This window comes from Streptomyces sp. P6-2-1, assembly GCF_050613165.1.
Lineage (GTDB): Bacteria > Actinomycetota > Actinomycetes > Streptomycetales > Streptomycetaceae > Streptomyces.
The window spans coordinates 2,370,684-2,486,026 of record NZ_CP192513.1 but is presented as its reverse complement, the minus strand read 5'-3'; the positions used below and the strand labels follow the sequence as shown (position 1 = coordinate 2,486,026).

At 73.5% G+C, this 115,343-nt stretch carries 89 protein-coding genes and 6 pseudogenes (2 of these 95 cut by a window edge); 48 read left to right on the top strand and 47 right to left on the bottom strand.

Annotated elements, in window-relative coordinates:
• On the top strand, window positions 1-968 hold the 3' end of the coding sequence (locus tag ACQYWQ_RS10695; protein WP_431034064.1) for a glycosyltransferase. 1,408 nt of this gene lie to the left of the window's left edge; only the last 968 of its 2,376 coding nucleotides appear in the window; the start codon falls outside the window, past its left edge; the stop codon is at window positions 966-968.
• A 150-nt stretch (window positions 969-1,118) separates the two neighbouring features.
• Here the strand turns inward: ACQYWQ_RS10695 and ACQYWQ_RS10690 are convergent, their stop codons facing one another.
• From ACQYWQ_RS10690 to ACQYWQ_RS10680, 3 genes are all read right to left on the bottom strand, one after another.
• Window positions 1,119-2,465 carry a polysialyltransferase family glycosyltransferase gene (locus ACQYWQ_RS10690; RefSeq protein WP_431034062.1) on the bottom strand — a complete coding sequence of 449 codons (1,347 nt, stop codon included), beginning with the start codon at window positions 2,463-2,465 and terminating at the stop codon, window positions 1,119-1,121.
• Window positions 2,462-3,439, bottom strand: a complete 978-nt coding sequence (locus ACQYWQ_RS10685) for a glycosyltransferase family 2 protein (protein WP_431034060.1) — start codon at window positions 3,437-3,439, stop codon at window positions 2,462-2,464. The genes ACQYWQ_RS10690 and ACQYWQ_RS10685 overlap by 4 nt, the downstream gene beginning before the upstream one ends.
• 132 nt (window positions 3,440-3,571) lie before the next feature.
• Entirely contained in the window at window positions 3,572-3,913 is a 342-nt protein-coding gene (locus ACQYWQ_RS10680; protein WP_431034059.1) for a hypothetical protein, read from the bottom strand.
• Window positions 3,914-4,263: 350 nt separating this feature from the next.
• Between ACQYWQ_RS10680 and ACQYWQ_RS10675 the strand changes: the two genes are divergently transcribed.
• The 13 genes from ACQYWQ_RS10675 (at window position 4,264) to ACQYWQ_RS10615 (ending at window position 21,332) form a co-directional block, all read left to right on the top strand.
• Window positions 4,264-5,562 carry a DUF6716 putative glycosyltransferase gene (locus ACQYWQ_RS10675; protein WP_431034057.1) on the top strand — a complete coding sequence of 433 codons (1,299 nt, stop codon included), beginning with the start codon at window positions 4,264-4,266 and terminating at the stop codon, window positions 5,560-5,562.
• Between the two features lie 62 nt (window positions 5,563-5,624).
• Window positions 5,625-6,833: a cytidylyltransferase domain-containing protein gene (locus ACQYWQ_RS10670; RefSeq protein ID WP_431034056.1), complete on the top strand. Its 1,209-nt coding sequence runs from the start codon at window positions 5,625-5,627 to the stop codon at window positions 6,831-6,833.
• A 41-nt stretch (window positions 6,834-6,874) separates the two neighbouring features.
• Window positions 6,875-7,864 carry an N-acetylneuraminate synthase family protein gene (locus ACQYWQ_RS10665; protein WP_431034055.1) on the top strand — a complete coding sequence of 330 codons (990 nt, stop codon included), beginning with the start codon at window positions 6,875-6,877 and terminating at the stop codon, window positions 7,862-7,864.
• Between the two features lie 13 nt (window positions 7,865-7,877).
• Window positions 7,878-8,993 (top strand): hypothetical protein, encoded by a 1,116-nt coding sequence (locus ACQYWQ_RS10660; protein WP_431034054.1) that lies wholly within the window; start codon window positions 7,878-7,880, stop codon window positions 8,991-8,993.
• Window positions 8,994-9,042: 49 nt separating this feature from the next.
• Window positions 9,043-9,960 carry an aminoglycoside phosphotransferase family protein gene (locus ACQYWQ_RS10655; protein WP_431034052.1) on the top strand — a complete coding sequence of 306 codons (918 nt, stop codon included), beginning with the start codon at window positions 9,043-9,045 and terminating at the stop codon, window positions 9,958-9,960.
• A gap of 1,143 nt (window positions 9,961-11,103) precedes the next feature.
• Window positions 11,104-12,423, top strand: a complete 1,320-nt coding sequence (locus ACQYWQ_RS10650) for an amidohydrolase (RefSeq protein WP_431034051.1) — start codon at window positions 11,104-11,106, stop codon at window positions 12,421-12,423.
• Window positions 12,424-12,721: 298 nt separating this feature from the next.
• Window positions 12,722-13,801 carry a BMP family lipoprotein gene (locus ACQYWQ_RS10645; RefSeq protein ID WP_431034050.1) on the top strand — a complete coding sequence of 360 codons (1,080 nt, stop codon included), beginning with the start codon at window positions 12,722-12,724 and terminating at the stop codon, window positions 13,799-13,801.
• 223 nt (window positions 13,802-14,024) lie between these two features.
• Complete coding sequence (locus ACQYWQ_RS10640; protein ID WP_431034048.1) at window positions 14,025-15,089, top strand: BMP family lipoprotein; 1,065 nt, start codon at window positions 14,025-14,027, stop codon at window positions 15,087-15,089.
• Between the two features lie 376 nt (window positions 15,090-15,465).
• Window positions 15,466-17,067, top strand: a complete 1,602-nt coding sequence (locus ACQYWQ_RS10635; protein ID WP_431034046.1) for an ABC transporter ATP-binding protein — start codon at window positions 15,466-15,468, stop codon at window positions 17,065-17,067.
• A complete protein-coding gene (locus ACQYWQ_RS10630; RefSeq protein WP_431034044.1) occupies window positions 17,064-18,260 on the top strand; it encodes an ABC transporter permease in 1,197 nt (398 codons plus the stop codon). Before ACQYWQ_RS10635 ends, ACQYWQ_RS10630 begins: the two co-directional genes overlap by 4 nt.
• A complete protein-coding gene (locus tag ACQYWQ_RS10625) occupies window positions 18,257-19,525 on the top strand; it encodes an ABC transporter permease (RefSeq protein WP_431034043.1) in 1,269 nt (422 codons plus the stop codon). Before ACQYWQ_RS10630 ends, ACQYWQ_RS10625 begins: the two co-directional genes overlap by 4 nt.
• Entirely contained in the window at window positions 19,522-19,926 is a 405-nt protein-coding gene (locus ACQYWQ_RS10620; RefSeq protein WP_431034042.1) for a cytidine deaminase, read from the top strand. The genes ACQYWQ_RS10625 and ACQYWQ_RS10620 overlap by 4 nt, the downstream gene beginning before the upstream one ends.
• 125 nt (window positions 19,927-20,051) lie before the next feature.
• Complete coding sequence (locus ACQYWQ_RS10615) at window positions 20,052-21,332, top strand: thymidine phosphorylase (RefSeq protein WP_431034040.1); 1,281 nt, start codon at window positions 20,052-20,054, stop codon at window positions 21,330-21,332.
• A gap of 171 nt (window positions 21,333-21,503) precedes the next feature.
• Here the strand turns inward: ACQYWQ_RS10615 and ACQYWQ_RS10610 are convergent.
• Window positions 21,504-21,803, bottom strand: a pseudogene (locus ACQYWQ_RS10610) (TetR/AcrR family transcriptional regulator); the annotation flags it as partial.
• Between ACQYWQ_RS10610 and ACQYWQ_RS10605 the strand changes: the two are divergent.
• Window positions 21,687-22,688: pseudogene (locus tag ACQYWQ_RS10605) on the top strand (oxidoreductase); the annotation flags it as partial. The pseudogenes ACQYWQ_RS10610 and ACQYWQ_RS10605 sit on opposite strands and share 117 nt — an antisense overlap.
• Before the next feature lie 25 nt (window positions 22,689-22,713).
• On the opposite strand, the gene ACQYWQ_RS10600 reads toward ACQYWQ_RS10605, so the two are convergent.
• The 8 genes from ACQYWQ_RS10600 to ACQYWQ_RS10565 all read right to left on the bottom strand — a co-directional run bounded on the left by ACQYWQ_RS10600 (window position 22,714) and on the right by ACQYWQ_RS10565 (window position 30,361).
• The gene (locus ACQYWQ_RS10600; protein WP_431034038.1) at window positions 22,714-23,403 is read right to left on the bottom strand and encodes a PIG-L deacetylase family protein; all 690 of its coding nucleotides are present in this window, start codon (window positions 23,401-23,403) and stop codon (window positions 22,714-22,716) included.
• Between the two features lie 96 nt (window positions 23,404-23,499).
• Window positions 23,500-24,774, bottom strand: coding sequence for an MFS transporter (locus tag ACQYWQ_RS10595; RefSeq protein ID WP_431034036.1), 1,275 nt, complete (start codon window positions 24,772-24,774; stop codon window positions 23,500-23,502).
• Between the two features lie 6 nt (window positions 24,775-24,780).
• Window positions 24,781-25,398 carry an ArsR/SmtB family transcription factor gene (locus ACQYWQ_RS10590; RefSeq protein WP_431034035.1) on the bottom strand — a complete coding sequence of 206 codons (618 nt, stop codon included), beginning with the start codon at window positions 25,396-25,398 and terminating at the stop codon, window positions 24,781-24,783.
• A gap of 148 nt (window positions 25,399-25,546) precedes the next feature.
• Window positions 25,547-25,984, bottom strand: a complete 438-nt coding sequence (locus ACQYWQ_RS10585; protein WP_431034033.1) for an SRPBCC family protein — start codon at window positions 25,982-25,984, stop codon at window positions 25,547-25,549.
• Between the two features lie 102 nt (window positions 25,985-26,086).
• Window positions 26,087-27,010 carry an AEC family transporter gene (locus ACQYWQ_RS10580; protein WP_431034031.1) on the bottom strand — a complete coding sequence of 308 codons (924 nt, stop codon included), beginning with the start codon at window positions 27,008-27,010 and terminating at the stop codon, window positions 26,087-26,089.
• A 252-nt stretch (window positions 27,011-27,262) separates the two neighbouring features.
• The gene (locus ACQYWQ_RS10575) at window positions 27,263-27,859 is read right to left on the bottom strand and encodes a GerMN domain-containing protein (protein ID WP_431034029.1); all 597 of its coding nucleotides are present in this window, start codon (window positions 27,857-27,859) and stop codon (window positions 27,263-27,265) included.
• Window positions 27,856-29,298: a sensor histidine kinase gene (locus tag ACQYWQ_RS10570; RefSeq protein ID WP_431039141.1), complete on the bottom strand. Its 1,443-nt coding sequence runs from the start codon at window positions 29,296-29,298 to the stop codon at window positions 27,856-27,858. The genes ACQYWQ_RS10575 and ACQYWQ_RS10570 overlap by 4 nt, the downstream gene beginning before the upstream one ends.
• 379 nt (window positions 29,299-29,677) lie before the next feature.
• The gene (locus tag ACQYWQ_RS10565) at window positions 29,678-30,361 is read right to left on the bottom strand and encodes a response regulator transcription factor (RefSeq protein WP_431034028.1); all 684 of its coding nucleotides are present in this window, start codon (window positions 30,359-30,361) and stop codon (window positions 29,678-29,680) included.
• Between the two features lie 159 nt (window positions 30,362-30,520).
• On the opposite strand from ACQYWQ_RS10565, the gene ACQYWQ_RS10560 reads away from it, so the two are divergent.
• Window positions 30,521-31,414 (top strand): DUF3152 domain-containing protein, encoded by an 894-nt coding sequence (locus ACQYWQ_RS10560; RefSeq protein WP_431034027.1) that lies wholly within the window; start codon window positions 30,521-30,523, stop codon window positions 31,412-31,414.
• 55 nt (window positions 31,415-31,469) lie between these two features.
• Here ACQYWQ_RS10560 and ACQYWQ_RS10555 read toward each other — a convergent pair whose 3' ends face one another.
• Window positions 31,470-32,471: a sigma-70 family RNA polymerase sigma factor gene (locus ACQYWQ_RS10555; RefSeq protein WP_431034026.1), complete on the bottom strand. Its 1,002-nt coding sequence runs from the start codon at window positions 32,469-32,471 to the stop codon at window positions 31,470-31,472.
• Window positions 32,472-32,572: 101 nt separating this feature from the next.
• A complete protein-coding gene (locus tag ACQYWQ_RS10550) occupies window positions 32,573-34,015 on the bottom strand; it encodes an MFS transporter (protein WP_431034024.1) in 1,443 nt (480 codons plus the stop codon).
• Between the two features lie 799 nt (window positions 34,016-34,814).
• On the opposite strand from ACQYWQ_RS10550, the gene ACQYWQ_RS10545 reads away from it, so the two are divergent.
• Window positions 34,815-35,711, top strand: coding sequence for a LysR family transcriptional regulator (locus ACQYWQ_RS10545; RefSeq protein ID WP_431039140.1), 897 nt, complete (start codon window positions 34,815-34,817; stop codon window positions 35,709-35,711).
• A gap of 156 nt (window positions 35,712-35,867) precedes the next feature.
• Window positions 35,868-37,199 (top strand): NADP-specific glutamate dehydrogenase, encoded by a 1,332-nt coding sequence (gdhA, locus tag ACQYWQ_RS10540; protein WP_431034023.1) that lies wholly within the window; start codon window positions 35,868-35,870, stop codon window positions 37,197-37,199.
• Window positions 37,200-37,486: 287 nt separating this feature from the next.
• Here the strand turns inward: gdhA and ACQYWQ_RS10535 are convergent, their stop codons facing one another.
• Window positions 37,487-37,918: an ATP-binding protein gene (locus ACQYWQ_RS10535; protein ID WP_431034021.1), complete on the bottom strand. Its 432-nt coding sequence runs from the start codon at window positions 37,916-37,918 to the stop codon at window positions 37,487-37,489.
• A gap of 139 nt (window positions 37,919-38,057) precedes the next feature.
• On the opposite strand from ACQYWQ_RS10535, the gene ACQYWQ_RS10530 reads away from it, so the two are divergent.
• Window positions 38,058-39,398 (top strand): hypothetical protein, encoded by a 1,341-nt coding sequence (locus ACQYWQ_RS10530; RefSeq protein ID WP_431034019.1) that lies wholly within the window; start codon window positions 38,058-38,060, stop codon window positions 39,396-39,398.
• 41 nt (window positions 39,399-39,439) lie between these two features.
• Here ACQYWQ_RS10530 and ACQYWQ_RS10525 read toward each other — a convergent pair.
• From ACQYWQ_RS10525 to ACQYWQ_RS10515, 3 genes and pseudogenes are all read right to left on the bottom strand, one after another.
• Window positions 39,440-40,657: pseudogene (locus tag ACQYWQ_RS10525) on the bottom strand (helix-turn-helix domain-containing protein); the annotation flags it as partial.
• A gap of 186 nt (window positions 40,658-40,843) precedes the next feature.
• Complete coding sequence (locus tag ACQYWQ_RS10520; protein ID WP_431034017.1) at window positions 40,844-41,326, bottom strand: hypothetical protein; 483 nt, start codon at window positions 41,324-41,326, stop codon at window positions 40,844-40,846.
• A gap of 4 nt (window positions 41,327-41,330) precedes the next feature.
• Window positions 41,331-42,077: an alpha/beta hydrolase gene (locus ACQYWQ_RS10515; RefSeq protein WP_431034016.1), complete on the bottom strand. Its 747-nt coding sequence runs from the start codon at window positions 42,075-42,077 to the stop codon at window positions 41,331-41,333.
• 121 nt (window positions 42,078-42,198) lie between these two features.
• Between ACQYWQ_RS10515 and ACQYWQ_RS10510 the strand changes: the two genes are divergently transcribed.
• Window positions 42,199-43,368 (top strand): adenosine deaminase, encoded by a 1,170-nt coding sequence (locus ACQYWQ_RS10510; protein ID WP_431034014.1) that lies wholly within the window; start codon window positions 42,199-42,201, stop codon window positions 43,366-43,368.
• Between the two features lie 1,670 nt (window positions 43,369-45,038).
• On the opposite strand, the gene ACQYWQ_RS10505 is transcribed toward ACQYWQ_RS10510, so the two are convergent.
• The 5 genes from ACQYWQ_RS10505 to ACQYWQ_RS10485 form a co-directional block, all read right to left on the bottom strand.
• Window positions 45,039-45,254, bottom strand: a complete 216-nt coding sequence (locus ACQYWQ_RS10505; protein WP_431034013.1) for a PspC domain-containing protein — start codon at window positions 45,252-45,254, stop codon at window positions 45,039-45,041.
• Window positions 45,255-45,366: 112 nt separating this feature from the next.
• Complete coding sequence (locus ACQYWQ_RS10500; protein WP_431034011.1) at window positions 45,367-45,960, bottom strand: VanZ family protein; 594 nt, start codon at window positions 45,958-45,960, stop codon at window positions 45,367-45,369.
• Window positions 45,961-47,128: 1,168 nt separating this feature from the next.
• Complete coding sequence (locus ACQYWQ_RS10495; protein ID WP_431039139.1) at window positions 47,129-47,788, bottom strand: hypothetical protein; 660 nt, start codon at window positions 47,786-47,788, stop codon at window positions 47,129-47,131.
• The gene (locus tag ACQYWQ_RS10490) at window positions 47,766-49,580 is read right to left on the bottom strand and encodes a sensor histidine kinase (RefSeq protein ID WP_431034009.1); all 1,815 of its coding nucleotides are present in this window, start codon (window positions 49,578-49,580) and stop codon (window positions 47,766-47,768) included. Before ACQYWQ_RS10490 ends, ACQYWQ_RS10495 begins: the two co-directional genes overlap by 23 nt.
• Window positions 49,577-50,254, bottom strand: coding sequence for a response regulator transcription factor (locus ACQYWQ_RS10485; RefSeq protein WP_030998865.1), 678 nt, complete (start codon window positions 50,252-50,254; stop codon window positions 49,577-49,579). Before ACQYWQ_RS10485 ends, ACQYWQ_RS10490 begins: the two co-directional genes overlap by 4 nt.
• 343 nt (window positions 50,255-50,597) lie before the next feature.
• On the opposite strand from ACQYWQ_RS10485, the gene ACQYWQ_RS10480 reads away from it, so the two are divergent.
• Window positions 50,598-51,398, top strand: coding sequence for a SigE family RNA polymerase sigma factor (locus tag ACQYWQ_RS10480; RefSeq protein ID WP_431034007.1), 801 nt, complete (start codon window positions 50,598-50,600; stop codon window positions 51,396-51,398).
• Window positions 51,399-51,715: 317 nt separating this feature from the next.
• Here the strand turns inward: ACQYWQ_RS10480 and ACQYWQ_RS10475 are convergent, their stop codons facing one another.
• On the bottom strand, window positions 51,716-52,414 hold the full coding sequence (locus tag ACQYWQ_RS10475) for a uridine kinase (protein WP_431034005.1): 699 nt from the start codon (window positions 52,412-52,414) through the stop codon (window positions 51,716-51,718).
• Between the two features lie 100 nt (window positions 52,415-52,514).
• Between ACQYWQ_RS10475 and ACQYWQ_RS10470 the strand changes: the two genes are divergently transcribed.
• Window positions 52,515-52,940 carry a hypothetical protein gene (locus tag ACQYWQ_RS10470; protein WP_431034004.1) on the top strand — a complete coding sequence of 142 codons (426 nt, stop codon included), beginning with the start codon at window positions 52,515-52,517 and terminating at the stop codon, window positions 52,938-52,940.
• Window positions 52,941-54,000: 1,060 nt separating this feature from the next.
• Here the strand turns inward: ACQYWQ_RS10470 and ACQYWQ_RS10465 are convergent.
• Genes ACQYWQ_RS10465 through deoC form a run of 3 tightly spaced genes read right to left on the bottom strand, consistent with a single transcriptional unit; the run spans window position 54,001 to window position 57,416 of the window.
• Entirely contained in the window at window positions 54,001-54,966 is a 966-nt protein-coding gene (locus ACQYWQ_RS10465) for an aldehyde dehydrogenase family protein (protein WP_431034003.1), read from the bottom strand.
• Window positions 54,959-56,425 carry an aldehyde dehydrogenase family protein gene (locus ACQYWQ_RS10460; protein ID WP_431034001.1) on the bottom strand — a complete coding sequence of 489 codons (1,467 nt, stop codon included), beginning with the start codon at window positions 56,423-56,425 and terminating at the stop codon, window positions 54,959-54,961. Before ACQYWQ_RS10460 ends, ACQYWQ_RS10465 begins: the two co-directional genes overlap by 8 nt.
• 4 nt (window positions 56,426-56,429) lie before the next feature.
• On the bottom strand, window positions 56,430-57,416 hold the full coding sequence (deoC, locus tag ACQYWQ_RS10455) for a deoxyribose-phosphate aldolase (RefSeq protein ID WP_431034000.1): 987 nt from the start codon (window positions 57,414-57,416) through the stop codon (window positions 56,430-56,432).
• 458 nt (window positions 57,417-57,874) lie between these two features.
• Between deoC and ACQYWQ_RS10450 the strand changes: the two genes are divergently transcribed.
• The gene (locus ACQYWQ_RS10450) at window positions 57,875-58,501 is read left to right on the top strand and encodes a PH domain-containing protein (protein ID WP_431033998.1); all 627 of its coding nucleotides are present in this window, start codon (window positions 57,875-57,877) and stop codon (window positions 58,499-58,501) included.
• 979 nt (window positions 58,502-59,480) lie between these two features.
• On the opposite strand, the gene ACQYWQ_RS10445 is transcribed toward ACQYWQ_RS10450, so the two are convergent.
• Window positions 59,481-60,233: an SDR family oxidoreductase gene (locus tag ACQYWQ_RS10445; protein ID WP_431033997.1), complete on the bottom strand. Its 753-nt coding sequence runs from the start codon at window positions 60,231-60,233 to the stop codon at window positions 59,481-59,483.
• Between the two features lie 102 nt (window positions 60,234-60,335).
• Here ACQYWQ_RS10445 and ACQYWQ_RS10440 point away from each other — a divergent pair.
• Window positions 60,336-61,281: pseudogene (locus ACQYWQ_RS10440) on the top strand (helix-turn-helix transcriptional regulator).
• A gap of 515 nt (window positions 61,282-61,796) precedes the next feature.
• Here the strand turns inward: ACQYWQ_RS10440 and ACQYWQ_RS10435 are convergent.
• The 3 genes from ACQYWQ_RS10435 to ACQYWQ_RS10425 form a co-directional block, all read right to left on the bottom strand.
• Entirely contained in the window at window positions 61,797-63,497 is a 1,701-nt protein-coding gene (locus tag ACQYWQ_RS10435; protein WP_431033996.1) for a phospho-sugar mutase, read from the bottom strand.
• A gap of 203 nt (window positions 63,498-63,700) precedes the next feature.
• Window positions 63,701-64,528: a purine-nucleoside phosphorylase gene (locus ACQYWQ_RS10430; protein ID WP_431033995.1), complete on the bottom strand. Its 828-nt coding sequence runs from the start codon at window positions 64,526-64,528 to the stop codon at window positions 63,701-63,703.
• A 231-nt stretch (window positions 64,529-64,759) separates the two neighbouring features.
• Window positions 64,760-65,197: a gamma-glutamylcyclotransferase gene (locus ACQYWQ_RS10425; protein ID WP_009065914.1), complete on the bottom strand. Its 438-nt coding sequence runs from the start codon at window positions 65,195-65,197 to the stop codon at window positions 64,760-64,762.
• 145 nt (window positions 65,198-65,342) lie between these two features.
• Here ACQYWQ_RS10425 and ACQYWQ_RS10420 point away from each other — a divergent pair, with 145 nt between their 5' ends.
• The 3 genes from ACQYWQ_RS10420 (at window position 65,343) to ACQYWQ_RS10410 (ending at window position 68,996) form a co-directional block, all read left to right on the top strand.
• Window positions 65,343-66,794, top strand: a complete 1,452-nt coding sequence (locus tag ACQYWQ_RS10420) for an NAD(P)H-quinone dehydrogenase (protein WP_431033993.1) — start codon at window positions 65,343-65,345, stop codon at window positions 66,792-66,794.
• Between the two features lie 233 nt (window positions 66,795-67,027).
• Window positions 67,028-67,951, top strand: a complete 924-nt coding sequence (locus tag ACQYWQ_RS10415) for a DeoR/GlpR family DNA-binding transcription regulator (protein WP_431039138.1) — start codon at window positions 67,028-67,030, stop codon at window positions 67,949-67,951.
• 361 nt (window positions 67,952-68,312) lie between these two features.
• Window positions 68,313-68,996, top strand: a complete 684-nt coding sequence (locus tag ACQYWQ_RS10410) for a DUF4328 domain-containing protein (protein ID WP_431033991.1) — start codon at window positions 68,313-68,315, stop codon at window positions 68,994-68,996.
• Here the strand turns inward: ACQYWQ_RS10410 and ACQYWQ_RS10405 are convergent.
• Window positions 68,972-69,724, bottom strand: a complete 753-nt coding sequence (locus tag ACQYWQ_RS10405; RefSeq protein ID WP_431033990.1) for an alpha/beta hydrolase — start codon at window positions 69,722-69,724, stop codon at window positions 68,972-68,974. The genes ACQYWQ_RS10410 and ACQYWQ_RS10405 overlap by 25 nt on opposite strands.
• 97 nt (window positions 69,725-69,821) lie before the next feature.
• Window positions 69,822-71,591, bottom strand: a complete 1,770-nt coding sequence (locus ACQYWQ_RS10400; RefSeq protein ID WP_431033989.1) for an acetyl/propionyl/methylcrotonyl-CoA carboxylase subunit alpha — start codon at window positions 71,589-71,591, stop codon at window positions 69,822-69,824.
• A gap of 417 nt (window positions 71,592-72,008) precedes the next feature.
• Here ACQYWQ_RS10400 and ACQYWQ_RS10395 point away from each other — a divergent pair, with 417 nt between their 5' ends.
• Window positions 72,009-72,443: a hypothetical protein gene (locus ACQYWQ_RS10395; RefSeq protein ID WP_431033988.1), complete on the top strand. Its 435-nt coding sequence runs from the start codon at window positions 72,009-72,011 to the stop codon at window positions 72,441-72,443.
• On the opposite strand, the gene ACQYWQ_RS10390 is transcribed toward ACQYWQ_RS10395, so the two are convergent.
• Window positions 72,421-73,032: a Maf family protein gene (locus tag ACQYWQ_RS10390; protein WP_431039137.1), complete on the bottom strand. Its 612-nt coding sequence runs from the start codon at window positions 73,030-73,032 to the stop codon at window positions 72,421-72,423. The two genes, ACQYWQ_RS10395 and ACQYWQ_RS10390, sit on opposite strands and share 23 nt — an antisense overlap.
• A 274-nt stretch (window positions 73,033-73,306) precedes the next feature.
• Window positions 73,307-73,447, bottom strand: coding sequence for a morphogenic membrane protein MmpB (gene mmpB / locus ACQYWQ_RS10385; protein WP_431033987.1), 141 nt, complete (start codon window positions 73,445-73,447; stop codon window positions 73,307-73,309).
• Window positions 73,448-73,728: 281 nt separating this feature from the next.
• On the opposite strand from mmpB, the gene ACQYWQ_RS10380 reads away from it, so the two are divergent.
• From ACQYWQ_RS10380 to hutH, 5 genes are all read left to right on the top strand, one after another.
• Window positions 73,729-74,598 carry a biotin--[acetyl-CoA-carboxylase] ligase gene (locus tag ACQYWQ_RS10380; RefSeq protein ID WP_431033985.1) on the top strand — a complete coding sequence of 290 codons (870 nt, stop codon included), beginning with the start codon at window positions 73,729-73,731 and terminating at the stop codon, window positions 74,596-74,598.
• Window positions 74,599-75,001: 403 nt separating this feature from the next.
• Window positions 75,002-76,168: an adenylate/guanylate cyclase domain-containing protein gene (locus ACQYWQ_RS10375; protein WP_431039136.1), complete on the top strand. Its 1,167-nt coding sequence runs from the start codon at window positions 75,002-75,004 to the stop codon at window positions 76,166-76,168.
• Between the two features lie 358 nt (window positions 76,169-76,526).
• The gene (locus ACQYWQ_RS10370) at window positions 76,527-77,354 is read left to right on the top strand and encodes an enoyl-CoA hydratase/isomerase family protein (RefSeq protein ID WP_431033983.1); all 828 of its coding nucleotides are present in this window, start codon (window positions 76,527-76,529) and stop codon (window positions 77,352-77,354) included.
• Between the two features lie 654 nt (window positions 77,355-78,008).
• Entirely contained in the window at window positions 78,009-79,265 is a 1,257-nt protein-coding gene (locus ACQYWQ_RS10365) for a GGDEF domain-containing protein (RefSeq protein WP_431033981.1), read from the top strand.
• 1,724 nt (window positions 79,266-80,989) lie between these two features.
• Window positions 80,990-82,543, top strand: a complete 1,554-nt coding sequence (hutH, locus tag ACQYWQ_RS10360; protein ID WP_431033980.1) for a histidine ammonia-lyase — start codon at window positions 80,990-80,992, stop codon at window positions 82,541-82,543.
• 224 nt (window positions 82,544-82,767) lie between these two features.
• Here the strand turns inward: hutH and ACQYWQ_RS10355 are convergent, their stop codons facing one another.
• Window positions 82,768-83,058 carry a tat (twin-arginine translocation) pathway signal sequence gene (locus ACQYWQ_RS10355; RefSeq protein ID WP_431033979.1) on the bottom strand — a complete coding sequence of 97 codons (291 nt, stop codon included), beginning with the start codon at window positions 83,056-83,058 and terminating at the stop codon, window positions 82,768-82,770.
• 420 nt (window positions 83,059-83,478) lie between these two features.
• Between ACQYWQ_RS10355 and ACQYWQ_RS10350 the strand changes: the two genes are divergently transcribed.
• From ACQYWQ_RS10350 to ACQYWQ_RS10340, 3 genes are all read left to right on the top strand, one after another.
• Window positions 83,479-84,738, top strand: coding sequence for a L,D-transpeptidase (locus tag ACQYWQ_RS10350; RefSeq protein WP_431033978.1), 1,260 nt, complete (start codon window positions 83,479-83,481; stop codon window positions 84,736-84,738).
• A gap of 429 nt (window positions 84,739-85,167) precedes the next feature.
• Window positions 85,168-86,661: an ABC transporter permease gene (locus tag ACQYWQ_RS10345; protein ID WP_431033976.1), complete on the top strand. Its 1,494-nt coding sequence runs from the start codon at window positions 85,168-85,170 to the stop codon at window positions 86,659-86,661.
• A 131-nt stretch (window positions 86,662-86,792) separates the two neighbouring features.
• Window positions 86,793-87,479: an ABC transporter ATP-binding protein gene (locus ACQYWQ_RS10340; RefSeq protein ID WP_431033975.1), complete on the top strand. Its 687-nt coding sequence runs from the start codon at window positions 86,793-86,795 to the stop codon at window positions 87,477-87,479.
• Window positions 87,480-87,700: 221 nt separating this feature from the next.
• Here the strand turns inward: ACQYWQ_RS10340 and ACQYWQ_RS10335 are convergent, their stop codons facing one another.
• Window positions 87,701-88,564: a helix-turn-helix domain-containing protein gene (locus ACQYWQ_RS10335; protein WP_431039135.1), complete on the bottom strand. Its 864-nt coding sequence runs from the start codon at window positions 88,562-88,564 to the stop codon at window positions 87,701-87,703.
• Window positions 88,565-88,892: 328 nt separating this feature from the next.
• Between ACQYWQ_RS10335 and ACQYWQ_RS10330 the strand changes: the two genes are divergently transcribed.
• Window positions 88,893-89,951: an NAD(P)-dependent alcohol dehydrogenase gene (locus tag ACQYWQ_RS10330; protein WP_431033973.1), complete on the top strand. Its 1,059-nt coding sequence runs from the start codon at window positions 88,893-88,895 to the stop codon at window positions 89,949-89,951.
• 221 nt (window positions 89,952-90,172) lie between these two features.
• Here ACQYWQ_RS10330 and ACQYWQ_RS10325 read toward each other — a convergent pair whose 3' ends face one another.
• The gene (locus ACQYWQ_RS10325) at window positions 90,173-91,279 is read right to left on the bottom strand and encodes a hypothetical protein (protein WP_431033972.1); all 1,107 of its coding nucleotides are present in this window, start codon (window positions 91,277-91,279) and stop codon (window positions 90,173-90,175) included.
• Between the two features lie 158 nt (window positions 91,280-91,437).
• Between ACQYWQ_RS10325 and ACQYWQ_RS10320 the strand changes: the two genes are divergently transcribed.
• Window positions 91,438-92,586, top strand: a complete 1,149-nt coding sequence (locus ACQYWQ_RS10320; RefSeq protein ID WP_431033969.1) for a cystathionine gamma-synthase — start codon at window positions 91,438-91,440, stop codon at window positions 92,584-92,586.
• 33 nt (window positions 92,587-92,619) lie between these two features.
• Here the strand turns inward: ACQYWQ_RS10320 and ACQYWQ_RS10315 are convergent, their stop codons facing one another.
• The 3 genes from ACQYWQ_RS10315 to ACQYWQ_RS10305 all read right to left on the bottom strand — a co-directional run bounded on the left by ACQYWQ_RS10315 (window position 92,620) and on the right by ACQYWQ_RS10305 (window position 94,102).
• Entirely contained in the window at window positions 92,620-92,874 is a 255-nt protein-coding gene (locus tag ACQYWQ_RS10315; RefSeq protein ID WP_431033967.1) for a hypothetical protein, read from the bottom strand.
• On the bottom strand, window positions 92,871-93,476 hold the full coding sequence (locus ACQYWQ_RS10310; protein ID WP_431033965.1) for a sigma factor-like helix-turn-helix DNA-binding protein: 606 nt from the start codon (window positions 93,474-93,476) through the stop codon (window positions 92,871-92,873). Before ACQYWQ_RS10310 ends, ACQYWQ_RS10315 begins: the two co-directional genes overlap by 4 nt.
• Before the next feature lie 86 nt (window positions 93,477-93,562).
• Entirely contained in the window at window positions 93,563-94,102 is a 540-nt protein-coding gene (locus ACQYWQ_RS10305) for a MarR family winged helix-turn-helix transcriptional regulator (RefSeq protein WP_431033964.1), read from the bottom strand.
• Window positions 94,103-94,499: 397 nt separating this feature from the next.
• On the opposite strand from ACQYWQ_RS10305, the gene ACQYWQ_RS10300 reads away from it, so the two are divergent.
• Both ACQYWQ_RS10300 and ACQYWQ_RS10295 read left to right on the top strand, forming a co-directional pair.
• Entirely contained in the window at window positions 94,500-95,531 is a 1,032-nt protein-coding gene (locus ACQYWQ_RS10300; protein ID WP_431033963.1) for an ATP-binding cassette domain-containing protein, read from the top strand.
• On the top strand, window positions 95,528-96,373 hold the full coding sequence (locus ACQYWQ_RS10295; RefSeq protein WP_431033962.1) for an ABC transporter permease: 846 nt from the start codon (window positions 95,528-95,530) through the stop codon (window positions 96,371-96,373). The genes ACQYWQ_RS10300 and ACQYWQ_RS10295 overlap by 4 nt, the downstream gene beginning before the upstream one ends.
• 74 nt (window positions 96,374-96,447) lie before the next feature.
• Here ACQYWQ_RS10295 and greA read toward each other — a convergent pair whose 3' ends face one another.
• Together greA and ACQYWQ_RS10285 are read right to left on the bottom strand one after the other, a co-directional pair.
• The gene (greA, locus tag ACQYWQ_RS10290) at window positions 96,448-96,945 is read right to left on the bottom strand and encodes a transcription elongation factor GreA (RefSeq protein WP_431033961.1); all 498 of its coding nucleotides are present in this window, start codon (window positions 96,943-96,945) and stop codon (window positions 96,448-96,450) included.
• Between the two features lie 244 nt (window positions 96,946-97,189).
• A complete protein-coding gene (locus ACQYWQ_RS10285; protein WP_431033959.1) occupies window positions 97,190-97,615 on the bottom strand; it encodes a DUF4307 domain-containing protein in 426 nt (141 codons plus the stop codon).
• A gap of 227 nt (window positions 97,616-97,842) precedes the next feature.
• Here ACQYWQ_RS10285 and mca point away from each other — a divergent pair, with 227 nt between their 5' ends.
• The gene (gene mca / locus ACQYWQ_RS10280; RefSeq protein ID WP_431033958.1) at window positions 97,843-98,724 is read left to right on the top strand and encodes a mycothiol conjugate amidase Mca; all 882 of its coding nucleotides are present in this window, start codon (window positions 97,843-97,845) and stop codon (window positions 98,722-98,724) included.
• Window positions 98,725-98,985: a hypothetical protein gene (locus tag ACQYWQ_RS10275; RefSeq protein ID WP_431033956.1), complete on the top strand. Its 261-nt coding sequence runs from the start codon at window positions 98,725-98,727 to the stop codon at window positions 98,983-98,985.
• A gap of 916 nt (window positions 98,986-99,901) precedes the next feature.
• Here the strand turns inward: ACQYWQ_RS10275 and ACQYWQ_RS10270 are convergent.
• Window positions 99,902-103,177, bottom strand: a complete 3,276-nt coding sequence (locus ACQYWQ_RS10270) for a tetratricopeptide repeat protein (RefSeq protein ID WP_431033955.1) — start codon at window positions 103,175-103,177, stop codon at window positions 99,902-99,904.
• Window positions 103,178-103,439: 262 nt separating this feature from the next.
• A complete protein-coding gene (locus ACQYWQ_RS10265) occupies window positions 103,440-104,081 on the bottom strand; it encodes an RraA family protein (RefSeq protein ID WP_431033953.1) in 642 nt (213 codons plus the stop codon).
• A gap of 216 nt (window positions 104,082-104,297) precedes the next feature.
• Between ACQYWQ_RS10265 and ACQYWQ_RS10260 the strand changes: the two genes are divergently transcribed.
• Window positions 104,298-107,756 (top strand): AAA domain-containing protein, encoded by a 3,459-nt coding sequence (locus ACQYWQ_RS10260; protein ID WP_431033951.1) that lies wholly within the window; start codon window positions 104,298-104,300, stop codon window positions 107,754-107,756.
• 385 nt (window positions 107,757-108,141) lie between these two features.
• Window positions 108,142-108,297 (top strand): annotated as a pseudogene (locus tag ACQYWQ_RS10255) (DUF255 domain-containing protein); the annotation flags it as partial.
• Between the two features lie 34 nt (window positions 108,298-108,331).
• Here the strand turns inward: ACQYWQ_RS10255 and ACQYWQ_RS10250 are convergent.
• Together ACQYWQ_RS10250 and ACQYWQ_RS10245 are read right to left on the bottom strand one after the other, a co-directional pair.
• Window positions 108,332-108,739: a PIN domain-containing protein gene (locus tag ACQYWQ_RS10250; RefSeq protein ID WP_431039134.1), complete on the bottom strand. Its 408-nt coding sequence runs from the start codon at window positions 108,737-108,739 to the stop codon at window positions 108,332-108,334.
• A pseudogene (locus tag ACQYWQ_RS10245) lies at window positions 108,738-109,008 on the bottom strand (hypothetical protein); the annotation flags it as partial. The pseudogene ACQYWQ_RS10245 and the gene ACQYWQ_RS10250, both read right to left, overlap by 2 nt.
• A gap of 100 nt (window positions 109,009-109,108) precedes the next feature.
• Here ACQYWQ_RS10245 and cas3 point away from each other — a divergent pair.
• The 4 genes from cas3 to cas7e all read left to right on the top strand — a co-directional run.
• Window positions 109,109-111,625 (top strand): CRISPR-associated helicase Cas3', encoded by a 2,517-nt coding sequence (cas3, locus tag ACQYWQ_RS10240; protein ID WP_431033949.1) that lies wholly within the window; start codon window positions 109,109-109,111, stop codon window positions 111,623-111,625.
• A 166-nt stretch (window positions 111,626-111,791) separates the two neighbouring features.
• A complete protein-coding gene (gene casA, locus ACQYWQ_RS10235; RefSeq protein ID WP_431033947.1) occupies window positions 111,792-113,540 on the top strand; it encodes a type I-E CRISPR-associated protein Cse1/CasA in 1,749 nt (582 codons plus the stop codon).
• 46 nt (window positions 113,541-113,586) lie between these two features.
• Window positions 113,587-114,249, top strand: coding sequence for a type I-E CRISPR-associated protein Cse2/CasB (gene casB, locus ACQYWQ_RS10230; protein WP_431033946.1), 663 nt, complete (start codon window positions 113,587-113,589; stop codon window positions 114,247-114,249).
• Window positions 114,246-115,343, top strand: the 5' portion of a protein-coding gene (gene cas7e, locus ACQYWQ_RS10225; protein ID WP_431033945.1) for a type I-E CRISPR-associated protein Cas7/Cse4/CasC. It continues 99 nt past the right edge of the window; only the first 1,098 of its 1,197 coding nucleotides appear in the window; it begins with the start codon at window positions 114,246-114,248; the stop codon falls past the right edge of the window. The genes casB and cas7e overlap by 4 nt, the downstream gene beginning before the upstream one ends.

Sequence of the window (115,343 nt, the reverse complement as noted above, 5' to 3'; positions counted from 1 at the left end):
GCTGGCACTCCCTGCACGCGCACCGCCTCTTCGACCGCGCCGCGCTCGCCGAGGTCAACAAGCGGCGCGGGCTCGTCATCGGCGGCGGCGGCCTCTTCATCCCCGACACCGCGCCGAACGGCAACAGCGGCTGGCAGTGGAACGTACCGCCCGAGCACCTGCGCGCGATCGACGTGCCCGTCATCGTGCACGCGGTCGGCTTCAACGCCTTCGACGGCCAGTCCTACCGCCACCGCCGCTTCCACGAGAGCCTGCGGCTCCTCGCCGAGCAGGCCTCCTTCTTCGGCCTGCGCAACCACGGTTCGGTCGAGAAGGTACGGGCGCTGCTGCCCGCGCACCTGCGCGAGCGCGTGCGCTGGCAGCCCTGCCCGACGACAGTCACGCGCCACCTCGTCCCCGGCTGGACCGACCCGGTCGCGCGCGAGGACACGATCCTCCTCAACGCCGCGTACGACCGCGCGGGCCTGCGCTTCGGCCACGACTACCCGTACTTCCTCGACCAGATGGCCCGCGCGGTCCGGGGGCTCGGGGCCCTCGCCCAGGTGAAGATCGCCGCGCACGCGCTCGACGACGAACGCCTTGCCCACGACCTGCGCCGCACGCACGGCATATCCCTGCCCGTGCTGCCGATGTACGACTGGGACAACGACGAGATCCGCGCGGCGTACGCGAAGACGCGCCTGGTCATCGGGATGCGCGGCCACGCGGGCATGGTCCCCTTCGGCTGCGGCACCCCGATCCTGAGCCTCGTCTCGCACCCGAAGATGGCGTACTTCCTCGCCGACATCGACCGCCCCGAGTGGGGCATCAGCGTCCACGACCGCCACTTGGCCGACCACCTCACCGAGGCGGCCCGCGGCCTCCTCGCCGACCACGCGGCGAGCGTCGCGGACGTGCACGAGCGGCAGCGGATGCTGTGGGAGGTGACGCGCGCGAACGGCGCGGACATCAGGGCGGTGCTGGCCTAGAGCGGTGCGGGAAGAGGACGGCGGCGGGCGGCGGGACCGGGCTGCGGTACGGGGACGCGGCCGCGGTACGGGGACGGGCCGCAGTACGGGGACGGGGCCGCGGGAGGAGGCGCCCCTCCGTGGCCCCGTCCCCCCGCCGCCCCTACCGCCTCACTTCTTCCGTCCCACCCGCGACCGCAGCGCCCGCGTCCTGCGCGCGACCTTCCGCACGGTCGCGTTGCGCGGCAGGAAGCCCAGCTGTTGCGGCACCCCGCCGGGCAGGCCCAGCGTCGTGAGGCGCTTGCGCTTGACGTAGCGCCGGGCCGTCTCCTCGCCGCACGCGGCGAGGTGGGCCTCGGCGCGGGCGCGGAGCCCGGGGTGGATCTTCGGCTGCATCGCGAAGCCCACGGCGACGAGGAGTTCCTGCGTGGCGGGACCGGCCGCGAGGTCCTGGGCCGCGACCGCTTCGGGGTCCGACAGGTCCGGGAGGAGGGCGTCCACGAGCGTGACGGGGACGCGGTTGCTGTTCTCGAACGGTGTGAGGCGGTCCAGGAGCCTGCCCGTCCCCGTCCTGGCCACCGGCAGCCCGTAGAGCTTCGCCGCCGTGAGCAGCGCCGTCGAGAAACAGCCCACGACGAGTGCGGGACGGAGAGCCGGGTACAGCGTCTCGGCGAGCAACGGCACGTCGATGACGTGGAGTTCGGCTCCCAGGCGTTCCGCCTCCGTCTCCATCAGGCGGGCCCAGCGCGCCGGGGCCGTGGGGTGCGGCTTGAAGACGAGGTGCCGGTGACCGAGCGCCACGGCTCCGCGCACCATGTCGGCGTGGAGCGTCTCCTCCTCCTCGGCGGTGAGGATGCCGAGCGCGGAAAGGTACTGCCCGAGGAGCAGCGCCGGACGCTGTCCGGGGAGCCCCGGCAGCTCGGGAGTCTCCTCCGCCACCTCGGCGAGCACCCGTACGAAGGCCGCCGCGTCCACGACCTCCCTGCGCACCCCGAACTCGCTGAGCAGCAGCGGCTCCAGGCCGGGTACGAGGTCGAGGTGGAGGAGCCGTTCGATGCGGGTGCCGAGGAGCGGGTCGAGCTTGTTCCGGGTCGGCCCGTAGCTCATGAGCCCGTCCGCGTAGACGTCCACGCGCGCGCCCGTGAAGATCGTCGTCACGGCGAGCGCGGGCACCACCTGGATCGACTCGACGGCGAACTCGACCTCCTCGTCCGGCCCGAGGCCCCACAGCAGGCGCAAGTACCTTTCCCACAGGGGCACGTCGTCGGGTGCCGGGTCCCATGCGCCGGGGTGGAAGGGCGCGATGGCCTCGTTCCAGTGCCGCACCTCGTCGAAGCGCGTGCGCAGGCGTCCGAAGCCGGCGAGCGCCTCGGGGCCCGGGGTCGTCTCGGGGTTCGCCGCGTTGTTGCTGAGCAGCAGGATCGTGCGGTCGACGGGCGTGAACTGCCCGGCGTCCAGGGCGGCGGCGAGCGTCGCCGTGCCGTACAGCGTCGACGCGAGGAAGATACGGGCGCTCACGCGGCCACCCCCACGGCGGGACGGCGCCGCAGCCGGCGGAGAAGCCCCGCCCGCTCGACGTCCATCGAGGCGAGCGCCGCGGCGAGCACGTCCTGCGGCAGGCGCCGCAGCGCGGCAGCGCTCCGCGACCTCAACTCCCGTGCCACGGAGGGCTGGAAGTGCTCGGTGCGTCCGAGATGGTGGGCGATGATCGCGCAGTACGTGCGCACGGCCTTCGGGAGCAGCAGGGCGGCGTCGGGATCGGTGGCGGTCTCCCGTACGACCTGGTCGAAGGCGGGCAGGAAGTCGAGCTGGCGCATGTCGCCGATCTGTGTGAGCGAACTGCCCACGCCCCGCCGGTAGAAGTACCCGAGCGTGTTCACGGCCGCGCAGCTCTTCGCCTCCCTGTGCAGCCGCCAGATCCACGGCCGGTCCTCGGCGGTGCGCAGCCCCTCGGGGAAGTCGAGCAGGCCCTGCTCCAGCAGGCGCCGGTGGTACAACCCGGCCCAGGAGTACGGGTAGTCGACGGAGGTGGAGCGCTCGGCGGGGAGGATGAGCGCCCGCGGGTCGAGCACGACCCCGCGCCGCCCGATGGGCGCCCGGTACACGGTGCGCGCCCGCGCGGTGCAGCGCACGTGGTCGACGCGCAGGAAGTCGACACCGAGCCGCTCGGCGTCGTCGAGGAGCCGCGCGAGATACCCGGGCGCGAGCCAGTCGTCCCCGTCGAGGAACGTCAGCCACTGCCCGCGCGAGGCGGCGAGCCCGCTGTTCCGCGCCGTCCCGATACTGCTGTTCTTCTCGTGCCGCACGACTCTCGCCGCGGCCCCGAGCCCCCCGAGCGCGTCCGCCACCACCTCCCCGCTCCCGTCGTCGGAACAGTCGTCCACGAAGACGAATTCGAAGTCCGCACGGGCATTGGCACGCAGGGAACGCAGCGCGTCGGACACATAGGGCCGCACATTGTGGAACGGCACGATGACGGAGAGCTTGAGCACGAGCGCGACGGTAGGCCCTGTCCCGCCCCCGCGGCTGACCGCCAGGCGTCCGGGGGGTGAACGAGGCGAGGCGAATGGGCCAAGTCCCGCCCGGCCGGGGGTGCGGCCCCGGCCGGGCGGCCCGGGGCGACCTCAGATCTTCAGGCTCGCGCCGTACACGTCCTTGATGGCGCCCCGGTCGACGAGGTCCACGACGTTGCCCGTGCAGTGGGGGCCCGCGTAGATGACGGCGTTCTTGTTGGTGGAGTTCGCGACCCGGAAGACGACCGGCTCGGCGCCGAGCGTGACGCACCCGGACGGGTTCTCGAAGGCGGTTCCGTTGATGGTCAGGGTCCCCTCCGCCGCGTGCGCGAGGGGCGCGGCGAGCAGCGCGGCCCCCGCGGCGAGCGGGGCGAGCAGCGCGAGGCGGAGCCGGGCGGTACGGCGGGGGACGGCGGGCTGGGCGGTGGTGTCGGGGGTCCGGTGCGTACGCATGGGTGACCGTCCTTTCGGCGCGGAGCCGTATGCCCCGCTCACCCACACCAACGACGGCTCCCCCGCCGCGCCGCGGGGCGCCCGAGTGCGTGCCGGGGGCGCGTGGGGCGCGGGGCGCTCGGCAGTGGCGTACGGGGCGCTCCGCCGCGGCGTACGGGGCGCTCGGCAGCGGCGTACCGGGCGCTCGGCAGCGGCGTACGGGCACGCCCTTTTCGCTGGGCCGTTCGGGCGGCCCGGACCTGCGGCTTCCCCCGTAAGGCGCACCACTTCCCCCACTCGCGGTGCGCTGTTCACCCGCCGTTGCTGTCGTGTTGGGTGTCCCATCGGAAACGGTTCCTAGCGTCCGGGGTGTGTCAGAAAGCAAGCCGAAGTCCCTGCGTGTGGCGGTCCTCGCCGACTCGGACACGCGGTGGAAGTGGGGGGCCCTCACCGCCGCCCGCGTCACCGGGTGCGAGGAGCCGGACGGGTTCCTGCTGCGCGGGCGTGCCACGCCCACCGCGCGGCAGCTCCGCGAGGTCGGCGTGCGGGCGGCGTCGCTGCGCGAAGTGACCGCGAACGGGTTCGTACGGGCCGTGGGCGAGACGCGGTACGACGTCGTCGTGCTCGCGCTCGTCGGGGGCGGCGTGCAGGCCCTCGTGCACGGGCTGAGGTACGCCTGGCAGGGCGCCGCCAAGCGGCCCGTGCTCGTCACCGGCTACGTCGGGGTCGTCTACGAGAAGCTCGCCGACGGGCTCCTGCTGCGGCACGGCGCCGACGTCGTGCTCGCCAACTCGCGCGACGACGCCGAACGCTTCCGCGCCGTGTACGAAGGCGTCGGCGCGGACAGCGCGAGCGTCGTCGAGTGCGCGCTGCCCTTCCTCCGGGGCGAGCCCGCCACCGGGAACACCGACGGCCCCGTCGTCTTCGCCGTGCAGCCCTCCGTGCCCGAGCGCCGAGCCGACCGGCTCTACCTCCTGCGCCGCGCCGCCCAGCACGCCAGGCTCCACCCCGAGCGCGAGGTACTCGTCAAGCTCCGCTCCCGGCCGGGCGAGCACACGACACACATCGAGGAGCAGCCGTACCAGAAGCTCGCCCGCGCGATCGAGCTGCCGCCCAACTGCCGCCTCGAATACGGGCACATGGGCACCATCCTGGACACCGCGAGCCTCCTCGTCACGGTCAGCTCCACGGCCGCGCTCGAAGCGCTCCACCGCGGGGTGCCCACCGCCGTCCTCACCGACCTCGGCATCCGTGAGGCACTCGGCAACCACGCCTTCCTCGGTTCCGGCTGCCTCACCTCCTGGGACGCGCTCGACGCGGGGCACCTCCCGAAGGCCGACCCCGCCTGGGCGGCGCGCCAGGGCGTCGCGAGCGACCGCCCGTACGAGAGCGCCTTCGACGCCGCGCGCGCCCGTATCACCGCACTGCTCGCCAGGCCCCAACTGCCGCCGCTCTCCCCGTACTACACGCTCGCGACCGCCCCCGGATACCTGCCAGGCATCCTCGCCCGCCACCACCTCGCCCCCGACGGCTCGCCGCTGCCGGGCGCGCCGAGCGACGCGCGCCCGCCCGGGCCGCTCAAGCAGGTCGTGCGGCAGGCCGCGCGCGGCGCCTACCGGCACGGCGTCCAGCGCGTCGCGCCCGTCATCCGCCGCATGGGGGAGCTGTGACCACGCACGCGGGCACGGCAGGCACCCACGAAGCCACCGCAACCACCCACGAAGGCACCGCCATGACTCCTCGTGTCCTCGCCGTCATCCCCGCCCGGGGTGGCTCCAAGGGCGTCCCCGCGAAGAACCTCGCGCCCGTCGGCGGCGTCCCGCTCGTCGTCCGCGCCGTGCGCGAGTGCCTCGCCGCGCGGTACGTGACCGACGTCCACGTCTCGACCGACGACGCGGCGATCAGCCGCGCCGCCCGCGAAGCCGGGGCCGAAGTCGTGCGCAGGCCCGCCGCCCTGTCGGGCGACCTCGCGAGCAGCGAGGCCGCCGTCCTGCACGCGCTCGACACGTACGAGGAGCGGCACGGCGCCGCGCCCGACGTCGTCCTCCTGGTCCAGTGCACGAGCCCCTTCCTCCTCGCCTCCGACGTCGACGGGGTCGCGCGGGCCGTCGTGACGGGGGCCGCGGACTCCGCGCTCACCGCGGCGCCCTTCCACGGCTTCGTGTGGCGCGAGGACGACGCGGAAGGGGCGCGCGGCGTCAACCACGACCGCCGTACCCGCCCGCGCCGCCAGGACAGGCCCGAGGACCTCGTCGAGACCGGCGCGGCCTACGCGATGGACGTCGCCGGGTTCCGTACGCACAAGCACCGCTTCTTCGGCCGTACGGAACTCGTACGGACCGACCCGGCCCGGGTGCTGGAGATCGACGACCCGCACGAGCTGGAGCGCGCGCGCCTCCTCGCGCCGCACTTCGACGCGCACCGGCCGGGCGCCCTGCCCACCCGCGCGGACGTCGACGCCGTCGTGCTCGACTTCGACGGCACGCAGACCGACGACCGCGTGCACATCGACGCCGAGGGCCGCGAACTCGTCTCCGTGCACCGCGGCGACGGCCTCGGCATCGCCGCTTTGCGCCGTTCGGGGCTCGCCCTGCTCATCCTCTCGACCGAGCAGAACCCCGTCGTCGCCGCCCGCGCCCGCAAACTCCGCGTCCCCGTCCTGCACGGCATCGACCGCAAGGACCTCGCGCTCAAGCAGTGGTGCGAGGAGCAGGGCATCGCGCCCGAACGCGTCCTCTACGCGGGCAACGACGCCAACGACCTCGCCTGCTTCGGCCTCGTCGGCTGGCCCGTCGCCGTCGCGAACGCGCACGACGCCGTGAAGGGCGCCGCGCGCGCCGTCACGACAGTGCCCGGCGGCTCGGGCGCGATCCGCGAGGTGGCCGGCTGGCTGCTCGGCGGCGACCTCGGCACCCCACGAACTGGTCGAACCGACCAGTGACCACGCCAGTTCACCCGTATCCCCCAGTACAAGGACCCGCAATGAGCAACCTCACCACCCCCCGCCTCCGTTCCTTCGGCTCCCGCGAGGTCGGCCCCGGGCGGCCCGTCTACGTCACCGGCGAGATCGGGATCAACCACAACGGCGAGCTGGACAACGCCCTCGCGCTCATCGACATCGCCGCCGACGCCGGCTGCGACGCCGTGAAGTTCCAGAAGCGCACGCCCGAGATCTGCACCCCGCGCGACCAGTGGGACATCGAGCGCGACACGCCCTGGGGCCGCATGACGTACATCGACTACCGGCACCGCGTCGAGTTCGGCGAGGACGAGTACCGCGCGATCGACGCGCACTGCCGCGAGCGCGGCATCGACTGGTTCGCCTCGCCGTGGGACACCGAGGCCGTCGCCTTCCTGGAGAAGTTCGACGTGCCCGCGCACAAGGTGGCTTCGGCCTCGCTCACGGACGACGAGCTCCTGCGCGCGCTGCGCGCAACGGGCCGCTCCGTCATCCTCTCGACCGGCATGTCCACGCCGCGCCAGATCCGGCACGCGGTCGAGGTGCTCGGCAGCGACAACATCGTGCTGTGCCACGCCACGTCGACGTACCCGGCGAAGGCCGAGGAGCTGAACCTGCGGGTCATCCACACCCTTCAGGCCGAGTTCCCGAACGTCCCGATCGGCTACTCGGGCCACGAGACCGGGCTTCAGACGACCCTCGCCGCCGTCGCGCTCGGCGCGACCTTCGTCGAGCGGCACATCACCCTCGACCGCGCCATGTGGGGTTCCGACCAGGCCGCGTCCGTCGAGCCGCAGGGCCTCGCGCGCCTCGTCCGCGACATCCGCACGATCGAGCACTCGCTCGGCGACGGGGTCAAGAAGGTGTACGAGTCCGAGCTGGGCCCGATGAAGAAGCTGCGCCGGGTCCCCGGTGTCGTCGCCGAGGCGGAGGCGGCGGTGCAGGCGGCCGACGAGGCCGCGGGCGAGGCGGCGGAGGCAGCGGACGGGGCCGTGGCCTCGGCCCGCGTCTGAGCGCGGCCGGCGCATGACGATCCCGGGGGCGGCGGGCCCGGAGGGCGGGCCCGCCCCCGCCACCTCGGCGGGCAGCCCACCCCCCGCTCCCGCGACCCTCGCCTTCGTCGAGAGCCCCGTCCAGCTCCTCAACGTCCTCGAATGGGCCCACGCCACCCCGGCCGTCGACCCCACCGACGTGCTGCTCGTCGTGCTCTCGCCCACCGACCCCATGTCACGGGGCCAGTTGCGGCGCATGGCCGAGTTCGCGCGCGCGGCGGGGATGCGCCTGCGGTGGGAGGAGGCGCGGGGCGGGAGCGCGGCGCCCGTGCACACGGTGCGGGGGCTGGCGCCGCTGCTGCGCGGGGCGCGGCGGATCGTCATAGGCGACCCGTTCTCGCGGTACGTGCAGCTGCTGCTCACGCTCGCGCGGGCACGGGACCTCGTCGTGGTCGACGACGGCACCGCGACGATGGAGTTCATCGCGCTGCTCGCGCGCGGCGAACCCCTCGTACGCTGGCACAGGGGCGGGCGCGGCGGCCCCCGCGACCTCGCCTTCGCGCCCTTCGCGCGCACGGCCCGGCGCAAGCTCACGCCGGGCCCCGGGCGCGAGGTCGGCCTCTTCACGTGCATGCCCGTCGAAGGGGTCCCCGAGGGCGTCACCGTCACGACGCACGACTTCGCCTGGACCCGTACCGCCTTCGGGCCGCCCGCGGTGCGCACCGGCGCCGACCTCGTGGGCACCTCGCTCGTCGAGACGGGCGTGGTCGCCGAGGACCACTACGTGGCGGCGGTCGACGCGCTCGTGCGCCACCACGGCGCGGTCCGCTACTTCGCCCACCGCAGGGAGAACACGACCAAGCTCCACCGCCTCGCCGTCGAGACCGGGCTCCAGATCGTCCGCCCCGACCTCCCCCTCGAACTCATCGCCCGCCGGGGCCCGATCGGCGCCACCATCCTCAGCTTCCCCTCGACGGTCGTGCACACACTGCCGCTCGCGCTGACGGGCACGGGGGTACGGGTCGCGGTGTGCGACATCGATCCCGCCTGGCTCACACCGCACGCCTCGCCCCGCGCCTCCGGCTTCCTGGCCGGGGTGACGGGAACGGCGCGCGGGGTGCGACGGATAGGGGTGGGCGGCGGGGCCTGAGCGGGAAATGCCGTTGCGGCGGTACGGGGACGGGGCCGACGATCGCCGTATGGTCCCCGCCCCAGCTCCCACGCCCCCCGACGGCCGCGCCGGTATCGACGCCGCGCTCGTACGGCGGCTGCTCGCCGCGCAGTTCCCGCAGTGGGCGGACCTGCCGCTCGCGCCCGTCCCCGTCGACGGCTGGGACAACCGCACGTACCGCCTCGGCGAAGCGCTCACCGTCCGGCTCCCGACCGGCCCCGGCTACGTACCGGCCGTCGCCAAGGAGCACACCTGGCTGCCCCGTCTCGCCCCGCACCTGCCGCTGCCCGTGCCGCAAGTGCTCGGGGAGGGGCGGCCTGGCGAGGGCTACCCGCACCCGTGGTCGGTGCGGCGCTGGATCGAGGGGGAGACCGTGCTGAGCGCCGAGCCCCGCTCCCGTACCGCCCTGGCCCGCGAACTCGCGGCCTTCGCGCGCGTGTTGTGGGCCGCTCCCGTCGACGGCCCGGCGGCGGGGGAGCACAGCTGGTACCGGGGCGGGCCGCCCGCGCACTACGACGCGGCGACCCGCGCGTACCTCGCGGAGCTCGGCGGCGTGGTGGACACCCGCGCCGCCGCCGAGGTCTGGGAGGCCGCGCTCGCGGCGCCCTTCACGGGCCGCCCCGGCTGGTTCCACGGCGACCTGGCCCCCGGCAACCTCCTGCTGCGCGAGGGCGAACTCGCCGCCGTCATCGACTTCGGCACCTCGGGCGTCGGCGACCCGGCCTGCGACCTCGTCCCCGCGTGGGGCATGTTCGAGGGCGAGGCGCGCGAAGCCTTCCGCGCGGCGGTCGCCCAGGACGGGGGCACGTGGGCCAGGGCGCGCGGCTGGGCGCTGTGGAAGGCGCTGCTGGTCCTGACGGAGAAGCCGCAGGACGGCGACCCCGTGCGCGAGGAGAACCTGCGGATCGTCCGGGCGGTGCTCGACGACCACGCGGCGCACGGCTGACCGGCGGGACGCCCGCCGGTCACCCGGCGTGGGGCCGAGGGGGGGATGGCCCGCCGGTCACCCGGCGCCCGGCCGCCCGCGGAACCGCCTGCCGGTCCCCCCGCGTCCGGCGCCCCGCCCCGCGCGCCCGGCAGGTCGGGCGCCCGCGCGGCCACGAGCCGCAGGTCCTCGGCGAGCGCCGTGACCGTGAAGTCGGCGTGCCCGTAGTCCTCCCGCGCCAGACGCTCGCCCCTGGCCGCGAGGAAGGGGGCGAGGTGCCCGGCGGCCAGGGTGGCGAGGACTTCCGTACGGGGCACGCCCCGCGCGGCACCGTACGCGAGCGCCTCGCGCAGCCCGGCGGCGGCCGGGCCGAGGCCGAGGCCGGCGACGAGCTTCAGGGCCGCCGCGCTGCCGACGGGCCCCGTACGGCGCGGCTCGCCCGTACGCGACCACACCCGCAGGACCCGCTCCGCCTCCGCCACGTCCCCGGGCGCACCGCCCGCCGGAATCCGCGGCCCGCCCGCCCCTGCCTTCGGCACCGAGCCGATCAAGGGGGCCTCCACGTACCGCGGTCCGCCCGCCCCCGCCTCGGCCGCGAGGGCGGCGCTTTCCTCGCGGGCGCGACGGGGACGGCGCGGGGGCGCGGCGGACAGGGGTGGGGGAGGGCGGGGCGTGCGGGCCTGGGCTCGGTGGCGCCGGGTCCGTGCGGCGGGCTGAGGGTCCCGTCAGTCAGCGGGCCGGTCCGCGGACGGCGTCAGCCGGTACCTCGTGCGGCAGGCGGGGCACGCGGTGAGGGCCCAGCCCGGGGTCGCTGCCTGCTCCACGACCTCGATGACCACGACGTCGTCCGCGAGGTGCCGGTGCCGGTGTCGGTGGCAGTAGCCGTGAGGGCGGGGCGTTTCGGGTGGGGTGGAGAAACGGGCACGGGACCCCTGGGGGCAGCCTTAAGGCAAGCGTCCTTCCGGGCACTCTCCGCTGGAACGGTCCAGCAGTCGACCAGTCCCGTCAGGCGGCCCTGCGGCTCGAACGCGCGAGCGTAAAAAAGCGGCATACCCATGTCCGGCGTCCATCATGCGGAATCGGGCAGGCTTTCTTACGTCTTTCCCGGTGAACTTTCGCGTTTGACTGGATAGTTGCCCCCGGCATCGCCTTACCCTTCGAAGGGTGAGCCACCTCGAAGCGCCCGAGACCGAAGCCCCCGCCCCCACTCCCGCCCCCGCGCCCCTCGCGACGCCTGCCGCCGTCCCCGTGGCCCCCGCCGGGGTCGGCGGTGCCGGGGCCGCCCTGCCCGGCGCCGCCGCCGATTTCCCGGCCGGGCTGCGCGAGGAGCTGATCGCCTTCCGGCGCGATCTGCACGCGCACCCCGAGCTGGGGAACCAGGAGTTCCGCACGACCGGGGCGATCAAGGCCAGACTGGAGGAGGCGGGGCTCCACCCCCGCGTCCTCAAGGGCGGTACGGGCCTCGTCTGCGACATCGGCGAGTGGGACGGGGGGCGCCCGATGCTCGCGCTGCGCGCCGACATCGACGCGCTCCCGATCCCGGACACCAAGGTCACGGCGGCCTACCGCTCCACCGTCCCGGGCCGCGCGCACGCCTGCGGCCACGACGTGCACACGACCGTCGTGCTCGGTACCGGTCTCGTCCTCGCCGACCTCGCCGCGCGCGGGCTGCTGCCGCGCCCCGTCCGGCTCGTCTTCCAGCCCGCCGAGGAGGTCCTGCCGGGCGGCGCCGCCGACGCCGTACGGGAAGGGGTCCTGGAGCACGTCGGCCGCATCCTCGCCGTGCACTGCGACCCGAAGGTCGACGCGGGCCGCATCGGGCTGCGGCACGGCCCGATCACCTCGGCGTGCGACAGCCTGAAGGTCTCCCTGGACGGCCCCGGCGGGCACACCGCCCGCCCCCACCTGACGACCGACCTCGTCACGGCCGTCGCCAAGGTGGCCACCGAGGTCCCCGCGCTCGTCGGGCGCCGCGTCGACACGCGCGCCGGGCTCGCGATCACGTGGGGCCGCATCGAGTCGGGGCACGCCACGAACGTCATCCCCCAGCACGCCGAACTGGCCGGAACCGTACGGTGCCTGGACCAGCGCACATGGGAGACGGCGCCCGACGCGGTGTACGCGGCGATCGACGAGGTCGCCGCGCTCTACGGCGCGAAGACGCAGATCACGTACGTGCGCGGGGTGCCCCCCGTCGTCAACGAGGCGTCCGCGGCCGACCTGCTGCGCGACGCGATGACCGCGCGGCACGGCGCGGAATCCGTCGAGAGCACCGAACAGAGCCTCGGTGGCGAGGATTTCTCCTGGTACCTCCAGCACGTGCCGGGCGCGATGGCCCGCCTCGGCGTCCGTACCCCGGGCGACCGGCTCGCGCGCGACCTGCACCAGGGCGATTTCGACGTGGACGAGTCCGCGATCACGGTGGGCGTGGAGCTGTTCACCGCGGCGGCCCTGCTCGACGCGGCGGGGGACCGGGCGAGCTGATCCCCCGGGGTGTGGGGCGGGCCGTTGTGAGGCTCCGCCCCACACCCCGCCCCTCAACCTCCCCCAGTCCCCGGGGACCCCCTCAGGGGCTGGGACCGGCTGGCCGGGGATGCCGGGCCCGCGCCCCCAAATCCCCCCTTCGTCACGCTCGTTCACCGTGCCGTAACGGCCTGTTGGCACGAATAGGTAACGCCTCGCGGAACCCCTTCAGCCCCCGCTTCTACGCGCGTTACTGTGCGGCGCGTTGGAGAGCGCCGACGAACGCGTCGAACAAGCGCCTGGAGAAGGGGAGTTCCCCGTGGGTCACAAGTCGAGGTTCACCCGGGTCGCCGTGGGAGTCGCCGCGCTGGCGCTCGCCGCCACCGCCTGCGGGAAGACGAGCGGCGAGGCCGAGAAGGACGACGCCAAGAAGGGCGGCGACTCCTCCGCTTCCGCCGCGGCGTCGAAGGGCATCGGTCTCGCGTACGACGTCGGCGGGCGCGGCGACCAGTCGTTCAACGACGCCGCGTACTCCGGCTTCGAGAAGGCCCGCGGCGAGTTCCGGCTCGGCGGCCAGGACGTGGAGCCGCAGGACGGCGAGTCGGACGCGGACAAGGTCGCGCGCCTGACGCAGCTCGCCAAGAACGGCTACAACCCGATCATCGGCGTCGGTTTCGCGTACGCGCCCGCCCTCAAGGAGGTCGCGCCGAAGTACCCGAAGACCACCTTCGGCATCATCGACGACGACACCGTCAAGGGCGACAACGTCGCCGACCTCGTCTTCCACGAGGAGCAGGGCTCCTACCTCGCGGGCGTCGTGGCGGCGAAGGCGACGAAGAAGAAGCACGTGGGCTTCATCGGCGGCGTCGACGTACCGCTCATCCACAAGTTCGGCGCGGGCTTCAAGGCGGGCGTCGCCTCCGTGGACCCGAAGATCAAGGTCGAGGAGCAGTACCTCACCGAGAAGGCCGAGGACGGCGGCTTCTCCAGCCCGAACCTGGGCAAGGAGGCCGCGAAGGGCCAGCTCGACAAGGGTGCCGACGTCCTCTACGCGGCGGCCGGTCTCTCGGGCCAGGGTGTCATCGAGGAGGCGGCGGCCGCGAAGAAATGGGTCATCGGCGTCGACTCGGACCAGTACAACCAGAAGCCGCTCGCGAAGTACAAGCAGTACATCCTGACGTCGGTCCTGAAGGATGTGGGCGGCGCGGTCTACGACCTGACCAAGTCCGTCGTCGACGGCTCCCCGAAGACGGGCGAGACCCGCTTCGACCTGGCCTCGGGCCGCGTAGGACTCTCCGAGTCCAACCCGGCGTACGGGAAGATGACGGACGTCGTGGCGGCAGTGAAGAAGGCGGAAGAGGACATCAAGGCGGGCAGGATCGACGTCCCGACGTCCTGACGTGATCGTTTCCGGAAGGGCTGGACTTTCGCCATCACGCGAGAATCCAGCCCCTCCGGCGTGTGAGGAGCGGGGTCCGGGGCGGAGCCCCGGAAACGGCCCGCCCCGGCGGGGCACAGGTGGATAACGGGTGACCTGCGGGGGTTTTCCGCGCGTTCTACGCGCGTTACGCTGCGGCGGAACCAGCGCCCATCGGGGCGCCGCCATACAAGGAGTCCCGCTCATGCGCCGCCTGTCCCGAATCGCTGCCGCAGGCATTGCGACCGCCGCTCTCGCCGTCTCCGTCACCGCTTGTGGCGGTACCTCCAGCGACGCCGCCGCCGACAAGGACAAGGGCGGCGACTCCCAGGCCAAGGGCCTCGCCCTCGCCTACGACGTCGGCGGCCGCGGCGACCAGTCCTTCAATGATGCCGCGCACGCGGGCATGGTGAAGGCCGAGCAGGACTTCAAGCTCACCGGCAAGGACGTCGAGCCCACCGACGGCGAGTCCGACGCCGACAAGGTCGCGCGCCTCGACCAGCTCGCCAAGCAGGGCTACAACCCGGTCATCGGCGTCGGCTTCGCGTACGCGCCCGCCATCAAGGAGGTCGCGGCCAAGCACCCGAAGACGACCTTCGGCATCGTCGACGACGAGACCGTCCAGGAGAAGAACGTCGCCGACCTCGTCTTCCACGAGGAGCAGGCGAGCTACCTCGCCGGCATCGCCGCGGCGATGACGACCAAGAGCGACCACATCGGCTTCGTCGGCGGCGTGGACGTGCCCCTCATCCACAAGTTCGAGGCCGGTTACGTCCAGGGCGCCCGGTCGGTCGACCCGAAGATCAAGATCGAGAAGCAGTACCTCACCGAGAAGGCCGAGGACGGCGGCTTCTCCAGCCCGAACCTGGGCAAGGAGGCCGCGAAGGGCCAGATCGACAAGGGCGCCGACGTCGTCTACGCCGCCGCCGGTCTCTCGGGCCAGGGTGTCATCGAGGCCGCTGCCGCCGCCGACAAGTGGGCGATCGGCGTCGACTCGGACCAGTACAACCAGAAGCCGCTCGCGAAGTACAAGGACCACATCCTCACCTCCGCCACGAAGGACGTCGCCGGCGCGGTCTACAACCTCGTGAAGTCGGTCCAGGACGGCAAGCCCGCCACCGGCGTCGTCCGCGCCGACCTCGGCTCCGACGGTGTCGGCCTCGCCGACTCGAACCCGGAGTTCAAGGGCAACGACAAGGTCCAGAAGGCGATCGAGAAGGCCAAGGCCGACATCGCCGCGGGCAAGATCAAGGTCAAGACCACCAGCTGACCCGGCTGTTCGGCCCGGAGGACGCGTATCGTCCGGGCCACGTGAACCGCACAGGCCGTTCCGGCTACGTACTGGTGTGCGAGCGTCGGGCGGGGGGCACTCGCCCCGCCCGCCACGACCGTCCCGCCCGCCCGCCACGACCGAACGAGTGGATACCGCCACGAAACGGTGCCGTCACCGGCCCCGGGGAGGCTGAACCCGCCCCGGGGCCGCCCGGCACCCGCACCCGCACCCGTACTACCCCCGACACGTCCCGGGCCGCCGCACGCGGGCCCCCTTCCGAGGAGAATGCGCCATCAACGCGTCTCAAAGCCCCCCGGCCGGCGGCCAGGCGCCCGCGGTCGAGCTCCAGGGCATCACCAAGCGCTTCCCGGGCGTGGTCGCCAACCACGACATCCACCTCAGCGTCCGCAAGGGCACCGTGCACGCGCTCGTCGGCGAGAACGGCGCGGGCAAGTCGACGCTCATGAAGATCCTCTACGGGATGCAGAAGCCCGACGAGGGCACGATCCGCGTCGACGGCCGGGACGCCGCCTTCGGCTCCCCCGCCGACGCCATCGCGCGCGGCATCGGCATGGTCCACCAGCACTTCATGCTCGCCGACTACCTCACGGTCCTGGAGAACGTCGTGCTCGGCAGCGAGAAGCTGCACGGCATCGGCGGGGCCGCGCGCCGCAGGATCGTCGAGCTGTCCGAGCGGTACGGGCTCGGGGTGCGCCCCGACGCGCGCGTCGAGGACCTCGGGGTCGCCGAGCGCCAGCGCGTCGAGATCCTCAAGGTGCTCTACCGGGGCGCGACGACGCTCATCCTCGACGAGCCGACCGCCGTGCTCGTCCCGCAGGAGGTCGACGCGCTCTTCGGGAACCTGCGGGAGCTGAAGGCCGAGGGCCTCAGCGTCATCTTCATCTCGCACAAGCTGGGCGAGGTCCTCTCCGTCGCCGACGACATCACCGTCATCAGGCGCGGAACGACGGTGGGCACCGCGGTCCCCGCCGAGACGACGCCCAAGCAGCTCGCCGAGCTGATGGTCGGCAGCGAACTGCCCACGCCGGAGACCGCCGAGTCGACGGTCACGGACCGCGCGCTGCTCACGGTGGAGAACCTGCGGCTGCGCGCCGACGGCGGCCGCCCCGTGCTCGACGACATCTCCTTCACGATCCACGAGGGCGAAGTCCTCGGCATCGCGGGCGTCGAGGGCAACGGGCAGACCGAGCTGATCGACGCGCTCATCGGTCTCAAGGGCGCCGACTCGGGCCGCATCCTCCTCGCGGGCGAGGAGATCACGCCGTGGCCGACGCGCAAACGCCGCGAGCACGGCGTCGGGTACATCCCCGAGGACCGCCACCGCCACGGCCTCCTCCTCGACGCGCCGCTGTGGGAGAACCGCATGCTCGGGCACATCACCGAGGAGCCCGCGGCGAAGGGCTTCTGGCTCACGCCGAAGGCCGCGCAGGAGGACACGCGCCGCATCGTCGAGGAGTACGACGTCCGTACGCCCGGCATCGACGTGACCGCCGGGTCCCTGTCCGGCGGCAACCAGCAGAAGCTCATCGTCGGCCGCGAGATGAGCCACAAGCCGCGCTTCCTCATCGCCGCGCACCCCACCAGGGGCGTGGACGTCGGCGCGCAGGCGCAGATCTGGGACCAGATCCGCGAGGCGCGCCGCGAAGGGCTCGCCGTCCTCCTCATCTCCGCCGACCTCGACGAACTCATCGGCCTCTCGGACACCCTGCGGGTCATCTACCGCGGCCGCCTCGTCGCCGACGCCGACCCCGCGCACATCACCCCCGAGGAGCTGGGCTCCGCGATGACGGGCGCGAGCAGCGGCCACCTGGAGGAGACGGCACCCGCGACGGACGCCGCGAAGAAGCGCGTACCGCCGCAGAAGTCCCCGAAGGACACCCCGGAACCCGAGGACACCCCGGAACCCGGGGACCCCGTCAAGGACGCCCCGCAGGAGAAGGACACCCCCCGATGAGCAACCTCTCCGCGCAGCAGACGGACGAGTCGCCGAAGGCGGCCGACGCGCCGCACGGCCCCGGCGGCAAGAAGTGGGACTCCGAGCGCGTGATCCTGGCGGCCGCAGGGCCCGTCATCGCCCTCGTCCTGTCCCTCGTCGTGACCGGCGTCGTGCTCCTCGCCTCGGGCAAGAACCCGGTCGAGCCGTTTCAGCTCATGTTCGAGCAGATCGGTTACTCCGACCAGCAGGTCCTGATCATCAACCAGGCGGGCGTGTACTACCTCGCCGCTCTCGCGGTCGCCGTCGGCTTCCGCATGAACCTCTTCAACATCGGCGTCGACGGCCAGTACCGCCTCGCGGCCTGCGTCACCGCGATCGCCGGTTTCCACCTCGCGCTCCCGCAGGTGCTCCAGATCCCCGTGCTGCTGATCATCGCGATGCTCACCGGGGCCCTGTGGGCCGGGGTCGCCGGCGTACTCAAGGTCACGCGCGGCGTGAGCGAGGTCGTCGCGACGATCATGCTCAACTCGATCGCGACCGCGCTCATCGTGTGGTTGTGCCTCACCGACAACTTCGGTGTCCCCGTCGGCAACAACCAGACGACGGGCGTCATGGACAAGGCCGGCTGGTTCCCCGGGATCGGCATGGGCGACGCGGGCGAGATCTACGGCTTCGTCTTCGTCGCGATCCTCGCGGGCGTCGTCTACTGGCTCGTCCTCAACCGCACCCGCTTCGGCTTCGACCTGCGCGCCTCGGGCGCCTCCGAGGAGGCGGCGGCCGCGAGCGGCGTCAGCGCCAAGCGCATGACGCTCACCGCGATGCTCCTGTCCGGCGCGGTCGCCGGACTCGCGGGCCTGCCGATCCTGCTCGGCGACACGCACACGTACAGCCAGAGCTTCCCCAGCGGCCTCGGCTTCACGGGCATCACGATCGCCCTGCTCGGCCGCAACAACCCGCTCGGCATCGCCGCCGCCTCGCTCCTGATCGCCTTCCTCGACAAGGCCTCGTCCGTCCTGGACTACAACGGCTACGAGAAGGAGATCGCGACGATCATGCAGGGGATCATCGTGATCGCCGTCGTCGTCTCCTACGAGCAGGTGCGTCTGTGGGGCCTGCGCCGCCAGCAGCGCCGCGTCGGTCTCGAACTCGCGGCAGCGGCTGCCGCCGCCACTCCGTCCACCGAGGTCAAGAAGGAGGCGGCGGCCCGATGAGTACGCCCACCACCACCGCACCGGAGAAGGCGCAGGCCGCGCCCCGCCCCCGTAGTACGAAACTCACCTGGCCCGTCGCGCTGCTCCTCGTCGCCGGGCTCCTGATCATCGTCTCCGTCGTACGCCTCGTGACGGACGCCGACGGCATCACGTCGACCGGGCAGATGTCCGCGGCGCTGCGTCTCGCCGTGCCGATCGGCCTCGCCGGGCTCGGCGGCCTGTGGGCCGAACGCGCGGGCGTCGTCAACATCGGTCTCGAAGGCATGATGATCCTCGGCACCTGGTTCGGCGCCTGGGCCGGTTACCAGTGGGGCCCGTGGACCGGCATCCTGCTCGGGATCGTCGGCGGCGCGATCGGCGGCCTGCTGCACGCGATCATCACGGTGACCTACCAGGTCAACCACATCGTCTCCGGTGTCGCGATCAACATCCTCGCGCTCGGCGTCACGCGCTACCTGTCGATCTTCACCTTCGCCGAGGCCGACGGCGGTACGTCGAAGCAGTCCCCGCCGATCGACTCGCTCGGCACCTGGACCGTGCCGGGCGTCGCCGACGGGCTCGGTGACCTCGCGGACAAGCACTGGTTCCTGGTCTCGGACCTCGCCGGGCTCATCGGCGGGGTCCTCACCGACCTCTCGCCGCTGACCCTGATCGCCCTGCTCCTCGTGCCGTTCACGTGGTGGGTGCTGTGGCGCACGAGCTTCGGCCTGCGGCTGCGCTCCTGCGGCGAGAACCCGGTCGCGGCCGAGTCCCTCGGCGTGGACGTCTACCGCTACAAGTACCTCGCGGTCATCATCTCCGGCGGTTTCGCGGGCCTCGGCGGCGCCTTCCTCGCGCTCGTCTCCTCGAACATCTACCTGGAGGGCCAGACCGGCGGGCGCGGCTACATCGGTCTCGCCGCGATGATCTTCGGCAACTGGATGCCGGGCGGACTCGCCCTCGGCGCGGGCCTCTTCGGCTACACCGACTCGCTGCGCCTGCGCGGCGGCGGCGAGAACGTGCACGCGGTGCTCCTGCTCCTCGTGATCCTCCTCGCCTTCGCCGTCGCGTGGCTCCTGTGGCGCAAGAAGTGGCTCGCCGCGGGCATCACGACGGTCGTCGGGGCGCTCCTGCTCGTGTGGTACCTGTTGAGCGACGAGGTCCCCTCGCAGTTCGTCTCCATGACGCCGTACGTCGTGACGCTCCTCGTGCTCGCGCTCTCGGCGCAGCGGCTGCGGATGCCGAAGGCGGACGGAATGCCGTACCGGAAGGGCCAGGGCGGATGACGAGCACGGACGCGGGCGCGGACTTCGACTGGGACGGGCTGCGCGCGACCGCCCGTACCGCGATGCTCGCCGCGTACGCGCCGTACTCCGGCTACCGGGTCGGAGCCGCCGCGCGCGTCGCCGACGGCCGCACCGTGAGCGGCTGCAACGTCGAGAACGCGAGCTACGGGCTGAGCCTGTGTGCCGAGTGCGGACTCGTCTCGCAGCTCCTGCTCACGGGCGGCGGCCGCCTCACCCACTTCACGTGCGTGGACGGCGAGGGCCAGGTGCTCATGCCGTGCGGGCGCTGCCGCCAGCTCCTGTACGAGCACGGGGGCGCCGACATGCTCCTGGAGACGGCGGCGGGCGTCCGCACCCTGGCGCAGCAACTGCCGGACGCCTTCGGGCCGCACAAACTCTGACCCCTCGGGGGTGTCCCGCCGGGATCGACCGGACACCCCCGGGCGGGTAGCAGTCAGCACGGGCCCGGCGCACGCCTCGAAGGATGCGCCGGGCCCGTACCGTTTTCCTTTCTTGGGAGCCGTAAGTGGACGTCATCTCCGTCATCCGTACGAAGCGTGACCGGGGGGAGCTGAGCGAGGCGCAGATCGACTGGGTCGTCGACGCGTACACGCGGGGCGTCGTCGCCGACGAGCAGATGTCCGCGCTCGCGATGGCGATCCTCCTCAACGGCATGACGCGCCGCGAGATCGCGCGCTGGACCGCCGCGATGATCGCCTCGGGCGAGCGCATGGACTTCTCCGCGCTCAGCCGCCCGACCGCCGACAAGCACTCGACGGGCGGCGTGGGCGACAAGATCACGCTGCCGCTCGCGCCGCTCGTCGCCGCGTGCGGCGCGGCGGTGCCGCAGCTCAGCGGCCGCGGCCTCGGGCACACGGGCGGCACGCTCGACAAGCTGGAGGCCATCCCCGGCTGGCGCGCGAACCTCTCGAACGCCGAGCTGATGGACGTACTCGACTCGACGGGCGCGGTGATCTGCGCGGCGGGCGACGGCCTCGCCCCCGCCGACAAGAAGCTGTACGCGCTGCGGGATGTGACGGGGACGGTCGAGGCGATCCCGCTCATCGCCTCGTCGATCATGTCGAAGAAGATCGCGGAGGGGACGGGTTCGCTCGTCCTGGACGTGAAGTGCGGCTCCGGGGCGTTCATGAAGAACCAGGCGGACGCGCGCGAACTCGCCGAGACGATGGTGGGCCTGGGCACGGACCACGGGGTGCGGACCGTGGCGCTGCTCACCGACATGTCCACGCCGCTCGGCCTGACGGCGGGCAACGCCCTTGAGGTGCGCGAGTCGGTGGAGGTCCTGGCGGGCGGGGGCCCCGCCGACGTCGTGGAGCTGACCCTCGCGCTCGCCAGGGAGATGCTGGACGGGGCGGGCCTGAAGGACGCGGACCCGGCGAAGGCGCTCGCCGACGGCTCGGCGATGGACGTGTGGCGGCGGATGATCGCCGCGCAGGGCGGCGACCCCGACGCCGCCCTGCCCGTGGCGCGCGAGCAGCACGTCGTCACGGCCCCGCGCGACGGCGTCCTGACCCGCCTCGACGCGTACGACATCGGCGTGGCGGCCTGGCGCCTGGGCGCGGGCCGCGCTCGCAAGGAGGACCCGGTGCAGGCCGGAGCGGGCGTCGAACTCCACGCGAAGCCGGGCGACTCCGTCCGCGCGGGCCAGCCGTTGCTGACGCTGCACACGGACACCCCTGACCGCTTCGCGTACGCACTGGAGTCGGTGGAGGGCGCGTACGAGATCGCGGAGTCGGCGGGCCTCGCGACGCGCCCGATCGTCCTGGACCGCGTGGCGGCGGGCTGACCCGGCGGCGGGACGGTCGCGGGGGCGCCGACCGGAGCGGCGGGACGGGCGCAAGCGCACTGTTCCCGGGCCCCGCGCGCCGTCCCGGCCCCGTCCCGCGTCCCAGCCCCGTCCCGTCCCTCGCCCCAGCCCAGCCCCGCCGCGTCCCTTCCCGTCCGGCTGGAGCCACGTGTTGGCCACGGTCGGTACCAGGGCGAGGATCTGTTCGGCGGGGCGGTCGGCGGTCACCGTGCCGCGCCGCTGCGCCGCCGCTATCGCCTCGGCCTTCGCGCTCATGGCCGCGCCGGTGGCCGCGCGCTGGGCGAACTCGCCCCGTTCGAGGTGGTACCACATGAGGAAGCGCACCACCTCGGGGTGCCGCGTCCCCGCGTCGTGCAGCATGCCCGCGTACTCGGGGAGCCGGTCGGCGTCGATCGGGACGGCCGAGACGGTGAGTCGCGTGATGTGGTCGAAGACCGCGTCGAACGTCACTGGACGCCTGCGGACACCCCCGACCTGACCGGGCGCACCGCGCTGGTCACCGGCGGCAACAGCGGGATCGGCCTGGGGACCGCACGGGTGCTCGCCGCCCACGGTGCCAGGGTCCTCCTCGCGGGGCGCGGCCGGGACAGGCTCGGCCGGGCCGCCGATTCGGTGCGCGCCGCCGAGCCCAGGGCGGAGGTGGGCACCCTGGTGCTCGACCTCGCGGACCTCGCCTCGATCCGCGAGGCCGCCGCCCGGATCGCCGAGACCGAGACCATCGACCTGCTGATCAACAACGCCGGGGTCATGAACCTGCCGCGGCGTACGACCACGCGCGACGGTTTCGAGGCGACGTTCGGCACCAACCACCTCGGCCACTCCGCCTTCGCCGCCCAGGTGTGGCCCGCCGTGCGCAGGTCGGCGGCCCCGCGGGTCGTCACGGTCAGTGCCGTCGCCGCCCGCCGGCGCGTGGGCAGGCTCGACGACCTGATGAGCGAGAAGCGGTACCGCGGCATGAGCGCCTACGCCAAGTCCAAGCGCGCCAACATCGTTCACCCCGTCGAACTGGCCCGCCGTACCGCGGGCACCCCCGTCAAGGCCGTGGCCGTCCACCCCGGTGCGGCGATGACCAATCTCCAGCAGCACACCTCCACCGGGCTCGCCCGCCTGCTCACGCCGCTCGCCGCCGGCCTGCTCATGGGCTCGCCCGAAGGCGCCACCTGGCCCACGCTGTACGCCGCGACCGCGGCGGACGTGCGCGGCGGCGAATTCATCGGCCCCGCGGGACGCGAGCAGACCTCCGGCACCCCGAAGCCCGCGAGGCTCCCCAAGGGGGCCGACGATCCCCGCGAGGGCGCTGGACTCTGGGCGGCGAGCGAGCGGTCGACGGGTGTCGTCTTCGACGTCTGGGTGCGGAGGCTCAGGGGACCTCGGGCCCGGCCCCGCCGGTCTCGTACCACTCGGTCCCGAGCAGCCGCTCCCGCACGTCCTCCGGCATCGCGGCGAGGCGGCCGGGGGCGGCCCCGCGCCCGACCTCGCTCGCGTGCGCCGTGAGGGCGGCGAACTTGCGGGCCAGCCAGGGCCGTACGTCGATGCGGAGGTCCGCCCGCTCCTCCGGTACGGCGTGCGGGGTCTGCCCGGGGCGGAGGAGGGCGCCCCAGTCCCGCAGCGCCGACTCGGGGTGCGTCGCGCTCCACAGCGGGACGCCCGCCGCCTCGGCGGCGCCGGCGGCGACCTCGTGCGTTCGGGCGTGGTCCGGGTGTCCGGTGAGTCCGCCGAGCGCGTCGTGCGTGACGACGACGTCGGGCCCGAACTCCGACACGTATCCGCCGAGCCGCGCCACGGCGTCTTCGAGCGGGGCGTCGAGCAGCCGCGCCTCTCCCGGTGCCGACTCCGGCACCTTCGCGTCCGCGTACCCGAGGAAGCGGGGTGCCCCTGCCCCCAACAGCCGCAGTGCTTCGGCGAGTTCGGGTTCCCGGTGCGTCCCCGCGCTCCAGGTCGCCGTGACGACCCCCGTGTGCCACCCCGCGTCGGCCGCCCGCGCGAGCAGGCCGCCGGCGGACAGGGACTCGTCGTCGGGGTGCGCGAAGACAGCGAGGAGAGCGGGCATGGGGGCAGCGTACGGGCAGGCGCGCGGCACCAGGAGGAAGCCGGTCCGGCGATTGAGGGCGGGTCAGGAAGCGGACCGGGGGAGACCGGCCAGGCGTCAGGGGACTTCCGCTTCCGCCCGCACCGCCGCGGGCGACCGCGCGCGGTCCATCTCCCGCCACTCCGGCAGGAGCCCCGTCAGGCTCGTCGTCAGGAAGTAGACCGCTCCCAGGGCCAGCAGGACGGCCGTGAGGGAGCCCGAGTCCAGGAGGCTGCCCGCGGCGATGCCGCCGAAGGGGATGCCCGCCCAGGCGAAGGCGGTCACGAGGCCGCCGACGCGGCCGAGGAGCGGGCGGGGGACGCGTTCGATCTGGACCGCGCCGAGTATCGGGTTGAGGAAGCCCGCGCCGAACCCCGAGACCGCGAAGACCGTGACGACGAGCCACAGCGGTGCCCCCGAGGCGAGGACCACGAAGCGCGGCGCCCCGCCGAGCAGGTAGCCGTGGAAGAAGACCGGGCGCCTGGGCAGGCGGTGCGCGTACATGGCGGCGACGACGCTCCCGGCGACCCCGCCGCACCCCACCGCCGCCCCCGTCAGCCCGATCGCGCCGACACCCGTGCCCGCTTCCCGCGCCCACACCGGCAGCAGCACGCTCATGAACGAGGCGTCGAGGAAGTTGGTGATGCCGACGACGATCGTCACGGCGAGCAGGAGCCGGTCGCGGCGCAGGAAGGCGGCGCCCGCGCGGAGGCGCTTCCAGTACCCCTCCTCCTCGGCGACGGTGTGCGCGGGGGCCGCCGCCTTGCGCGGCAGTGTCGCGAGGACGACGAGCGAACCGAGCGCGAAGAGCGCCGCCATGACGGTGAGCGAGGTCAGCTCGCCGATCGCGGCGACGAGCGCGCCGCCGCCCGCGAGCCCCAGCATGCTCGCGAGGCGTTCGACCGTGCCGGAGAGCCCCGTCGCCCGTTCCATCGGGACCCGGGCGAGGTCCGCCGCCTCCGGGACCATGACCTTCTTGGCGAGGTCGCCCGGCCCGCGCGCCGTGCCGATCACGGCGACGAGCGCGAGCAGGACGCCGAGGTTCAGGCCCCCGCCGACGTGCAGCAAGGGGATCGCGGCCGCCGCGAGCGCGCTCACGAGGTCGGTCGTCCCGGAGACCGTACGGGCCCCGATCCGGTCGACGAGCGGACCGCCGAAGGTCTGCGCGAGGACGTACGGGCCCATCTCGCAGAACGCGACGAGACCGGTCTGCGTCGCACTGCCCGTCGTGGCGAGCACGTACCAGGGGAGCGCGATCGCGGATATGCGCGTCGCGGTCTGTGCGACGCCGATGGCGAGCAGGACGCCGACGAGCGGGCGCAGGGAGCGGGGCACGGGGGGCACGGCGGTCATGGCGGGTCACCCCTCGCCGGACGGGGTCTCGTCCGCCTCGGGGATGACGTGCACGATCATCGAGACGCGCCCCGTGCCCTCGGGCGACTCCCCGGTTCCCGCCTGCCGGTAGCGGGCGATGACCTCGCGCACCTCCGCGCCGAGCCGCAGCGCCTCCTCCGGCGTGAGCCGCAGTGAGTAGTCGCTCATGTCGGAGACCTCGCGCCACGCGGCGGGCAGCGTCGCGTACTCGTTGACGGCGTCCTGCATCCGGCGCGCGTGCGCGGCGGCGACGGCCTGGTGGTAGAGGAACGTCGCCTCGGGCTCCTGCTCCACGTACGTACTGGAGTCGAAGAGCGTCCCGACGTGCGCGGCCCGCCACCACCGCTCGCGGTTGTTGCCCCGCTCGCTGTCCTCGACGACGAAACCGGCCCCCGCGAGCTGCCGCAGGTGATAGCTCGCGGTCCCCGAACTGACCCCGAGCCGCTGCGCGAGCGCGGTGGCGGTGGAGGACCCGAACCGCCGCAAGGTGCCGAGCAGTTGGACGCGCACGGGATGCGCGAGAGCACGCAGGCCCTTGGCGTCGAGGGCGACGGTGGGAAAGGCGGAAGGGGGCGCGGGACGGTCTTCTTCCGGAGCGGTCATGAGAGCAGCGTAAACCGCCAAGACTTCTTCGCAAAGGGTTCTTCGCGAAGAAGTCTTGGCGATCGGCTCCTCCGGTGAGGGAGGAGCGGGGTACGGGGCGCAGCCCCGCGAGGCCGCCCGCTGACAGGCCCCGCCTTCCGCTCACGCCTCAGCCCAGCGCCCGCGCCACCGCCTTCGGCATCGTCACCGTGATCTCGTCCCCCAGCCGCTCGAACTCCCTCCGCAGCACCGGCGAAGCGACCGCCCGGAGCCCCTTGAAGCGGATCGTCGCCCGGTACGTGACGAGCGTGCTGCCCGCGCCCTCCGTGAAGCTCAGGTCGTCGGTCGTCTCAGCCGTCTTGCTGACGCCCGAGAACACGAGCCGCCCCGGCTCGTACGCGTCGAGCCGGTACGTCAGTTCGCTGCGCCGCCCCCGGAAGTCCGTGACGTTGAGCCAGCGCGAGCCCTCGGCGACGGGTCCGTCGCCGAGCCGCTCGCAGGACACCGTGCCGGGGTCCCAGTCCACGGCGTGGGCGAAATCGGCCAGGTAGGCGATGACCTTCGCGGGTGGGTAGGGCACGGCGAGCGTGCGGGTGACGCGGATCATGGCGGCTCTCCTCGTACGAGGGCTGCGGGGGCGGGGGGTACGGGCACGGGGCCGCCGCCCGCCGGGGAGTGCACCCCTTCCCCGTGCCACCCCGCGCCACACTCACCCCAGCGCCGCCGCCACCCCCACGAGCACCGGCACCGAAAGCACCGTCGAGAGCAACACCGATTCGCGGGCGAGGCGTTCGGCGACGCGGTACTGCACCGCGTACGTGTAGAGGTTCTGCGCCGCGGGCAGCGCCGAGGTGACGACGACGGCGAGGAGGTCGTGGCCCCGCAGCCCGAAGACGCAGGCAGCGAGGAGCCACGCGATGAGCGGCTGACCGAGCGCCTTGAGCCCGGCGGAGAGCAGGACCTGCCCGGCCTCGGGACCCCGGGCGGGGAGCGCGGAGCCGCGCAGCGAGATGCCGAAGGCGAGCAGCACGGCGGGGACGGACATGTTCCCCACGAGCGTGAGCGGGTCCATGACAGGACCCGGCACGCGCACCCCGAGCGCGGCGACAGCGACCCCGCTGAGCGAACCGATCGCCACCGGGTTCCGCAAGGGCGTGAGGACCTGCCGCACGAGGCCGCCCTTCGTACGGCCAGGGCGGCGCAGGTCGAGGATCGTGAGCGCGACGGGGGTGGCCACGATCTGCTGGAACAGGAGCACCGGCGCGACGAGCGAGGCGTCACCGAGCACGTACACCGCGATGGGGATGCCGAGGTTCCCCGCGTTGACGTACCCCGAGCACAGCGCGCCGATCGTCCCGGGGCCGACCCCCCAGCCGCGCGCGGCGGCGACGACCCCGTACACGGCCCCGACGGCGACGACGCTTCCCGCCGTGACGAGCAGCTTCGCGGAGAGCAGCACGCCGAGATCGGCGCCCGCGAGCGTCGTGAAGAGCAGCGCGGGCGTCGCCACGTGGAAGGCGAGCCGCGTCAGCGTCTCGCGCCCGCCCTCGCCGAGCCGCCCGCTCCGCCCGAGCGCGTACCCCGCGGCGATCACCGCGGCGATGACCCAGAAACCGGTCAGCACGCCGCGCACGGGGAGCCTTCCGCCGCGGTGTTCTCGGTACGGGCCGGGAGGGCCGCGGGTATCGGGGGCTCGGTGGCGGGTGCACGCATACGCCCATTCTCCGAGGTGGGACCTGTGGCGCTGGTACGGGGGCGGGTACGCCGCGCGCCCGCCGCGATGAGCCGGGCCCCGCGGCACGCGCGTGCTCGCGCTCGGCGGGTCCGGGGGCGAAAGGCTCGCGTCGGCCGGGGGCGCGGGTGCGGGGGCCGGGGCGGGGCGGGATCAGCCGGTGAGGCCGGGGCACTCCTCGCGGGCGGTGACGGCGGGCGTGGCGCCGGGGACGGTGACGCGGACCCTCGTGACGCGGGGGGAGGGGAGGGCGGCGCCCTGCCCCGCGGCGGCGTCCGTGGGGGCCGCCGCGGGGGCGTCGGCGGGGGCGTCGGTGGGGGAGGCGGCGCGGTGCGGGACGGCCGGGGAGAGGCCGGCGGTGTTCAGGAGGGCCGTGCAGGCCAGTTGGCGGACCGCGCGGGAGGAGAGGTGAGGGGTGTCCCTCGGGAAACGGAGGTCCAGGGTGCCGCGGGTCGTGGTGAGGCCGGGCAGGGGGAGGCGCGCGGGGAGCGCCGTCGTCAGGCTCGTACGTTCCGCCCGCGAGGGGCCCTTGAGGAGCGCGCGCAGGGCCCCCGCGGTCGAGCCCTCCGCGCGCGGCGCGGCGCGGAGGGTGCCCGGCGCGTCCCGTACGAGGAAGTAGACCCCTTGCGTCAGGCTCAGACCGGTCGCCGGGGTGCCGACCTCGATGACGCCGGTCGGCGGGACCCCGCAGGCGGCGAGGAGGGCGAGACCGGCGGCGGCGAGCGCGTACCGGAAGGGCCGCCGCCTCATGGCCGTACCTCCGGACCGGCCGCCGGCCTCTCCACCGGCACCCTCGGCGGCCTCTTCGGCAGCCGTACGGTGAAGACCGCGCCGCCTTCCGCACGGTTGGCCGCCGTGACGACGCCGCCGTGCAGCCGGACGTTCTCCCGCACGATCGCGAGGCCCAGGCCGCTGCTCTCGCTGCGGGTACGGGCCGCCCCGGCCTTGAAGAAGCGTTCGAAGAGGTGGGGGAGCGCGGCCTCCGGGATGCCGGGGCCCCGGTCGCTCACCTCGATCTCCGCGCCGCGCCCCGACGGCAGCGGGCGCAGCGCGAGTCGGACCGGCGCGCCGCCGCCGTGCTTGAGCGCGTTGCCGACGAGGTTCGCGACGACGACGTCGAGGCGGCGCGGGTCGACCCTGGCCCGTACCCCCGCGGGGAGTTCCGTCTCCACCCGGCCCGTCCAGCCACGGGTGGACAGCGTGCGGCGCAAGGACTCCGCGAGGTCGAGATCATCGGTGTGCAGGGCGATCGCCCCCGCGTCGAAACGGGAGATCTCCATCAAGTCGTCCACGAGACGCGCGAGGCGCATCGTCTCCTCCGTCACGAGCCGTACCGCGTCCGCCGTGTCCTTGTCGAAACGCGGAGCCTCGTCGGCGAGCACGTCCGTCACCGCGGTCATCGCGGCGAGCGGCGTGCGGAGTTCGTGCGAGACGTCAGCGGCGAAGCGCCGCGCCCGCGCCTCCATCCGGCGCAACTCCGCCACCGACTTCTCCAGGGCCGCCGCCGTCTCGTTGAACGCCCCGGCGAGATCTGCGAGTTCGTCCGAGCCCTGCACCTTCAGCCGGGTTCCGAGGTCCCCGTCGGCCATCCGCCGCTGCGCCCGCCGCAACTCCCGTACGGGCCGCAGCACCCCGCGCGCGAGGAGCAGCGCGAGCAGCACGGCGAGCCCGAGCGCGGGCAGCGCCGCCCGCTCGACGGCGCTCACGAGCGCCGCCACGTACGCCTCCTCGCCCGACTGCGGCACGATGAGGTACACGGAGAGGCCGCTCAGGGCATGCGGATCGCTCGCGTACGTGACGGGCAGGCCGATGACGAGTACGGTGCCGCCGCGCGCCCGTACCCGCTGGAAGACGGCGACCGAGCGCGTCTCGACGCGGCCGCGCAGCTCCCGCCCGACGAGTCCGGGCGCCGGGCCGCTGCCCGCGTCGGCCCGCAGGCGCCCGTACGCGGCCACGACGCGCCAGCCCTGCGCGCGATGCCCCGAGACGAGCCGGCTCGCCAGCTCCTGCAACGTGGCCTGGTCGGCGGGCGTCACGAGCCCCGGCACCACCTGCCCCACCTCGTCCCTGAACTGGTCCACGACGCTGTCCTGGCTCCGCTGCAACACCCCGTTCCGCGCCTCCCGAAAGGTCAGCGCCCCTGTCCCGAGCGCGCTGACGACGGCGACGAGCGCGAAGGCGAGGACCATACGGGCCCGGAGGCCACCGAAGGACGGCAGCCGGGGGCGGCGACGGGCGGCGGGAGCGGGGTCCTCTGGGGCGGGCGGCCCGGAGGAGGGGCCGGGGGTGGGCGGCTCCGGGGCGCCGGGCGTGGCGGGGAGGTCGTGCGCCGGTTCCCGCGCGGGCGGGCGGGCGCGCGTCGGTTCTTCCGCGCGGGTCATGCGGCGGGGTCCTGGCGGCGGGACCTGGCGGGTTCGCGCGGGGCGGCGGGGGTGCGGGGTCCAGGCGCGTCCCCCGCACTCGCGTTCCCCGCACGCGCGTTCCCCGCACGCGCGTCCCCCGCACGCGCGTCCCGCGTGCTCGCGGTCCCCGTGCGCGTGTCCCGTGTGTCCCGCGCGTCCGCGGCTGTCATCCGGCGCTCCCGCCGCGGAAGCGGTAGCCGAAGCCGCGGACCGTTTCGACGTGGTCCGCCGCGGCGGCGAGCTTGTTGCGCAGGCGCTTCACGCACGCGTCGACCAGGCGGATGTCGCCGTGGTAGCTGTGCTCCCAGACCGCCTCCAGGAGTTGCTGGCGGCTGAGGACCTGGCCGGGGGACGCCGAGAGCGTGAGCAGGAGGCGGAGTTCGGAAGGGGCGAGCGGGACGGGGGTGCCCTCGTGCGTGACACGGAGGCCCGTCCGGTCGATCGTGAGGGGGCCGTGCGTCTCCGGCGGCGGCGTGCCCGGCGCGTCGAGGCGGCGCAGGACCGCCCGGATGCGCGCGTCGAGCACGCGGGCCCGTACCGGCTTGACGACGTAGTCGTCCGCGCCCGCCTCCAGCCCGACCACGACATCCACGTCGTCACCCCGCGCGGTCACGATGAGCAGCGGCACGTGCGCCCGCTCCGGCGTGCGCAGCCTCCGGCACACCTCCAGCCCGTCCATGCCGGGGAGCATCAGGTCGAGGACGACGACCTCGGGCACGGCCGCGGCGAAGGCCGCGAGCCCCTCCTCGCCGCTCGCCGCCGCCCGCACCTCGTGCCCCTGACGCCGGAGCCCGAGGGTGACGGCCCTGCGGACGGGCTCGTCATCCTCGATGAGCAGTACGCGGGACATGCGCCCAGTATGCGTGTGCGGAGGACGATCATCCGTTCGGGTGAGGGCGTGCGTACGGCGGTTGTTACGGAACGGTCTTACGGGCGGCCCAGCACGGTGACGCCCGCTGTGCAGCCTGAAGCGGCTCCGTCGCCGACACCGAGGAACCCGGCCCGCCTCATGCGCCCCACGAAACCCGCCGCCCGTGACTCCCGCACCGCCCGCCGTTCCGAGGCCCGCAGGGCCACGAGCCGCAGGCAACGCCTGTTCGGTCTCGCCGCGCTCGCCGTCGTGACCCTGCTCGCCGCGGGCCTCGTCGCGCGCGGCGGCCACGGCGAAGGGAGCGACGCGGGTACGCGGGCGGGGGTGGCGGACACCTCCCGTACGAGCCCTTCGCCGGAGGCGGAGCGAACCGAGGCGCGCGGCAGACCGGGCACCTCGCCGGGTACGGACGAGTCCCCGAAGGCGAAGCCGTCGGCGTCCTCCGAGAAGCCCCCGGGGCCGGGGCCCAAGAGCGGCACCGGCACCTTCACCACCGCGTCGGCGAGCGGTGGCCGCGTCGGGCACGGCACCACCGTGCGCCGGTACACCGTGCAGGTCGAGGGAGGCAGCGGGATATCCGCGACGGAGGCGGCACGCGAGATCGAGCACGTGCTCGCCGACCCGCGCGGCTGGACGGCGAACGGGCGCGACTCCTTCCAGCTCGTCGGCTCCGGCCCGCACGACTTCGAGGTGAAGATAGCGACGCCCGACACGGTGGACCAGCTGTGCGGGCAGGCCGGTCTCGACACGCACGGCGAGGTCAACTGCGACGTCGGCAGCCAGGTCATCGTCAACCTCAAGCGCTGGCTGACCGGTTCACCCGAGTTCTCCGGGCCCGTCGAGGAGTACCGCGCGCTGATCATCAACCACGAGGTCGGCCACCGCATCGGCCACGGCCACGAGACCTGCCCCGGCCCCGGGAAGCCCGCGCCCGCGATGATGCAGCAGATCTACGGGCTCAAGGGCTGCGCACCGAACGCCTGGCCGTACGACAGCGACGGGACGTACCTGGGCGGGCCCCCGGTGTCCTGACCCGGGCGAACCGTACGCGCCGCGCCCCCCCGCCTCCGTACCGGCCCGCACCCCCTCAGTCCCCCACGCCCCTCCCCTCCGCGTCGAGCCGCGCGGGCAGTTCGAAGAGCGGGAACCAGCGGGCCGTGTCGAGGAAGCAGTGCACGCCCCTGACCCGGCCCGCGTCCAGGTCCATGACCTGCACCGCCCAGGGCGTGTAGCCCGAGCCGTCCGGCTCCGGGTGGTACTGCGCGAAGGCCGGGGCGCCGTTGGCGACGGTCGGGACGAGGCGCGAGCCCCGGCAGACGGCCCCTGTGCCGAGCATCCAGCCCGTGACGTTCTCCCGGCCCGCCAGCCACAGGTCGTACGGGGGCATGGACATCACGGCGTCCTCGTGGAGCAGCGCCGTGAGCGCCTCCATGTCGTAGCCCTCGAAGGCGGCCACGTACCGGTCGAGGAGCGCGCGCTGCCCGGGATCGAGCGGGGCGAGGGGGTCTGCGGGACGCACCGGGTGCGCGGCCAGGGTCGCGCGGGCGCGCTGGAGCGCGCTGTTGACGCCCGCGACGGTCGTGTCGAGCAGCTCGGCGACCTCCCGCGCACGCCAGGCGAGGACGTCGCGCAGGATGAGGACCGCGCGCTGCTTCGCGGGCAGGCGCTGGAGGGCCGCGACGAAGGCGAGACGCACGGAGTCGCGCAGCGCGGCCGTCTCGGCGGGGTCGGCCGGATTCGCGGGGAGCACCCGCGCGTCGGGCACGGGCTCCAGCCACGTCGGCTCGGCGCGCGCCTTGAGGACGGCGCTCGCGGCGGGCTGCGGCGCGGTGAGGTCCATCGGGAGCGCGCGCCTGTGCCCCGCGTCGAGCGCGTCGAGGCACACGTTGGTCGCGATGCGGTAGAGCCACGAGCGCAGCGAGGAACGGCCCTCGAAGGAGCCGAGCGCCCTCCACGCCCGCACCATCGTGTCCTGCACCGCGTCCTCGGCCTCGAAGGGAGAGCCGAGCATCCGGTAGCAGTACCCCGTCAACTCCCTGCGGTACTCCTCAAGACACGCGTCCGCAACGGTCGCTCCCGCCTCGCCCACGACACACCCCCGGCCCGGAAAAGAACGGCATCGGAAAACCCGCCCCGCACCGGCGCGACGACGGTCCTGCGGACGCTACCCGCCCCCACTGACAACGGCCCTCACGCCCGCCGTGCCGTCACCGTCCCCACCAGCACGACCCCCACGACCCCCACCACCGCGAGCAGCCCGAGGAGCACCGTGCCGCTCCACCCCGCCGCGTGGTACGCGCTCGCGCCGAGGGTGCCGCCGACGCTGGAGCCGAGGTAGTACGCGGACTGGTAGAGCGCGGACGCCTGGGCGCGCCCCGTACGGGCCGTGTCGCTCACGGACGAGGACGCGACCGCGTGCCCCGCGAAGAAACCGGCCGTCACGAGCACGAGCCCCGGCAGGACGCACCACAGCGGCCCGCCGAGCGAGACGAGCAGCCCTGCCGCCGTCGTACCCGCCGCGAGGTAGAGCGCACCGCGCCGCCCGGCGCGCCGTACGAGCCTTCCCGCGGCCGCCGAAGAGCCCGTACCGACGAGGTAGACGAGGAAGACCGAGCCCACGAGTCCTTGCGGGAGCGCGAGCGGCGGGGCCGAGAGGCGGTAGCCGATGACCGTGTAGACCGCCCCGAAGACGGTCATGAAGAGCCCGCCGATCGCGTACAGGCGTAGCAGCAGCGGGTTCGCGAGGTGGCCGCGCACGGTCCTGACGAGCGCGCGGGGCGCGAGCGGCACGGGCGCGAAGTGGCGGGGCGCGGGCAGGAGGGCGCGGAAGGCGAGGGCGCAGCCGAGCGCGAGGACCGCGACGGCGCCGACGGCGGCGCGCCAGCCCCACCCCTGCGCGACCCAGCCGGTCAGGACGCGTCCGCTCATGCCGCCGACGCTGTTGCCCGCGACGAAGAGACCGATCGCGGCGACGAGCGCCTTGGGCCGCACCTCCTCGGCGAGGTAGGCCATCGCGGAGGCGGGCAGCGCGGCGAGCGCGGCGCCCTGCACCGCGCGGAGGGCGATGAGGCTGCCGAGGGTCGGGGCGAAGGGGGCGAGGAGGGCGAGCGGGACGGCGACGCACAGGGCCGCGGTCATCATCGTGCGCCGCCCGAAGCGCTCCGAGAGGGCGCTGAGCGGGACGACGGCGAGCGCGAGGGCGCCGGTCGCCGCCGAGACGGTCCAGCTCGTGTCGCTCGCGCTCGCGTGGAAGTCGTCGGAGAGGAGGGGGAGAAGCGCCTGCGTGGCGTAGAGGAGCGCGAAGGTCGCGACGCCCGCGAGGAAGAGCGCGAGCGACATCCGCCGGTATCCGGGACCGCCGGGGTGGAGACGGCGGTCGGGGACGGGGGACGCGGGGGCGGTGGTCTCGGGGGTGGCGGGCTCGGGGGTGGCGGTGGTCTCGGGGGTGGCGGACCGAGGGGTGGGGGAGTCGGCGGTGAGGGACCGGGGTGGGGTGGAAGAGACGGTGCCGGGGGAGGCGGCGGGTGTGACGGGGTGTACGGCGTCCGGGCGGCGCGGGGTGGCGGGTGTGACGGGGTGTACGGCGTCCGGGCGGCGCGGGGCCTCGGGCGCCTCGGTACTGACGGCAGGCATGGCCCGAACGTACGAAGCCCTGTACTCATGCGTCCAATGCATGAAAACGTGGCAATCAATCCGTGGCAGCATGACGGCAGGTGAGGGGTGGTACGGGGGCTGGGCAACGCCTGCCGGATCTCTGCCACGTTCTTGCTCCGCAGCGGCCCCGCACCTGCCACACCCTGCCGGATCTCTGTCACCCACCCGCCACGCCGCCACGCCTCCGCCACGACACTGCCGTATCCCTGCCACTCACCTGCCGCGCCTGCCCCGTCTCTGCCATCACCCCCTGCCACCCCTGCCACCCTGCCAGGTCTGGGTCTGGCACCCCTGCCCTCCCTGCCACCCGTGCCGCCGCTGCCACGCTGCCGCGTCCCTGACAGGCGCCTGCCACCTCTTACCTGCCAGGCCCTGCCCCATCGCTGCCATCGCCCTGTTCCACCTCTGCCATCCGTGCCACCTCTGCCATCTGTGCCGCCCCTGCCACCTCTGCCACCCGTGCCGCCGCTGCCACGCTGCCGCGCCTCTGACAGGCGCCTGCCACCTCTTACCTGCCAGGCCCTGCCCCATCGCTGCCACCTACCCGTGTCGCCCCTGCCACCCCTGCCACCCCTGCCGCGCACTGCCATTCCCCTGCCGCCCACTGCTGCCTTCCTGCCCCACCCCTGCCACTCCGCCCCCGAGGACCCTCCCCGTGACCAGCCAGCCCCCGCCCCCGCTCCCCTCACTTCCCCCGTCCCCTCCGCTCCCTCCGCTCCCCCCGCTCCCCGAGCCCTCCCGCCCCGTCGCCGCGCTCGACCCCGAGTCCTGGGCCACCGTGCTCGCCCCGCGCCTCGCGCACTTCGCGGGTGTGGCGCGCAGTGAGCACGTGACGCGGGCCGCGCACGAGATGCGGATGCCGCAGTCGACGCTGTCGCGTTCGCTCGCGCGGCTCGAAGAGGACCTGGGCGTCGCGCTGTTCGCGCGGCGCGGCAGGACGCTCGCGCTCACGCCCGCGGGGCGGACGTTCCTGGCGGGCGTGGAGCGGGCGCTCGGCGAGGTGGAGCGCGCCGCGGACGAGGTACGGGCCGACGCGGACCCCGCGGCGGGCAAGGTCGCTTTCGGCTTCCTGCACACGCTCGGCCCCGAGACCGTCCCCGGGCTGCTCCGCGCCTTTCGCGCCGACCACCCGGGTGTGCGCTTCTCGCTCGTGCAGAACTACGGCGAGGCGATGCTCGAACGGCTGCGCGCGGGCGGCCTCGACCTGTGCCTGACCTCGCCCGTGCCGCAGGAAGCGGGTCTCGTCGCCCGCCGTGTCGACGAACAGCGCCTGCACCTCGTCGTCCCCGACGACCACCCCCTCGCCGCCCGTCGCCGCGTCCGCCTCGCCGAGGCGGCGGGCGAGACGTTCGTGACGCTCGAACCGGGCTACGGGCTCCGCAGGATCACGGACGACCTGTGCGCGGAGGCGGGCTTCCGGCCCCGTATCGCCTTCGAGGGGGAGGAGGCGGAGACGCTGCGCGGACTCGTCGCGGCGGGCCTCGGCGTGGCCCTTCTGCCCCCGCCGGCCGTCCCCCGCCCGGGAGTCGCCGAACTGGGCATCACCGCGCCGCGCGCCGTCCGTGAGATCGGCCTGGCCTGGCGCGAGGGCGCGCCCGACACGGCACCGGTGGCGGCCTTCAAACGGTTCCTCCTGGGCAGGCGGGGGCTGCTGCTGCCGAGGGGGGAGGGATAGAGCGGGAGGAGCCGAGGGGGGGAGGGGTGAACGGGACGGCCCGTTGGGACAATATGAGTGTCACCACGGACGTCCTCAATGGCGAGGGGGACCGTCGGCGCCTCAGGGACGGGGCGCCACCGCACGCGCGATACCGACCCACGGAAGGTAGTCCGTATGACTCTCGTCGAGCCGCTGTACGCCGAGATCCTTCGCCGCAACAGGGGCGAGCACGAATTCCACCAGGCGGTGCGAGAGGTCCTGGAGACGCTCGACCCGGTGCTCGAACGGCGGCCCGAGCTGGTCGACGCGCGGATCGTCGAGCGGCTCTGCGAGCCGGAGCGGCAGATCGTCTTCCGGGTGCCGTGGACGGACGACGCGGGCGACATCCACGTGAACCGGGGCTTCCGCGTCGAGTTCAGCAGCGTGCTCGGCCCGTACAAGGGCGGACTGCGTTTCCACCCCTCGGTGGACCTCGGCATCGTGAAGTTCCTCGGCTTCGAGCAGATCTTCAAGAACGCGCTCACGGGGATGCCGATCGGCGGTGGCAAGGGCGGCGCGGACTTCGACCCGAAGGGCCGTTCGGATGCCGAGATCATGCGGTTCTGCCAGTCGTTCATGACGGAGCTGCACCGCCACATCGGCGAGTACACCGACGTGCCCGCGGGCGACATCGGCGTGGGCGGCCGTGAGATCGGCTACCTCTTCGGCCAGTACCGGCGCATCACCAACCGCCACGAGTCAGGGGTCCTCACCGGCAAGGGCGTGACGTGGGGCGGCTCCCAGGCGCGCACCGAGGCGACCGGGTACGGCTGCGTGATCTTCACGGCCGAGATGCTGCGCAGCCGCGGCGAGTCGCTCGACGGGCAGACCCTCGCTGTCTCGGGCTCGGGCAACGTGGCGATCTACGCGATCGAGAAGGCGCAGCAGCTCGGCGCGACCGTCGTGACGTGCTCCGACTCGGACGGGTACGTCGTGGACGAGAAGGGCATCGACCTCGCGCTGCTCAAGGAGGTCAAGGAGGTGCGGCGCGGCCGGATCGCCGAGTACGCGGAGCTGCGCGGCGCCACGTTCGTCCCGGGCGCGGGCGTGTGGAACGTGCCCTGTGACGTGGCGCTGCCGTGCGCGACGCAGAACGAGCTGACCGAGGAGGACGCGCGCACGCTCGTACGCAACGGTGTCAAAGCGGTCGCCGAGGGCGCCAACATGCCGACGACCCCCGAGGCCGTGCGCGTCTTCCAGGAAGCGGGCATCGCCTTCGCCCCCGGCAAGGCCGCCAACGCGGGCGGGGTCGCCACGAGCGCCCTGGAAATGCAGCAGAACGCGTCCCGCGACTCCTGGACCTTCGCCTACACGGAGGAGCGGCTCGCCAAGATCATGCGCCACATCCACGACGCCTGCTACACCACGGCGGAACGCTACGGCGCCCCGGGCAACTACGTGGCGGGCGCCAACATCGCCGGCTTCGAACTGGTCGCGGACGCGATGCTGGCCCAGGGCCTGATCTGACACCCGCCTCCGCGCCGGACGACCTGAGGAGCGTCCGGCGCGGGGACGGCGGCCCCGGCAGCCGGGCGGCGTCGGGGGGGCGTCCGGCGCGGACCGGGGAGGGCCGACGCGGAGAGCCGCGGCAGGTCCGCGCCGCGCCTACGTGGAACTGCGCGGCGGATGATGCGGGTGCCGCTTGACGAGCACGCGGCAATCGGTGGCACGGGAGTGGTCCCCCACGGCCTCGGCGGCCCGCTCCGCACGCCTCAACTCGGCGCAACGCGGGCACTCTTCACGGTGCGGGGCGCTCACGCCCGTACCTCCGCCCAGACCCGCTTGCCCCACGGTTTCGGCTCCGTGCCCCAGCGCTCGGCGAAGGCGGCGACCAGGAGCAGCCCGCGCCCGGTGAGGGCGTCCGGGGCGGGGGTGCGGCGGACGGGACGGGTGCGCGAGGAGTCGGAGACGGCGCTCTCGATTCCGCCGCCTTCGCGTCGCGTCACGGCGACGCGCACGACCTCTCCGCACGCGTGCGCGACCGCGTTCGCGACGAGTTCCGAGACGACGAGCGTGGCGGGCCCGCTGAGCGAGCGGCAGCCCCAGGCGGCGAGCGCATGCCGGACGAGGCGTCTGGCGGCCTCGGCCGACTCCTCCGTGCGGGGCAGGATCTCGTGATAGGCGGGCGGGCCCACGCCGGAGGCGCCTACGGGGTGGTGATTGAGCAGGGTTTCGCGCTGGGGCATGGGTGGTCCGGTCCCGGGAGAGCTGACGAAGTCGGGGGTACTCACGAGAGGTAACCGCTTGATGACCCTGCGGCGGTACGGTGGTGGGGCCACGTGACCGTGAACACCGTGAACGCCCTACCTCGGCGGGGAGTTGAGCATGGCCCGGAAGCAGCGCATCCCGAATACGCGACTGGCCGCCCTGATCGCGGAGGCCCGGTGGACACGAACCCAGGTGGCGCGTCAGGTGAACCGGCTCGGTCCGCAGGCGGGCCTGGACCTCACGTACGACCGCACCGCCGTCGCGCACTGGGTGGCCGGGACGCCGCCGAGGCCCGAGGTGCGCCCCTTGATCCTGGAGGCGCTGTCGGCACGGCTCGGCAGGCCGGTGACGCACGAGGAGGCCGGACCGCGACCAGGGAGCGGGGCCGGTGATGTGGCGGGGGACCCGGTCGAGGCGCTGATCGACCTGAGCCGCGCCGACATGGACCCGTCCCGCCGTGCCGTCCTCGCCACGAGCCTCTTCTCCGCCGCGCTCGCCGTCCCCGCCTTCCAGCAGAGTGCGCACGCCGCCGAAGCCGCGTCCGCCGCCGCGACGACCCGGATCGGCCCCGCGCAGGTCACCGCCGTCCGGACCATGACGGACCGCATCGCGGACATCCTGGACGAGTTCGGCGCGGGCCACGCGCGCCCGATGGCGGCGGCCTTCCTCGTCAACACGGTCGGCCCCTGGCTGCGCGCCTCAGGGCCCGAGCCCGTACGAAGGAACATGCTCGCCGCCGCGTCCGACCTCACGTACCTCACCGGCTGGATGGCGATGCACGAGAACGCGCACGGCCTGGGCCGGACGTACTACGTGAAGGCCCTCGGTCTCGCGGAAGCCGCCGGGGACCGGATCACGTACAGCCGCACACTCCGGGGCATGTCGCTCCAGGCGTCGAGCCTCCGCCACGGCCGACTCGCCCTGGAACTCGCCGACTCGGCTGCCGAAGCCGCGCCGTCCGCGGGCCCCCGCCTCCTCGCCTTCCTGCGTGGCCAGCAGGCCCACGCCGCCGCACTCACCGGCGACCGCCGCCGCGCCCACGCCCACCTCCACGCGGCGGAGACCGCCCTCGCGCGCGCCGACAACCGCCGCGACGCGATCGGCGGCTACGACCGCACGGCGTACCTCTTCCACGTCGCCCACGTCCTCGCCGAGGAGTCCGACTGGACGGGCAGCATCACGGCGCTCGAACAGTCGATCGCGGTCCAGCCGCCGCAGGAACGCCAGTCCAAAGCCCACGCCTACGCGGTACTGGCCCAACGCCACTACCGCATCGGCCACTTGGACGCCGCCTGCTCCGCGTGGTCCCGCTTCCTCGACACGTACGCGCACGTCTCGACAGCCCGGGGAGACGACCACTTCGCCACGCTGCGCCGCCAGTTGAGGCCCCACGCGCGCGCCCGAGCGGTACGGGAACTGGGGGAGCGGGTGCGGGAGGTGGCGGCGACGAAGGCGTAGGAACGCGGGCGCCGGGGCGGCGGCTGTCGCGGGCGGCGCCATCCGGCGTGGTGGAAGCGGTTGGACATGCTGCGCAGGCGTTCGCGCGTGGCCGCGCGTTCGGCGTGGCCGATGGTGCGGAGGGTCGCGCGGGCGAGGGGGTGGTTGCGGATGAGTTGGGGGGCGAGACGCTCGGCCGTCTCCAGTTCGCGCAGGGCGTTGTCGCGGTGGCCGTCCCACATCCACGCGCGGGCGAGGTCCATGTGGTGGTGGCCGCTGCGGGAGTGGGGGAGGGCTTCGACGAGGGCCGGTGGAGTGCGGCGATTTATGGTCAATGCCCTTGTGTGGTCGCCCATTTCCATTGCGACGCTGATCGCGTGAAGGTGCACGTTGCCCGGCGAGAAGGTGAGCGCGTGGCGGTCGTGGACGGGGCGGGCGCTCAGGCGTGCCGCAGCGTCCTTGGCGTGCGCGAGGCGTTCCTCGGCCTCGGTCCTGCTCCCGGCCCTGGCGGCGGAGACGGCGGCCCGCAGGTGGAGGGAGCCCCAGGCACGTACGGCCAACTGCTCTCCGCTCTCGCACTGTCGCTGTACCTGGGCCAGTGCCCGGTCGGAGAGTGCCAGCGCGTCGTGCCAGTCGGCCGTGGCCCACATGTCCCACACGCGCATCCAGTCCGTCACGGCGGGGAGTACGGGGTCCCCGGAGCGGGCCGCCGCCCAGGCCGCACGCTCGCACGTCATGGCGATCAGTTCGGGGTGCCCGAGTGCGTGCTCCGCCGTGTGCGCGAACGTGCGGGCGACCGCGTACACGCCGTACGCCTCCTCGCGTTCCCGGCCGTCACTGATCTCGGCCAACGCCCTTGGTCCCCGCAGGAGATCGGGCAGTACGCGGAGGATCGACGTGTTGGCCACCGCGTCCCGCAAGCGGTGCGGCCGGGCCGTCTCCTCCCACAGGCGGGCGGCGTCGCGCGGCGTGCCGTCGAAGACCGGGAGGAGGTCGTAGCGCCGCGGTTCGCGCAGGATCGACGCGGCGGCAGCCTGCCACTGGTTCCCGGAAGGCGAGGTGTCGTACGGGCGGCCGATCAAGTCGTTCGGATGCACGTGGAGTTCGGCGGCCATCTGGTTGAGCAGGCTCACCCGGTCGAGTTCGATGTGCCCTCGCTCGACCCGCGAGACCCACCCCTGCGTCTTCCCGAGCGCCGCCGCGAGGTCGGCCTGCGGCATCCCGAGTCGCAAGCGCGCCCGCCGCACTCGCCGTCCGATCTCCTGCGCCTCGTCGAGCATCACGCCACGTCCCTTGCGCCGTGCGGTGCGGATCTCAGCCGCGGCGGCATGCCTCGTCGCGGACCGCCGTATTCACGAAGGTACCGGCCGGTCAGGAGCGGATGGGGCGGAAAGCCCGCAGCGCGGGCGAGGCGCATCGCCCGCCTATGCCCCTTGCGCGGGCGCCGCTCCCGCCCCCCGCTCGTCTCAGAGCCCCGTGCCGAAGAACTCCGCCGCCGTGTCGACGAAGCGGTCGTGCGCCGCGCGGGCTCGCTCCTGCGCCGTTTCCCGTTCGCGGAGCGTGGCGGCTTTCCTCATGCCGTACGTGGCCGTGATCATCGCGTCGGCCGCCGCCTTCACTCTCGGGTGGGGGAGCGGCAGGCGTACGCGGGCGTAGGGGCGCTTCACCGCGAGCCTGGTTGCGCTCGAAGCCGCCCGGAGTCCGGCTGCCCTCGGGCCCGTACCGGTCTCGGTTCCCGCACCGGAGCACTTCGCCTCGCCGCGCAGCCACAGCGCCCGGCGGTGCGCGGAGTCGGCCGCCGCGAGGTCCGCCACCGCGTCGAGCGCGTCCTGCCCGGCCCGGGCGCGGGCCGCCGTGCGTTCGGTACGGCCCGCCGCCAGGTGTGGGAAGACACCCGTCACCGTCGCGCCCAGCAGCGTGCCCAGGACCGCGAGCGCCGTCGTCACCACGGAGTCACCCTCGCAGCGTCTCCCCGAACCCCGCCGCCAGGGGCATCCGCAGGCCCAGCGGCGGCGGGGCCGCCAAGGCGTCCTCGACGGTGCGGGCGTAGGGGAGGCCGCAGAGGGAGCCCAGGGTGAAGTCGCAGGCGAGGGCGAGGATTTCGGAGCGGTAGCGGCGCAGGGAGTGACCGTCCGTATGGGCCTCGAAGCGGCACACGTCGCGGTTCGCCTTCTTCGCGCGCTCGGCGAGGCGGAAGGAGAGTTCGGGGTCGGTGCGGCGGTCGTCGGTGCCGTGGACGAGGAGGACGTGGCGGCCCGCGAGGTGCCTGACCGGCTCGGGTTCCTCCGCCGGATCGTCCTCGGGGAGGCGGGGGGCGAGGGCAAGGACCGTCGTGACGGCCTCGTGCCCGGCCGCGCGCAGCGCCGCCCGCGCCCCGGTCCCCGCGCCCGCGAGCGCGAGCGGCACATCGCCGTGCCGCCGTACGCTCTCGTCCGCCGCCCAGCGCGCCGCCCGCTCGGCCGACTCCACCGGGTCGCCGCCGCCCGGCAGCCGCACGCTGTACGTGGCGAGCCCGGCCGACGCGCCGCGCCGCGCGAGCGCCCGCGCCAGGCGCCGTACCGTCGCCCCCGTCCCGAAACCGTCACCGGCCCGTCCCGTACGCGAGGGCAGCACCAGGACGACGGCGTTCACCGCCTCGGGGCCCGCTCCCGTCATGCGCCCCAGGCGCGGGGTGTCCTCGGGCGTCGTTCGCTGTGCCATAGAAGAACCTTGACAGAAACGAGACCGGAGGCTGCCCGTCCGCAGGGTCACTGTTGGATATCGGCGCACCATTCCCGCGCTATGTCTACGCGCGTAGGCGAAGGGCGGTTAGAGTGCCGCCATGACACGCCCCACCCCTTCCGGTACCCCGGGCGCGGCCACCGACCGTGCCGTCAAGGCCGCCCGCGCACTGCCCACCGCCGATCAGATCCTGCGTGCCCCCAAGGTGCTGCTCCACGACCACCTGGACGGCGGACTGCGCCCCGCGACCGTCGCCGAACTCGCGCGCGACGCCGGGTACGAGGGGCTGCCCGAGACCGATCCCGAGAAGCTCGGCATCTGGTTCCGCGAGGCCGCCGACTCCGGCTCCCTGGAGCGGTACCTGGAGACCTTCGCGCACACGACCGCCGTCATGCAGTCCCGCGACGCGCTCTTCCGCGTCGCCTCCGAGTGCGCCGCCGACCTGGCGGCCGACGGCGTCGTCTACGCCGAGGTGCGGTACGCCCCCGAGCAGCACCTCGAAGGCGGGCTCAGCCTCGAAGAGGTCGTCGAGGCCGTCAACGACGGTTTCCGCGAGGGCGAACGCCTCGCCGCTGCCCAGGGCCACCGCATCAAGGTCGGCGCGCTCCTCACCGCGATGCGGCACGCCGCCCGCTCCCTGGAGATCGCGACGCTCGCCAACACCTACCGCGACCGGGGCGTCGTCGGCTTCGACATCGCGGGCGCCGAGGCGGGCTTCCCTCCCACCCGCCACCTCGAAGCCTTCGAGTACCTCAAGCGCGAGAACAACCACTTCACGATCCACGCGGGCGAGGCCTTCGGGCTCCCCTCGATCTGGGAGGCGCTCCAGTGGTGCGGCGCCGACCGGCTCGGCCACGGCGTCCGCATCATCGACGACATCACCATCGCCGAGGACGGCACCGTCTCGCTCGGCCGACTCGCCTCGTACGTACGGGACAAGCGCGTCCCGCTGGAGCTGTGCCCCACCTCCAACCTCCAGACCGGCGCCGCGAGTTCCTACGCCGAGCACCCCATCGGCCTGTTGAGCCGCCTCAAGTTCCGCTGCACCGTCAACACCGACAACCGCCTCATGTCGGGGACGACGATGAGCCGCGAGTTCGGGCACCTCGTCGACGTCTTCGGCTACACCCTCGACGACCTCCAGTGGTTCACGGTCAACGGCATGAAGTCCGCCTTCCTCCCCTTCGACCAGCGCCTCGCCATGATCAACGAGGTGATCAAGCCCCGCTACGCCGAACTGCGAGCCGAATGGCTCTTCCAGGGCGCGTGAGGGATCGGGGCGGGGCTTGAGCGCCTGAGTTGTCCGGGGGGGCGGGGGCTTGGGCCAGCTGGGGGCGGGGAGGCGGCGGGCGCTGGGAGGCGGCGGGGGGTTGGGGTGCGGGTGCGGGTGCGGGTGCGGGTGCGGGTGCTGGTGCTGGTGCGGGGCCTGGGCGCCGGGCGCGTACGCCGTGAGCGCTCACAGCCCCTTCCGGCCCCAGGCTCTCCGCGAGTCCGCGGGGGCTCTCCGTGCGCAGCACGCGTTCGCCCCCCGGCAGCGGTACGTGCGGGACGATCCCCGTCCACCGGGCGGGGATCGCCCTGGCCCCGTGCCTGGCCCCGTGCCGGGTCCCGGCGAGTCCTCCCGGGACCACCGCCACGGTGTCCGTGTCGCCCCCCGAGACCCACCCGCCGCCTCCAGGCCGTCCGTCGTACGCGGTGCCCACACCGTCGCGCCGGGGCACGGCCAGACGGCGCCATTGAACTCGCAGGTCTCGTCGGGGTGTCACGGGGGGCGAGCACGGTGGCGTGGCGGGCGCGGTGCTCGGGGTACACGTGACCGAGGACTTCGGGAGCGCGGCGAGCGGATCGGCGCGGGTCGGTGCGGGGCGGCGCGGGTCGGCGCGAGCCGCACGAGGTCGTGGAACCGTCCTGCCCTCCCGGCCGACGGGTCGCCGTGCGTGAGCGCGGCGAGCCGCCGCCCCCGCGTCCATCGTGGCGGCACGCCCGCCCGGCGCGAAGTACCGGGCGGACCTGGGGGCCCGCAAGAGCGCGCCGTTCCGGCGGGGCGGCGGATGGCGACCCGGAAGTGCGGCGCGACCGCCAGGCGCCACGGGTCCTCACCGCTCAGTACGTCCTCCGTCCGGAGCCCGATGTCCTTGGGCTCACCCGGCGCCCACCGCGCCCACCGCGTCCACCGCGGGAACGGCTGGAGACGTACGGCAGATCGAGCCCGCCCCGCTCCCGCAACGCCCCTCGACCAGCACGGCCCTCTGCGTGTCACCTGCAGCCTCCCCCGGTTCCCACCCGCTACCCCCGCACCTCTCCCTACCGGCCCCCACCTCCGGGAAGCGCGCCGCGAACGCCCCCTCGCGGCCGAACTCGGAGGGCGCTCCGCGCGCATGCCCCGAAAGGGCATGAGGTGACGCCGAGTCGGTCGTCCGGCAGCCAGCGCCGACAGCGGACCTGGCTGTGTGACGAGTGAGCCGATGAACGGCGGCGCCCTGTCGGTCTATCGGTCGTTCCCACCGTTCCCCAGCGGCGGCCGGAGCGGGCGGCAGCCGAGCGGGCCGCGACCTCCCCGGCGGCGGAACGCGTCGGCTGCCCGCGCTGTGGTGCCCCCACGGTGCGGTGCCCCCACGGTGCGGACGCGTTGGACCACGACTGGCAGTGAGGCTCCCCCGCTTCGAGACCACCGCCCGCGACCCGGAACGCGGCGGGACCGGTGCGGCGGAACCGTCCACGCTCGATGCCCCCGAGCACCCGGTGAAGTGGATCAGAGCCCGCCTCCTGACACCGGGCGTCACCGGTACTCACGCGCGGCCGTCCGCGTCGACATCGTCCGCTCACGTTCCACAACCGCACCGGCTTTGCTGCCCCCGTCCCGCAGGCCCGGAGCCGCCGGCCCCGTCCGAGCGGCGCGACTCCTGGCGGGAACGCGCTCCCCTCGCGCCACCGTGCCGCTCACCACGCCGGGTGCGCGGAGCCGCCCGCCTTCTTCTCGTTCGGGAGCAGTATCCACAGGGCCAGGTAGACGAGGAACTGGGGACCGGGGAGGAGGCAGGACGCGACGAAGATGACGCGCATCGTGGTGGCGGAGATACCGAAACGCTGGGCGAGGCCGGCGCAGACGCCCGCGATCATGCGGCCGTGCGTGGGGCGGACCAGGGCGGTGCTCATGGTGGGCTCCTTGGCGAAGATCGGCCGGGGCCGTCGTCCGGCCCCGGCGGGGACGCCGTCCGCGCCCCCGACACCTTCCACGCTACGGGGACGAACCAGGACGAGCATCCCCCTAAGGTGCCGTACCGACCCTGGTAATTCTCGGGGTCGAACCCTGAGAAACCCCTCCGGGACATCCCTGAGGCGTCTCAGGGTTCTCCTCCTCGGGGCGGAGGGGAAGCGGTACCGGAGAAGGAGCGGCGCGCCGAAGCCTGGCCCTGCGGCGGACAGCCGGTACGACCAGCAGGTGAGCCGTCGCCGTGCCCACGAGCGCGAACACCACCGAGTCGATGTCCACCCGCTGCCCCGGCACCCCCGTCTGCGCGATCTCCAGGAGCATCGCGAGCACCCCGCCGGCCAGCGTCGTCCGGCACAGCGACGCGAAGGCCGAGACCTCGACGCGGCCCCCGGCGAGCGGCAGCAGTACCCCGAGCGGCGCGAGCAGCCCGAGACCCGTGGCAAGGGGGCGTACGGCGCCGGGGAAACCGAGCGCCAGATCCGCGCGGACCGTCGCGAACGGCGTCGTGTTCGGCGCGCTCACCCACGGCACGTCGAGCGGCCGCAGCGTGTACCAGCCGACGAACAGCAGATGCCCGAGGAGGAGTACGACCCCCGCCGCGCGGTAACGAACGGTCCGCGCCCCGCCGTCTGGCCCTGGCTGCTGCACGCCCCCAAGGACGCGCCCCCCGCCTCGCCCGGTTCCGGCCCGCCCCCCGCCGACCGTGTGGGCGTCCTCACCCCGGCGCACCCCCGACAGCGGGAACCGCCCGCGCCCCCACCGCGCCGCCTGCCAGGCCGCTGCCTACGCCCCTGCCACCTGTGCCACACCGCCTGCCATGCAGCACCCTGGCTGCCATGCTGTCTGCCGGGGCTGCCACGGTCGGCCGTGGGCTGTCACGGCTGCCAGCCGGGCTGCCAGAGCTGTCTGCCGCCTGCCCGGGCTGCCACAGCTGCCCGTCGGCTGCCACTCCGCCTGTCGGGGCTGCCACAGCTGCCAAGCTGCCCGTCGGGGCTGTCACTGGCCGCCGGAGCTACTGTCACGGCCTGCCGCAGTGGTCTGCCTGCCGACTGCCATGCTGCCCGCCATCTGTCAGGCAGCTGCCAACTCCTGCCACCCGTGACACGCTGTCCGCGAGACCACTCCTGCCAGGACCCCGCGCCGCGTGTCAGCTCACCCACCACTTGGCACGCTGCCTGTCAGGGCTGCCACTGTCTGTCGCAACTGCCTGCCTGCCTGCTGCCATGCTGCCCACGTCCTGTCAGGTCACTGCCCACGCCTGTCACCCGTGACACGCTGCCCGCGAGGCGACTGCCAGGCCCCGCGCCGCGTGGCAGCCGACCAGCGCACCCACCGGCTGCCACTGCCTCCCGCCTGCCGGGGCTGCCACTGCCTGCCACAGCTGTCACCCGCTACCACGCGCCTGCCTGCCTAGGGCAGCTGCCCACCGGCTGTCACGCTGCCTGCCCGGACTGTCACTGCCTGCCACCGGTGTCTGCCTGCTGCCACACTGTCCACCGCCCGCCAGGTCACTGCCTACGACCTGCCACTCGTGACACGCCGCCCGCCAGGCCGCCGCCAGGCCCCCACACCACTCGCGAGCCCACACCAGACCCCTGGCCGAACCCCCTCCACCCCCGCGCCCAGCCCGCGCCCCAGGCACGCTCCCCACCTCACCCCCGCGCACACCTCACGCCCGCCCTGCGCACACCCATCCCGCCCCACGCGGCGCACGCCACGCCACGCCACACGCACGCCACGCATGCCACATGCACGCCACGCTTGCCACGCGGCGCACGCCACGTCACGCACACCCGTGGCGCACGCCAGCTGCCCGCTACCCCACCGGCATCGTCGGCACCGTCGGTACCGGCGTGTGTGCCGGGTTCGCGCGCAGTTCGCGGTCGCAGGCGTAGGCCCGTACCGGGCTGCTGCCCGGGCCTCCGAGCAGCACCGTGTCCCGCGCGGTCGCCGCCGCGCTCTCGCCGAGCGTGCACACGAGTTGGGCGAGTCCCGGGCTCGTGAGCGCGGCGGGGTCGACGCTGAGGCGCAGCGTGTGCGCGGGGTCGCCGGGGCGCGGCCCGGTGAGGGCCGTGCCGCTGGGCACGGCGGAGGTGAAGTGGGCGAGCCGCTCGGCCTCGGAGGGTTGCAGGAGCAGCTGGTCGAGCAGCTGCCGCGCCACCGCGACCGGCCCCGGCGCCGGCTGTTCGGAGAGGTATCTGTTCACGACGACGAGCTGCGCCCCGCACACGAGGTAGACCTTCGCGGGCGTCGTGCGCGGCGGCTGCGAGGCGCTGTCCTCGTCGAGTACGCAGGGCAGCCGCGAGGGCGCGGGTCCCGCGTCCGTCGGCACCTCGGTCGGCCTGATGCCGCAGCCCGCGAGGAGCAGTACGAGCCCGGCGAACGCGCCTGACGCGCGGACGGCCGCGGTACGGCACCCGCGCCGCCCCTCGCGCGCGGAGGGCCCCGCGCCGTCAGCGCCCCACCGCACGGCCACCGCCGTCCCCGTCATCCCCGTCGCCCGACCCGCCGCGGTCCGCACCGCCGTGGTCCGCACTGCCGTGGTCCGCCCCGCGCACCGCACCCGCCGCGCCGCTCCTCGTGTCCGTGCTCGCACCCGCACCCGTACTACCTGTACCCGTACCCGTACCGTCACCCGTATCCGTGGCCTCGCCGTCGACGGGGCCGCCGTCGCCCGCCGCGTCCTCCGAGCCCGCCGCGCCGCCGTCCCTCGGTAGCCGGAGCGTGAACACGGCGCCGCCGTACGGGGAGTTGGCCGCTGTGATGTCGCCGCCGTGGATGTGTGCGTTGGCCTGCGCGATCGAGAGGCCGAGGCCGCTGCCCTCCGAACGGGGGCGCGAGGCACTGGCCTTGTAGAAGCGGTCGAAGACGTGCGGCAGGACGTCCTCGGGGATGCCCGGGCCGTGGTCCCGTACCCGGATCACCAGCGAGGGCCCTTCGACCCGCACCGAGACCCGCACGGGGGAACCGCCGTGCTTGAGCGCGTTGCCGATGAGGTTGGCGAGGATCACGTCGAGGCGGCGCGGGTCGACGCGCGCCATGATGCCGCGTTCCGCGTCGAGTTCGACCGCGTCGAGCCAGGCGCGCGCGTCGATGCACGCGGTGATCTGGTCGGCGATGTCGACGTCGTCGCACACGAGCCGCGCGGTGCCCGCGTCGAAGCGGGTCACCTCCATCAGGTTCTCCACCAGGGTGTTGAGCCGCCGCGTCTCGCTCACCACGAGCCGTACCGCGGGCTCGATCATCGGGTCGAGCGTGTCGATCTCTTCCTCAAGCACCTCTGTGACGGCGGTGATCGCGGTGAGCGGGGTGCGCAGTTCGTGGGACATGTCGGCGACGAAGCGGCGGCTCGCCTCCTCGCGTGCGCTCATGTCGGCGACGCGCTGTTCGAGCGCGGCCGCCGCGTCGTTGAACGTACGGGACAGCTCGGCGAGTTCGTCGGTTCCCGAGACCCGCAGCCGGGTGCTGAGCTTGCCCTCCCCGAGGCGCTTGGCAGCGATCCCGAGGCGGTGCACGGGCTTGAGCACGGTCGTCGCCGCCGCCTGGGCGAGGAGCGCGGCGACGAGCAGCGCGAGCGTCGTCGCGATTCCCAACGACCAGGCGAGCGACTCCAGATCGTCGGCCTCGGCGCTGAGCGACTTGCGCAGGTAGCCGGTCGGGCCGCCGTCGCTCACCTCCGCCCCGGCGATCAGGTACGGCGTGCCCTTCACGTCGACCCGTTGCCAATACAGGTGCGAGGACGCCTTGTTGGTCGATGAGAGCTTCTGCTTGCGCGCGACGGCTTCCCGCAAGGTGTCGGGCACGTCGTCGAGCGAGAACGAGCCGGGTGCCGAACTCCCCGTCACCGTACGGCCCTTGGCGTCTCGGTCGACGAGTACGACGTCATAGTGCTGCCCCGAACGGGACATCGCGCGGGCCGTGCGCGCCAGGTCCTCGCGCGTCGGGTCGGGCGGCACCGTCCGGTCGGGGCTGGCCAGTTGCTCCTTGAAGTCGTCGAGCGTGTTGTCCTGGGTGCGGGTCAGGACCGCCTCGCGGTTGAGCCAGTACGCGATACCGGACGCCGAGACGGCCGCGGTCAGCGCGACGAGCCCGAAGACGAGGACGAGCCGCAGCCGCAGGCTCGTGAACCGCACGCCCGAGGCGAGGAACCGTCGCAGTCGTCCGCCGGCGTCCCGCGTGGCCGCCCCGCCCCCGGTGGACGAGGCCCCGCCCCCGGTCTCCTCCCGCCGCTTCGTTCGGTCCCGCCGCTCGCTGTCGCCTCGCCTCACTGCGGCGCGTCCAGCCGGTAACCGACCCCGCGCACCGTGCGGATGAGTTTCGGCGACGAGGGCACGTCCTCGACCTTGGCGCGCAGCCGCTGCACGCAGGCGTCGACGAGTCGCGAGTCGCCGAGGTAGTCGTGCTCCCAGACCAGGCGCAGGAGCTGCTGCCGGGACAGGGCCTGTCCCGGGCGGCGGCTCAGTTCGAGCAGGAGCCGCAACTCGGTGGGTGTGAGCTGGAGTTCGGTGCCGTCCTTGGAGACCGTCATTGCCGAACGGTCGATCACGAGGTTCCCGAAGACCGCCGAGTCGCTCGACTCGCGCTCCCCGCGCCGCAGCACCGCGCGAATCCGCGCGTCGAGCACCCGCCCCTGCACCGGCTTGACCACGTAGTCGTCGGCGCCGGACTCCAGGCCGACCACGACGTCGATGTCGTCGCTGCGCGCGGTGAGCAGGATGATCGGCAGCTGGTCGGTGCGGCGGATACGGCGGCACACCTCGAAGCCGTCGATTCCGGGCAGCATGACGTCCAGAACGATCAGGTCCGGTCGTTCTTCACGCAGTTTCGTCAGCCCGTCCTCGCCCGTGGCGGCGGTGGCCACGCGGTGCCCCTGGCGGGTCAGGGACAGCTCAAGGGCCGTACGGATGGCGTCGTCGTCCTCGATCAGCAACAGGGAAGGCACCCGGTCATTCTGTCCCACAGCTGTCCGGACTTCGACCTCCGGGTCCCGGGACGCCGAGGCCGCCGCTCGCGGGGCCGTGCCGCCTGCCCGTACGTACGAGCGGGCCAGGACCCTCCGTAGCGCCCGGGCGGCACGCGCCGTAGCGCCCGGGCGGCACGCGTGTGCGCGCGAGCGTTTTCGACGCGCGCGCGAGGAGGCGCTGTGACAGCTCTGTGACAGTCGGCGGACACGGTCATGAAATGGGGTTGGCAGTCTTCTTGGCACACGGAGCGCACCGGCCGGCCGCAAGGGCGGCGGAACGCTTCGCGGCAGGACCACACACACCTCAGGACGGAGGCGCGCGATGAGCACTCGGCACAGCACCACGGGCGGTGCGGTGATCACCCGGTTGCACGACTACGCCGCGCGGACTGAGACCTCCGGTGCCGCGACCGTGTCCCTGTTCGAGCGGAGCCATGAGCCCGGGGGCGGACGTGGACGCGGCTGCGGGACCGGTCGTGCACCGCATCCCCTGCTGGGGACGCCGGTGGACGTGGCTCCGGTTCCCCGCGGGGGAAACGAGGGGAGCCGGGGTGTCGCGTACGGGGAGGACACGGGGGACACGGGGGAGCGGTCCCGGGCGAACGAGGCGGAGTTCACCGCCTACGTCCAGGAGCGCCGAGCCTCCCTGTACGCGACCGCCTACCACCTGACCGGGGACCGTTTCGAGGCCGAGGACCTGCTCCAGAGCGCCCTCTTCTCGACGTACCGGGCCTGGGATCGCATCACCGACAAGGCCGCCGTCGGCGGCTACCTGCGCCGCACCATGACGAACCTGCACATCAGCGCGTGGCGGCGGCGCAAGCTCAACGAGTACCCGACCGAGGAACTGCCGGAGACTGCCACTGACACGGACGCGATGCGCGGCACCGAACTGCGCACCGTCCTGTGGCAGGCACTCGCCAGGCTGCCCGAACTCCAGCGCACGATGCTGGTCCTCCGCTACTACGAGGGCCGCACCGACCCGGAGATCGCGAAGATCCTCGACATCAGTGTCGGCACGGTCAAGTCGAGCATCTGGCGCAGCCTGCGCCGGCTGCGCGACGACGAGGCGCTCAGCCGCGACCGTGACCGCGAGGAGTCCTTCGGCGAGCTTGTCGCCTGAGGACCGAGGGGGGAACGGGGGAACCGGGGGAGGGTCCGCCGCACGGGGGAGCCGGGGCACGTACGGGGGAGTACGGGTCCGGGACGCGCGGCGGACACGGGGGAAACACGGGGCGCCACGGGGGTGGCGTCGCGACCACGGGGGTGGTTGCCGCATCGGGACCGGAGGGCTGGGGGGCCTTCCGGTCCCGCCGCCGTCTCCGGAGCCGCCCGGCGGCCGGTGCCACGGGTAGGGCCCGCGGGCGCGGGTCCGCAGGTCCGCGGGTACGGGGTACCGGGTACGAGTGCGGATACGGGTTACGGGTTACGAGTGCGGGCTCAGCTCGCCGTCCGCTCCGCTCCCCGCTCCCGTACGAGCGACCCGACGGGGCCCCGCGCGCAGGCCGCGGCCGCCAGCCGCCCCAGCGCCTCCTCCTTGCCGCAGGGGTACGCGCCCAGCGCCGCCTGCCGCTGCACGATCGTCCGTTCGGAGCGCATCAGCCGCAGGCCCCTGCGGAGCAGGAACGGTACGGATTTGCGGCCTTCGCGCAGATCGCGCAGGAGTCGCCGCCGGAACGTCGTGCTCGGCCGCCCGCGCAGGCACAGCGCGTCGGCGAGCACGCCGAGTTCGCGGCAGCTGTCCACGATGTCGGCCGCGAAGATGCCCTCGGCGATGAAGAGGGGCGTCGTGCGGTCGAGCGTGAGCGTCCCGGTGCCGGTACGGGTGCTCTCGGCGATGGAGTAGACGGGGACCTCGGTCGACCGGGTCCTGCACAGCTCGGCGATCGCGGTGAGCGCCCGCTCACGGTCCCAGGACAGCGGCGAGTCCCAGTCGATGTCGCGCTGCGGGCCCTCACCCGCGACGAGCGGCAGGGTCGGGTCGTCGGCGTCCTTGTAGAAATCGTCCAGGGACAGGACGGGCAGACCGGAGGCGGCGGCGAGGGACGACTTGCCCGAGCCCGAAGGCCCGGCGAGCAGGACGACCCGGACCGGTACGGCGGGATGGGGACTCACGAGGAACCAGTGTGCGGCATGCACCGGTCGGCCCGACCCGCCGGGGCGCGCTTTGGTACCCGACCGACACCTCACCTACGCTGCGTGCGCACACGCTCACGTACCGAATCGGCAGGTGGCAGTCATGGCAGCAGCACGACACGCAAAGACCTCTCCCTCCTCGCGCGCCCTCCTGCGAGCCGGTCTCGGCATCGCCGTCGCGGGCGCGGCGCTCGGCGGCGCTGCCGCGAGCGCGAGCGCGGCGACGCCGGACCTGGGCTCGCTCGCCCCCGGCCTGGGCAAGCAGCTCGACACGGAGGCGGCACTCGGCGGAGCGAGCCAGGGCTTGCAGGCGGCGACGACGTACGGCCTCGGCGGCGTCACGAACCTCCAGCTCGACCCCCTCGCAGGCACCGGCACGGACCCGCTCGACAACGGCGTCGGCACGCAGGTCGCCGACTTCAAGCCGGTCGGCACGACGGACCTGACGGGCCCGATCACCAGCGGCGCGAGCCTCGCGGAGCTGCCGCTGGCGGGAGACGTGGTCCACACGCTGGGGATCGGGGGCTGAAGCTGGGGAACGGAGGCTGAAGGGGGGCGGGGCTGAAGAGGGGTGAGGGCGGCGCGGGGCTGCCGGGAGGCAGGGCCTTGCCGGGAGGCGGGGTTTGCCCGGAGGCGCGGCCTTGCCCGGATGTGGTGGTTGGCGGTGGGTGCCGTGACCTGGCGGGGGCTGCCATGTTCTGGCGGGGGCTGCCAGGTCGTGGCGGGGGCTGCCAGGTCGTGGCAGCAGCGGCAGGGACTGCCGGGTGGTGGCGGCAGGCTGCCAGGACCTGGCGGGGTCTGCCAACTCGTGGCGGGGGCTGCCGTGACCTGGCAGGGCTCCGCCACGGCCCGGGTCTCCGCCTCGGCCGTACGAAGGCCGCGCGGCTGTGGGGCAGCGGGGTGGCAGCCCGGAGGCAGAGGACTGCCACGCGCTGGCGGGACTGTCACGTGGCGGGGCTGCCAAGCGGTGGCACTGGCTGCCATGACCTGGCGTCGGCTGCCACGGTCTGGCGCGGGCCTGCCACGGTCTGGCGCGGGCCTGCCACGGTCTGGCGAGGACTGCCATGATTTGGCGAGGGCTGTCACGGTCTGGCGGTGGCTGACACGTGGTGACGGGGGCTGTCGCGGTCTGGCGGGGCCCTGCCACGGTTTGGCGGTCGTGGTGGCACGGAGTCGGCAGGTCGCCTGCGTTTTGGCCGTCGCCTCGCCCGCCTCGCGCCAAGCGCCCGCCCGCGGTGGCAGCGACGGGCCCCTTGCGTCCGTGGCAGTGACGCCCTTCCCTCTGGTTTCCCTCCGGCAGTGACGGCTCCCCGCCCCGTACCCCCGTGGCGGTGGCAGACCCCTCGCCCCTGTGGCGGCGACGGCCTCCCGACTGTCCTGCCTCTGCCTTCCGTGGCGGCAACGGCCCCCCGACTGCCCCGCCTCCGCGCTCCGTAGCGGCGACGCCCCCCCGACTGTCCGCCTGCCTTGACTGCCCCGCCTGCCCCGCCTCTGACCTCCCGTGCGGCAGCCCCGCGTTGACGTATGGCTGTGCGGGCCGTCCCCAGGTCGGGGGCGGCCCGCACACGTTCGTACGCGCGGTCGGTGGCTCAGTACGCCGAGCCCGCCACCCCCAGGGAACCCGTCGGGTGCCAGACCGTCTTGGTCTCCAGGACGGAGGTCATGCGGCGCAGGCCCTGGGGGGCGGTCCAGTCCTCGGCGGATGCCGAGGGGCGCAGGACGCGCTTCAGGTTGTCGGCCGCCGCGATCTCCAGGTCGGTGGCCTCCTGGCCTTCCGCTCCCGTGAGGTCGATCGCGTTGACGTCCTGGTGCGCGGCGAGCGTCGGGCCGAGGTCGGCGAGGCGGCCGCTGAGGATGTTCGCCGTGCCGCCGGGGACGTCCGAGGTGGCGAGTACCTCGCCGAGGGAGAGCGCGGGGAGCGGTCGGGTCTCGCTCGCCACGACGACCGCGGTGCAGCCCGTCGCGAGGACGGGCGCGAGCACGGAGACGAGGCCGAGCAGCGAGGACTCGCGCGGTGCGAGCACCGCGACGACCCCGCTCGGCTCGGGCGTCGACAGGTTGAAGAACGGCCCGGCTACCGGGTTCGCGCCGCCCACGACCTGCGCGAGCTTGTCCGTCCAGCCCGCGTACCAGACCCAGCGGTCCACGGCCGCGTGGACCTGCGCGAGCGCCGCTTCCCGGTTCAGTCCCTCCGCCTCGGCGACCTCGCGGGCGAACTGCTCCGTGCGCCCCTCCAGCATCTCCGCGACGCGGTACAGGACTTGACCCCTGTTGTACGCGGTCGCCCCCGACCAGCCGCCGAACGCCTTGCGCGCGGCGGCCACCGCGTCCCGGGCGTCCTTGCGGGTCGAGCGCGGGGCGTTGGCCAGCCACTCGCCGTGCGCGTCGCTCACCTCGTACACCCTGCCGCCCTCACTGCGGGGGAACTTCCCGCCGACGTACAGCTTGTAGGTCTTGAAGACGCCGAGGCGGGGAGCCGGGCCGTTCGCCTTCGGGGGGGCGGTCCTCTTGCCGCCCTTCGCCGTCTTCTCGCTCTTCTCGCTCTTCTCAGACATCGAGGTACGCCTCCAGGCCGTGCCTGCCGCCCTCGCGGCCGTAACCCGACTCCTTGTAGCCGCCGAAGGGCGAGGTCGGGTCGAACTTGTTGAAGGTGTTGGCCCACACGACGCCCGCGCGCAGCTTCTCGGCCACGGCGAGGATGCGGGAGCCCTTCTCGCTCCAGATGCCCGCGGAGAGCCCGTAGGGCGTGTTGTTCGCCTTGGCGACGGCCTCCGCCGGGGTGCGGAAGGTGAGGACCGAGAGGACGGGGCCGAAGATCTCCTCGCGGGCGACGGTGTGCGCCTGCGTGACGTTCGTGAAGACGGTCGGCGCGAACCAGTAGCCCGAGCTGGGGAGTTCGCACGGGGCGCTCCAGCGCTCCGCGCCCTCGGCCTCGCCCTGCCCGGTCAACGTCGTGATGCGGTCTAGCTGTTCGGCCGAGTTGATCGCGCCGAGGTCGGTGTTCTTGTCGAGCGGGTCGCCCACGCGCAGCGTGGTCAGGCGCCGCTTGAGAGCGTCCACGACCTCGTCGTGCACCGACTCCTGCACGAGCAACCGCGAGCCCGCACAGCACACTTGGCCCTGGTTGAAGAAGATTCCCGTGACGATGCCCTCGACGGCCTGCTCGACGGGCGCGTCGTCGAAGACGATGTTGGCGCCCTTGCCGCCGAGTTCGAGCGTCACGCGCTTGGCCGAGCCCGCGACCGTACGGGCGATCTGCTTGCCGACCGCCGTCGAGCCCGTGAAGGCGACCTTGTTCACGTCCGGGTGCGCGACGAGGGCCGCGCCCGCGTCCCCGTACCCGGGAAGAATGTTCACAACGCCCCTGGGCAGACCGGCCTGTTGGCAGATCTCGGCGAAGAACAGGGCGCTGAGCGGGGTCGTCTCGGCGGGCTTGAGGACGACCGTGTTGCCCGCCGCGAGCGCGGGCGCGATCTTCCAGGCCAGCATCAGCAGCGGGAAGTTCCACGGGATGACCTGGCCCGCGACACCGAGCGGCTTCGGCGCGGGGCCGAAGCCCGCGTGCTCCAGCTTGTCGGCCCAGCCCGCGTAGTAGAAGAAGTGCGCGGCGACGAGCGGGATGTCCGTGTCGCGCGTCTCCTTGATCGGCTTGCCGTTGTCGAGCGTTTCCAGGACGGCGAGTTCGCGCGCGCGCTCCTGCACGATGCGCGCGATGCGGAAGAGGTACTTGGCGCGCTCGGCACCGGGCAGCGCGGCCCAGGCGGGGAAGGCGCGGCGTGCCGCGGTGACCGCGCGCTCGACGTCCTCCTCACCGGCTCGCGCGACCTCGGAGAGGACTTCCTCGGTCGCGGGGGACACGGTCTTGAAGACCTTGCCCGAGGCGGCGTCGGTGAACTCGCCGTCGATGAACAGGCCGTAGGAGGAAGCGAGTTCGACGGCCGCGCGGGACTCGGGCGCGGGCGCGTAGTCGGTGAAGGCCGGAGCGGGCCCGGCGGAAGGGGTCTCGTGTGCCATGAGTTCAGTCCACCGTCACGTAATCGGGGCCGGAGTAGCGGCCCGTGGCCAGCTTCTGGCGCTGCATGAGCAGGTCGCCGAGCAGCCCCGAGGCGCCGAAGCGGAACCACGCGTTGCTCAGCCAGTCCTCGCCCGCCGTCTCGGCGACGAGCACGAGGAACTTGATCGCGTCCTTCGTGGTCCGGATGCCACCGGCCGGTTTCACGCCGACCTGCTCCCCGTGCGCGGCGCGGAAGTCCCGTACCGCCTGGAGCATGAGCAGCGTGTTCGCGGGGGTCGCGTTGACCCCGACCTTGCCCGTCGACGTCTTGATGAAGTCGGCGCCGCCGAGCATCCCGAGCCACGAGGCGCGCAGGATGTTGTCGTACGTGGACAACTCCCCGGTCTCGAAGATCACCTTGAGCCTGGCGCGCGTCCCGATCGCCTCGCGCACGGCGACGATCTCCTCGTACACCTTCGCGTACCTGCCCGCGAGGAAGGCGCCGCGGTCGATGACCATGTCGATCTCGTCGGCACCGGCCGCGAGGGCGGACTCGACGTCCGCGAGCTTGACGGCGAGCGGGGCGCGTCCGGCGGGGAACGCCGTCGCGACCGAGGCGATACGGACCTCGCTCCCCGCCAGCGTCTCCTTCGCCGTCGCGACCATGTCGGGGTAGACGCAGACGGCGGCGACGCGGGGCGCCGAGCGGTCGGTGGGGTCCGGGTGCAGGGCCTTGGCCGCGAGCGCGCGGACCTTGCCGGGGGTGTCGGCGCCTTCGAGCGTCGTCAGGTCGATCATCGAGATCGCCAGATCGATCGCGCGGACCTTCGCGGCCGTCTTCACGGACCGCGTCCCGAGCGCGGCGGCACGCGCCTCCAGGCCGACCGGGTCGACCCCGGGCAGGCCGTGCAGGAAGCGCCGCAACGAGGCGTCGGACGCGCTCACTTCGGCGAACGCGGCACCTGCGGAGGCCCGCGGCGCGGGGGAAGGGGCGGGGGGAGTCGTGGGCATGCTCACCAGGGGAGCATATCTACGCGCGTAGCGGTCTGTACAGGGGGGTGCGGGGCCGGGTGGGGGGCTCCTGGGCGGGGTGGAGGCCGCGCGCGAAGGGGGTGGAGCGGCGCGGGAGGGGGTGGAGCCGCGCGGGAGGGGGGGAGCGGCGCGGAAGGGGGCGGGTGCGTCGCGGGAGAGGTCCGGGGGCCGAGGTCCGGGGTCCGGGTCGGCGGTCTCGGGCAGGGGTGCGGGGTCCGGGTCGGCGGCCTGGGGCAGGGGTGCGGGGTTCGGGTCGGCGGCCTGGGGCAGGGGTGCGGGGTTCGGGTCGGCGGCCTGGGGCAGGGGTGCGGGGACGGGCGGAGGCTCTTGCGCGAGGAAGGGTGCGGGGCCCGGAGGATGCCCTCGCGCAGGGGCGTGTCGCCCGTGTCCGGTGGGGAGCCGGAAGCCTGGTGCGGCCTGTGGGGGAGAATCGGAGTATGACGACCTCCGACCCGGCTGCCCCCGAGCCCTCGCCGGCCGCCCCCGACCGGATCTACCGCTCGCCCGCCGGTATCGGCGCCGGCATCTTCCTGCTGATCCTGAGCGGATGGCTCGGCGCCGACGCCATCATCGTCGGCGAAGGCCGCACCCCGTGGCTCGCGATCGCCGCGCTCCTGTGCGCGGTCCCGCTGATCCTCGCCTTCACGCTGCGCCCCGCCGTGTACGCGAACACGGAGCGGCTGCGGGTCCGCAACCCCTTCCGCACCATCGTGCTGCCCTGGAAGGCCGTCGCCGCGCTCCGTTCCGGTTACTCGAACGAGGTCGTCGACGCGGACGGCAAGGTCTTCCAGCTGTGGGCGCTCCCCGTCTCGCTGCGTGGGCGCAAGCGCGCGGCCCGCGCGGAGGCCCGCGCGATGGCCAGGGAGGCGAAGACGGGCCACACCGCGACCTCCGTCCACGAGATCCGCCACCCGCAGGGCGACGTGGCCCTCGGCGAGCTGCGCGAACTCGCGGGCGACACGGACTCCCCCGAGAAGGGCCTCACCGAGGCCCGCTGGTGCTGGAGCATCATCGCCCCGGCCATCGCGGGCGCGGTCCTGCTGATCGTGCTGCTTCTGGTCTGAGGACTTCCTCCGGGGGCGGCTCCCCGGCTCTACGGCCACGAGGCGCCGTGGCGCCGTTCGGCCATCCGGCCCGGTAGCCGGGTTGCCCCGGCCGCCTGGCTGCCGTGCCCGGGCGGTCGTGTCGGCCTCCTTGCTTGGCGGGTTGGCTGCCATGCCTGGCGGGTTGGCTGCCGCCTCGCGGCGCCGCGTGGCAGTCCGGCCATCCCGCCCGGTTGCCCCGGTTGCCGTGCCCGGGCGGCCGTATCGGCTCCTGCCTGGCGGGTCGGGCGCCGTGCCTGCCACGCTGGCAGACAGACTGCCTCGCTCCGCCGCCCGGTCGCCCCGGTTGCCATGCCCGGGTGGCCGTGCCGGTGCGCTCGTCTGGCGGATCAGCTGCCTCGCCTGGCTGACGGGCTGCCACGCTTGTCTGACAGACTGCCTCGCCTCTCGCCTCTTGCTGCCGCTTGGCTCCGCTGGCAGTTTGGCCGCCGTGCCCGGGTGCCCGGGTGGTCGTACCGGCTTCTGCACGGCGGGTTGGCTGCCTGGCCGGGCTGACGGGCTGCCCCGCTTGTCTGGCAGACTGCCTCGCCTCTCGCCTCTTGCTGCCGCTTGGCCCCGCTGGCAGTTTGGCCGCCGTGCCCGGGTGCCCGGGTGGTCGTACCGGCTCCCGCACGGCGGGTTGGCTGCCTGGCTTGGCTGGCGGGCTGCCTCGTCTGGCGGGTCGGCTGCCGGGCCCGGCTGACGGGCTGCCCCGCCTGTCCGACCAGCCGCCTGGCACCGCTGCCCCGGCTGCCCCGCCCGGGCGGCCGCATCGGCCCTCGCCTGGCAGGCTGGCTGCTTTGCCTGGCTGACAGACTGCCGCGCCCCACCCCGCCGCACGCCCCCCCAACCGACGCCCGCCCCGCGCCCCCCCGCCGACGCCCGCCGCGCCGCCGCCTCCAGCCGACGCGCGCCCCGTCTCCCCGCCCCCCCCGCCAATCCGCCCCCCCCCGCGAGCAGGTCAAGTGGGCTGGCCGAGTGGGCGGATCGTGAGGGTGTTCAGGTCGATGCCCGTGGGCTGGTCGAGGGCGAAGTGGATTGCCTCGGCCACGGCGTGCGGGCCCATCGCGAGGGGCGGGACCTGGCCGTGCCAGAACGCGGTGTCGATCATTCCCGGGTTCACGACCGTGACCCCGATGCCCCGGTTCGTGGCGTGGAGGCGGAGGTTCTCGGCGAAGCCGACCACCGCCCACTTCGTGGCGGAGTAGAGGTTGCCCGGGCTGTTCTTGATCCCGGCCACGCTGCCGATGAGCACCAGCCTGCCGTGCGCGCGTTCCAGGTGGGGCAGGGCCGCCTTGGCCAGGAGGGCGGGGCCGAGCACGTTCGCGAGCACCATCGGGGCCCACAGTTCCGGGGCGCCGTCGTCGACGACGCCCGTACTGCCCGCAGTGAAGTGGTCGGGCGACGCGCCGCCCGCGTTCGCGACGGCCGCGTCGAGCGCGCCGAAGCGCTCCACCGTGTCGCCGACCGCCGTCCGCGTGGACTCCCAGTCGGCGGCGTCCGCCACGAGGCCGAGTACGCGGTCAGGGTGGCCGGTCTCGTCGAGGAAGGTCTTGAGCCGTCCCGGGTCGCGCCCGGTGATGGCGACCCGGTGGCCCCGCCCGAGGAGGAGCCGGGCGGTCGCGGCGCCGATCCCGCTCGTGCCGCCGGTGATCAGGACCGTCTTCGCGCTGACGGGGGAAGTGCCGGACGCAGTGAGAAGTGGGGTGTTCATGGCCTCCACCCTGGGACGCGGCGCGGGGCGGCGACAGCTGCTCCCGAAGGTGGGGACGCCGTCCCCTGGCATCGGCGCCGCCGCCCTGGGGAGGCTGTACGCATGCCGAACACGAGGTACGCCGAACTCGGTGCCTTTCTGCGTTCGCGACGCGAGCGCGTCCGCCCCGGGGAGGTCGGGATCGCGCCGGGGCCGAGGCGCCGCGTCCCCGGACTGCGGCGGGACGAGGTCGCCGTACGGGCAGGTGCCTCGGTGGAGTACTACACGGAGCTGGAACGCGGTGCGGGCTCGCAGCCTTCCGGTCAGATGCTCGCCGCGCTCGCCCGCGCCCTGCGCCTCGGCCGCGACGAACGCGACCACCTGTACCGGCTGGCGAACCGCCCGGTCCCACCGCGGGGCGGGACGGCCTCGCACGTCCACCCCGTGATGCTCGACCTGCTGCACAGGATCGACGGGACCGCCGCGATGGTCAGCGACGACCTGCACACCGTCCTCGTCCAGAACCCGCTCGCCGTCGCACTGCTCGGCGACCTGTCCGCGCACCGCGGCCGCGCGGCGAGCTTCATTCACCGCTGGTTCACCGACCCGGCCGCGCGGCTGATCTACCCGCCGGAGGACCATGCCCCCGCAGTCGCACTCGTTCGTCGCGGATCTGCGCGCGGCGATCGGGCGGCGCGGCCCCGACGACCCGGAAGCGGTCGAGCTGGTGGACGAACTGCTGGGGCGCTCGCGGGAGTTCGAGGCGCTGTGGACCGCTCGGGACGTGGGGGTGCGCAGGGACGAGCGCAAGCGGATCGCGCACCCCACCGTCGGGATGCTCGACCTCGACTGCCTCAGCCTCTTCAGCGAGGACGGCCGCCAGCGCCTGCTGTGGTTCACCCCGCGCGCCGGGACCGGCACCGGCGAGAAGCTCGCGCTGCTGACCGTCGTGGGCACCCAGGCGATGCGCCCCTCCGCCGGCCCCTCCGCCGGCCCCTCCGCCGGCCCGTCCCCGCGGGCGGCCCCGGCTCCGCCCGGGGGCAGACCTCGGGGTGATCCGCGCCCCTGACGAGGACCGGTTTCCGCGCGGAAGGGCCCGATGCCGCGGAGTTCGCGCAGGCGGCCGGGGGCTTCCGACGGCGGCAGCGCGCGGCGCCCCGCCCCGGCGAGGGCGGGCGGCCGCCCGGTCCCGACCGTGTCGATGCCGGGTACGGGGCCGAGGCCGCGCGGTACGGCAGGCAGCGGGAACGCGGGCGTCCCGCGGCCCGCGACGGTCACGGTCCCGCCGTACGTACGGGCCTGCCCCCGCCCGCGGCGGGAAAGTCCGTCCCGGCCGCGTCGAGCGACGGGACGCGCGTCGCCCGGGCCCGTACGGCCGCGGGCGCGGCCCCGTCCGACGCCCGCTCGCCCCGTACCGTCCCTTCCGGGACACCCCGCGCCCGGGCGGCCCCGGTCGGTACTGCCCCAGGAACCGCGCCCGGCACCCCCCGTGCCCGGCACCCCCGCGCCCCGCACTCCGGCGCACGCACCCCCGCGCACCGCGCCACGGATGTGCCCCGCCCCCCCCGAGGCCCCGGGCCCCGGCTACACCCCCGCCGCGGCCCCCACGTCCCGCTTCAGCTCTGCCAGCAGGTCCGCCGCGCGGCCCCGGGCCTCCGGCACCGGCAGCCCGGCGGGGAGGACGATCTCCAGGTAGCACTTGAGCTTGGGCTCGGTGCCGCTCGGCCGGACGACGACCCGGCCCCGTACGCCTTCCCCGGAGCCGTCCCCCAGCGTGTAGCGCAGTCCGTCCGTGGGGGGAAGGCCGTCCTTCGGCAGGCTGAGGTCGTCGGCCGACGTGACGGGGAGGCCCGCAAGCCGTACCGGCGGGTTCGTCCGCAGCCGCTCCATCGCCGCGGGGATCAGGGAGAGGTCGGCGACGCGGGCGGAGAGCTGGGCCGTCGCGTGCACGCCGTGCTCGCGCGCGAGGTCGTCGAGCGCGTCGGAGAGCGTACGGCCCTCCTCCTTGAGTACCGAGGCGTACTCCGTGACGAGGAGCGCGGCCGTGATCCCGTCCTTGTCGCGCACGCCCTCGGGGTCCACGCAGTAGCCGAGCGCCTCCTCGTACCCGTACCGCAGCCCGGGGACCCGCGAGATCCACTTGAAGCCCGTCAGCGTCTCGGCGTGCGGGACCCCGGCCGCGCGGGCGAGCGTGCCGAGGAGCGTCCCGGAGACGATCGACTCGGCGAAGACTCCGCGCTCGCCGCGCCGCAGCAGGTGCGTGGCGAGCAGCGCGCCGACCTCGTCGCCCGTGAGCATCCGCCAGCCCGCGGCCGCCGAGGCGTCCGGCACCGCGACGGCGCAGCGGTCCGCGTCCGGGTCGTTCGCGACGATCAGGTCCACACCCTCGTGCGCCCGCGCGGTCGCGAAGGCGAGGTCCATCGCGCCGGGCTCCTCCGGGTTGGGGAAGGCCACGGTCGGGAAGTCCGGGTCGGGCGCGGCCTGTTCGGCGACCGGTACGGGCGCGGGGAAACCGGCCCGCGCGAAGGCGGCGGTGACGGTCCCGGTGCCGACACCGTGCAGCGCGGTGTGCACGATCCGGGCGGTACGGGGCGAGCCGGGCGCGAGCACGGAGACCGCGCGCGCGACGTACGCCTCACGGACCTCGTCCCCGAGTACCGTCCAGCCCTCTTCCGCGCGCGGCACCTCCGCCAGCGCGTCGATCGCCTCGATCCCCGCGGCGATCTCGGCGTCGGCCGGGGCGACGATCTGGGCGCCCGCGCCCTCGCCGGGCTCCGGGTAGCCGAAGCCGAGGTAGACCTTGTAGCCGTTGTCGCGCGGTGGGTTGTGGCTCGCCGTGACCTCGACCCCAGCGACCGCGCCGAGGTGCCCGATCGCGAAGGCCAGGACGGGGGTGGGCAGCGGCCCGGGCAGGACGGCGGCACGCAGCCCCGCGCCGGTCAGGACCGCGGCCGTGTCGCGCGCGAAGTCGGCCGACTTGTGGCGCCCGTCGTAGCCGACGACGACGAGCCCGTCCCCCTTGCCGTGCTCCCGCAGGAAGCCCGCGAGCCCGGCGGCCGCACGGATCACGACGGCCCGGTTCATCCGCGAGGGACCGGCCCCCAGCTCCCCGCGCAGCCCCGCGGTGCCGAAGCGGAGCAGCCCGGCGAAACGGTCCCGCAACGCGTCGAGGTCCTCCGCGTCGAGCAGCGCGGCCAGTTCGGCACGCGTGTCCGGGTCGGGGTCCTCGGCCAGCCAGCGGCGGGCACGGTCGATGAGGTCCTGCGCGTCGTCCTTGTCCACCACGGTGGCTGCGCCTTTCTCGGCTTCGTTGCGGGAGACGGGGGGCTCGTCCCCCGGAGGTCGTACGGGAGTCCCCGGAGGCCGTACGGGACCCGGGCGGTCCTACGGAACCCGGGCGGTCCTACGGAACCCCCGGAGGCCGTACCGGGGCCCCGGAGGTCGTACGGGACGCCTGCCCCGTACGAGGGAGGGCCTGCGGGCGGCCCTCAGATGCGGTCGAGTACCTGACCGAGCAGGGCCCCCATGTGCGCGGCCGAGTCGCGGCCCGCCTGGAGGACCTCCTCATGGTTGAGGGGTTCGCCGGTGAGGCCGGCGGCGAGGTTGGTCACGAGCGAGATGCCGAGCACCTCGGCCCCCGCCTCGCGCGCCGCGATCGCCTCCAGGACCGTCGACATGCCCACGAGGTCCCCGCCCAGCGTGCGGACCATGCCGATCTCGGCGGGCGTCTCGTAGTGCGGGCCGGGGAACTGCACGTACACGCCCTCTTCGAGCGTGGGGTCGATCTCCTTGCACAGGGCGCGCAGGCGCGGCGAGTAGAGATCGGTGAGGTCCACGAAGTTCGCGCCGTGGATGGGCGAGGTCGCCGTGAGGTTGATGTGGTCGCTGATCAGCACCGGCTGACCGGGCCGCATCCCGGCGCGCAACCCGCCGCAGCCGTTGGTGAGCACGATCGTCTTGCACCCGGCGGCGACGGCGGTGCGCACGTTGTGCGCGACGGCGTCCACGCCGCGGCCCTCGTAATAGTGCGTACGGCCGAGGAAGACGAGGGCGCGCTTGCCGCCGAGTCCGCTGTAGGAGCGGATGCGGCCCGCGTGGCCCTCGACGGCGGGCGGCGGGAAACCGGGCAGGTCCGTGAAGGAAAGGTCGTGGTCCGCCGTGCCGAGCGCCTCCGCGGCGGGCACCCACCCCGAGCCCATCACCAGGGCCACGTCGTGCGTCTCGGCCCCCGTCAGCTCACCGAGCCGCGCGGCGGCGGCCCGAGCGGCGGCGAAGGGGTCGCCCTGGATGTCGTCCGGAATAACTGATGCGTTCACGCGAATGAGCGTAACCGCTCACAGCCTACGCGCGTAGACGTCGCCGATAACGACCTGATGTTGACTTGGTGGTACGTCATCGCGAGCGCGTCCGGACACGGAGCGGCCTGGTCAGGGCGCCGGACGGCGAGGAGTGGCGAAGAATGGCGGAGGTGGCAGCGACTGCCGTCTTTGGCGGGAATCCCGCCCCCGCGGAGCCGCGCCCTCCGCCCGCGGACCACTCGTGCGCCCTCAGCAGGGCCGCTTGCGCAGTTCCATCACGTAGTCGTGCGGCGCCCCCGCCGATTCCGCCGCGTCCGCGATCTCGCCGAGGTAGCGCGCGGAGGGCAGGCCGCCCTCGTACCCGTTCAGTACGTACAGCCAGGAGGACTCCGTGCCCTCCAGGGTGTGAACGCGGACCCGCGCGCGGCGGTAGATGCCGAGCCCCACGCCCTCCCAGCCGTCCATCGCCTCCTCGTCGGGCGGCGCGATGTCGTACAGCGCCACGAAGACCTGCGAGGCCGGGTCCTCGACGACCGTGGCGAGCGCGCCCTCCCAGCCCATGTGCTCGCCGCCGAAGGTCAGCCGCCAGCCGTCGAGCCAGCCGGTGGCCCGCAGCGGGGAGTGCGGGGCACGGCGCGTCATCAGCCGCGCGTCGAGATTGCCTGCGTACGCAGCGTAGAGCGACATGGGGTCGAGAGTACGGCAGACGGCGGAGGGAGGCGGGGGAGTCGCGGGAGGCGGACGCGTACGGGAGGGGACGGACCAGGGGGTGACCCGTTCCACACCCCGGACGGTGGGCCCGGGCGCGAAGCAATTTGGCGCGTGCGGGACAATGAAGTACGTGACTCGGATCGTGATTATCGGTGGCGGACCCGGCGGATACGAAGCGGCCCTCGTGGGCGCCCAGCTCGGCGCGGAGGTGACCGTCGTCGACTGCGACGGCCTCGGCGGGGCATCGGTGCTCACCGACTGCGTGCCTTCGAAGACCCTTATCGCGACCGCCGAGGTGATGACGACCTTCGATTCCTCGTACGAGGAACTCGGCATCCTCGTCGCCGACGACACCCCCCACATCGACCGCCCCGCGCGCGTCGTGGGCGTCGATCTCGGCAAGGTCAACCGCCGCGTCAAGCGCCTCGCGCTCGCCCAGTCGCACGACATCACCGCCTCCGTCACCCGGGCGGGCGCCCGCGTCCTGCGCGGCCGCGGCCGTCTGGAGGGCCAGCAGGACAGCGACGGCTCCCGCACCGTCGTCGTCACCGCCGCCGACGGCTCCGAGCAGCGCCTCACCGCCGACGCCGTCCTCATCGCGACCGGCGGTCACCCGCGCGAGCTGGTGGACGCGCGCCCCGACGGCGAGCGCATCCTCAACTGGACGCAGGTCTACGACCTCGACGAGCTGCCCGAGGAACTCATCGTCGTCGGTTCCGGTGTCACCGGCGCCGAGTTCGCGGGGGCCTACCAGGCGCTCGGCTCCCGGGTCACCCTCGTCTCCTCGCGCGACCGCGTCCTGCCCGGCGAGGACCCGGACGCCGCCGCCGTCCTGGAGGACGTCTTCCGCCGTCGCGGCATGAACGTCATGGCCCGCTCCCGCGCCCAGGCCGTCAAGCGCGTCGGCGACCGCGTCGAGGTCACCCTCGCCGACGGCCGCGTCATCACGGGCACCCACTGCCTCATGGCGGTCGGCGCCATCCCGAACACGGCGCACATCGGCCTGGAGGAGGCCGGGGTCAAGCTCAAGGACTCCGGGCACATCAAGACCGACAAGGTCTCGCGCACGAGTGCCCCCGGCGTCTACGCGGCGGGCGACGTGACCGGCGTCTTCGCCCTCGCGTCCGTCGCCGCGATGCAGGGCCGTATCGCGATGTACCACTTCCTCGGCGACGCGGTCACCCCGCTCAACCTCAAGGCCGTCTCGTCGAACGTCTTCACCGATCCCGAGATCGCCACCGTCGGCTACAGCCAGGCCGACGTGGACGCGGGCCGCATCGACGCGCGCGTCGTCAAGCTCCCGCTCCTGCGCAACCCGCGCGCCAAGATGCAGGGCATCAGGGACGGCTTCGTCAAGATCTTCTGCCGTCCCGGCACCGGCGTCGTCGTCGGCGGTACGGTCGTCGCCCCCCGCGCGAGTGAACTCATTCACCCCATCTCGATCGCTGTGGACAACAATCTGACCGTGGAACAGATCGCTAACGCGTTCACTGTGTACCCGTCACTGTCCGGTTCGATCGCCGAGGTGGCGCGTCAGCTGCACACCGTCAAGCGCGCGGAGGAGCTGGCCTGAGGCGGCCGTACGGCCTCAACTTCCCTGCTCGCACGGGACGTCGGGCCGTCGCCGCGAGGCGGTGGCCCGTTTCCGTGCCCGCCCGTGAGTGCCCTTCTCGACCCCGTATACCACTTTCCGGGCCCCGGCGTGGACAACTTCCGTAACTCGGCGGAAAGTGGTGAACGCGGACAGTCATGCGCGTTACTGTCAGTTCCGTGTTCGCTGCTGAACGTCGTCAAATGATCCTTGAAATGGTGCGCGCCAACGGAGCGGTCTCGCTCCGGGAACTGGCCCGCGTCGTCCAGACCTCTGAAGTGACCGTACGGCGGGACGTGCGGGCGCTCGAAGCGGAAGGGCTGCTCGACCGCAGGCACGGGGGCGCCGTGCTCCCCGGTGGCTTCGCGCGCGAGTCGGGCTTCCCGCAGAAGACCCATCTCGCCTCGGCCGAGAAGGCCGCGATCGCCGAACTGGCGGCCGAGTTCGTCGAGCCAGGTGAGGCCGTCGTGATCGGCGCGGGGACCACGACGCAGGAGCTGGCCCGCCGCCTCGCGCGCGTCGCCGGTCTCACCGTCGTGACCAACTCGCTGCTCGTCGCGCAGGCCCTCGCGCACGCCAACCGTGTCGAGGTCGTCATGACGGGGGGCACCCTGCGCGGCACCGACTACGCCCTCGTCGGCAGCGGGGCCGAGCAGTCCCTCCAGGGCCTGCGCGTCTCGCGCGCCTTCCTCTCGGGCAGCGGTCTCACCTCGGACCGCGGCCTGTCCACCGCCAACATGCTCTCGGCGAGCGTGGACCGCGCGCTCGTCCAGTCGGCCGCCGAGGTCGTCGTCCTCGCCGACCACACGAAGCTCGGCACGGACACGATGTTCCAGACCGTGCCGCCCGACCTCATCACGCGCCTCGTCACCGATGAACCCGCCCCGGGCGAGGAGCGTGCCGCGACCGAACTCCAGGCCCTCGCCGACCAGGGCGTCCACATCTCCCTGGCGGGCCCCCACGCCCCGGCCCCCCGCCCCCGCGGCCGCGACGTCGGCCTCCCCGGCCAGCGCCGCGCCCAGCCCCCGACCCGTCCCCACACCCACCGCCCCCCGGGCACGGCGGGCCCGCTGGGCGAGCAGGGCGGGGCCGCGGGCCAGGGCGAGCGCGGCAGGGCGGTGGACGCCCAGCGGAGGTAGCACCGGGAAGGCGGGCGAGGAGAGACCGGACCGGACCGGGGCAGGGGAGGCGCGGCAGGGCAGGCGCGCCGGGGTACGGGCGCGGGGCGCCGCCAGGCCCGCAGGCAGCTCCGGCCCGCAGGGCAGCTCCGGCCCCGTACGGCACGGTTGCTGCCCCGTACGGCATGGCTCCGCCCCGTACGGCATGGCTCCGGCCCGTACGGCGCATCCGGCCCCGTGCCGCGGCGCCCCCCCAGGGCGGGCTGTCCGGGCCCGGTTCGTCCTCCGGACGGACCGCCTCCGGAACCGCCGGGTGTACGCCGGCGTCTAGGCGGGCAGGCACCCCGCCGTCGTCCCTCCCGCCCCACCGAGGAGCAGACTCATGAGCTTCGCCCTGTCCCGCGGCGCCGTGTCCCCCCGTTTCGTGCGGGTCGTGCCGCGGGCGTGGTGCGCGGTCGGGGCGCTCGCCGCCGCCGCACTGGCGCGGCTCGTGTTCTTCGTCTGGGAGCTGCGCCTGCACGCGGGCCCGCGTCCGCCCGCGCCGCCCGGCGAGCCGGACGACGGCTACCACCGCGTGCCCACGGGCCTGGAGGAGCAGTACCACTACCTCGGCGATCTCACGATCCTGACCCTCGTCGTCTGCGTCCTCGCCTTCGTGGTCTGGCTCCAGGCGATGCGCGACAACGCCGACGTGCTCGCCCCGCAGGTGCAGCGCCACTCGCGCCCGTGGGTCTACTTCTCGTGGATCGTGCCCGGGATCTCCTTCTGGTTCCCGCGCGACGTCGTCGTGGACATCTGGCGCGCCGCGGCCCCGGGGAACGAGGACCCGGCACTGCGCCGCACCCCGTGGTGGATCAACGCGTGGTGGCTGCTCCTGCTCGGCGCCGTCACGACGCTCCTCGTCACGCAGGACCTGGGCGACGACGGGCAGCCCGAGGCCGAGGCGGTCTACGACGCCTTCCGCAGCGTGGTGGCCGCCGACTTCTTCCTCGTCGCCGCCGCCGTCCTGGCGATCGTCCTCGTCCTGCGCATGACGCGCGATCAGGAGGAGCGCACGGGGGCCTGAAGCCCGTTCAGCAGGCTGTCGATCAGCTGCGCCCGCGCCTGCGGCCGCTCGCTCAGCCACGGCCCGAGCGCGTGCCCCGCGCCCGCGAGCCGCAGCACCGCGAGGCCGGCGCGCGCGGAGAGCGCGGTGCGCAGGAGCCAGGTGACCTCTTCGGGAACGACCTCGTCCCGCTCGGGCACGACGAGCAGCGCCCGCCCGGCGAAGCGCCCGTACGCCTCCAGGGCCCGGCTGTCGCGCCAGCTGGCGGGCCGCCTGATCAGCTCGGTGAACCCGTCCCCGAAGGGCACGTCCCACGCGGCCCGCCCGTAGATCCCCGGCGCGCACAGCGCGAGCGCGGCCACCCGCCGCCCGTACGAGGCCACGAGATCGGCGACCGTCTGCCCGCTCATGCTGAACCCGACGAGCACGAGCGGCCGCCGGGCCCCGAACACCTCGCCGATCACCGCCGCGGCCTGCTCGCGCCGCCGCCGCAGGCTCAGTTCGGCGAGCCGCCCCGTGCTCGCGCCGTGCCCCGAGAAGTCGAAGGCGAGTGCGTGGTGCCCCCGCGCGGCGAAGTCCTCGGCGAGCGGCAGGCACCGCTCCTTGTCCCCGTTCCCCGCGCCGTGCAGCACCACGACGCCGTACGCGCCCGGGATCTCCTTGCCGGGCGTCACGGTGTACGCGCTCAGCCGCTCGCCGTCGACGGCGAGCACGCGCGTGCGCACGGTGGTCCGTACGGGGTGACTCATCACGCCTCCGAAACGGCGAACGGGCGGGCCCCCGCCGTGGGGTCCCGCCCGGTACCGTACCGCCGCGCCTGGCGGCCCCGTAGGAGTTCCCGGGGCGTCAGTCCTTGATCTCGCAGATGACGGTGCCCGAGCTGAGCGAGGCGCCGACAGCGACGTCGAGGCCCTTGACCGTGCCGGAGCGGTGGGCCGTCAGGGGCTGCTCCATCTTCATGGCCTCCAGGACCACGATGAGGTCGCCCTCCTGGACCTCCTGGCCCTCCTCGACGGCGACCTTCACGATCGTGCCCTGCATGGGCGAGGCGAGCGTGTCGCCCGACGCGGTCGGGCCGCTCTTGCGGGCCGCGCGGCGCTTCGGCTTGGCACCGGCCGCGAGGCCCGTACGCGCGAGGGACATGCCGAGGCGGGCCGGGAGGGAGACCTCCAGGCGCTTGCCGCCGACCTCGACCACGATGTTCTCGCGGCTCTCGTCGTCCGCCGAGCCGTCGGCCGGGGCGGCGAAGGGCTTGATCTCGTTGACGAACCCGGTCTCGATCCACCGGGTGTGGATCGTGAAGGGGTCCGTGGAGCCGGTGAGTTCGGGCGCGAAGGCCGGGTCCTTGACGACGGCGCGGTGGAAGGGGATCGCGGTCGCCATGCCCTCGACGCGGAAGTCGGCGAGGGCGCGCGCGGCGCGCTCCAGGGCCTCCTTGCGGGTACGGCCCGTGACGATCAGCTTCGCGAGGAGCGAGTCCCACGCGGGGCCGATGACGGTGCCCGACTCGACGCCCGCGTCCAAGCGCACGCCGGGCCCGCTCGGCGGCGCGAAGAGCGTGACGGTGCCGGGGGCGGGCAGGAAGCCGCGCCCCGGGTCCTCGCCGTTGATGCGGAACTCGAAGGAGTGGCCGCGCAGTTCGGGGTCGTCGTAGCCCAGCTCCTCGCCGTCGGCGATACGGAACTGCTCGCGCACGAGGTCGACGCCCGCGACCTCCTCGGTCACCGGGTGCTCGACCTGGAGGCGCGTGTTGACCTCCAGGAAGGAGATCGTCCCGTCGTTGCCCACGAGGAACTCGACGGTCCCCGCGCCGACGTAACCGGCCTCCTTGAGGATCGCCTTCGACGCGCTGTACAGCTCCGCGACCTGTGCCTCGCTCAGGAACGGCGCGGGCGCCTCCTCGACGAGCTTCTGGTGGCGGCGCTGGAGCGAGCAGTCGCGGGTCGACACGACGACGACGTTGCCGTGCCGGTCCGCGAGGCACTGGGTCTCGACGTGCCGGGGGCGGTCGAGGTAGCGCTCCACGAAGCACTCGCCGCGCCCGAAGGCGGCGACGGCCTCGCGCACCGCCGAGTCGTACAGTTCGGGGACCTCTTCGAGCGTGCGGGCGACCTTGAGGCCGCGGCCGCCGCCGCCGAAGGCCGCCTTGATCGCGATGGGCAGCCCGTGCTCCCGCGCGAAGGCCACGACCTCGTCCGCGCCCGAGACCGGGTCGGGCGTGCCCGCGACGAGCGGGGCGCCCGCGCGCTGCGCGATGTGGCGCGCGGCGACCTTGTCCCCGAGGTCGCGGATCGCCGCGGGGGGCGGGCCGATCCAGGTGAGCCCGGCGTCGATGACGGCCTGCGCGAACTCGGCGTTCTCGGAGAGGAAGCCGTACCCGGGGTGGACCGCGTCGGCACCGGACTCGGCGGCGGCGTGCAGCACCTTCGCGATGTCGAGGTAGCTCGTCGCGGGCGTGTCACCGCCCAGCGCGTACGCCTCGTCGGCCGCGCGCACGTGCGGCGCGTCCCTGTCCGGCTCCGCGTACACCGCGACGCTGCCGATGCCCGCGTCGCGGCAGGCCCGGGCGACCCGGACGGCGATTTCGCCGCGGTTGGCGATGAGCACCTTGCGCACGATGGCTCCCTTTTCTCGCTCTTCGTCCCTGTGGGCGGGCCCCAGCACGGGACGCGTACGAACACGCCGAGTTTAGGGACAGCCGACACGAGGCGCCGCGGACGGCCCGCTGGTGAGTTTGCCCACACCGGCCGTCCGGCGACCCCTCATGACCGGACGAAAGTCCATGTACAGGGCCCTGAATCACCTCAGAGTAGCCCTGCGGGGCGGGCCGGGTCTCTGTCCGCCCGCGCCGCGAGGAACGAGGTTTCTTTGTGGGGACCCGACGAAAGGGTTCGGGATTCTTTGCGTGGCGCCTCGTCCGGCCCCTCGCGCGAACCCTTGCCCACTCGGCTACCCGCCAGTAGCGTGCGCGAGAGCCATGTGTACCCCCGGTAACAGTGGCTCGGGGGCGGAACGGAAGCGGGTGTGCCGAGGATGACGCGGACCGTCGTGGCCTGGATAACGGGCTTCGTCCTGCTCCTGGAGACCTTCGGGATCGTCCTGATGTGCCTCACGCTCGGGGCGGTCGTGGACAACCAGTCCATGTCCCTCGCCGGCACCGATCCCGATGCCGTCGTCACCGGCTCCTACGTCCTCGCCGTCGTCGCCGGGCTCTTCCTCTGCGCCTGCGCCGCCGTCGCGCTGCGCTGCGCGCTGCGGCGCCACGCGCCGGGCCGTACGGGCCGCGTCCTGCTGATCGTCGCCGCCGTCGTGCACGGCGTGCTCGCCGCGGTCTCCCTCGCGCTCGTCGGACTCGCCGCCTTCCTCGGCCTGCTCGTCGTCCTCGCGCTCCTCGTCCTCATCCTGGTGAGCCCGGACGCCACGCTCGCGGGCCCGCGCGCCGACGTCAGTCCTTCCACAACTCCGTGATACCGACGCCCAGTTCGCGCAGCAGCGTGCGCAAGGTGGGCAGCGAGAGGCCGAGTACGTTCCCGTGGTCGCCCTCGATGCCGTCGACGAACGGGGCGGACCGCCCGTCGAGTGTGAACGCCCCCGCGACGTAGAGGGGTTCGCCGCTCGCCACGTACGCGGCGATCTCCTCGTCGTCCGGCGTCCCGAACCGCACCGTCGTCGAAGCGGTCGCCGAGGCGCGCGCGCCCGAAGCGGTGTCGATCACGCAGTGCCCGGTACGGAGCACCCCTGCCCGCCCGCGCATCGCCTTCCACCGCACCGTCGCCTCCTCGGCGTCGGCCGGCTTCCCGTACGCGACACCGTCGAGGTCGAGCACCGAGTCGCAGCCGACCACGAGCGCGTCCCGCGCCTCCGCGCGCTCCGCGACCACCGCCGCCTTCGCCTCGGCGAGCACGAGCGCCAGCCCACCAGGCGTCGGCGCGCTGATCGCCTCCTCGTCCACCCCGCTCACGATCACCTCGGGATCGAGCCCGGCCTGCCGCAGGAGACCGAGCCGCGCGGGCGACTGCGAGGCGAGGACGAGGCGACGGCGGGACGAGGGGGACAGCGGGGCGCGAGAAGACATGAGGTGATCGTAGGACGTACGGGGCGGTGGGCCGTACGGGTGCGGGGCGGGGCCTCCGGGGCAGGTCTCCGGGGGGCGGGCCTCCGGCGGCGGGGGCGGAGTGAGGCGGCGCTGTGGTGTGGGGCGTACGGGGGGCGTGCGGCGTGTGGGGGGCGTGAGGCGGGCGGCGGCGCCGGGCGTACGGGGGCGTGGGGCGTGTGGGGCGTGCGGCGGCGCCGGGCGTACCCGGCCTGGGGCGCCGCGCGGCGTCGTCCGCTCAGCCGCGTGCGCCGAGCCCGACGAGCACCATCGTGAGCACCATGACGCAGGCGAGGAGTACGCCCGCGCGGTGCAGCATCCGCTGCACGGCCCGCCACTCATCGGGTGGCTCGTGTTGATCCCGGTCCGACCACAGCATGGGTTCCAGGCTGCGGCCGCCGGGGTGCCGTGCGCCTGAGTACGCGTACCTAAGCGGGGGCGGCACGAGGGAGCGCGGCGGGGCGCGGGACGGCAGGCCAGGGCGCGCGGGCTCCGGGGGTGCGCCGGGACGGGGTGCGGTGCCGGGGCGGGGCGGGGCGGGGCGGGGCCGGGCTGGGCTGGGCGGGGTGCGATGCCGGGGCGTGGCGGTGGGGAGGGACGGCGGGGCGGCGCGGGGAGGGCCGGAGCGGGAGCCCGGTGGGGCGTGGTGGGGTAGGGGGCATGAGCAATCCGTACTCCGATCTCGACCGTCCCCCACTGCACGCCACCGCGCTGCGCCGCGCGCTCGTGCGGCCCGGCGGGCTGTGGACCGCGCTCGACGTCGTGCCCCGTACCGGCTCCACCAACACCGACCTGCGCGAACGCTCCGCAGGCACCCCCGAGGGCACGATCCTCGTCGCCGAGGAGCAGACGGGTGCCAGGGGCAGGCTCGACCGGCGCTGGAGCGCCCCGCCGCGCTCCGGGCTCTTCTTCTCGGTCCTGCTCCGCCCCGAGGTCCCGGCGGCGCGGCTCGGCTGGCTCCCCCTCCTCGCGGGCGTCGCGCTCGCCACCGCGCTCTCGCGCGCCGCCGGGGTCGACACCGCCCTCAAATGGCCCAACGACCTCCTCCTCACCATCGAGGGGGACGAGCGCAAGGCGGCCGGCATCCTCGCCGAGGCCACCCCGGACGGCGCCGTCGTCCTCGGCATCGGCCTCAACGTCTCGCTGCGCGCCGACGAACTCCCCGTCCCCACCGCCGGCTCCCTCGCCCTCGCCGGCGCCCCCGCGCGCGACCGCGACCCGCTGCTCCGCGCGGTACTCCGCTCCCTCGCTGACTGGTACGAGCGCTGGCGCGACGCCGGAGGGGACCCGGCAGCCTGCGGGCTCCAGGCGGCGTACGCGGCCGGGTGCTCGACGCTCGGGCGGCAGGTGCGCGCCGAGCTGCCCGGGGGCGCCGAGCTGATCGGCGAGGCCGTCGCGCTCGACGGGGACGGGCGGCTCGTCCTCGTGACCCCGGGGGGCGCACGGGAGGCCGTGGGGGCGGGGGACATCGTCCATCTGCGCCCCGTCCCGCCCCCGGAGGAACGACAGGGCGGCTCGGGCGGCGAGTGAGCCAGGGCACACCTGCCGTATCGTGGAGCGCGGTCGTGGCGTTGGCCCGCGGCAGAGGGGAAGGGCGCAGGCAGTGACCGTCGACGACACCGGTTCGGGCGCGGGTGGCTCGGCCTCACCCGGCGGCGAACGGCGCGCCTCCGAGGGGGCGGGCGAGCCCGCAGGAACCCCTCCCGCACCCAACGACGCCGACCCCGACCCCGTACCGGAGCCGGGCGCGGCGGCCCCCGACGGCCCCGGGCGTGCCGAGGGCCGTTCGGAAGGCTCCGTCGGCCCCGAGGACTCCGCCGACCCTGAAGACGCCGCCGACCCTGAAGGCTCCGCCGATGCGGAGGACCCGGGCGACCCCGGGCGTTCCGGCGGCTCCGAGGGCTCTCCGGCGCGCGAGGACCGCGCGAACCTCGTGGAGTGGACGCAGGACCGGGCGGTGGACCGGGGCGAGCCCGAGCGCGCGGACCACGCCCCCTCCGTCCCCGGCGCCCCCCGCGAGGAGCCACCCGAGGACGACCCGCTCGCGCTCCGCCTCGAAACGCTCATCCTCGGCGCCGAGCGCCGCTACACCCCCTTCCAGGCGGCCCGTACCGCCGGTGTCTCGATGGAGCTGGCCTCGCGCTTCTGGCGGGCGATGGGCTTCGCCGACATAAACCAGGCCAAGGCGCTCACCGAGGCCGACGTCCTCGCCCTGCGCCGCCTCGCCGGGCTCGTCGAGGCCGGGCTGCTGAGCGAGGCGATGGCCGTCCAGGTCGCCCGCTCGACGGGGCAGACCACGGCGCGGCTCGCCGAGTGGCAGATCGACTCCTTCCTCGAAGGGCTCACCGAGCCCCCCGAGCCGGGCATGACCCGCACCGAGGTCACGTATCCGCTGATGGAACTGCTCCTGCCCGAGCTGGAAGAGTTCCTCGTGTACGTGTGGCGCCGTCAGCTCGCGGCGGCGACCGGGCGCGTCGTGCAGGTCAGCGACGACGACGAGATGGTCGACCGCAGGCTCGCCATCGGCTTCGCCGACCTCGTGGGCTTCACGCGCCTCACGCGCCGCATGGAGGAGGAAGAGGTCGGCGAACTCGTCGAGGCCTTCGAGACCACATCGGCCGACCTCGTCGCCGCGCGCGGCGGGCGCCTCGTCAAGACCCTCGGCGACGAGGTCCTCTTCGCCGCCGACGACGCCGGGGTGGCCGCCGAGATCGCGCTGCGCCTCATCGAGACCCTCTCGGGCGACGAGACGATGCCCGAACTCCGCGTCGGCATCGCCTTCGGCACGGTCGCGACCCGTATGGGCGACGTCTTCGGCACGACGGTGAACCTCGCCTCGCGCCTCACCTCGATAGCGCCACGCGACGCGGTACTCGTCGACTCCGCCTTCGCCGAGGAACTCATCCGTACCGGCGAGGCCCCCGTCTCCGAAACCGCCGCCGCCGAGGAAACGGACCGCGCGGCGAAGGAGGGCGAGCCCCCGCCCGCCTACCGTTTCGCCCTCCAGCCCATGTGGCAACGCCCGGTCCGCGGCCTGGGCGTCGTGGAGCCCTGGCTCCTGACTCGGCGGGGGCCGAAGGAGGACGAGGCACAGGGCTGAGGGAGGGACGGGCCCGGGGCGCCCTCCCGGGGCGCCCTCCCGGGGCGCCCTTCTGGGCGCAGGCCCGTGGGCAACTGGCGCGCGGCGCAAGAGCGTCGCCGCGAAGCGGAGCACGCCCGGACCTTCGCGTCTCCGAGGCTTCGTGTCTTCGTGTCGTCGAGCCTTCGCGCGTCTCCGAGGCTTCGGGCCTTCGTGTCTCCGGGCTTTCGCGTCTTCGAGCCTCCGCGTCTTGACGCACCACTCGGTCCCGTCCTGCCGGAACAGGAACCCGGGCCGACCGGTGATCGCCCGGGCGGGTAACGGTCGTTAACATCGGCGGGGTCCGCAGTCGGGTGAACCACCGAGACCGGAGGCCGCCGTGCCCGTACCCCCCGAAACCGCAGAGCAGCCGGAGCCCGAGCGCCGCTACGGCGACGACATCCTCGTCCGTCGGCACGGACACGTGGCCGAACTCGTCCTCGACCGGCCGCGGGCCCTCAACGCCATCGCGACCGCCACCGCGGAGGCGCTCCGCGCGGCCTGCGCGGATCTCGCCGACGACCGTGAGGTGCGTGCCGTCGTGCTCACATCGTCCGCTGAGCGCGCCTTCTGCGTGGGCGCCGACCTCAAGGAACGCAACTCCTTCACCGACGCCGAACTCATGCGCCAGCGCCCGGTGACCCGCGCCGCCTACACCTCCGTGCTCGACCTGCCGGTGCCCGCCATCGCCGCCGTCCACGGCTTCGCGCTCGGCGGCGGCTACGAGATCGCGCTCGCCTGCGACCTCATCGTGGCGGACCCGAGCGCGGTCGTGGGCCTGCCCGAGGTCTCCGTCGGCGTCATCCCGGGCGGCGGCGGTACGCAGCTGCTCCCGCGTCGCGTCGGCGCGGCGCGCGCCGCCGAACTCGTCTTCACCGCGCGCCGCGTCCCCGCCGCCGAGGCGAAGGAGCTGGGCCTGATCGACGTACTGGTCGGCGAGGGCGACGACCGTACGGAGGCGCTCGCGCTCGGCGCCCGCGTCGCGGCCCACTCCCCTCTCGGCCTCCGCGCCGCCAAGCGCGCGCTGCGCCTCGGGCAGGGGCTCGACATCCGCGCGGGCCTGGAGGTCGAGGACGCGGCCTGGCGCTCCGTCGCCACGTCGGGGGACCGCGCGGAGGGCGTGGCGGCCTTCAACGAGAAGCGGAAACCGGAGTGGCCGGGGGAGTGAGGGGGCACCGGGGCCTGGCAGGGGGGCGGTCACTGGCAGGGGTGGCGGCCACTGCCAGATGGCTGGCGGCTTTGGTCGCGGCGGTTGGCAGTTCCTGCCGCGGGGGTTGGCAGTTCCCGTTCCTGCCACGGGGCTGGCAGCTTTCTGCCACGGCGGTTGGCGGTCGCTGCCACGGCGGGGCAGTTCTTGCCGCGGAGGTGGGCGGTTCCCGTTCCTGTCACGGGGCTGGCAGCCTTCTGCCACGGTGGCTGGCGGTCGCTGCCGCGGAGGTTGGCGGTTCCCGTTCCTGCCACCGGCCTGGCAGTTCCTGCCACGGCGATTGGCAGCTTTCTGCCACGGCGGTTGGCGGTCGCTGCCACGGCGGTTGGCAGTTCCCGTTCCTGCCACCGGCCTGGCAGCTCCTGCCACGGCGATTGGCAGCTCCTGCCACGGCGATTGGCAGCTCCTGCCACGGCGGTTGGCAGCCCCTGCCACGGCCATTGGCAGTCGCTGCCAGAGCTGTCGGCGTTCCTGCCAGAGCCTGCCGGTGGGTGCGTCGACCTCCCGGTTGCGGCGGGGCGCACCCCGCCCACGCGTGCCCGCGGTCTCCCCTTTTCCTCACTCTCCGTGATCGTTCACCCGGCAAACCCCCCGTCACCTGCCTAAAGTGGCCGAATGGGAGACGGAGCGGAGGACGCCCGGCTGTGGGCTGTCGTGGAGCTGGCGCAGGCCCTGGCCGTGGCGCGGTCCGCTCGGGAGACGTGGCGGGCGGCGGCGCGGGGGGCGCGGCTCGCGCTCGGGGGGAGTTTCGCCGCGTTGTCGGTGTGGGAGCGGGGGCCCGGGCGGCTGCGGGTGCTCGTCAACGAGGGGGAGCGGGCCCCCGGCGAGGACGAGTTCCCCGAGGACGAGACGTATCCCGTGCACCGGTTTCCCGAGATCACCGAGTTCCTGCACGAGCGCTGGGCCCGCGGTGGCGCCCCCCACGCCTGGGCCGAGACCGCCGAGGGTCCTGCCGGGGGCGAGGCAGGCTACTGCCATCAGCGCGTGGCCGCGCTCCGGCGCAGGGGGCGTGGTGCCTGCGTCGTCGCGCCGCTCGTGCTCGACGGGCGCGCCTGGGGTGAGCTGTACGTGGCGCGCCCCGCGGGGGCGCCGGTGTTCGGCCAGGCGGAGGCCGGGCTCGCGACCGTACTCGCCGCGGTCGTCGCGGCCGGTCTCGCCCAGCTCCGCCGCCTGGAGGAGGCCCGCAGGCTCGCCTTCACCGACCCGCTCACCGGTCTCGCCAACCGCCGCCTCGTCGACCAGCGCCTCGACGAGGCCCTGGAGCGGCACCGCGAGGAAGGGCATGTCCTGAGCCTCGTCGTGTGCGACCTGAACGGCCTCAAGCGCGTCAACGACACGCAGGGCCACGCGGTCGGCGACCACCTGCTCGAACGTTTCGGCTGCGTGCTCTCGCGCGGCGCGGCACGCCTCGGTACGGGCACGCTCGCCGCGCGTCTCGGCGGCGACGAGTTCTGTCTGCTCGCCCTCGGCCCCTCGGCGGACGAGGTCGTCGCCGTCGCCGAGGAGATCTGCGCGGCCGCGTACGCGCTCGACGTCGGGGAGGGCGTCGCGTGCGGTGTCGCGTCGACGGGCGACCCCATCGGCCCCGTCGCATCGGCCCGCCGCCTCTTCCGCCTCGCGGACGCCGCACAGTACGAGGCGAAGGGCCTCGCGGCCCGCCGCCCCGTGGTGGCGGGCCGCGACGACCCGGTGATCCGCCTCGCGAACGCCGTACGCACGGAGCCCGATGACACCCTCCAGGAGCCCCCCGCCCACGCCACGACCCCCGCACCCCCCACGGAACGCCGCCGCATCCGCGGCAGACGCCGCCCGAACCACCAGGACAACCACACCACCACCCCGCCCGAGCGGACCGAGCACCCCGACCCCTAGCGGACCACCCCGGCGCCGCCCCCACCCCCGCGCCCGCCCGTCCCCGTCCCGTTTCGGCTCCGCGTCCGCCCCCGCCTGTCTCGCCCCCGCGCCGCCGTCGTCCGCCCCCGCTCCGTATCCGCCCCGCGCCCGACTGCCCTCCCCGCCCGGCACTCACCCCGCGACCGCGCGCCGCCGCCCGGCGTTCGTCCCGCCTCATGTCCACGCCGTGCTCGTCCCGCCTCCGCCCCGGTGCTCGCCCCGCGACCGTGCCCCACCACACCGGGCCGTCCCGCGTCGGCTCCGCGTTCGCCACGCGTCCGCCCGGCGTGGGCCGCGCGTGTGCCCGCGTCCGCACCCACCGTGTTCCGTATCCGCGCCGGGACCGCTTGCCCTCGCCTCGCGTCTGCTCCGCCCTGAACTGCCCGTCGCGCCGTCCCCCCTTGGCCTGGCTTCTTCGCGACCGTGTCGCCTCATGCCCGTCCGCTTCGGTTGCGCGTCCGCTACGCGTCGGCCCGTGTCCGCCTGTCTTCGCGCGGTCGCCCCGTGACCGTGCCGCACTACACCGCGACCTCCGCGACCTCCGCGACCTCCGCGACCTCCGCGACCTCCGCGACCTCCGCGTCCGCCGCGCCCCGCGTGCCTGCCGCGCCTCCCGCGCCTCCCGTGCCTGCCGCGCCTCCCGCGTCCGCTGCGCCCCCTGCGGGTCCGTGTCTGCCCCCCCCGGCCCGCCTCGCCTCCCCCCCGTGGCGTGCCACACCCGCCGCGCCCCCCGGCGTCCGCCGCGCCCCGCGTGCCTGCCACGCCTCCCGCGCCTCCCGTGTCCGCCGCGCCCCTGCGCGTCCGCGTCTTCCCCCCCCCGGCCCGCCTCGCCTCCCCCCCCGTGCCGCGCCACACCCGCCGCGCCCCGCGTGCCTGCCACGCCTCCCGCGCCTCCCGCGTCCGCTGCGCCCCCTGCGCGTCCGCGTCTTCCCCCCGTCCCGCCTCGCCTCGCCCCCCGTGCCGCGCCACGCCCGCCATGCCCCCCAGCGTGCCTCCCGTGCCCCGCGTGCCTGCCAGGCCTCCCACGTCCGCCGCGCCTCCTGCGGGTCCGTGTCTTGCCCCCCGTCCCGTCCCGCCTCGCCTCCCCCCCCGTGCCGCGCCACGCCCGCCGTCCCCCCCCGCGTGCCTGCCACGCCTCCCAAGTCCGCCGCGCCTCCCGCGTCCGCTGCGCCCCCTGCGCGTCCGCGTCTTCCTCCCCGTCCCGCCTCGCCTCGCCCCCCGTGCCGCGCCACGCCCGCCATGCCCCCCCAGCGTGCCTCCCGTGCCCCGCGTGCCTGCCACGCCTCCCACGTCCGCCGCGCCTCCTGCGGGTCCGTGTCTTGCCCCCCGTCCCGCCTCGCCTCCCCCCCCGTGCCGCGCCACGCCCGCCGTCCCCCCCCGCGTGCCTGCCACGCCTCCCAAGTCCGCCGCGCCTCCCGCGTCCGCTGCGCCCCCTGCGCGTCCGCGTCTTCCTCCCCGTCCCGCCTCGCCTCCCCCCCGTGCCGCGCCGCGCCCGCCGCGCCCCCGCGCCGCGCCCGGCCCGTGACCGCCCTCCCCCTCCCCGCCTGGCCCCCCCGCCGCCTGCCCTCCCCGCCTGGCCCCCCTCCGCCTGCCCTCCCCGCCTGCCCCCCGCCTGCCCCCCCCGCCTCGCCCCCTCTCCGCCGTCTCCGTGAGCTGTTCCCCCGGTCTGTCTTCTTGGCGATTCATTTCGTAGGGTCGTGAATATGGATATGCACACTGTGGTGCTCGGGTCGAGCGGTGTCACCGCGGCCGAGACCCTCGCCGTGGCCCGGCATGACGCGCGGGTCGAGCTGGGCGTTGAGGCGCGTGAGGCGCTCGCGAAGGCGCGGGCGACGATCGACGCGCTCGCCGAGAAGCCCGAGCCCGTCTACGGGGTCTCCACCGGGTTCGGGGCGCTCGCGAGCCGGCACATCGCCCCCGAGCTGCGTGCCAGGCTTCAGCGCAACATCGTGCGTTCGCACGCCGCGGGGATGGGTCCGCGCGTCGAGCGCGAGGTGGTGCGGGCGCTGATGTTCCTGCGCCTGAAGACGGTGTGCTCGGGGCACACGGGTGTCCGCCCCGAGGTCGCCCAGTCGATGGCCGACCTGCTCAACGCCGGGATCACCCCCGTCGTCCACGAGTACGGCTCGCTCGGCTGCTCCGGCGACCTCGCCCCGCTCAGCCACTGCGCCCTGACCCTCATGGGCGAGGGCGAGGCGGAGGGTCCGGACGGCGTCGTACGGCCCGCGGGCGAGCTGCTCGAAGCGCACGGTCTCAAGCCGGTCGAGCTGCGCGAGAAGGAGGGGCTGGCACTCCTCAACGGCACGGACGGCATGCTCGGCATGCTCCTCATGGCCCTCGACGACCTCGCGCGCCTCTACACCTCGGCGGACATCACCGCCGCGCTCTCGCTGGAGGCCCTGCTCGGTACGGGCAAGGTCCTCGCCCCCGAGCTGCAGGCCGTCCGCCCGCACCCGGGCCAGGCGGCGAGCGCAGCGAACATGCTCAAGGTCCTCGCGCACTCCCAGCTCACCGGGCACCACCAGGACGAGGCCCCGCGCGTCCAGGACGCCTACTCGGTGCGCTGCGCCCCGCAGGTCGCCGGCGCGGGCCGCGACACGCTCGCGCACGCCCGTACGGTCGCCGCGCGCGAACTCGCCGCCGCCGTCGACAACCCGGTCGTCCTGGAGGACGGCCGCGTCGAGTCGAACGGCAACTTCCACGGCGCCCCGGTCGCGTACGTACTCGACTTCCTCGCCATCGCGGCCGCCGACCTCGCCTCGATCGCCGAGCGCCGCACCGACCGGCTCCTCGACAAGAACCGCTCGCACGGCCTGCCGCCCTTCCTCGCGGACGACGCGGGCGTCGACTCCGGGCTGATGATCGCGCAGTACACGCAGGCCGCGCTGGTCAGCGAGCTGAAGCGGCTCGCGGTTCCCGCCTCGGTGGACTCGATCCCGTCCTCGGCGATGCAGGAGGACCACGTCTCGATGGGCTGGTCGGCGGCGCGCAAGCTCCGTACGGCCGTCGCGAACCTGACGCGGGTCGTGGCCGTCGAGCTGTACGCGGCGACGCGCGCCCTGGAGATCCGTACCGCCGACGGCGGCCCGCGCGCCTCGGACGGCGGCCGCGCCGCGCTCGGCGCGGTGCGCGAGGCCGGGGTGCTCGGCGCGGGCCCTGACCGCTTCCTCGCGCCCGACCTCGCCGCCGCCGAGACCTTCGTCCGTGAGGGCGGGCTCGTGCGGGCCGTCGAGGCGGCCGTGGGTCCGCTGGCCTGAGGGCACGGCGCCGGCTCCCCGCGGGGACGTACTCCCGCGGGGAGCCGCCCCGCTCGCGTACGGGCCGCGGCAGGTACGGCCCCAACTCCATACCGCCCGAAGGCATTACCGCCCGAAGCTTTTACGTCCCGAAGCGCTTACGGTCCGAAGGGCTTACGGTCCGAAGCGCTTACGGTCCGAAGCGCTTACGGTCCGAAGCGCTTACGGCCCGAAGGGCTTACGGGCTAAAGCGCCGCCGTGTCTCCGTACGACTCCCTGCGGCCGCGCCGGACAGCGACCGCCACGCATGCCGCGCCTATGCCGAGCGAGGCGAGCCCGCCGACGAGGTACGGGGTCGTGTCGACGCCGCCCGTGTCGGCGAGGCGGTGCTCGTCGGCCGTGACGGTCGCGGCGGCCACCTCCGTACGGGCGGGCGCCGCCGCCGCGTCGGGCGCGGAGGGGACGAAGGACAGCGCGCAGAGCACGGCCGCCGAGGCCGTGGCGGTCAGGAGGGACCTGCGGGCGACGGACGACATGTGGGGCATCTCCCTTGACGCGCGGGGACGGTGGGGGACGACGGGGGACGTGGGGGCGGCCCGTGGCTCGCGGGGGCGCTCCCTGGGCGCGATGCTAATGAGGGACGGCGGGTGCGCGAAAGCGGTTCGCGCGGGGCGGGGTTCGTCGGGCGCGGCGCGCCTCGTACGCATCAGGTCCCCGACGTGGGGAAAACGTCCCCGAAGGACGGCAACCACCGGGGCGGGATCGTCGTCTCAGGGGGAAACAGTGATCCCCCTGCCCGGCGTTGCGTGGCGTTCGCCACATTCCCGGGGGCGCGCCACCGGAGCGGTCGGCCGGTTGCTGTACACAGGGGAGTGGCACGGGTGCCGACGGCAGCTGTGCGCCTTGAGCACGTTCCGGGGGCACTGCGGGATTCGGCGACGATGGAGAAGCGAGTGATGACGGTCAGCAAGCGGCGCAAGGTTCTTGCCGCCGCCTCCGCCGTACTGGGCGGAGTGCTGGTGCTCTCCGCCTGCGGCGGTGGCGACGACGACGGCGACAAGACGGACGCGAAGAACGGCAGCGGTCAGTCGCAGGTCGACAAGTCCGCGGCCGAGAAGGCGTCGGTCGCGCGAATAAGGATCGCCCCCAAGAACGGCTCCAACGCCGCCAGCATCAACAACGCGGGCCAGGTCTCGGTCAGCAAGGGCTCGCTCACCGCGGTCTCGCTGACCGCCGCCGACGGCACCAAGGTCGCGGGCGCCTTCTCGGCCGACAAGACGAGCTGGAAGCCCTCGGCGCAGCTGGAGCGCGCGACGACCTACAAGGTCAACGCGACGGCGAAGGACAGCGAGGGGCGCGTCGCGCACGAGAACGGCACCTTCACGACCGTCTCGCCGCAGAACAGCTTCATCGGGAACTTCACGCCCGAGGACGGTTCGACGGTCGGCGTCGGTATGCCCGTGTCGATCAACTTCGACAAGGCGATCACCGAGAAGGACAAGAAGGCCGTCCAGGAGGGCATCTCGGTCTCCAGCAGCTCGAACCAGGAGGTCGTCGGTCACTGGTTCGGGAACCAGCGGCTCGACTTCCGGCCCCAGCAGTACTGGCAGGCGGGCTCGACCGTGACCCTCAAGCTCGACCTCGACGGGGTCGAGGGCGCGGACGGTGTCTTCGGCGTCCAGCAGAAGACCGTCACGTTCAAGATCGGCCGCAGCCAGGTCTCCACCGTCGACGCCCAGTCGAAGACGATGAAGGTCGAGCGGGACGGGAAGGTCATCAAGACCATTCCGATCTCGGCCGGTTCGCCGGACAACACGACCTACGAGGGCCAGATGGTCATCTCGGAGAAGTACAAGCAGACCCGGATGGACGGCGCCACCGTCGGTTTCACCGATGACGACGGCAAGGGCGAGTACGACATCAAGGACGTGCCGCACGCCATGCGGCTCTCCAGCTCGGGCACCTTCATCCACGGCAACTACTGGGGCGCGCCCTCGATCTTCGGGAACGTCAACACGAGCCACGGCTGCGTGGGCCTCCAGGACGCCAAGGGCGCCAACAACCCGAACACCAACGGCGCCTGGTTCTACGACAATTCGATGATCGGTGACGTCGTCGTGGTCAAGAACACCGGCGACAAGACGATCCAGCCCGACAACGGCCTCAACGGCTGGAACCTGAGCTGGGACCAGTGGAAGCAGGGCTCGGCCGTCTGAGCCCACCCCGCTCCGCCACCGTCGCCGCGGTACGTGCACGAGGGCCCGCCCCCCGGATTCCGGGAGGCGGGCCCTCCGCGCTGAGGCGCGGAGCGGAAGCCGAAGACTCCCGCGCCCCGCACACGCCCCCCCGCACACGCCCCCCCGCACATGCCCCCCCACACATGCCCCCACACGCCCCCCACACGCCACCTCCGCCCCGACGGGCCCCGGCCCGGAAGGTCCCACCGTCGAAGGCCCCCGCCCCGCCGAAGGTCCCACCGTCGAAGGCCCCCGCCCCGCCGAAGGCCCCATCGCCGAAGGCGCCCCGCCCCGCCGAAGGCCCCCCGTCGCCGGGGTCCCCGCCCCGCCGGAGGAGGAACCCCGGTTCTCACGATCCTCTTATCTGACCCTTAACCGGCCGTCAGAACCGCTCCATAGCGTCGCCCCATGTTCTTCACCTGTCTGAGGCGCGAGCTGCGCCGCCGCAGAAAAGCGGCCCTCGTCGTCGCCTCCGGGCTCGCTCTGGGCATCGCCCTCGTCATCGTCGTCAACTCGGTCGCCGCCGGGATGAACAAGGCCCAGGACAAGGTCCTCCAGTCGCTCTACGGACTCGGCACCGACCTCACCGTGACCAAGGCGGCCGCAGCGCCCAAGGAGGGCAGCACCGGAAGCCGTCCCCGCTTCGACTTCGACGCGAAGGACAGCGACGACGACAGCGAGCAGAGCAGCGACCGCGTCATGGTCCAGGGCTTCCAGTCCCTGGCTTCCTCGACCGTCACCAAGGTCGCGGGCCAGGACGGGGTCGCGCAGGCGGTCGGCGGCCTCAGCCTCCAGGTCATGAAGGTCAACGGCGAGTTCAAGCGCGGCGAGTTCAAGCAGGACCAGAGCAGCGGTTCCGGCTCGGGCCGCGGCGGCTTCGGGGGCGGGAACGGCGGGGGCGACCAGCCTCCGAGCGGCGAGGTCAAGGGCGGCGGCGCCCAGTTCGACGTCGACTCGTACTCCGTCTACGGCACCGACGTCGCCCACCCGGCGCTCGGCCCGCTGACCTCCTCGAAGATCACCAAGGGCCGTACCTTCACGACGAGCGAGACGAACGCCGCGCTCGCCGTCGTCGACAGCGCCTACGCCAAGGAGAAGAAGCTCTCCACGGGCGACAAGCTCACCATCCACGGCACCGCGTTCACGATCATCGGCATCGCGACGGCCGACAGCGGCGACGCGGCGGCCAACGTCTACGTGCCGCTCCAGCGGGCGCAGACGCTCGCCGACGCGAAGAACAAGGTCACGACGGTCTACGTGAAGGCCACCGACTCCCAGAAGATCGACGCCGTCAAGTCCGCCGTGCTCCAGCAGGTCCCCGGCACCACGGTGACGACATCGGCCGACCTCGCCGACACCGTCTCGGGCTCGCTCTCGACCGCGTCCTCGCTCGCGACCGGCGTCGGCCGCTGGCTCTCCGCCGTCGTCCTCGCCGCCGCTTTCCTCGTCGCGGGACTGCTGACGGTCTCGGCCGTGGGCCGTCGCGTACGGGAGTTCGGCACCCTCAAGGCGCTCGGCTGGTCCAGCGCCCGCGTCAACCGGCAGGTCGTCGGCGAGGCGGTCGTCAACGGGCTCATCGGCGGCGTGCTCGGTATCGCGATCGGGCTGCTCGGCGCGTGGATCGTGAGCCTCGCCGGCCCGACGCTCACGGCGGAACTCGGCTCCTCGGCCGGGCGCGGCGCGGGCGGCATGGGGGGCGGCCCCGGTGGCGGCGGCTTCGGCGGCCCGGCCGGGCAGGCCGCGCAGAAGGCGCTCACGGTCTCGCTCGAAGCGCCGGTCTCGGCGACCACGGTCGTGCTCGCCGTGGTCCTCGCCCTCGGCGGCGGCCTCGTCGCCGGCGCCTTCGGCGGCTGGCGGGCGACCCGCCTGCGTCCCGCCGACGCGCTGCGCCGCGTCGAGTAGCCGGTACGGGAGCGGGGCGTTACCCCGTACGGGCCGTACCGCCTCCCCGTACGGCCCGTACCGCAGCCCCGCCCCCGTACCGCCGCCCCCGCCCCCTCCTTCACCAGGCCGTGTGCCGGAAAGCAGCAATCATGTACCAGCTCCGCGAGGTCACCAAGCAGTACCGCAGAGGCAGGGACACCGTGCAGGCACTCGCCGGTGTCGACCTCGACCTCCAGGACGGCGAGCGCCTCGTCGTGCAGGGCCCGACGGGCGGCGGCAAGTCCACGCTGCTCCAGCTCCTCGGCGGTCTCGACCGGCCGACGGCGGGCAGTGTCGCGCTCGACGGCACGGACTTCGCGCGCCTCGGCGAGGCGAAGCTCACGCGCCTGCGCCGCGACCACATCGGCTTCGTCTTCCAGAGCTTCAACCTCATCCCGACGCTCACCGCGCAGGAGAACGTCGAGACCGCTCTCGTCCCGCTCGGCACGAAGAGCGCCGAGCGCCGTGAGCGGGCCGCCGCCGCGCTCGCGTCCGTGGGGCTCGGCGAGCGCGGCAAGCACGTGCCCTCGGAACTCTCCGGCGGTCAGCAGCAGCGCGTGGCGATCGCCCGCGCGCTCGTCAAGGCGCCCAAGGTGCTCCTCGCCGACGAGCCCACCGGCAACCTCGACGAGACGACGCGCGACGAGATCATGGACCTGCTCGAAGGGCTGTGGGAGGAACAGAAGTTCACCTTCGTCATGGTCACCCACGACAGCGCGCTGGCCCGCCGCGCACCCCGCCTGATCACCCTGCGCAAGGGAAAGATCGCCAACGAGAAGACGGCCAAACCGGTCTGAGCCCCGGGCCAGGGCCTCGGACCGCCCCCGAGGCCCGGGCCCTCGGCCGCCAGGCCGCCCCCGAGCCCCCGGCCCCCGAGCCCCCGGCCCCCGTTCCCAGGGCCCCCGAGCCCCGGAGGCCCTGGGTCCGAGGCCGCCTCCGCCCCGGCTTCCGGCCCCCGGTCGCGCACCCCGCGCCCGGGGGCCCCTCCGCGTCCCGGGCCCCGCCCCTACCGCCGCCCCTACCCCCGTACCGCCGTCGCGTCCTTCCCCCAGCTCCCCAGGAGCCGCAGGGCCTCCGCCGAGGGCGAACCGGGCTCCGCGTGGTAGATGAAGAGGCTCTGGCCCGGATCGTGGGGCAGCCGCAGGGTCTCGTACGAGAGGGTCAGCTCGCCCACGAGCGGGTGGCGGAACGCCTTCGTGCCGTGGCCCAGGTCCCGTACCTCGTGCGCCGCCCACAGCCGCCGGAAGTCCTCGCTGTGCAGGGACAACTCCCCGATGAGGCTGGTCAGTTCGGTGTCCTCGGAGCAGTAGCCCGCGTAGCCGCGCAGCGCCCGCACCGTCTCGGCCGCCTTCGCCTCCCAGTCCACGAAGCGGTCGCGGAGCGCCGGTTCGAGGAAGACGAGGCGGGCGAAATTGCGGCGGTGCGGCGGGACGGTGCCGAAGTCGTGCAGGAGCGCGGCGGCGAGACGGTTCCAGCCGAGGATGTCGGTGCGGCCGTCGACGACGTAGGCGGGCACGTCGAGCGAGTCGAGCAGCGTGCCGAGCGCGGGGCGCAGCGTGGTGGGACAGCCGCGCTTCTTCTTGCGGCCGGGACGGGCCCGGGCGAGGTGAAGCAGGTGCTCGTGCTCGGCGTGGCTCAGGCGCAGCGCGCGGGCGACCGCGTCGAGCACCTCGGCCGAGACATTGCCCGCGTTGCCCTGTTCGAGGCGCGTGTAGTACGCGACGGAGACGCCCGCGAGCTGCGCCAGTTCCTCGCGCCGCAGCCCGGGCACCCTGCGCTGCCTGCCCAGCTCGGGCAGCCCCACGTCGCGCGGCTTGAGCCCGGCCCGGCGCAACCGCAGGAACTCGCTCAGCTCCGCCTTGGGGTCGAGGGCGCCGGGCAGCGCGCGGCCGCCGTCCGGGGCGCCCCCGCGGGCGCCGTCGCGGGCGCCGTCCCGGGGGCCGACGTGGGTGCCGAAGCGGGTGCCGTCCGGGGTGCCTTCCGGAGTGCCTTCCGGGGTGGGGGGAGTGCTCATCCTTCCAGTATCCGCCGCACGCCCCGGCGCATTCCCGCGATCCTGTCCCCGCTGGTGGTACGCACGGCAGGCGTACGACGCAGGGGGGTCTGGGCCGTCCGCGCGGGCACGCGCACACTGGACGACGGCCCGCCCCCCCCCACGCGGGAGCCCCCACGCGGGCCGCGACGAACTACCACGGAGAGTGTTTCCCCGTATGACCAGCACGACCAGCCTGACCGCTGTCCCCGCCTACGCCGCACCCGCGCCCAAGGCACCCCTGCAGCGCACCACCATCGCGCGCAGGACGGTTGGCGCGCACGACGTGCTCATAGAGATCAAGTACGCGGGCATCTGCCACTCCGACATCCACCAGGCCCGCGAGGGCTGGGGCGAGGCCATCTTCCCGATGGTTCCCGGCCACGAGATCGCCGGCATCGTCACCGAGACGGGCTCCGCAGTGACGAAGTACGCGGTCGGTGACCGCGTCGGCGTCGGCTGCTTCGTCGACTCCTGCCGCGAGTGCGAGTACTGCGAGCAGGGCCTTGAGCAGTACTGCGTGAACGGCACCGTCGCCACGTACAACGGCCGCGAGAAGAACGGCGAGCCGACCTACGGCGGCTACTCCACCCACCTCGTCGTCGACGAGAACTACGCCCTGCGCATCCCCGAGGGCATCGCGCTCGACGAGGCCGCGCCGCTGCTGTGCGCGGGCATCACGACGTACTCGCCGCTGCGGCACTGGAACGCGGGCCCCGGCAAGCGCGTCGCCGTCGTCGGGCTCGGCGGCCTCGGCCACATGGCCGTCAAGCTCGCGGCCGCGATGGGTGCCGAGGTCACCGTCCTGAGCCAGTCGCTGCGCAAGAAGGAGGACGGGCTGCGGCTCGGTGCCTCGCACTACTACGCGACGAGCGACGAGGCGACGTTCCAGGAGCTGCGCGGCAGCTTCGACCTGATCATCTGCACGGTCTCGGCGCCGCTCCCGATCGACGCCTACCTGCGGCTGCTCCGCGTCGACGGCGCCTTCGTCAACGTCGGCGCCCCCGAGGAGCCGAACTCCGTCAACATGTTCTCGCTCATCGGAGGCCGCAAGACCCTCGCCGGTTCCTCGATCGGCGGCATCCCCGAGACCCAGGAGATGCTCGACTTCTGCGCCGAGCACCACCTCGGCGCCGACATCGAGCTGATCCGCGCCGACCAGATCAACGAGGCGTACGAGCGCATCCTGGCCAGCGACGTCCGCTACCGCTTCGTGATCGACACGGCGACGATCTGACCGCCCGGCACCGCGACGATCCGACGGAGGCCACGGGACGACCTGACGCGGTGAGGGGGAGGGGCGGGTACGGGTTCAGCCCGGCCCGCCCCGCCCCGTTCCGCGCCCCGCCCCGTTCCGCGTCCCGCCCCGTTCCGCGTCCCGCGTCCCGCCCCGTTTCGTGTCCCGCCCCGCTTCGGGCCGTTACCCGCTTCGGGCCCTTCCCCCGGTTCCGCCCCGCCTCACCTGGCCAGCGTCGCCGGGTTGCCGCCGTTCGCCTCGTAGCCCGCGACCGCGAGGGCCCGGTACACCGCGTACTCGGCCGCCGGGTCCTCGCTCAGGGTCCAGGGGAGGGCGCCCACGTAGCCGTCCACGCGGACGATCTGCTCCATCGCCTCGCTCCACCGCTGCCCCCGCACGAGGAAGTGCAGGAGGAGGTGGCGGACGAGGGGGGTCGCCGGGTCGTCGTGCGGGGCCGACTGGACCGCGTACAGCGCGCCGTGCAGGGCGCGCTTGACGACCGCCGTGCTGTGGAAGTCCTGGACGAGGACCACGTCATCCATGTGGTCGAAGAGCGAGAAGAGCGGCAGCGCGGCGAGCAGCGAGCCCCGCGGGGCGCGCGCGGCCGCCGCCTGCGCGAAGGAGTCGGCGAGGTCCGCCGAGCCGTGCCACTTCGCGCTCCAGTACGACAGCGCCGCCAGGTGCGCGCCCAGGTGCGCGGGCGCCACATCGAGGATCTTGAGCCACAGCCGCTCGAAGTCCTCGTGGCTCTCGCCGAGCCCGCGCGCGACCGCGAGCCGCGTGATGTGCGGCACGGGATCGCCCGGCGCGAGCAGCGCCGCCTGCTCGCAGGCCGCGCGCGCCTCCTCCAGGATGATCCGGAACTCGTCCGTGCCCACCGTCGAGGTCCGCCACGCCTGCTGGACGAGGAACTCCGCGTGCACCGCCGCGGCGCCCGCGTCCTTCGGCGCCTCGGCGCGCCATGTGCGCAGCCAGCGCCCGCCCTCGCCCGGGCGGGCGGCCAGCTCCAGCGAGGCCGCCCCCGCGAACGCCTGGACGCGCTGCCAGCGCAGCTCACCGTGCTTGTCGGTGCCCGCGAGCAGCCGCGCGGCCGCCTGCCAGTCCTGCCCGCCCTGCACGAGCCGCAGCGTGCGCAGCAGCTCGTCGTCGGGCCCCGGCAGGCGTACGTCCAGCTCCTCCTGGCGCACGAAGCCGTACGCGGCCGGGTCGGCGGCGTCCGGGTCGCCGGGCCGGGCCAGGCGTATCCCGGTGGCGCCGCGCCTGCGCAGCACGGAGGCCACGACGGCGCCGATCAAGAGGACCCCGAACAGGGACCAGAGAATCTCCATAACCCCAAGCGAACCAGACCGTGAGACGAATTGGCCAACCTCACCTCAAGAACGTGCCAAGGCGGCGTCAAGTGCCCGTACCCGCCCGCTCCGTCGAAAACGCTGCCGGACCCCCGGTCGGCGCCCGCGTCGTCGCGGGGGCACTACGCTCGGTGCGCATGACCGACAGGTACAACAACTTCGAGACCGTGGCGATCCATGCGGGGAACACCGCCGATCCCCTCACCGGGGCCGTGGTCCCGCCGATCCACCAGGTGTCGACCTACAAGCAGGACGGCGTCGGCGGGCTCCGCGGCGGCTACGAGTACAGCCGCAGCGCCAACCCGACCCGCACCGCCCTGGAGGAGAACCTCGCGGCCCTGGAGGGCGGGCGGCGCGGGCTCGCCTTCGCCTCCGGGCTCGCCGCCGAGGACTGCCTCCTGCGCACCCTCCTCGCCCCCGGCGACCACGTCGTCATCCCCGACGACGCCTACGGCGGCACCTTCCGCCTCTTCGCGAAGGTCGTGGGCCGCTGGGGCGTCGACTTCTCGGTGGCCGACACCTCCGACCCGTCCGCCGTGCGCGCCGCGCTCACCGAGCGTACGAAGGCCGTCTGGGTCGAGACCCCGTCGAACCCGCTCCTCGGCATCACCGACATCGCCGCCATCGCCTCCGTCGCGCAGGAGGCGGGGGCGAGGCTCGTCGTCGACAACACCTTCGCGAGCCCCTACCTCCAGCAGCCCCTCGCGCTCGGCGCCGACGTCGTCGTGCACTCCCTGACGAAGTACATGGGCGGCCACTCCGACGTCGTCGGCGGCGCCCTCGTCACCTCCGACGAGACCCTCGCCGAGGAACTCGTCTACCACCAGAACGCGATGGGTGCGGTCGCCGGGCCCTTCGACTCCTGGCTCGTGCTGCGCGGCATCAAGACCCTCGCCGTGCGCATGGACCGCCACAGCGAGAACGCGGCCCGCGTCGCCGAGATGCTCACGCGCCACCCCAAGGTGACCCGCGTCCTCTACCCGGGCCTGCCCGAGCACCCGGGCCACGAGATCGCGGCGAAGCAGATGCGGTCCTTCGGCGGGATGGTGTCCTTCCAGGTCACGGGCGGCGAGGAGGCGGCGGTCGCGGTGTGCGACCGCGCGAAGCTCTTCACGCTCGGCGAGTCCCTCGGTGGCGTCGAATCGCTCCTGGAGCACCCCGGGCGCATGACCCACGCCTCGGCCGCCGGCTCCCCGCTGGAGGTCCCCGCCGACCTCGTACGCCTCTCGGTGGGCATCGAGAACGCCGACGACCTGCTCGACGACCTGCGCCAGGCCCTGGGCTGAGCACCGGGCGCGGGCCCCCGCGTGACCACTCCCTCACCAGCCGCGGTACGGGGGAGTGGTCACCTCGTCGGGCACGGTCCACGGCTGTGTCCTCGCCGCCCACACGGCGAAGACGAGGACCGCGCCGCACAGCAGCACCCACCCCGCCCGCCGCAGCCGCGCCCGCCTGCGCCGGGCGCCGCGCCCCTTGCGCATCGCCTCGGCCGCCAGGCCCGCGGGCGCGACGGGCACGGCGAGCCGCGCGAGCAGCGCCCGTACCTCCGCCTCCTCGCGGTCCGCGAGACTCACGGCGCGGCCCCGGGGGCCCGCGGGCGCGGGGCGAGGTGCACGCCCCGCGCGCACAGCAGCCGCACCCGGTCAGCGGAGAGCCCGAGCAGCGCGGCGACCTGCTCCTCGGCGACGCCCTCGTACAGCCGCAGCACGAGCACGAGCCGGACCCGCCAGGGCAGCGCGGCCAGCGGCCCGCCGCCGTCCTGCCGCCGGTACCAGGAGGAGCGGACGAAGAGCGCGACGAGTTCCGCGCGCGTGTGCTCGTAGGGGTCGTTCCTTTCGAGGCGGCCCCAGGACGCGTAGGTACGGGCGAGGGCGCGCCGCAGGAGCGCCAGGGCGAGCGGTGCCTGGGGCCCGGGGGCGCGGGGTGCGCGGGGCCCCGGGGCGGGCGGCGCGGGGGCGCGGGGGTCACCGGGGGCCGGAGCGTACGGGCCGTGGGTTCTCGCGTCGCTGTCGCAGGGCCCCGTCGTGCCCTGCCCCGCCTCGCCGGTCAGGAGCGCCGCCGTGCGCAGCAGCCTGGGCGCGGCCGCGCCGACGTACGCGGCGAACTCGCGCGCGTCGTCCGGCTTCCGCGGCAGGCCCGACCGGCCCGCTGAGGCCGCACCGTTCACCCCGTCCACCCCCGTCCCCCTTCGCCCGGTCCATCACAGGCCAGCCGCGGGTGGGGGTCAAGGGGGCGGGGGCTGGCGCGGGAACCTCCCGGGTCTCAGGCGCCCTCGGGCGCCGCCTCCGCCTCGTCCTCCGTCCGCGTCCCGCGCGCCGCCGCCTGATGTCCCGCCTGGCGGCGCAGGAGCGCGCCGTTGAAGCGGCCGAGCAGTTCGGTGAACGCCTCGCGGTCCTCGGGGGTCCAGTCGGCGGTCAGCTCCGCCATGAGCGCGCGCCGCGAGGCCCGTACCTCGGCGAGCCGTGCCTCGCCGCGGGGCGAGAGCCGCAGCACGACCGCGCGCCCGTCCTCGGGGTGCGAGGTGCGCTTGACGAGGCCCGTGTCGACGAGCGGGGCGACCTGGCGGGTCACCGTCGACGAGTCGATGCCCATGCTCGCGGCGAGCGCCTTGACCCCCATAGGGCCTTCGGAGTCGAGCCGGTTGAGCAGGAGGTACGCGGCGCGGTCCATCGAGTTCCGCACCTGTCCCACCCCGCCGAGGCGGGTCTGTTCGGCACGCCGCGCGAAGACCGCGACGGAGTGCTGGAGGGTTTCGAGCAGACCGGATTCGCTCGCGGTCGTCATGTCCGGAGATGTGGGCATGGCCGGGGCTCACTTCACGCTTGGTGGCTGGTTGGGGGACAGCGTACGCGGCTCCGCCGTCACAGTGACCGGGGGTGCGTAAACCAAAGAGAGGTCATTTTTTGCTTACGGGCCCTTGACCTGCCACCACTGCCCGGCGAATCGGTGCATATGCCACATACCGCTGTGACGGCCGCCCGTGGCCTGCCCTGTTCGGTGCCCAGTCCGCCGCCGGTCCCGCGCCGCGTTCGGTGCCCCGTCCCGTGTCCTGCCCCCGTGCCCCGTCCCGTGCCCTGCCCCCCTGTCCCCCCTGCCCCCGTGCCCCGTCCCGTCCCCGTTCGCCGCACCTGTCGTGCGTACCCGCGTACGCCCGGTGATGCTGGGCGAAAGACGGCCGGAGCGGACGGGGGAGGAGCGTGTGAGCGGAGTCGTGCACGCCGAAGGGCTCGTGAAGACCTTCGGCTCGGTGAAGGCGCTCGACGGCGTCGACCTCGACGTGCCCGAGGGGACTGTACTCGGGCTCCTCGGCCCGAACGGAGCCGGGAAGACGACCGCGGTCCAGTGCCTGACGACGCTCCTGCGCCCCGACGCGGGCTCGGCGACCGTCGCGGGCTTCGACGTCGTCGAGCGGCCCAACGACGTACGCCGCGTGATCGGCCTCTCCGGGCAGTTCGCGGCCGTCGACGAGTACCTGACGGGGCGCGAGAACCTGGAGATGGTCGGCAGGCTCTACCAGCTCAGGGCGAAGCCCGCGAAGGCGCGGGCGGCCGAACTGCTCGAACAGTTCCACCTGGGCGGGGCCGCCGACCGCACCGCCAAGACCTACAGCGGCGGGATGCGCCGCCGCCTCGACCTCGCCGCCGCGCTCGTCGTCAGGCCGCCGGTCATGTTCATGGACGAGCCGACGACGGGGCTCGACCCGAGCAACAGGCAGGAGCTGTGGGACGTCATCCAGGACCTCGTCGCGGGCGGTACGACGCTGCTGCTCACGACGCAGTACCTGGAGGAGGCCGACCACCTCGCCCACGACATCTGCGTCATCGACCACGGCCGCGTGATCGCGCGCGGCACCTCGGACGAGCTGAAGGCGCAGATCGGCGGGGAGCGCGTGGAGGTCGTGGTGCACGACCCTGCGCGCCTGGCGGACGCGACGGAGGTGCTCGCCCGCGTCGCCGTCGCCGACGCGGGTGATGACCCGGTGAGCCGCGACGAGCACGTCCGCCGCCTGACGGTGCCGGTGCGCGGCGGCGCGCGCCTCCTGGCCGAGGTGATCCGCGCACTCGACACGCGCGGCATCGAGATCGACGACATCGGTCTGCGCCGCCCGACACTCGACGACGTCTTCATCAGCCTGACCGGGCACGTGGCGGAGGGGGACGAAGGCGGCGGGGACACGGACGAGGAGAGCGCGGCCGATCCGGGCGAGCGCGGCAAGGAGCGGAACCCATGAGCGCCCTCACCAGCTCGCCGCGCGCCGGTGGCGTGGCGCAGTCCCTCAGGGACTCGTTGATCGTCGCCCGCAGGAACCTGCGCCGCATGACCCGGATTCCGGAGACGATCCTCTTCGGGATCATCCAGCCGGTCATGTTCGTGGTGCTGTTCACGTACGTCTTCGGCGGCTCGATCGCGATCCCGGGCGCGGGCGTCAGCGCGAGCGCCTACAAGCAGTTCCTGATGGCGGGCATCTTCGCGCAGACCGTGACGTTCGCGACCGCGAGTTCCAGCGCGGGCATCGCCGAGGACATGAGCAAGGGCATCGTCGACCGCTTCCGCTCGCTGCCGATGGCGCGCGGCGCGGTCCTCACCGGGCGGACGCTCGCGGACCTCGTGCAGACGGCGGTGACGCTCGTGGTGCTCGCCGCCGTGGCCCTGCTCGTCGGCTGGCGCACGCACGAGAACATCGGCAAGGTGCTCGCCGGCTTCGGGCTGCTGCTCCTCCTCGGCTACGCCTTCACGTGGATCGGCGCGCTCATCGGCCTGTCGGTGAGGACCCCGGAGGCGGCGACCTCGGGCGGGATCATCTGGCTCTTCCCGCTGACGTTCATCTCGAACGCCTTCGTGCCGGTCAACGGGATGCCGCGGTTCTTGCAGTACGTCGCCGAGTGGAACCCCTTCAGCGCGACGGTCGCAGCGACCCGTGAGCTGTTCGGCAACACGATCGACGGGGTCCCGAAGTCCGTCACGGGTGCCTGGCCGATGGAGCACCCGGTGTGGGCCTCGCTGATCTGGTCCGTCCTGATCATGGTGGCGTTCCGCACGCTGGCGGTGCGCAAGTACCGGCGGGTGGCCTAGACCGTACCCACGCGAAAGCCCGCCCCTGGCCGTCCGGACGACGGCGGGGCGGGCCCGGTGCGCGGGCGGGTGCGTCAGGCCTGGTACGGCTTGGCGTCGAGGATCTTCACCGACGCCTTCTTGCCGTTGGGCAGCTCGTACTCGGCGGTGTCGCCGACCTTCTTGCCGTTGACGCCGGTGCCGAGGGGCGACTGCGGGGAGTAGGTCTCGATCTTGGAGCTGGCGTACTCGCGCGAGGCCATGAGGAAGGTGAGGGTGTCGTCCTCGTCGCCGTCGAAGGCGATCGTGACGACCATGCCCGGCTCGACGATGCCGTCGTCGGCGGGGGCCTCCCCGACCTTGGCGTTCTCCAGGAGCTGCCTGAGCTGGCGAATCCGAAGCTCCTGCTTGCCCTGCTCCTCCTTGGCCGCGTGGTACCCGCCGTTCTCGCGCAGGTCGCCCTCCTCACGCGCTTCCTCGATCTTCCTCGCGATCTCGGTGCGCGCCGGACCAGACAGGTACTCCAGCTCCTCCTTGAGCCGGTCGTACGCCTCCTGGGTCAGCCAGGTGACGTTTTCGCTCGTCTGGGTCACAGGTGCTCCTCGTAGGTACTGGGAATACAAATCAACGCCCTACCAGAAGGATGTTCCTTCACGGACGGGCGAAACCACGAGCCTAACAATTCAGACGCCAGAGCGGGAGGACATTCCTGGGGGACTTGTCCCGCGCGAGCGTCGCGCGAGGCGGCGAAGACGCGGGCGTACGGACCCGGCGTGCGAGCGTACGGGCTGGTCGGCGGGCGTGTACGGGCCGCCCGGCGGGCGTGGGGGTACGGGCCTAGTCGGCGTGGCAGCCGACCAGCTCGGCGGTGGTGCCGCGCGAGGTGGTGCGGAAGGTGACGACCTTGTCGACGCGCTTGGCGGACTGCTCGAAGCGGAAGTCGGCGCGGCCGACCTCGGCACCGTCCTCGGCCTGCGAGCGCATCGTGCAGGAGCCCTTCGCTTCCGCGTCCTTGCGGACTTCGAGGTGGACCTTCACCTCGTGGTCGGAGACGACGTCGAAGGAGATCACCTCGGCGCTGAGCTTCTGCCCGGCGATGTAGCTCCAGCCGAGCCAGCCCACGACGACGAGGAAGAGGACCCCGAGCACGATGCCGACGGTCTTGAGCTGCTTGTCCGTGCGCTTGTCGCGCCCGTAGCGGCTCGCGAACGCGCGGGCGGCATCGGCGTCGGCGTCGGCCGTGCCGGGTGCGGTCGCCGTCATGATCGTCCCTTCGCCCGTTGCCACCGGTGCGCGCCGCCTCACGCGGCGTGCGGACGCCTCGTGCTCACGCGGCGTGTTCCCGATGCGCGGAAGCCGGAATTTTCCGCCTTCAGGTTCCGTCACTATAGAAGCCCCTGCCCGGCCGGCCGGACCCCGCCCCCAGGCCGCGCGCGGCGGGATCAACGGCAGGATCGCGGTCGTCGCGACGAACACCTGAGGAACGAGTCTTGACTGAGAAGCTGCGCCTGATGGCCGTGCACGCCCACCCCGACGACGAGTCCAGCAAGGGCGCCGCCACGATGGCGAAGTACGTCGCCGAGGGGGTGGACGTGCTGGTCGTCACCTGCACCGGGGGCGAGCGCGGGTCCATCCTCAACCCGAAGCTCCAGGGCGACCCCTACATCGAGGAGCACATCCACGAGGTCCGCAGGAAGGAGATGGACGAGGCCCGCGAGATCCTCGGCATCCAGCAGACCTGGCTCGGGTACGTGGACTCGGGGCTCCCCGAGGGCGACCCGCTGCCGCCGCTCCCCGAGGGCTGCTTCGGGCTCGTGGACGTCGAGGAGGCGGCCGGGCGGCTCGTGCGCGAGATCCGTTCCTTCCGTCCGCAGGTCGTCACGACCTACGACGAGAACGGCGGCTACCCGCACCCCGACCACATCATGACCCACAGGATCAGCATGGCGGCCTTCGAGGGCGCGGCGGACGCGGAGCGCTTCCCCGAGGCCGAGTTCGGCCCGGTCTTCCAGCCGGCGAAGCTCTACTACAACCAGGGCTTCAACCGGCAGCGCACCGAGGCGCTGCACGAGGCGCTCCTCGCGCGCGGCCTGGAGTCCCCGTACGGCGACTGGCTCAAGCGGTGGGAGGAGTCGGAGCGCACGGAGCGGACGCTGACCACCTTCGTGCCCGCCGCCGACTACTTCGAGATCCGCGACAAGGCGCTCATCGCGCACGCCACGCAGATCGACCCGGACGGTGGCTGGTTCCGCATCCCGATGGAGATCCAGAAGGAGGTCTGGCCGACCGAGGACTTCGAGCTGGCGAAGTCTCTGGTCGAAACGTCCCTCCCCGAGGACGACCTCTTTGCGGGCATCCGTGACAATGGCTGAATGAGCGGAAGCGCGAGCGCAGGCCAGGCCATGATCCACTTCGTCCCCCTCGCCGAAGTCGACGCCGACAAGGTGACCCCCGGTCTCCTCGGTTTCGTCGTCTTCGCGGTCATGGCGGTGGGCGTCTGGGCCCTGATGAAGTCCATGAACCGCCACATGCGGAAGGTCGACTTCAAGGAGCCGGAGGACCCGTCGGCGACGGACCCGTCGGCGACGACGGAGAACGACCCGACGAAGGCCGGCACGACCCACCGCGGCTGACCTCTCCCCCCCCGGCCGACCACGACGCGAGCAGCGCGGGGCGAAGGGCCGGGGGCGGGGGCGGCCCCGGCGGCGTGGTGTTCCCGGCGGGGCTGTCCGGTGGGGCGGTACGAGGCGGGGTGGTCCCGGCGGGGCGGTATGACGCGGGCGGCGGTAAGGGCGGTACATGCCCGGGCGGGCGGTACGTGCCCGGGCGGGCGGTACCTGCCCGGGCGTCGCACCGTCGGCGTGCGGTGTGCCCTGCCGCGCGCGGCGGGTGGGCTCGCCTCGGTGGGCCTGCGCCTGGCGGCTTCCGTGGTGGGGTGGTGCTTGGTGGCTTCGGTGGTGGGGCTGGGCGGCCTCGGTGACGGGGCTGTGCCTGCGGCTTCCGTCTCGGGCCTGTGCCTGACGGCTTCCGTGGCGTGCCGGTGCCTGACGACTTCGGTGGTGAGGCTGTGCCCGACGGCGTCCGTGCTGGGACTGGGCACGCGGCTTCCGTAGGGGGCCTGCGCTTGGTGGCTTCGGTGGTGGGCCTGTGCCTGCTGCCTTCGGTAGTGGGCCTGTGCCTGCTGCCTTCGGTGGTGGTGGGCCTGTACTCCCGTGGCTTCCGTCGCGTGACCGCGCCCCGGTTGTCTGGGGCGGGGGGCGGCTTTCTGTTCCGTGCCGCGCGGTTCTGCCGGGGCAGTTCCGCTTCGGCGCAGTTCCGTGCCGAGGCAGAACCGTGCCGGGCCGGTTCCGTGCCGGGGCAGAGCCGTGCCGGGCTGCCGCCTCCTTCGCCGAGGTTCCGCCCCTTCGGCCGACCCGGGAACTTTTCCTCGCCGCCGGTCGTCATGGCCCACTACAGGGGGCCCATCGATCCCCTAGGTGATCCGTTCGACCGTCCCCTAGGGGCTCCCACGCCCCCCACGCCCCCCCGCACCCCCGACGCGCGCCCCTCTCACCACCCCTCCCGCCCCGCCTCCACGCCCATGATTTCCCGTGCGTGCCTGCCGGGGACCATGCCGAGGCGCCAGCCCTGCCAGCCGTCCTCGGGGACCGCGCCGCGGCCGAGCAGGAGCCGGTAGCCCTCGATGTAACCGCCGAGCGCCTCGTCGCGGGCCGGGTGCGCCGCCGCGGCGAGCGCGGTCAGCTCCTCCTCGGCCACCACCGAGCCCACGTCGAAGCCGCCCGCCGACGCGTAAGGGAGCAGCGAGGCGTGCAGGAAGCGCGCCCAGTCCTCGCCCCTGCGGTCCCCGTACGAGCCGAAGAGCCGCCCCGCCTCCTCGGTCAGCTCGACCGCCTGCGCGAGCCGCGCGTTCCCCGCGTCGATGACCGCGAGTTCGATGCACGTCCACGCCTCCCCGTGCGCGAGCGCCATGCGGTGGAAGTCCGCGCGCGCGTCGACGAGGAGCTGGCGCGCGAAGCCGCTGTTGCGCAGCGAGCCCGTGCGCGCGGCGCGGTGGTCGCGCGTGAGGCGGGCCGAGTGGTGTCGCGAGCAGGCGAGCCCGTACACGTCCCGCATCCGCGAGAACATCGTGCGTGCCCGCTCCAGTTCGCGCAGCGCCGGGTCCCCGACGCCCTCCGCCTCCAGCGCCTGCCCCAGGTAGTACCGCGTCCACGCCTCACCGCGCGCGTCCTCGTTCTCGCGGTGCCTGCTCAGCGCCGCGCGCAGCCCGTCGACGGCCGCCGCCGAGTCGCCCGCGACCAGCTCGCCGCGCGCGAGCTGCGTCAGCGCCCACGCCTCGCCGCGTCCGTCCCGCGTGCGCCCGTACAGCTCCAGCGCCTCCTGGAGCGATTCCGAGGCCCGCGCCACCTCGTCGAGCCGCAGCCACACCTGCCCCAACTGGTAGTGCGCCCAGGCGAGTCCGTGCACCGACTCGTTCTCGCGGTGCAGGTCGAGCGACTCCCGAAGGAGCGTGAGCGCCTCGCCCGGGTACCCCCGGTCGCGCTCGACAGCGGCGAGCGCGTGCAGCGTCCAGCCCCGGTCACCGCCGAGTCCCGGCCCGCTCTGGAGGGCCGCCGCCTCGCGCAGCTTCTCGGCCGCGTCGGGCAGGCGCCCCTGGTGGTGGAGCGTGATGCCGAGCGAGCCGAGCGCGCGTGCCGTGCCGGGCTCGTTGCGCGCCTCGCGGTAGAGGTCCACGACGGAGGCGAGCGTCGTACGTGCCGTGTCCAGCTCGCCGAGCTGCCGCGCCGCGATGCCCTTGCGCCACTGCACCGAGCGCCCGAGCAGCCCCTTGTCCACCGCCTCCGTCAACTCGCTGATCTCGCCCAGGCGGTAGAGGTCCCCGCGCAGCAGGCAGTAGTCGCACAGCGCTCCGAGCAGATCGAGCACCGCGCGCTGGTCGACGCCCTCCGCCTGTCTCAACGCGGCCGTGATGAAGCTCGATTCCTCGTCCAGCCATCCCAACGCCGCTTCCAGGGAGGCGAATCCGTGCGGACCCGCCGCCCCCACGCGCGTCGACGTCTTGCCGTCCACGAGCCGGATCACCGCGTCGGCCAGCTCGCCGTACTCGACGATCAGCCGTTCCAGCGCGGCCGTCCGCTCCGCCGCCTCCTCCTCGTCGGCGAGCCGCGTGCGCGCGAACGCCCGTACGACGTCGTGGAGTCGGTACCTGTCCCCGCGTACGTGGTCGATGAGCCCCGCGGCCGCGAGTTCGGCGAGCAGCCGCGTCGCCGACTGCTCCGGCACGTCGAGCAGCGCGGCGGCGGCACCCGCGCCGAGCGAGGCACGCCCCGCGAGCGCGAGCCGCCGCAGCAGCCGTTGCCCCTCGGGCGCGAGGTCCGTGTACCGCAGCCACAGGGCCCGCTCCACCGGCGCGACGGGCCCGTAGGCGGCGAGGTCGGCCGCGAGCCCGCGCGGGCTGCGCGCCCCGAGCGCCGAGCCCGCGAGCCGCAGCGCGAGCGGCAGCCCGCCGCACAACTCCCCGATGCCGTCCATCGCTTCGGCGTCGTACGGCCCGGGCAGCGGCCCCGCGCTCGCCCGTACGACCTCCTCGGCGCCCGCCGCTTCGAGCGGGCCCACGGGCACCTGATGCACCCAGGCGCCCTCGTCCGTATCGGAGTCGGCGTGTTCGTCGACCAGGTCCAGCGGTTCGCGCGCGGTCACCAGGACGAGGCTGTCGGAGTGCTCGGGCAGCAGCGCGCGCACCTGCGCCGCGTCCGACGCGTCGTCCAGGATCACGGTGACCGGCAGCCCGCGCAGGTGCTTGCGGTACAACTCCGTGAGTTTCCGCACCTGTTGTTCCGAAGAGCTGCGGTCACGGAAGAGGAGTTGCTCGCGCGGGGCACCGAGCCTGTTGAGCAGGTGCATGAGCGCGTCGCGGGTCGGGAGCGGCGGCGTGTCCGGGCTGCTCCCGCGCAGGTCCACGACGCACGCGCCCCTGAACTGGTCCCGCAGCGCGTGCGCGGCCCGCACCGCGAGCGTCGTCCGCCCCGCACCCGGCTCCCCGTGCAGCACCACGACGACAGGGCGCGTCCGCGTCGCCGCGCGCGCCGAGCGCACGAGTCGTGCGATCTCGGCGAGTTCGGCCCGCCTTCCCGCGAAAACACCCTCGGCTTCCGGGAGATGGGAGAAGGACTGCTCCAGTACGGACCGCCGCCGCGCCGCCGCGCTGCGGTCCGTCGTCCGTACGAGCCCGGAGCGCCGCCCCGTGCTCCCGCCGCCCGCGCGGGCCGCCACGCTGCGGGCGAGCAGCCGCTGCTGGTCCAGGTACGGGCGGATGCCCCGTACCTCCAGGGCCGTGAGCCACTGCAAGCGGGCCTGTTCCAGCCCGCCCGGCTGGCCGAGGGCCCCGGCCCTGTGGTGCGCGGCCGGCCAGTACCCCGCCGTCGCCTTCACGAAGGTCGTCGCCGTGCCCGCCACGGCGACCGTGGCCCCAGCGCCGACCGCGGCGCCGACCCCCGTACCCAGCACGACATCCGCGACGAAGGCAGCGGCCGTCGCCGTCGCCGTGACGAGCAGCGGGCCACCGAGTGTGCGCGGCGAGAAGGCCCTTGCGATGCTGACCGAGCCCGCGGCCGCCTCGTCGAGCGCGGCCGTGTACGCCGCGTACTCCTCCGCCGCCGGAGCCGTCCACTCCTCCACGGCCGCGCGCGCCCGCCCGAGCAGCACGCTCGCGTCGAGCTTCCCGCCGCTGCGCCGCACCTCCTCCTCGACGGAACGCGTCAACAGCCGCTCCGCCTCCGCCCGGTGCTCGGCCCGCAGCCCCGCTCGCCCCGCCAACTCCTGCGCCATACCAGCCCTCTCCGGTTCCCCGCTTCTCCCCGGGACCTCTACCACGGTCGTCGCACACAGATGCGAGAACGGTTCCCAGAACTGGGAGTGATCGCACTTCCTGCGTGCGAGGAGGGGACTTTGGGGCAGTACGGGCGGGGACGGAACGGCCCGTACGGGAGCGAGGGGGCTTCCCAGGCTTCCCGCACGCGAACCGGCGCCCCTGGCGACCGAGGACCTCGTGCGGATGCTGGGGGCTTCCCGCACGCGAACGGCGGCGCCGTCAGCCGGTGAACCCCGCGGCCTTCAGCGCCTCCTCGACCTTCGCCCGGTGCTGCGCCTCCCAGTCGTCGAGCGACTGCGTCTCCTCCTTGGCCAGCCGCTCCCCGGCCGCGCGCAGCACCTCGGCGGCCCGCTCGGCGGGCGTCACCACCACGCCCTCCTCGTCCGCGACGACGATGTCCCCCGCTCGTACGCGCACTCCGCCGCAGCGCACCTCCTCGCCCAGCGAACCGAGCCCCTTCTTCGTCCCCGGCACCGGCACGATCCCCCGCGCGTACACGGGGAATCCGGCCGCACGCACCTCACCGAGATCGCGGATCACGCCGTCCACGACGAACCCGGCGATCCCGCGCCGCTGCGCCACGGCGCACACGTTCCCGCCCGCGAGCGCGTACTCCAGGTCGCCGGACTCCACGACGACGACGGACCCGGGCGCGGCCCGGTAGATCGCCGCGTGCAGCATGAGGTTGTCACCCGGCACGCACCGCACGGTGTACGCGGGCCCGGCGAGCCGCGGCCCGGGCCCCCACAGCGGCCGGATCCCCGCATCCATGACCCGCTCCCCGCCCAGCACCTCGGCAAGCGTGGTCGACGGCACCTCCCCGAACTCCCCGAACCGCCCGGCCTCCGCGACGTCGCTCATGTGCGCGCTCCTTGTCCATGCGACCCATGCGACCCATGCGATCCATGCGATCCCGCGAATCATGTCACTGGCGCGCGTGCGCCCGCCGTCGACATGGTGCTTCGCCGCGTACCGCGCGGCCGCCGGATGTATGACAAGTACACACAGGCGGCGGGCCTGCGTGGGATAGTTGCCCGGAATCAGCGTGGGGGTGTCCAGGGCGGCCGGGTGGGGACGTTGACGAAGTGGATCGAGCAGCTGATCCAGGCGGTTGACGAGGTATTGGCGTACGAGAGCCGTTCCGGTGCCCGTACGACGAATTCGGGGCATGCCAGGATCGGGGACGCCCACTACGTGGACGACGGCTGGTACGGGGTGGCGACCTACGCCACCCGGATCGACCCGGACGATCTCCAGGACATGAGGCTCGCCACAGGAGCCGGGCCCGACGACGCGCGCGGCCGGTCGTTCACCGTGCTCGACTGGCGGGTCGAGGCCGAGCGGATCTGCCTGCGGGTGGCAGCCCACGCGCCCCGGACCGGGCTCACGCTGTGGGCCGTGCGCCGCCCGCCCGACTTCCTGCTGCGCTCGCTGCGTGATGCCCTCGCCGCCCTGCCGGACGCGGGGCTGGCTGAGCGCTTCGTGAACGGCCGCATCGACGCCGTCGCTCCCGAGGACGCCTCGGCCTGCGGACGTGTGCTCCGGGGCGGCCAGGCGCAGGCGTACCTGGCCTGTGCCTCGCCGGGGCTGCGGCTGGTCTGGGGACCGCCCGGCACGGGCAAGACGACCGTGCTGACCCGGGCGCTCAGCGATCTCGCCCAGCGGGGCAAGCGCGTCCTGCTGGTCTCCGGCACCAATGTCGCGGTCGACAACGCCTTGGAGGGGGTGCTCAAGGACCGTTCCTCGCTGCCAGCCGGCCTCATGATCCGGGTCGGCTCCCCTGCGCTCCGCCACGTCGCCGACGACCCGCGGGTCTCGCTCCCCCTGCTCGTACGGGAGAAGGTGGCGGAGGCGGAGCGGAGGGTGGAAGAGGCCGCCGGGCACATCCGCGCATTGACGAACGAACCGTCGCTGAGTGAACTGCGCGACGCCGAGGCGCGGCTGGCCGGCTTCGATGCGGAGGCGTACGCCCACGCGCGCGAGCGTCTCGCCCACGCCGAGCTGGTGGAGCGCCTCACCGCCGAGCTGGAAGCGGCGGCAGACGGCGCGGCGGACGCCCTGGCGCGGTGTGCGCAGGCAACCGAGAAGCACCGGGAGGCACGCCGCCAGTGGGAGGCATGGGCACCTCAGAGGGCCTCGTTGCGGCAGGTGGCGGGGTGGACTGCCGAGAGGGAGACCGGGGAGCAGAGCCTGCGGGCCCTGCGGGCGGCGCTGCTCGACGCGGTGGCAGCGCTGGCCGCTCTCGACACCGAGGAACGTGCGCTCGACGGGCAGGGACGCCTGCGGGCGCGTCGGCGGCGGGCCGCGATCAGAAAGGAACGAACCGAGCAGAACCGTCGCCGCAAGCTGCTGGACGAGCAGCTCACCGAGGCCACCCGTACGTACGCCGAGCACCACGAGGTACTGCACGCGCGCATTCTCCGGGCCCGCGCCGCCGCCCATCCCGTCGACGAGGAGGGGCTCCGTCGGCAACAACAGCTGATCGGGACGACCGGTGCCGCCCGGGCCGCGGCCGAGAAGGCCCTGGTACTCGCCCGGCAGGCGCACGAAACCGCCGGACACCGTTTGCGCACGGCCCGGCAGGACCGCGGTCCGCGGCCCGATGACGCCGATCTGGTGGCGACGGCGGAGCGGTCCGGCTTCCCGCTGCTGCACGCCAGACGAGAGGAACTGCGGGCGTCCTGCGCCGGTCAGCTGTCCCGGCTGGCCGAGCTGGAGCGCGGACACGAGAAGCTCGTACGAGACCTGGCACGCCGGCGCTCCCAGGCCGAACCCGAACTGATCCGTGCGGCGAAAGTGGTGGCCACCACGCTCGCCCGGTCGCGCCTGAACCAGGCCGTGGCCGACGGGCCTTACGACGTCGTACTGGTCGACGAGGCGGGCGCGGCCCTGCTGCCCGAGCTGGTCGTCGCGCTCGCCAAGGCGAAGGAGACCGTCGTCCTGTTCGGCGACTTCTGCCAGCTCGGCCCCGTACTGCCCCGACGACTGCCCAGGCGTCCCGAACTGGAGCGCTGGATTCGCGAGGACTGCTTCGAACGCGTCGGTATCCGTACCCCCGCCGACGCCCTGGCGCATCCCGGGTGCGCGGCCCTGCTCACCACACACCGGTTCGGGCCCGACACCACCGGCCTGGTCAACCGGATCGCCTACGGGGGCTCACTCACCTCCGCACGCCCGGAACGGGACCGCGCCCTCGACCCGGAGATCGTCCTGGTCACCACCGACGAACTCGGCCAGGCGGACGGGGGAATGGCCGCCGCACGCAAGGCCACGGGCGGTAGCGGCCGGTGGTGGGTGGCGGGCAGCCTGCTGGCGACGGCGCTGGCCGAGCGGCACCACCGGGAGGGCGAGAGCGTCGGCATCGTCACGCCGTACAAGGTGCAGGCCCAGGTGACGCACGACTGGCTCCAGGACCAGGACCGCCTCTTCCGGACGCCCGCAGTGGAAGTGGGTACGGCACACAGCTTCCAGGGCCGGGAGTTCGACGTCGTCATCCTGGACCTCGTGGAGGACGGCGTCCGTCCCGGATGGACGGCCGCGGGCGACTTCAAGGACCTGCGCCCCTTCCCGAGGGACGGCGCCAGACTCTTCACCGTGGGCGCGACGCGGGCCCGCCAGCGGGTCTACGTGCTCGCCGCCTGGCGCGCCCTGCTCGCAGCGGGGGACGGAACGGTGCTGGCTCACGTACGGGACATGGTGCGGTCGGAACCCGAGGCCCTGGTACGTGGCGTCCGGGCCGGTCGGCTCCTCGGTCTGCCCGCCGCCGAAGCTCCGGGGCTGTCGCCCTTGCAGCAGGAGGTCTGGGAGGCGTTCGAGGGGCACGTCCGCTACACCGCCGTCCACGACGAGGACACCTACTTCCCCGACGCGCTCGACGCCATCGACCAGGCCGAGCACAGCATCTGGCTCTGGTCTCCCTGGTACACCAAGCGCACCTGGGAGGTACTGCCGCACCTGCGCGCCGCGCGGGACCGGGGCGTACGGATCAATCTGCTCGTCACCAGCAGCGGCGACAGCCTGCTCCAGGGCCAGTTGGCGAACCCGGCCACGGCGGCCGATGCCACGCGGCGGCTGCCGGAGCTGCGGGCGGTGGCCGACACTCTCGTGGAGATCAAGAACATGCACCAGAAGATCCTGGTGATCGACGAACGGCTGTGCTTTCTCGGGAGCCTGAACACTTTGTCCCACGTTCCCGGGGACAAGGGCAGACGAGAGATCATGGTCCCCTTCCGGGGGCGCCGCTTCGCCCGCCACATCCTCGATCACGAGTACGCCCAGCACCTGGTCGACCCTCCCCTCTGCCCCGACCACGGTGCCCAGGCCGAACTGCGCAAGTTCGTGATCCCGGCCAGGCAGCGTCCCGCCCGGTCCCCGCACACGAGCAACCATCCGCGCGAGCGCTACTTCGCCTGGGCCTGCCCGTCCCGCGACGACGTGCCCCAGCCCGACGGCACCTCCCGCACGGTGCCGTGCGCGCGCCGAAAGGCCCTGCGCTCGGAAGAGGCGGGCTACCTGGGGAAGCAGCCACCGCTCTGAACGCGGTGAAGCGGCCCGTCAGGACGGACACGTCTTCGGACCGCCGCCCGGTCGTCGCGGCCCGCGACGGGGACGCCGAGGCAGCCGCGAACCGCTCACCGCGAACGTCCTGCCGCTCGTCCCCCACGTGCTCGGGCGGGCGGTGGAGGGCGCTCCCGACGTCGACGACATCGTGCAGGACTCGATGGTCGAGGCGATCCGTGCCGCAGGACCGCGGGACACGGCGAAGTCCGCATCGGCCAGGGACCCACGCCGTCCGCCGTCGCTGTCCGCCGTCGCTGTCCGCCGTGGCCTTCTGCCTTCCGGCGTCCGCTCGCCGCTCCGACGCGAGCGGGCTCGCGAGAGTTTCGCGGGCCGCGTCGAGCGCTGTGAGAGGCTGGGGCGTATGAACCGGTTGGCTGGTGCGACCTCGCCTTATCTGCTTCAGCATGCCGACAATCCGGTCGACTGGTGGCCCTGGTCGCCGGAGGCGTTCGAGGAGGCGCGGCGGCGGGACGTGCCGGTGCTGCTGTCGGTCGGGTATTCCGCGTGCCACTGGTGCCAGTGAACTCGCGAACCCAGTAGCTGGGGCGTGCTCACACTTCTTTGATGATCACGCGCTTCCCACAGAGCTTCGACCAGTCGTCATGGTCGGAAGTCAGAACGATCACGGGGGCCGGGGCACGGAGCGCGAGCGCGGCGACGAGGGCGTCGATTGCGTACTTGTGTCCATGCAGCCCGCCTGCGTCCCGGAGCAGTGCCACCGCGATGAGGGAATCCTCCTGACTGACGGGTTCCACCCGCAGCCGGGAGAGCAGCCACTTCAAGCGCGGAAGGTCGGCCTTCCCTTGTACGGCTTCAACAATGGTCAGCGGGGACACGAGGACGAGAGCCCCGGCCTGCCGGGAGGCCTCGTTGCGAGCCGCCATACCGCGATCGTTGCGCAGGAGCAGAGAGAGCGCCTCGGAGCCGAGCACCACCGAGCGAGCCGACTGCTCTGTCAGCGGCGCCCCGCTTGACACCCTCGACGTTCACGTCTCCGAACAGCTCGCGACGTGCGGCTTCGATCTCTTGCTCTGTGAGCGCACCGCGCTCTTCCTCGTGGGACGCCACGATCTCCGCAAGCCCGTCCATGGCGAGCTGGTGCCTGACAGCCTCGGTGATGTAGCTGGACAGCCCGCGTCGGGCCGGTTCGGGAGCGGAGCTCGCCGACCAGCTCGGTGGGCATGGACACAGAGATGTTCTCGGTGGTTCCGGGGCGGGACGGCTTCATGTCCCTAATGTAAAAATTGTTCATTATAGGGAGGGATTGTGAGGGAGCGAGAAGCGGAATTCCCGCCCGCCGGTGTCCGGCGTTTGGTTGGGTGGGCGTCGTGTCCCTCTCGAACGGTGAATTCCGCCTGCCAGTCGACGTCCGTCCGATCTGGGGGAAGCTGGGCAACGGTTCCCGGCCGCACCCTCTCATCTGTCATGCGTTGGACACCGCGGAAGTGGCGTACCAGTTGTTCGATCTATGTCTTGGGCCCTATCTCAAGAACCGTCTGGGAGCGGCGCTGGAGCCGCTCGGGGACGCGCGGGAGTGGGCCGCGAGGCTGGCGGGACTGCACGACCTGGGCAAGTGTTCACCGACCTTCCAGGGGTTGAGGGCGGACGTCGCCAAGACGCTGCTGCCAGAGTCCGATCACGCTGCCATCGACCGGTTGCGGGAAGGTCCGAGGAGTTCCGGGGCGCGGACGGATGTGGCGCACGGGCTGATCAGCGCGCTGTATGTACGGAATCTGCTGGTGAAGTGGGGCGCCTCGGCGGAGACTGCCGAGTCCATCGGGTGCGTGCTTGGTGCTCACCACGGTTACGTTCCGGGCCCGGCCGATCTCCGGCAGGTCTCCTACAAGCGTGGTGCGATCGGAGGGGAGACCTGGGCCACCCGTGTGGAGGCGCTGGCCGACGAGTTGTGCAGGCTTCGTCGCACCACGGAAGGTGAGCCGAGTGCCGCCGACTGGGCGCGGGTGGTGATGGATGGGCCTGCGGAACTGGCCCTCGCGGCGCTCACCTCGGTCAGTGACTGGGTCGCGTCCGATCGGAAGGAGGTGGCCCACGCCGGTGCGGGCGTCGACATGGCCGCGTATGCCGCCGGAGTGGCAGCGATCGAGCAGCCGAAGGTCAAGTCCTTGGGGTGGGAGGCGTGCACGGCACCCGAGGACACTTCCTTCGGATCGTTGTTCCCCCAGAGTTCCGAACGGCGCGACCTCCAGACGCGGCTGGAGCAGTTGGTCGCCGGCGAGCGAGAACCCGGGATGTTCCTGTTGTCCGCGCCGACCGGTGAGGGCAAAACGAAGGCTGCCTTGCAGGCTGCGGCTTGCATGATCCGTCTGCATCATTTGCGGGGGTTCCACGTGGCCATGCCGACCAGGGCGAGCGGTAACCAGGTGTACGAGGTTGCCGCCGAACTGCTGAGGCCGTGGGATGGACACGCCATGGGCCGGCTAAAGCTGTTCCACGGCGCCGCGGGCGAATACCTGGACCAGCGGTCCGCAGCCGGTCCGCCACCGTTGTGTCCCGAGTGCGTCGCGGAGGACGGCGGCTCGGGGGCATCGGAGCAGTTCGGGTGCGACAGCGACGCGCAGGCGAAGGCTCAGCTGTCCACCAAGGCCGATCATCTGAATCCGCTGGTGGTGAGCACTGTCGATCAGGTGCTGAAGGCTGCCATTCGCTCGGGGCACGTCTTCGTGCAACTGGCGGGGCTCTCGGGCAAGGTGATCATCTTCGATGAGGTGCACGGCTACGACGTGCACTCGGGGGTTCTGTTCGAGACCTTGTTGTACCGACTGGGCGCGCTGCGGACACCGGTGGTGCTCCTCTCGGCGACCCTGTCGACTCGCCAGCAGCACGCCTTGGTGAACAGCTGGCGGGCGGGAGCCCTGGGGCTGTCGGTGGGAGAGCTGCCGGAACCCGAAGTCCCGGGGACGGCCGCCTATCCGCGGATCCTTTCCGCCGATGTCTCCGTCGGGGGCACGGTGTCCGCCGTGGGCGTCACCGCCGCTCCCGTCAATCGTGACCGGGTGGTTCAGCTGCACTGGGTGGATCGGCAAGACGTCGTGGAACTCGCCTTGCGGGAGGCGCGTCGGGGTCGGAACGTCGCGATCGTGCACAACCTCGTCGAGGAGGCGAAGAGGGACTGGGAGTCGCTGCAAAGGGCGGTGGGGGACGTGGCCGGGCAGACCGTGGTGACGGAGTTGATTCACGGGAAGCTCGATCCGGCGGAGCGGCTCGCGGCGGAAGGACGCCTGCGCGCCCGCTTCGGGCCGCGGGGCTCGATGACCGCAGCGGCTGGGAGCGGGGGATCAGTCGTGATCGGCACCATGGTCCTGGAGAGCAGTCTCGACCTGGACTTCGACGTGATGATCAGCGCGGTGGCGCCGATCGACAGCCTGATCCAGCGGATGGGACGGATCGGGCGGCACCGGGTGGGCCCCGAACGGCCTGAAATCCGGTTCGTCCTCATCAGGGTGCCGGAGCCGCGCTCAAGGCGGAAGGCGGTCAATTTCAGTTACGCCGTGAACGTGTACGACGAAGCGATCCTTCTTCGCACGTTGGCGGTGCTGAGGGAGCGAGACGTGATCCGATGCCCCGACGAGGTACAGGAATTACTGGACAGGGTGTACGACGACGGCGAGGAACTGCGTTCCCCGCTCGGATGGGAGGAGCAGTGGGAACGTGCGGCGGATCGGTCGGAGAGGCGCACGCCGAAGGCGGGTCGCGAGGCGCTGACGGCCCGTATCCCCATGTCGCGGGGTACGCGATGGGGTCTGCGGACCCTCACGGAATTCGGACGCGCTGGTACCGGTACACGTCAGAGAGGCCGTGGAGCTGACCGGGACCGCAAGGCCTGACCGAACTCCGCGGTCGGGCGGTAGGCTATTTTCGGGCAAGCTCGCTGCCTACTGGCCGAATGTGCGCGAGAACGCCGCAAATTTCTTGAGGAACGTGTGCGCGGTGCGCCGGGATTCGTTTCACTGATCCCGCACCGCAGTTCCAGAAGGAAGACGGAGGGGTCGAGTGACGTTCGATTTGTTGCGCGAACCTTGGCTTCCCGTGCTTCCGCTCGATTCCGACCGCATGACCCAAGTGAGTCTGATCGACCTCGTGCTCCACGCGCACCGTCACCGCCGCCTCATCGGCAGCAGTCCGACGATGACGGCGGCGCTCCACCGGCTCGTGCTGGCCCTCCTGCACCGGGCGATCACCCCTGATGACGACGACTGGGACGAGCTGTGGATGGCCGACCCAGCACATCTGCTCGACGAGGAAGACGAGTTCCGACGTCGATTCGATCGCTATGTGGAGCGCATGGAGTCCCGGTTCGACCTGTTCGATGCCCACCGGCCGTTCCTGCAGTGCCCGGATCTCGCGAGGCGTCCCTCGCGGAATCCCGCCGAGGATGCCGAACCGCACCAGAGCACCGCCGTCCTCGTCGCGCCGTGGGCCACCGGCAGCAGCCGCACCCTTTTCGACCACACCACCGCCACCGAACGGCCGGAACTGTCACCAGCCGAGGCCGCGCGCTGGCTGGTCACGATGCAGGCGTACGACACCGGTGGGCAGAAGACTGGATACGAGAAGAGTCGGGCCCCTTCTCAGGCCTCTCTGGGCAGCGATTTCGGGTGCGTCCTCCTGGAGGGGGACACGCTCCGCAGGACCCTTCTGCTCAACCTCGTCGCGTACCGGCCCGACGAAGGGCATCCGACCGGTACCGGCCCTGCGGATCGGCCCGCCTGGGAGGACGACGAGGTGCACCGGCCCGATCCGGGCCCGCCGCGTCCCCCTCTGGGGCTCACCGACGCCTTGACGTGGCCATCGCGGCGGGTGCTGCTCTTCCGCGCCCGGGAGGCCGCAGAGGCTTCGGTCGTGGGTGTGCTGCGCACTCCGGGGACCCGTCTCGACGGTGACTTGTCCCAGGATGTGGAACCCATGGCCGCCTTCCGCGAACGGTGGACCTCGGATTCCCAGCCGGCACGCATCGTGCCCGTTCAACTGGAGGGGGTGCGCGGCGTGTGGCAGTACACGCAGGAGTTGTTGTTGCCGGAGGTCGCGCGCTGGAGCCGCTCCGGCCGTAAGTACCAGGGCAGGGCGGGGCAGAAGAAGCTCGCGTCGAAGAACAAGCTCGTTCCCTCACTGGTTCCCGGAGCCGAGCCCGCCCGGTTGCGACCTCTCGCGGTGTCCAGGGTGGACGGTTCGCACGTCATTCCCGACTCGACGGTGTTCACGCTGCGGGTCTTCGGACAGGAATTGGGGAAGAAGCGCGGGAACATCTTCGCGTGGTACGAGGAGGAGGTTCCGGCCCCCGTCGCCCTGATGCGGGCTCGTGATCGCCGTATCGGGTACGTCATCGGAGAAGCCGTCGCCTATGCCGACAACCTCGGTGACGCCCTGCGCGTGATGGAGACGACCTACCACCAGAGTTTCGCCCCTCCGTCCGCCGGCCGTCGCGGAAAATCATCTGCGGCCTCGCGCAGGGCTCTGGAAATCGACTTCTGGCCGAGGGTGGCTGAGCCCTTCAATGAACTCGTTCGGCGTCTCGGTGTCTCGGTGGGTTCGGACGCCGAGATGGAACAGGCCGCGACCGAATGGGCGGACGTCGTTCACGACACCGCGGGCCGGGCCGCTCGACGCTGGGCGGAGGACGCCGGACGACGAGACCGGGAGCTTTTGGCGGCCGGTGAGAGCTATACGCACTACCTCCGTGCCGCCATGTGGCTCCGCGACCGTCACCGCGAGAACCTCGCCCAGTACACGGAGGTCTCATGAGCTGTCGAACACGGACGACGAGAACCGACGCGAGGAGGAGCGCCCGATGACGGCACGGACCGAAGCCCATGAGGAACGGCAGGCTCGGCGTGACGCGTTCGTCTCCCACCTGCACTCCCTCGCGACGGCGCGGGAATCGGACGCCACGCATCTGGTGGCCCGAGGGCGTGCGGAGCTCGCCGTGCTGCGCCGGGGCTTCAGCGGCGGGCGACACCAGGCGCAGGCGTACGGGATCGTCGTCCCGTACGGTCCGCCGGAAGAGGAGCAGGACGTCTGGCTGCTGCTGAGCGGTCTCTTCGCCCTGCACCCCCTGCCCCGCTCGCTCGGCGGACCACACGCACCGACCCTCGCCCGTTCCCTCGGGGCTCTCGCACGGGAGAAGGGGAGTTCGGCCGAGCGCCGCTTCGCCGAACTCGTATCCGTGGAGGGCGCGGCCCTGGAACACCAGGTGCGCCAGGCTGTGCGACTCCTGCGCGGCAGCCACACGCCGTTGAACTACGGACGGCTCCTCGACGATCTCGTCGTCCTCCTCTCGACGGACCAGACGGATCACCGGGTGACGGAGCGGCAACGCGTGCGACTGCGCTGGATCAGCGACTACCACCGTCACCCCGTTGCCCGGCCCAGGGGGGCGGAGGACGAGCCGGGCGGCGCCCCTGGCACCCCGTTCGACCAGGCCCCCGATTCGACTACCCAGGATGACGAATGATCATTGAGCTCCACCTGCTCCAGTCCTTCCCGGTCAGCAACCTCAACCGGGACGACATCGGGCAGCCGAAGACAGTGCGGTTCGGAGGGGTCACCCGGGCCCGGATCTCCAGTCAGTCACTGAAACGGGCGGCACGTGAGCTGTTCACCTCACACGGCCTGGAAACGGGTGACATCGGGCGGCGGACGAAGCAACTGCCGGAACAGGCCGGCATTCTCCTCGCTGAGCGCGGCAAGTGTGAGGTGAGCAGGGCGCAGCTGGTGGCCCAAGAGGCGCTGGCGGCGTTCGGATTCGGGGTGACCGAGGACCGGGGGCGGTCCGAGTACCTGTTGTACGTGGGACCGGCTGCCGTGGAGCATCTCGCGGACTACTGCGAGAAGCGCTGGGACATCCTGGAAAAGGCGCTGGAAAAGGAGGAGAAGCGCAAGGCGGACGCGAAGAAGAGGTCACGGACCAAGGTCAAGCCGACGCAAAAGGAGCTCATTGAAGCGCGAAAGGTCTTCGACTCCTCCCGGGTTGCCGACATCGCGCTCTTCGGCCGGATGATCGCCGACAACCAGGACTTCTCCGTGATCTCCGCCAGCCAGGTCGCCCACAGCATCTCCACCCACGCCGTGGCCAACGAGTTCGACTTCTACACGGCCATGGACGACATGCGTCCGGCCGAGGAGCCCGCCGCGGACATGATGGGCACCATCGACTACAACGCGGCTTGCTACTACCGCTACGCCAACCTGGACACCGACCGTCTGCTCCGCAACCTCTTCGGCGAGGATTCGGTGCTCCCGGAGGAACTCCCCGCCGAGGACAAGGCACTCTTGGTCCGCAGTGTCCGGGCCTGGCTTCGGGCCTTCGTCCACGCCGTCCCGCGCGGCAAGCAGAACTCCATGGCCGCGCCGACGGTACCCGACGTCCTGCTGGGAGTCGCACGCACGGACGGGGCGTGGAGCCTCGCCAACGCGTTCCTCTCGCCCGTCGGCGACGTCGCGGACCTGATGGACACGTCCGCCCGGCGCATGGCGGGTTACTTCGATCAGATCCGTGACTTCTACGGGGACGAGGAACTGCGCGGCGTGCACTACGGCTCCCTCGAT

Excerpts from the sequence above, each read along its gene's own strand:
- ACQYWQ_RS10355 (WP_431033979.1), bottom strand. The coding sequence starts at position 83,058 with ATGTCGTCCGTCGCCCGCAGGTCCCTCCTGACCGCCACGGCCTCGGCG.
- ACQYWQ_RS10470 (WP_431034004.1), top strand. The coding sequence starts at position 52,515 with ATGGCAGCAGCACGACACGCAAAGACCTCTCCCTCCTCGCGCGCCCTC.
- ACQYWQ_RS10270 (WP_431033955.1), bottom strand. The coding sequence starts at position 103,177 with ATGGCGCAGGAGTTGGCGGGGCGAGCGGGGCTGCGGGCCGAGCACCGG.
- ACQYWQ_RS10530 (WP_431034019.1), top strand. The coding sequence starts at position 38,058 with ATGGCCCGGAAGCAGCGCATCCCGAATACGCGACTGGCCGCCCTGATC.
- ACQYWQ_RS10630 (WP_431034044.1), top strand. The coding sequence starts at position 17,064 with ATGAGCAACCTCTCCGCGCAGCAGACGGACGAGTCGCCGAAGGCGGCC.
- ACQYWQ_RS10420 (WP_431033993.1), top strand. The coding sequence starts at position 65,343 with ATGAAGTACGTGACTCGGATCGTGATTATCGGTGGCGGACCCGGCGGA.
- ACQYWQ_RS10510 (WP_431034014.1), top strand. The coding sequence starts at position 42,199 with ATGACACGCCCCACCCCTTCCGGTACCCCGGGCGCGGCCACCGACCGT.
- ACQYWQ_RS10450 (WP_431033998.1), top strand. The coding sequence starts at position 57,875 with ATGACGACCTCCGACCCGGCTGCCCCCGAGCCCTCGCCGGCCGCCCCC.
- ACQYWQ_RS10365 (WP_431033981.1), top strand. The coding sequence starts at position 78,009 with ATGGGAGACGGAGCGGAGGACGCCCGGCTGTGGGCTGTCGTGGAGCTG.
- ACQYWQ_RS10410 (WP_431033991.1), top strand. The coding sequence starts at position 68,313 with ATGAGCTTCGCCCTGTCCCGCGGCGCCGTGTCCCCCCGTTTCGTGCGG.
- ACQYWQ_RS10445 (WP_431033997.1), bottom strand. The coding sequence starts at position 60,233 with ATGAACACCCCACTTCTCACTGCGTCCGGCACTTCCCCCGTCAGCGCG.
- ACQYWQ_RS10665 (WP_431034055.1), top strand. The coding sequence starts at position 6,875 with ATGAGCAACCTCACCACCCCCCGCCTCCGTTCCTTCGGCTCCCGCGAG.
- ACQYWQ_RS10550 (WP_431034024.1), bottom strand. The coding sequence starts at position 34,015 with ATGCCTGCCGTCAGTACCGAGGCGCCCGAGGCCCCGCGCCGCCCGGAC.
- ACQYWQ_RS10680 (WP_431034059.1), bottom strand. The coding sequence starts at position 3,913 with ATGCGTACGCACCGGACCCCCGACACCACCGCCCAGCCCGCCGTCCCC.
- ACQYWQ_RS10620 (WP_431034042.1), top strand. The coding sequence starts at position 19,522 with ATGACGAGCACGGACGCGGGCGCGGACTTCGACTGGGACGGGCTGCGC.
- ACQYWQ_RS10515 (WP_431034016.1), bottom strand. The coding sequence starts at position 42,077 with ATGGCACAGCGAACGACGCCCGAGGACACCCCGCGCCTGGGGCGCATG.
- ACQYWQ_RS10565 (WP_431034028.1), bottom strand. The coding sequence starts at position 30,361 with ATGTCCCGCGTACTGCTCATCGAGGATGACGAGCCCGTCCGCAGGGCC.
- ACQYWQ_RS10640 (WP_431034048.1), top strand. The coding sequence starts at position 14,025 with ATGCGCCGCCTGTCCCGAATCGCTGCCGCAGGCATTGCGACCGCCGCT.
- ACQYWQ_RS10575 (WP_431034029.1), bottom strand. The coding sequence starts at position 27,859 with ATGAGGCGGCGGCCCTTCCGGTACGCGCTCGCCGCCGCCGGTCTCGCC.
- ACQYWQ_RS10465 (WP_431034003.1), bottom strand. The coding sequence starts at position 54,966 with ATGTCTGAGAAGAGCGAGAAGAGCGAGAAGACGGCGAAGGGCGGCAAG.
- ACQYWQ_RS10590 (WP_431034035.1), bottom strand. The coding sequence starts at position 25,398 with ATGACCGCTCCGGAAGAAGACCGTCCCGCGCCCCCTTCCGCCTTTCCC.
- ACQYWQ_RS10560 (WP_431034027.1), top strand. The coding sequence starts at position 30,521 with ATGCGCCCCACGAAACCCGCCGCCCGTGACTCCCGCACCGCCCGCCGT.
- ACQYWQ_RS10480 (WP_431034007.1), top strand. The coding sequence starts at position 50,598 with ATGAGCACTCGGCACAGCACCACGGGCGGTGCGGTGATCACCCGGTTG.
- ACQYWQ_RS10585 (WP_431034033.1), bottom strand. The coding sequence starts at position 25,984 with ATGATCCGCGTCACCCGCACGCTCGCCGTGCCCTACCCACCCGCGAAG.
- ACQYWQ_RS10655 (WP_431034052.1), top strand. The coding sequence starts at position 9,043 with ATGGTCCCCGCCCCAGCTCCCACGCCCCCCGACGGCCGCGCCGGTATC.
- ACQYWQ_RS10340 (WP_431033975.1), top strand. The coding sequence starts at position 86,793 with ATGTACCAGCTCCGCGAGGTCACCAAGCAGTACCGCAGAGGCAGGGAC.
- ACQYWQ_RS10325 (WP_431033972.1), bottom strand. The coding sequence starts at position 91,279 with ATGGAGATTCTCTGGTCCCTGTTCGGGGTCCTCTTGATCGGCGCCGTC.
- gdhA (WP_431034023.1), top strand. The coding sequence starts at position 35,868 with ATGACTCTCGTCGAGCCGCTGTACGCCGAGATCCTTCGCCGCAACAGG.
- ACQYWQ_RS10305 (WP_431033964.1), bottom strand. The coding sequence starts at position 94,102 with ATGCCCACATCTCCGGACATGACGACCGCGAGCGAATCCGGTCTGCTC.
- ACQYWQ_RS10285 (WP_431033959.1), bottom strand. The coding sequence starts at position 97,615 with ATGACGGCGACCGCACCCGGCACGGCCGACGCCGACGCCGATGCCGCC.
- ACQYWQ_RS10405 (WP_431033990.1), bottom strand. The coding sequence starts at position 69,724 with ATGAGTCACCCCGTACGGACCACCGTGCGCACGCGCGTGCTCGCCGTC.
- ACQYWQ_RS10535 (WP_431034021.1), bottom strand. The coding sequence starts at position 37,918 with ATGCCCCAGCGCGAAACCCTGCTCAATCACCACCCCGTAGGCGCCTCC.
- casB (WP_431033946.1), top strand. The coding sequence starts at position 113,587 with ATGACGGCACGGACCGAAGCCCATGAGGAACGGCAGGCTCGGCGTGAC.
- ACQYWQ_RS10425 (WP_009065914.1), bottom strand. The coding sequence starts at position 65,197 with ATGTCGCTCTACGCTGCGTACGCAGGCAATCTCGACGCGCGGCTGATG.
- ACQYWQ_RS10395 (WP_431033988.1), top strand. The coding sequence starts at position 72,009 with ATGACGCGGACCGTCGTGGCCTGGATAACGGGCTTCGTCCTGCTCCTG.
- deoC (WP_431034000.1), bottom strand. The coding sequence starts at position 57,416 with ATGCCCACGACTCCCCCCGCCCCTTCCCCCGCGCCGCGGGCCTCCGCA.
- ACQYWQ_RS10600 (WP_431034038.1), bottom strand. The coding sequence starts at position 23,403 with ATGCCCGCTCTCCTCGCTGTCTTCGCGCACCCCGACGACGAGTCCCTG.
- ACQYWQ_RS10625 (WP_431034043.1), top strand. The coding sequence starts at position 18,257 with ATGAGTACGCCCACCACCACCGCACCGGAGAAGGCGCAGGCCGCGCCC.
- mmpB (WP_431033987.1), bottom strand. The coding sequence starts at position 73,447 with ATGCTGTGGTCGGACCGGGATCAACACGAGCCACCCGATGAGTGGCGG.
- ACQYWQ_RS10595 (WP_431034036.1), bottom strand. The coding sequence starts at position 24,774 with ATGACCGCCGTGCCCCCCGTGCCCCGCTCCCTGCGCCCGCTCGTCGGC.
- ACQYWQ_RS10570 (WP_431039141.1), bottom strand. The coding sequence starts at position 29,298 with ATGGTCCTCGCCTTCGCGCTCGTCGCCGTCGTCAGCGCGCTCGGGACA.
- ACQYWQ_RS10670 (WP_431034056.1), top strand. The coding sequence starts at position 5,625 with ATGACTCCTCGTGTCCTCGCCGTCATCCCCGCCCGGGGTGGCTCCAAG.
- ACQYWQ_RS10265 (WP_431033953.1), bottom strand. The coding sequence starts at position 104,081 with ATGAGCGACGTCGCGGAGGCCGGGCGGTTCGGGGAGTTCGGGGAGGTG.
- ACQYWQ_RS10460 (WP_431034001.1), bottom strand. The coding sequence starts at position 56,425 with ATGGCACACGAGACCCCTTCCGCCGGGCCCGCTCCGGCCTTCACCGAC.
- ACQYWQ_RS10660 (WP_431034054.1), top strand. The coding sequence starts at position 7,878 with ATGACGATCCCGGGGGCGGCGGGCCCGGAGGGCGGGCCCGCCCCCGCC.
- hutH (WP_431033980.1), top strand. The coding sequence starts at position 80,990 with ATGGATATGCACACTGTGGTGCTCGGGTCGAGCGGTGTCACCGCGGCC.
- ACQYWQ_RS10320 (WP_431033969.1), top strand. The coding sequence starts at position 91,438 with ATGACCGACAGGTACAACAACTTCGAGACCGTGGCGATCCATGCGGGG.
- ACQYWQ_RS10295 (WP_431033962.1), top strand. The coding sequence starts at position 95,528 with ATGAGCGCCCTCACCAGCTCGCCGCGCGCCGGTGGCGTGGCGCAGTCC.
- ACQYWQ_RS10275 (WP_431033956.1), top strand. The coding sequence starts at position 98,725 with ATGAGCGGAAGCGCGAGCGCAGGCCAGGCCATGATCCACTTCGTCCCC.
- ACQYWQ_RS10415 (WP_431039138.1), top strand. The coding sequence starts at position 67,028 with ATGGTGCGCGCCAACGGAGCGGTCTCGCTCCGGGAACTGGCCCGCGTC.
- ACQYWQ_RS10505 (WP_431034013.1), bottom strand. The coding sequence starts at position 45,254 with ATGAGCACCGCCCTGGTCCGCCCCACGCACGGCCGCATGATCGCGGGC.
- ACQYWQ_RS10330 (WP_431033973.1), top strand. The coding sequence starts at position 88,893 with ATGACCAGCACGACCAGCCTGACCGCTGTCCCCGCCTACGCCGCACCC.
- ACQYWQ_RS10380 (WP_431033985.1), top strand. The coding sequence starts at position 73,729 with ATGAGCAATCCGTACTCCGATCTCGACCGTCCCCCACTGCACGCCACC.
- ACQYWQ_RS10350 (WP_431033978.1), top strand. The coding sequence starts at position 83,479 with ATGACGGTCAGCAAGCGGCGCAAGGTTCTTGCCGCCGCCTCCGCCGTA.
- ACQYWQ_RS10345 (WP_431033976.1), top strand. The coding sequence starts at position 85,168 with ATGTTCTTCACCTGTCTGAGGCGCGAGCTGCGCCGCCGCAGAAAAGCG.